Source organism: Rhodococcus sp. 66b, assembly GCF_002076325.1.
Classification (GTDB): Bacteria; Actinomycetota; Actinomycetes; order Mycobacteriales; family Mycobacteriaceae; genus Rhodococcus_F; species Rhodococcus_F erythropolis.
Genome location: NZ_MUZB01000002.1, coordinates 458542 through 573884, shown reverse-complemented (window position 1 = coordinate 573884; position 115343 = coordinate 458542). Strand labels below are relative to the sequence as shown.

General features: G+C 62.0%; 112 protein-coding genes and 3 tRNA genes (2 of these 115 only partly in view). 50 read left to right on the top strand and 65 right to left on the bottom strand.

What is annotated here, in order from left to right:
- Together B0E55_RS05705 and typA are read right to left on the bottom strand one after the other, a co-directional pair.
- Positions 1–93: the beginning of an ABC transporter family substrate-binding protein gene (locus B0E55_RS05705; protein WP_021345014.1), read on the bottom strand. Its footprint begins 1692 nt before the window's first position; the window shows 93 of its 1785 coding nt (coding positions 1–93); the start codon lies at positions 91–93; the stop codon falls past the left edge of the window.
- A 151-nt stretch (positions 94–244) separates the two neighbouring features.
- Positions 245–2152 carry a translational GTPase TypA gene (gene typA / locus B0E55_RS05700; protein WP_019744525.1) on the bottom strand — a complete coding sequence of 636 codons (1908 nt, stop codon included), beginning with the start codon at positions 2150–2152 and terminating at the stop codon, positions 245–247.
- A 324-nt stretch (positions 2153–2476) separates the two neighbouring features.
- On the opposite strand from typA, the gene B0E55_RS31860 reads away from it, so the two are divergent.
- Positions 2477–2653: a hypothetical protein gene (locus B0E55_RS31860; RefSeq protein ID WP_019744526.1), complete on the top strand. Its 177-nt coding sequence runs from the start codon at positions 2477–2479 to the stop codon at positions 2651–2653.
- Here B0E55_RS31860 and B0E55_RS05695 read toward each other — a convergent pair.
- Entirely contained in the window at positions 2631–3056 is a 426-nt protein-coding gene (locus B0E55_RS05695) for a (deoxy)nucleoside triphosphate pyrophosphohydrolase (RefSeq protein ID WP_080909245.1), read from the bottom strand. The two genes, B0E55_RS31860 and B0E55_RS05695, sit on opposite strands and share 23 nt — an antisense overlap.
- Positions 3057–3072: 16 nt before the next feature.
- Between B0E55_RS05695 and B0E55_RS05690 the strand changes: the two genes are divergently transcribed.
- The 3 genes from B0E55_RS05690 to B0E55_RS05680 all read left to right on the top strand — a co-directional run bounded on the left by B0E55_RS05690 (position 3073) and on the right by B0E55_RS05680 (position 4870).
- Positions 3073–3375 carry a 4a-hydroxytetrahydrobiopterin dehydratase gene (locus tag B0E55_RS05690; protein ID WP_029255826.1) on the top strand — a complete coding sequence of 101 codons (303 nt, stop codon included), beginning with the start codon at positions 3073–3075 and terminating at the stop codon, positions 3373–3375.
- A gap of 271 nt (positions 3376–3646) precedes the next feature.
- Complete coding sequence (locus B0E55_RS05685) at positions 3647–4390, top strand: Rv1157c family protein (RefSeq protein WP_029255827.1); 744 nt, start codon at positions 3647–3649, stop codon at positions 4388–4390.
- A gap of 78 nt (positions 4391–4468) precedes the next feature.
- The gene (locus B0E55_RS05680; RefSeq protein ID WP_241896015.1) at positions 4469–4870 is read left to right on the top strand and encodes a hypothetical protein; all 402 of its coding nucleotides are present in this window, start codon (positions 4469–4471) and stop codon (positions 4868–4870) included.
- On the opposite strand, the gene B0E55_RS05675 is transcribed toward B0E55_RS05680, so the two are convergent.
- The gene (locus B0E55_RS05675; protein WP_029255829.1) at positions 4861–5325 is read right to left on the bottom strand and encodes a MarR family winged helix-turn-helix transcriptional regulator; all 465 of its coding nucleotides are present in this window, start codon (positions 5323–5325) and stop codon (positions 4861–4863) included. The two genes, B0E55_RS05680 and B0E55_RS05675, sit on opposite strands and share 10 nt — an antisense overlap.
- 80 nt (positions 5326–5405) lie before the next feature.
- Between B0E55_RS05675 and B0E55_RS05670 the strand changes: the two genes are divergently transcribed.
- Both B0E55_RS05670 and B0E55_RS05665 read left to right on the top strand, forming a co-directional pair.
- Positions 5406–6851 (top strand): MFS transporter, encoded by a 1446-nt coding sequence (locus B0E55_RS05670; RefSeq protein ID WP_080909243.1) that lies wholly within the window; start codon positions 5406–5408, stop codon positions 6849–6851.
- 235 nt (positions 6852–7086) lie between these two features.
- Positions 7087–7587, top strand: coding sequence for a nuclear transport factor 2 family protein (locus tag B0E55_RS05665; RefSeq protein WP_007726289.1), 501 nt, complete (start codon positions 7087–7089; stop codon positions 7585–7587).
- Here the strand turns inward: B0E55_RS05665 and B0E55_RS05660 are convergent.
- A complete protein-coding gene (locus B0E55_RS05660; protein WP_069146332.1) occupies positions 7574–8356 on the bottom strand; it encodes a DUF1906 domain-containing protein in 783 nt (260 codons plus the stop codon). The genes B0E55_RS05665 and B0E55_RS05660 overlap by 14 nt on opposite strands.
- Before the next feature lie 888 nt (positions 8357–9244).
- On the opposite strand from B0E55_RS05660, the gene B0E55_RS05655 reads away from it, so the two are divergent.
- Positions 9245–9475 carry a PLD nuclease N-terminal domain-containing protein gene (locus B0E55_RS05655; protein WP_029255832.1) on the top strand — a complete coding sequence of 77 codons (231 nt, stop codon included), beginning with the start codon at positions 9245–9247 and terminating at the stop codon, positions 9473–9475.
- On the opposite strand, the gene B0E55_RS05650 is transcribed toward B0E55_RS05655, so the two are convergent.
- The 8 genes from B0E55_RS05650 to B0E55_RS32435 form a co-directional block, all read right to left on the bottom strand.
- On the bottom strand, positions 9463–10404 hold the full coding sequence (locus B0E55_RS05650; protein WP_020970233.1) for an antibiotic biosynthesis monooxygenase: 942 nt from the start codon (positions 10402–10404) through the stop codon (positions 9463–9465). The genes B0E55_RS05655 and B0E55_RS05650 overlap by 13 nt on opposite strands.
- Position 10405: 1 nt before the next feature.
- Positions 10406–11806, bottom strand: coding sequence for an amidohydrolase family protein (locus B0E55_RS05645; RefSeq protein ID WP_080909242.1), 1401 nt, complete (start codon positions 11804–11806; stop codon positions 10406–10408).
- Between the two features lie 69 nt (positions 11807–11875).
- The gene (locus B0E55_RS05640; RefSeq protein ID WP_020908494.1) at positions 11876–12574 is read right to left on the bottom strand and encodes a CPBP family intramembrane glutamic endopeptidase; all 699 of its coding nucleotides are present in this window, start codon (positions 12572–12574) and stop codon (positions 11876–11878) included.
- A gap of 168 nt (positions 12575–12742) precedes the next feature.
- Complete coding sequence (locus tag B0E55_RS05635) at positions 12743–13705, bottom strand: ABC transporter substrate-binding protein (RefSeq protein WP_223257893.1); 963 nt, start codon at positions 13703–13705, stop codon at positions 12743–12745.
- A 110-nt stretch (positions 13706–13815) separates the two neighbouring features.
- The gene (locus B0E55_RS05630; protein WP_007726307.1) at positions 13816–14295 is read right to left on the bottom strand and encodes a VOC family protein; all 480 of its coding nucleotides are present in this window, start codon (positions 14293–14295) and stop codon (positions 13816–13818) included.
- Between the two features lie 85 nt (positions 14296–14380).
- Positions 14381–15367 (bottom strand): alpha/beta hydrolase, encoded by a 987-nt coding sequence (locus B0E55_RS05625; protein WP_241896014.1) that lies wholly within the window; start codon positions 15365–15367, stop codon positions 14381–14383.
- The gene (locus tag B0E55_RS05620) at positions 15364–16368 is read right to left on the bottom strand and encodes an alpha/beta hydrolase (protein ID WP_020970238.1); all 1005 of its coding nucleotides are present in this window, start codon (positions 16366–16368) and stop codon (positions 15364–15366) included. The genes B0E55_RS05625 and B0E55_RS05620 overlap by 4 nt, the downstream gene beginning before the upstream one ends.
- 330 nt (positions 16369–16698) lie before the next feature.
- Positions 16699–16824, bottom strand: a complete 126-nt coding sequence (locus tag B0E55_RS32435; protein WP_019744544.1) for a hypothetical protein — start codon at positions 16822–16824, stop codon at positions 16699–16701.
- Positions 16825–17096: 272 nt separating this feature from the next.
- On the opposite strand from B0E55_RS32435, the gene B0E55_RS05615 reads away from it, so the two are divergent.
- Positions 17097–18218, top strand: coding sequence for a winged helix DNA-binding domain-containing protein (locus B0E55_RS05615; RefSeq protein ID WP_080909240.1), 1122 nt, complete (start codon positions 17097–17099; stop codon positions 18216–18218).
- A gap of 114 nt (positions 18219–18332) precedes the next feature.
- The gene (locus tag B0E55_RS05610) at positions 18333–20030 is read left to right on the top strand and encodes a fumarate hydratase (protein WP_003945198.1); all 1698 of its coding nucleotides are present in this window, start codon (positions 18333–18335) and stop codon (positions 20028–20030) included.
- Positions 20031–20090: 60 nt separating this feature from the next.
- Here B0E55_RS05610 and B0E55_RS05605 read toward each other — a convergent pair whose 3' ends face one another.
- The 7 genes from B0E55_RS05605 to B0E55_RS05575 all read right to left on the bottom strand — a co-directional run bounded on the left by B0E55_RS05605 (position 20091) and on the right by B0E55_RS05575 (position 24764).
- Positions 20091–20441 (bottom strand): hypothetical protein, encoded by a 351-nt coding sequence (locus B0E55_RS05605; protein WP_020908500.1) that lies wholly within the window; start codon positions 20439–20441, stop codon positions 20091–20093.
- Between the two features lie 53 nt (positions 20442–20494).
- A complete protein-coding gene (locus B0E55_RS05600) occupies positions 20495–21058 on the bottom strand; it encodes a mismatch-specific DNA-glycosylase (protein ID WP_019744548.1) in 564 nt (187 codons plus the stop codon).
- Between the two features lie 20 nt (positions 21059–21078).
- A complete protein-coding gene (locus tag B0E55_RS05595) occupies positions 21079–22407 on the bottom strand; it encodes a WS/DGAT domain-containing protein (protein ID WP_080909239.1) in 1329 nt (442 codons plus the stop codon).
- Positions 22408–22439: 32 nt separating this feature from the next.
- Positions 22440–22934 (bottom strand): SRPBCC family protein, encoded by a 495-nt coding sequence (locus B0E55_RS05590; RefSeq protein ID WP_080909238.1) that lies wholly within the window; start codon positions 22932–22934, stop codon positions 22440–22442.
- 75 nt (positions 22935–23009) lie between these two features.
- Positions 23010–23375 carry a VOC family protein gene (locus B0E55_RS05585; protein ID WP_019744551.1) on the bottom strand — a complete coding sequence of 122 codons (366 nt, stop codon included), beginning with the start codon at positions 23373–23375 and terminating at the stop codon, positions 23010–23012.
- Positions 23372–23758 carry a phage holin family protein gene (locus B0E55_RS05580; protein WP_019744552.1) on the bottom strand — a complete coding sequence of 129 codons (387 nt, stop codon included), beginning with the start codon at positions 23756–23758 and terminating at the stop codon, positions 23372–23374. Before B0E55_RS05580 ends, B0E55_RS05585 begins: the two co-directional genes overlap by 4 nt.
- Before the next feature lie 40 nt (positions 23759–23798).
- Complete coding sequence (locus tag B0E55_RS05575) at positions 23799–24764, bottom strand: L-lactate dehydrogenase (protein ID WP_020908505.1); 966 nt, start codon at positions 24762–24764, stop codon at positions 23799–23801.
- Between the two features lie 107 nt (positions 24765–24871).
- Between B0E55_RS05575 and B0E55_RS05570 the strand changes: the two genes are divergently transcribed.
- The gene (locus B0E55_RS05570; protein ID WP_029255840.1) at positions 24872–25741 is read left to right on the top strand and encodes a PE-PPE domain-containing protein; all 870 of its coding nucleotides are present in this window, start codon (positions 24872–24874) and stop codon (positions 25739–25741) included.
- Positions 25742–25836: 95 nt separating this feature from the next.
- The gene (locus B0E55_RS05565; RefSeq protein WP_041816096.1) at positions 25837–26901 is read left to right on the top strand and encodes a glycerophosphodiester phosphodiesterase family protein; all 1065 of its coding nucleotides are present in this window, start codon (positions 25837–25839) and stop codon (positions 26899–26901) included.
- Positions 26902–27201: 300 nt separating this feature from the next.
- On the opposite strand, the gene B0E55_RS05560 is transcribed toward B0E55_RS05565, so the two are convergent.
- Positions 27202–27274, bottom strand: a tRNA-His gene (locus tag B0E55_RS05560).
- A 188-nt stretch (positions 27275–27462) separates the two neighbouring features.
- On the opposite strand from B0E55_RS05560, the gene B0E55_RS05555 reads away from it, so the two are divergent.
- A complete protein-coding gene (locus B0E55_RS05555) occupies positions 27463–28425 on the top strand; it encodes a pseudouridine synthase (RefSeq protein WP_080909237.1) in 963 nt (320 codons plus the stop codon).
- 195 nt (positions 28426–28620) lie between these two features.
- On the opposite strand, the gene B0E55_RS05550 is transcribed toward B0E55_RS05555, so the two are convergent.
- Positions 28621–28869 (bottom strand): type II toxin-antitoxin system Phd/YefM family antitoxin, encoded by a 249-nt coding sequence (locus B0E55_RS05550; RefSeq protein ID WP_080909236.1) that lies wholly within the window; start codon positions 28867–28869, stop codon positions 28621–28623.
- Positions 28870–29136: 267 nt separating this feature from the next.
- Positions 29137–30003: a helix-turn-helix domain-containing protein gene (locus tag B0E55_RS05545; protein ID WP_274534432.1), complete on the bottom strand. Its 867-nt coding sequence runs from the start codon at positions 30001–30003 to the stop codon at positions 29137–29139.
- A gap of 436 nt (positions 30004–30439) precedes the next feature.
- On the opposite strand from B0E55_RS05545, the gene B0E55_RS05540 reads away from it, so the two are divergent.
- Complete coding sequence (locus B0E55_RS05540; RefSeq protein WP_080909234.1) at positions 30440–30796, top strand: hypothetical protein; 357 nt, start codon at positions 30440–30442, stop codon at positions 30794–30796.
- Between the two features lie 129 nt (positions 30797–30925).
- Here B0E55_RS05540 and B0E55_RS05535 read toward each other — a convergent pair whose 3' ends face one another.
- The gene (locus tag B0E55_RS05535; RefSeq protein ID WP_080909233.1) at positions 30926–31525 is read right to left on the bottom strand and encodes a recombinase family protein; all 600 of its coding nucleotides are present in this window, start codon (positions 31523–31525) and stop codon (positions 30926–30928) included.
- 950 nt (positions 31526–32475) lie between these two features.
- On the opposite strand from B0E55_RS05535, the gene B0E55_RS31640 reads away from it, so the two are divergent.
- A complete protein-coding gene (locus B0E55_RS31640; protein WP_157902069.1) occupies positions 32476–33024 on the top strand; it encodes a pentapeptide repeat-containing protein in 549 nt (182 codons plus the stop codon).
- 109 nt (positions 33025–33133) lie between these two features.
- Here the strand turns inward: B0E55_RS31640 and B0E55_RS05525 are convergent, their stop codons facing one another.
- The gene (locus tag B0E55_RS05525; RefSeq protein WP_080909231.1) at positions 33134–34516 is read right to left on the bottom strand and encodes a Shedu immune nuclease family protein; all 1383 of its coding nucleotides are present in this window, start codon (positions 34514–34516) and stop codon (positions 33134–33136) included.
- Positions 34517–34798: 282 nt separating this feature from the next.
- On the opposite strand from B0E55_RS05525, the gene B0E55_RS05520 reads away from it, so the two are divergent.
- A complete protein-coding gene (locus B0E55_RS05520; protein ID WP_080909230.1) occupies positions 34799–35767 on the top strand; it encodes an AAA family ATPase in 969 nt (322 codons plus the stop codon).
- Positions 35760–38309: a S8 family peptidase gene (locus B0E55_RS05515; protein WP_241896013.1), complete on the top strand. Its 2550-nt coding sequence runs from the start codon at positions 35760–35762 to the stop codon at positions 38307–38309. The genes B0E55_RS05520 and B0E55_RS05515 overlap by 8 nt, the downstream gene beginning before the upstream one ends.
- 186 nt (positions 38310–38495) lie before the next feature.
- On the opposite strand, the gene B0E55_RS05510 is transcribed toward B0E55_RS05515, so the two are convergent.
- Positions 38496–39824: a hypothetical protein gene (locus B0E55_RS05510; RefSeq protein WP_241896012.1), complete on the bottom strand. Its 1329-nt coding sequence runs from the start codon at positions 39822–39824 to the stop codon at positions 38496–38498.
- A gap of 53 nt (positions 39825–39877) precedes the next feature.
- Here B0E55_RS05510 and B0E55_RS05505 point away from each other — a divergent pair, with 53 nt between their 5' ends.
- The 3 genes from B0E55_RS05505 to B0E55_RS31855 are packed head-to-tail and all read left to right on the top strand — an operon-like array spanning position 39878 to position 41553.
- A complete protein-coding gene (locus B0E55_RS05505) occupies positions 39878–40378 on the top strand; it encodes a hypothetical protein (protein ID WP_080909228.1) in 501 nt (166 codons plus the stop codon).
- A gap of 31 nt (positions 40379–40409) precedes the next feature.
- Positions 40410–41252: a tyrosine-type recombinase/integrase gene (locus B0E55_RS05500; RefSeq protein WP_198538391.1), complete on the top strand. Its 843-nt coding sequence runs from the start codon at positions 40410–40412 to the stop codon at positions 41250–41252.
- On the top strand, positions 41137–41553 hold the full coding sequence (locus B0E55_RS31855) for a tyrosine-type recombinase/integrase (RefSeq protein WP_241896011.1): 417 nt from the start codon (positions 41137–41139) through the stop codon (positions 41551–41553). Before B0E55_RS05500 ends, B0E55_RS31855 begins: the two co-directional genes overlap by 116 nt.
- 17 nt (positions 41554–41570) lie before the next feature.
- On the opposite strand, the gene ychF is transcribed toward B0E55_RS31855, so the two are convergent.
- Both ychF and B0E55_RS05490 read right to left on the bottom strand, forming a co-directional pair.
- Positions 41571–42650 (bottom strand): redox-regulated ATPase YchF, encoded by a 1080-nt coding sequence (ychF, locus tag B0E55_RS05495; RefSeq protein ID WP_019744568.1) that lies wholly within the window; start codon positions 42648–42650, stop codon positions 41571–41573.
- A 70-nt stretch (positions 42651–42720) separates the two neighbouring features.
- Positions 42721–43224 carry a CD225/dispanin family protein gene (locus B0E55_RS05490; RefSeq protein WP_080909227.1) on the bottom strand — a complete coding sequence of 168 codons (504 nt, stop codon included), beginning with the start codon at positions 43222–43224 and terminating at the stop codon, positions 42721–42723.
- Positions 43225–43313: 89 nt separating this feature from the next.
- Here B0E55_RS05490 and B0E55_RS05485 point away from each other — a divergent pair, with 89 nt between their 5' ends.
- The 3 genes from B0E55_RS05485 to B0E55_RS05475 all read left to right on the top strand — a co-directional run bounded on the left by B0E55_RS05485 (position 43314) and on the right by B0E55_RS05475 (position 47488).
- Positions 43314–44891 carry an FMN-binding glutamate synthase family protein gene (locus B0E55_RS05485; protein ID WP_024487321.1) on the top strand — a complete coding sequence of 526 codons (1578 nt, stop codon included), beginning with the start codon at positions 43314–43316 and terminating at the stop codon, positions 44889–44891.
- Between the two features lie 111 nt (positions 44892–45002).
- Positions 45003–47285 (top strand): carbon starvation CstA family protein, encoded by a 2283-nt coding sequence (locus tag B0E55_RS05480; protein WP_019744571.1) that lies wholly within the window; start codon positions 45003–45005, stop codon positions 47283–47285.
- Positions 47286–47287: 2 nt separating this feature from the next.
- Positions 47288–47488 (top strand): YbdD/YjiX family protein, encoded by a 201-nt coding sequence (locus B0E55_RS05475; RefSeq protein ID WP_019744572.1) that lies wholly within the window; start codon positions 47288–47290, stop codon positions 47486–47488.
- A gap of 6 nt (positions 47489–47494) precedes the next feature.
- Here the strand turns inward: B0E55_RS05475 and B0E55_RS05470 are convergent, their stop codons facing one another.
- The gene (locus B0E55_RS05470) at positions 47495–47899 is read right to left on the bottom strand and encodes a hypothetical protein (protein ID WP_019744573.1); all 405 of its coding nucleotides are present in this window, start codon (positions 47897–47899) and stop codon (positions 47495–47497) included.
- A gap of 152 nt (positions 47900–48051) precedes the next feature.
- Between B0E55_RS05470 and B0E55_RS05465 the strand changes: the two genes are divergently transcribed.
- Entirely contained in the window at positions 48052–49245 is a 1194-nt protein-coding gene (locus tag B0E55_RS05465; RefSeq protein WP_003945249.1) for an AI-2E family transporter, read from the top strand.
- Here the strand turns inward: B0E55_RS05465 and B0E55_RS05460 are convergent, their stop codons facing one another.
- Both B0E55_RS05460 and B0E55_RS05455 read right to left on the bottom strand, forming a co-directional pair.
- Positions 49246–52224: an AAA family ATPase gene (locus B0E55_RS05460; protein ID WP_080909226.1), complete on the bottom strand. Its 2979-nt coding sequence runs from the start codon at positions 52222–52224 to the stop codon at positions 49246–49248.
- Positions 52221–53396 (bottom strand): exonuclease SbcCD subunit D, encoded by a 1176-nt coding sequence (locus tag B0E55_RS05455; RefSeq protein WP_080909267.1) that lies wholly within the window; start codon positions 53394–53396, stop codon positions 52221–52223. Before B0E55_RS05455 ends, B0E55_RS05460 begins: the two co-directional genes overlap by 4 nt.
- Positions 53397–53613: 217 nt before the next feature.
- On the opposite strand from B0E55_RS05455, the gene B0E55_RS05450 reads away from it, so the two are divergent.
- Complete coding sequence (locus B0E55_RS05450; protein WP_080909225.1) at positions 53614–54570, top strand: DUF6542 domain-containing protein; 957 nt, start codon at positions 53614–53616, stop codon at positions 54568–54570.
- A 66-nt stretch (positions 54571–54636) separates the two neighbouring features.
- Here B0E55_RS05450 and B0E55_RS05445 read toward each other — a convergent pair whose 3' ends face one another.
- The gene (locus B0E55_RS05445) at positions 54637–55650 is read right to left on the bottom strand and encodes a 4-hydroxy-3-methylbut-2-enyl diphosphate reductase (RefSeq protein WP_003945273.1); all 1014 of its coding nucleotides are present in this window, start codon (positions 55648–55650) and stop codon (positions 54637–54639) included.
- A gap of 153 nt (positions 55651–55803) precedes the next feature.
- Between B0E55_RS05445 and B0E55_RS05440 the strand changes: the two genes are divergently transcribed.
- The 3 genes from B0E55_RS05440 to B0E55_RS05430 are packed head-to-tail and all read left to right on the top strand — an operon-like array spanning position 55804 to position 57886.
- The gene (locus B0E55_RS05440; protein ID WP_030244398.1) at positions 55804–56403 is read left to right on the top strand and encodes a lipid droplet-associated protein; all 600 of its coding nucleotides are present in this window, start codon (positions 55804–55806) and stop codon (positions 56401–56403) included.
- Positions 56400–57665, top strand: a complete 1266-nt coding sequence (gene xseA / locus B0E55_RS05435; RefSeq protein WP_003945258.1) for an exodeoxyribonuclease VII large subunit — start codon at positions 56400–56402, stop codon at positions 57663–57665. The genes B0E55_RS05440 and xseA overlap by 4 nt, the downstream gene beginning before the upstream one ends.
- Positions 57662–57886 (top strand): exodeoxyribonuclease VII small subunit, encoded by a 225-nt coding sequence (locus tag B0E55_RS05430; protein WP_019744579.1) that lies wholly within the window; start codon positions 57662–57664, stop codon positions 57884–57886. Before xseA ends, B0E55_RS05430 begins: the two co-directional genes overlap by 4 nt.
- A 21-nt stretch (positions 57887–57907) precedes the next feature.
- On the opposite strand, the gene B0E55_RS05425 is transcribed toward B0E55_RS05430, so the two are convergent.
- A complete protein-coding gene (locus B0E55_RS05425; RefSeq protein ID WP_080909224.1) occupies positions 57908–58477 on the bottom strand; it encodes a DUF4245 domain-containing protein in 570 nt (189 codons plus the stop codon).
- A 180-nt stretch (positions 58478–58657) separates the two neighbouring features.
- Here B0E55_RS05425 and glpX point away from each other — a divergent pair, with 180 nt between their 5' ends.
- Positions 58658–59692 carry a class II fructose-bisphosphatase gene (glpX, locus tag B0E55_RS05420; protein ID WP_003945202.1) on the top strand — a complete coding sequence of 345 codons (1035 nt, stop codon included), beginning with the start codon at positions 58658–58660 and terminating at the stop codon, positions 59690–59692.
- Positions 59693–59793: 101 nt separating this feature from the next.
- Positions 59794–61197 (top strand): class II fumarate hydratase, encoded by a 1404-nt coding sequence (locus tag B0E55_RS05415; protein ID WP_003945220.1) that lies wholly within the window; start codon positions 59794–59796, stop codon positions 61195–61197.
- A gap of 49 nt (positions 61198–61246) precedes the next feature.
- On the opposite strand, the gene B0E55_RS05410 is transcribed toward B0E55_RS05415, so the two are convergent.
- The gene (locus B0E55_RS05410; RefSeq protein WP_080909223.1) at positions 61247–61966 is read right to left on the bottom strand and encodes an NADPH-dependent F420 reductase; all 720 of its coding nucleotides are present in this window, start codon (positions 61964–61966) and stop codon (positions 61247–61249) included.
- Between the two features lie 59 nt (positions 61967–62025).
- The gene (locus B0E55_RS05405; RefSeq protein WP_042920867.1) at positions 62026–62481 is read right to left on the bottom strand and encodes a nitroreductase family deazaflavin-dependent oxidoreductase; all 456 of its coding nucleotides are present in this window, start codon (positions 62479–62481) and stop codon (positions 62026–62028) included.
- A 340-nt stretch (positions 62482–62821) separates the two neighbouring features.
- Here B0E55_RS05405 and B0E55_RS05400 point away from each other — a divergent pair, with 340 nt between their 5' ends.
- From B0E55_RS05400 to B0E55_RS05380, 5 genes are all read left to right on the top strand, one after another.
- The gene (locus B0E55_RS05400; protein WP_080909222.1) at positions 62822–63388 is read left to right on the top strand and encodes a TetR/AcrR family transcriptional regulator; all 567 of its coding nucleotides are present in this window, start codon (positions 62822–62824) and stop codon (positions 63386–63388) included.
- A 97-nt stretch (positions 63389–63485) separates the two neighbouring features.
- A complete protein-coding gene (locus tag B0E55_RS05395; protein ID WP_065351208.1) occupies positions 63486–65057 on the top strand; it encodes an MFS transporter in 1572 nt (523 codons plus the stop codon).
- A 97-nt stretch (positions 65058–65154) separates the two neighbouring features.
- Positions 65155–66768, top strand: coding sequence for a serine hydrolase (locus tag B0E55_RS05390; protein ID WP_054188765.1), 1614 nt, complete (start codon positions 65155–65157; stop codon positions 66766–66768).
- A 17-nt stretch (positions 66769–66785) separates the two neighbouring features.
- The gene (locus B0E55_RS05385) at positions 66786–67211 is read left to right on the top strand and encodes a limonene-1,2-epoxide hydrolase family protein (RefSeq protein ID WP_007726363.1); all 426 of its coding nucleotides are present in this window, start codon (positions 66786–66788) and stop codon (positions 67209–67211) included.
- Between the two features lie 30 nt (positions 67212–67241).
- A complete protein-coding gene (locus B0E55_RS05380) occupies positions 67242–67646 on the top strand; it encodes a carboxymuconolactone decarboxylase family protein (RefSeq protein WP_073512628.1) in 405 nt (134 codons plus the stop codon).
- Positions 67647–67706: 60 nt separating this feature from the next.
- On the opposite strand, the gene B0E55_RS05375 is transcribed toward B0E55_RS05380, so the two are convergent.
- The 5 genes from B0E55_RS05375 to B0E55_RS05355 all read right to left on the bottom strand — a co-directional run bounded on the left by B0E55_RS05375 (position 67707) and on the right by B0E55_RS05355 (position 74259).
- The gene (locus B0E55_RS05375; protein ID WP_003945274.1) at positions 67707–69074 is read right to left on the bottom strand and encodes a PhoH family protein; all 1368 of its coding nucleotides are present in this window, start codon (positions 69072–69074) and stop codon (positions 67707–67709) included.
- Positions 69075–69349: 275 nt separating this feature from the next.
- Positions 69350–70066, bottom strand: a complete 717-nt coding sequence (locus tag B0E55_RS05370) for a helix-turn-helix transcriptional regulator (RefSeq protein WP_080909221.1) — start codon at positions 70064–70066, stop codon at positions 69350–69352.
- Between the two features lie 26 nt (positions 70067–70092).
- Positions 70093–71526: an amidase gene (locus B0E55_RS05365; RefSeq protein WP_064075744.1), complete on the bottom strand. Its 1434-nt coding sequence runs from the start codon at positions 71524–71526 to the stop codon at positions 70093–70095.
- Between the two features lie 152 nt (positions 71527–71678).
- Positions 71679–72986: a serine hydroxymethyltransferase gene (glyA, locus tag B0E55_RS05360; RefSeq protein ID WP_003945195.1), complete on the bottom strand. Its 1308-nt coding sequence runs from the start codon at positions 72984–72986 to the stop codon at positions 71679–71681.
- Positions 72987–73062: 76 nt separating this feature from the next.
- Entirely contained in the window at positions 73063–74259 is a 1197-nt protein-coding gene (locus B0E55_RS05355) for a hypothetical protein (RefSeq protein WP_020970259.1), read from the bottom strand.
- Positions 74260–74431: 172 nt separating this feature from the next.
- Here B0E55_RS05355 and coaA point away from each other — a divergent pair, with 172 nt between their 5' ends.
- Positions 74432–75364 (top strand): type I pantothenate kinase, encoded by a 933-nt coding sequence (gene coaA, locus B0E55_RS05350; RefSeq protein WP_003945270.1) that lies wholly within the window; start codon positions 74432–74434, stop codon positions 75362–75364.
- A gap of 6 nt (positions 75365–75370) precedes the next feature.
- Here the strand turns inward: coaA and B0E55_RS05345 are convergent, their stop codons facing one another.
- A complete protein-coding gene (locus B0E55_RS05345; RefSeq protein WP_003945211.1) occupies positions 75371–76138 on the bottom strand; it encodes an isoprenyl transferase in 768 nt (255 codons plus the stop codon).
- A gap of 172 nt (positions 76139–76310) precedes the next feature.
- Between B0E55_RS05345 and trhA the strand changes: the two genes are divergently transcribed.
- Positions 76311–76979 (top strand): PAQR family membrane homeostasis protein TrhA, encoded by a 669-nt coding sequence (gene trhA / locus B0E55_RS05340; protein ID WP_042920879.1) that lies wholly within the window; start codon positions 76311–76313, stop codon positions 76977–76979.
- Here the strand turns inward: trhA and B0E55_RS05335 are convergent.
- The 3 genes from B0E55_RS05335 to mca are packed head-to-tail and all read right to left on the bottom strand — an operon-like array spanning position 76946 to position 80182.
- A complete protein-coding gene (locus tag B0E55_RS05335) occupies positions 76946–78973 on the bottom strand; it encodes a thioredoxin domain-containing protein (protein ID WP_080909220.1) in 2028 nt (675 codons plus the stop codon). The two genes, trhA and B0E55_RS05335, sit on opposite strands and share 34 nt — an antisense overlap.
- A gap of 19 nt (positions 78974–78992) precedes the next feature.
- Positions 78993–79307, bottom strand: a complete 315-nt coding sequence (locus B0E55_RS05330; RefSeq protein ID WP_007726381.1) for a hypothetical protein — start codon at positions 79305–79307, stop codon at positions 78993–78995.
- Positions 79304–80182 carry a mycothiol conjugate amidase Mca gene (mca, locus tag B0E55_RS05325; protein ID WP_007726383.1) on the bottom strand — a complete coding sequence of 293 codons (879 nt, stop codon included), beginning with the start codon at positions 80180–80182 and terminating at the stop codon, positions 79304–79306. The genes B0E55_RS05330 and mca overlap by 4 nt, the downstream gene beginning before the upstream one ends.
- Positions 80183–80485: 303 nt before the next feature.
- Between mca and B0E55_RS05320 the strand changes: the two genes are divergently transcribed.
- Entirely contained in the window at positions 80486–80911 is a 426-nt protein-coding gene (locus tag B0E55_RS05320) for a DUF4307 domain-containing protein (protein WP_007726384.1), read from the top strand.
- Positions 80912–81138: 227 nt separating this feature from the next.
- Positions 81139–81633: a transcription elongation factor GreA gene (greA, locus tag B0E55_RS05315; RefSeq protein WP_007726385.1), complete on the top strand. Its 495-nt coding sequence runs from the start codon at positions 81139–81141 to the stop codon at positions 81631–81633.
- 88 nt (positions 81634–81721) lie between these two features.
- On the opposite strand, the gene B0E55_RS05310 is transcribed toward greA, so the two are convergent.
- Complete coding sequence (locus tag B0E55_RS05310) at positions 81722–82822, bottom strand: C40 family peptidase (RefSeq protein WP_080909219.1); 1101 nt, start codon at positions 82820–82822, stop codon at positions 81722–81724.
- Positions 82823–83027: 205 nt separating this feature from the next.
- Here B0E55_RS05310 and B0E55_RS05305 point away from each other — a divergent pair, with 205 nt between their 5' ends.
- Complete coding sequence (locus B0E55_RS05305; protein WP_153211881.1) at positions 83028–83273, top strand: hypothetical protein; 246 nt, start codon at positions 83028–83030, stop codon at positions 83271–83273.
- Entirely contained in the window at positions 83270–84064 is a 795-nt protein-coding gene (locus tag B0E55_RS05300) for an FAD:protein FMN transferase (RefSeq protein WP_003943281.1), read from the top strand. The genes B0E55_RS05305 and B0E55_RS05300 overlap by 4 nt, the downstream gene beginning before the upstream one ends.
- 6 nt (positions 84065–84070) lie before the next feature.
- Here the strand turns inward: B0E55_RS05300 and ilvA are convergent, their stop codons facing one another.
- From ilvA to B0E55_RS05285, 3 genes are all read right to left on the bottom strand, one after another.
- On the bottom strand, positions 84071–85234 hold the full coding sequence (ilvA, locus tag B0E55_RS05295; RefSeq protein ID WP_238077114.1) for a threonine ammonia-lyase: 1164 nt from the start codon (positions 85232–85234) through the stop codon (positions 84071–84073).
- Between the two features lie 135 nt (positions 85235–85369).
- The gene (locus B0E55_RS05290; protein WP_007728802.1) at positions 85370–86542 is read right to left on the bottom strand and encodes a cystathionine gamma-synthase; all 1173 of its coding nucleotides are present in this window, start codon (positions 86540–86542) and stop codon (positions 85370–85372) included.
- A 44-nt stretch (positions 86543–86586) separates the two neighbouring features.
- A complete protein-coding gene (locus B0E55_RS05285; RefSeq protein WP_080909218.1) occupies positions 86587–87972 on the bottom strand; it encodes a cystathionine beta-synthase in 1386 nt (461 codons plus the stop codon).
- Between the two features lie 71 nt (positions 87973–88043).
- Here B0E55_RS05285 and B0E55_RS05280 point away from each other — a divergent pair, with 71 nt between their 5' ends.
- Together B0E55_RS05280 and B0E55_RS05275 are read left to right on the top strand one after the other, a co-directional pair.
- Positions 88044–89015, top strand: a complete 972-nt coding sequence (locus B0E55_RS05280) for an SGNH/GDSL hydrolase family protein (RefSeq protein ID WP_108912694.1) — start codon at positions 88044–88046, stop codon at positions 89013–89015.
- A 121-nt stretch (positions 89016–89136) separates the two neighbouring features.
- On the top strand, positions 89137–90354 hold the full coding sequence (locus B0E55_RS05275) for an acetyl-CoA C-acetyltransferase (protein WP_080909216.1): 1218 nt from the start codon (positions 89137–89139) through the stop codon (positions 90352–90354).
- 66 nt (positions 90355–90420) lie between these two features.
- On the opposite strand, the gene B0E55_RS05270 is transcribed toward B0E55_RS05275, so the two are convergent.
- From B0E55_RS05270 to B0E55_RS05235, 8 genes are all read right to left on the bottom strand, one after another.
- Positions 90421–91176: an enoyl-CoA hydratase/isomerase family protein gene (locus tag B0E55_RS05270; protein ID WP_080909215.1), complete on the bottom strand. Its 756-nt coding sequence runs from the start codon at positions 91174–91176 to the stop codon at positions 90421–90423.
- Positions 91177–91296: 120 nt separating this feature from the next.
- On the bottom strand, positions 91297–92148 hold the full coding sequence (locus tag B0E55_RS05265; protein ID WP_007728810.1) for a Bax inhibitor-1/YccA family protein: 852 nt from the start codon (positions 92146–92148) through the stop codon (positions 91297–91299).
- 177 nt (positions 92149–92325) lie between these two features.
- Positions 92326–93462: a class I SAM-dependent methyltransferase gene (locus tag B0E55_RS05260; protein ID WP_080909214.1), complete on the bottom strand. Its 1137-nt coding sequence runs from the start codon at positions 93460–93462 to the stop codon at positions 92326–92328.
- Between the two features lie 73 nt (positions 93463–93535).
- Positions 93536–94222 carry a nitroreductase gene (locus tag B0E55_RS05255; protein WP_021345059.1) on the bottom strand — a complete coding sequence of 229 codons (687 nt, stop codon included), beginning with the start codon at positions 94220–94222 and terminating at the stop codon, positions 93536–93538.
- 68 nt (positions 94223–94290) lie between these two features.
- Complete coding sequence (locus B0E55_RS05250) at positions 94291–95196, bottom strand: TIGR03619 family F420-dependent LLM class oxidoreductase (protein ID WP_080909213.1); 906 nt, start codon at positions 95194–95196, stop codon at positions 94291–94293.
- A gap of 3 nt (positions 95197–95199) precedes the next feature.
- A complete protein-coding gene (locus B0E55_RS05245; RefSeq protein ID WP_021332745.1) occupies positions 95200–96051 on the bottom strand; it encodes an SDR family NAD(P)-dependent oxidoreductase in 852 nt (283 codons plus the stop codon).
- Positions 96052–96097: 46 nt separating this feature from the next.
- Complete coding sequence (locus tag B0E55_RS05240; RefSeq protein WP_108912693.1) at positions 96098–98503, bottom strand: putative bifunctional diguanylate cyclase/phosphodiesterase; 2406 nt, start codon at positions 98501–98503, stop codon at positions 96098–96100.
- Positions 98496–100799, bottom strand: a complete 2304-nt coding sequence (locus tag B0E55_RS05235) for a putative bifunctional diguanylate cyclase/phosphodiesterase (protein ID WP_241896009.1) — start codon at positions 100797–100799, stop codon at positions 98496–98498. Before B0E55_RS05235 ends, B0E55_RS05240 begins: the two co-directional genes overlap by 8 nt.
- A gap of 297 nt (positions 100800–101096) precedes the next feature.
- Here B0E55_RS05235 and B0E55_RS05230 point away from each other — a divergent pair, with 297 nt between their 5' ends.
- The 3 genes from B0E55_RS05230 (at position 101097) to B0E55_RS05220 (ending at position 103494) form a co-directional block, all read left to right on the top strand.
- Positions 101097–101774 carry a TerD family protein gene (locus B0E55_RS05230; RefSeq protein WP_007728823.1) on the top strand — a complete coding sequence of 226 codons (678 nt, stop codon included), beginning with the start codon at positions 101097–101099 and terminating at the stop codon, positions 101772–101774.
- Positions 101775–102064: 290 nt separating this feature from the next.
- The gene (locus tag B0E55_RS05225) at positions 102065–102259 is read left to right on the top strand and encodes a hypothetical protein (protein WP_029255862.1); all 195 of its coding nucleotides are present in this window, start codon (positions 102065–102067) and stop codon (positions 102257–102259) included.
- Positions 102260–102807: 548 nt separating this feature from the next.
- Positions 102808–103494: a hypothetical protein gene (locus tag B0E55_RS05220; RefSeq protein ID WP_080909212.1), complete on the top strand. Its 687-nt coding sequence runs from the start codon at positions 102808–102810 to the stop codon at positions 103492–103494.
- Positions 103495–103588: 94 nt separating this feature from the next.
- Here the strand turns inward: B0E55_RS05220 and B0E55_RS31635 are convergent.
- Positions 103589–103679, bottom strand: a tRNA-OTHER gene (locus B0E55_RS31635).
- A 236-nt stretch (positions 103680–103915) separates the two neighbouring features.
- On the opposite strand from B0E55_RS31635, the gene B0E55_RS05215 reads away from it, so the two are divergent.
- Complete coding sequence (locus tag B0E55_RS05215; protein ID WP_338013642.1) at positions 103916–104404, top strand: hypothetical protein; 489 nt, start codon at positions 103916–103918, stop codon at positions 104402–104404.
- Positions 104405–104599: 195 nt separating this feature from the next.
- Here B0E55_RS05215 and B0E55_RS05210 read toward each other — a convergent pair whose 3' ends face one another.
- The 7 genes from B0E55_RS05210 to B0E55_RS05180 all read right to left on the bottom strand — a co-directional run bounded on the left by B0E55_RS05210 (position 104600) and on the right by B0E55_RS05180 (position 110334).
- Entirely contained in the window at positions 104600–105511 is a 912-nt protein-coding gene (locus tag B0E55_RS05210; protein ID WP_133053400.1) for a hypothetical protein, read from the bottom strand.
- Positions 105512–105653: 142 nt separating this feature from the next.
- Positions 105654–105730, bottom strand: a tRNA-Leu gene (locus B0E55_RS05205).
- 34 nt (positions 105731–105764) lie between these two features.
- Complete coding sequence (locus B0E55_RS05200; protein ID WP_020970277.1) at positions 105765–106730, bottom strand: Ppx/GppA phosphatase family protein; 966 nt, start codon at positions 106728–106730, stop codon at positions 105765–105767.
- Entirely contained in the window at positions 106727–107272 is a 546-nt protein-coding gene (locus B0E55_RS05195) for a DUF501 domain-containing protein (protein ID WP_020908542.1), read from the bottom strand. Before B0E55_RS05195 ends, B0E55_RS05200 begins: the two co-directional genes overlap by 4 nt.
- Positions 107269–108000 (bottom strand): FtsB family cell division protein, encoded by a 732-nt coding sequence (locus tag B0E55_RS05190; protein WP_020908543.1) that lies wholly within the window; start codon positions 107998–108000, stop codon positions 107269–107271. Before B0E55_RS05190 ends, B0E55_RS05195 begins: the two co-directional genes overlap by 4 nt.
- A gap of 20 nt (positions 108001–108020) precedes the next feature.
- The gene (gene eno / locus B0E55_RS05185; protein WP_019744628.1) at positions 108021–109307 is read right to left on the bottom strand and encodes a phosphopyruvate hydratase; all 1287 of its coding nucleotides are present in this window, start codon (positions 109305–109307) and stop codon (positions 108021–108023) included.
- A 214-nt stretch (positions 109308–109521) separates the two neighbouring features.
- On the bottom strand, positions 109522–110334 hold the full coding sequence (locus B0E55_RS05180; protein WP_108912692.1) for a lytic transglycosylase domain-containing protein: 813 nt from the start codon (positions 110332–110334) through the stop codon (positions 109522–109524).
- 140 nt (positions 110335–110474) lie between these two features.
- On the opposite strand from B0E55_RS05180, the gene efeU reads away from it, so the two are divergent.
- Genes efeU through efeB form a run of 3 tightly spaced genes read left to right on the top strand, consistent with a single transcriptional unit; the run spans position 110475 to position 113803 of the window.
- Positions 110475–111377 carry an iron uptake transporter permease EfeU gene (gene efeU / locus B0E55_RS05175; RefSeq protein WP_021345071.1) on the top strand — a complete coding sequence of 301 codons (903 nt, stop codon included), beginning with the start codon at positions 110475–110477 and terminating at the stop codon, positions 111375–111377.
- A gap of 14 nt (positions 111378–111391) precedes the next feature.
- Positions 111392–112522 carry an iron uptake system protein EfeO gene (efeO, locus tag B0E55_RS05170; protein ID WP_019744631.1) on the top strand — a complete coding sequence of 377 codons (1131 nt, stop codon included), beginning with the start codon at positions 111392–111394 and terminating at the stop codon, positions 112520–112522.
- Positions 112523–113803, top strand: a complete 1281-nt coding sequence (gene efeB, locus B0E55_RS05165; RefSeq protein ID WP_019744632.1) for an iron uptake transporter deferrochelatase/peroxidase subunit — start codon at positions 112523–112525, stop codon at positions 113801–113803. It begins immediately after the preceding gene.
- Here the strand turns inward: efeB and B0E55_RS05160 are convergent.
- On the bottom strand, positions 113776–114912 hold the full coding sequence (locus tag B0E55_RS05160; protein WP_019744633.1) for a glycosyltransferase: 1137 nt from the start codon (positions 114910–114912) through the stop codon (positions 113776–113778). The genes efeB and B0E55_RS05160 overlap by 28 nt on opposite strands.
- A gap of 116 nt (positions 114913–115028) precedes the next feature.
- Between B0E55_RS05160 and B0E55_RS05155 the strand changes: the two genes are divergently transcribed.
- A protein-coding gene (locus B0E55_RS05155; protein ID WP_080909208.1) for a serine aminopeptidase domain-containing protein crosses the window boundary here: on the top strand, positions 115029–115343 show its 5' portion. The gene runs 1452 nt beyond the window's last position; 315 of the gene's 1767 nt are visible here — the first part of the coding sequence; its start codon is at positions 115029–115031; the stop codon falls past the right edge of the window.

The window sequence follows — 115343 nt, the reverse complement described above, 5'->3', positions numbered from 1 at the left end:
CTCGACCGGAGGCGGCGGATCGGCCGTACACGCAGTCAGCGACAACGCCGTCACTGCCACTGCCAACGCCAGGTAGCGACGTCCTGAGGCCACAGACAATTCCTTCCGTACGGGGCCGCGTCGCCCCTTCGCACTCGATTTCCGGGCAGAACTTTCGCCCGGAAACCATGAAGGCGAATGTACCTTTCCGCCGAAAACTCGGCTGAAAGGCACATCCGCCTGTCAGGTGGTAACCGACGAAAGACTACAGAGCAGCCTTGTCGCGAGACTTGCTACGCGAACGCTCGCGAGCGCGCTCGGTTGCATTGAGATGCACCTTACGGACGCGGACGTCCTCGGGGGTGACCTCGACGCACTCGTCGCCGGAGCAGAATTCCATGGCCGCTTCGAGCTCGAGCTTGATGGGCTTCGCGAGGGTCTCCATCACGTCTGCGGACGACTGACGCATGTTGGTCAGCTTCTTCTCGCGGGTGACGTTGATGTCGAGGTCTTCCTGACGGGGGTTGATACCGACGACGTGACCCTCGTAGGTGTCCGCGCCGGGCTCGACGAAGAAGGTTCCGCGGTCAGCCAGCTGGATCATGGCGAACGGCGTCACTGTGCCGGAACGGTCCGACACGAGAGAACCGGTGTGGCGTGCACGAATCTCGCCGGCCCAGGGGCCGTACCCGTCGAAGACGGCGTTGGCGATGCCGGTTCCGCGGGTATCCGTGAGGAATTCCGTACGGAAGCCGATAAGACCACGCGAAGGAACGATGAACTCCATACGAACCCAGCCCTGACCGTGGTTCGACATCTGAACCATCTTGCCCTTGCGGTTGGCCAGAAGCTGAGTGATGGCACCGAGGTACTCCTCGGGGCTGTCGATGGTCAGCTCTTCGAAAGGCTCGTGGATCTTACCGTCGACAGTCTGAGTGACCACCTGCGGCTTTCCGACGGTCAGTTCGAAGCCTTCGCGACGCATCTGCTCGACGAGGATGGCGAGCGCGAGCTCTCCACGACCCTGGACCTCCCACGCATCGGGACGTCCGATGTCGAGGACCTTGAGCGAGACGTTACCGACCAGCTCCTGGTCCAGGCGAGCCTTGACCATGCGCGAGGTGAGCTTGTGACCCTTGACGCGGCCGACCAGCGGTGAGGTGTTGGTACCGATCGTGACCGAGATAGCCGGCTGATCGACAGTGATGCGAGGCAGCGCAACCGGGTTGTCGAGGTCGGCGAGCGTGTCGCCGATCATGATGTCCGGGAAACCCGCAACAGCGCAGATATCGCCGGCAAGCGCAACCTCGGCGGGAACACGCTCGACACCGATGGTGGTGAGCAGTTCGGTGATCTTGGTCTTGGTGATGACGGGCTCGCCGTCGACCTCGCGGCACCAGGACACGGTCTGGCCCTTGCGCAGCTCGCCGTTGTGGATGCGAACCAGCGCGAGGCGACCGAGGAATGCCGACGCGTCGAGGTTGGTGACGTGAGCCTGAAGCGGCGCGTCGACCGTGCCCTTGGGGGCCGGGACGTACTCCATCAGAACCTGGAACAGAGCGGTGAGGTCCTCGGCGTCGGGAGCCTGACCGTTCTCGGGCTGCACCGTCGAAGCCTTGCCCTCGCGGCCGGAGGCGTAGAGAACCGGCAGCCCGAGCGCAAGCTCGGCGGCTTCGGCGGCCTCGTCGGAGAGATCGGACGCGAGGTCCAGGAGCAAGTCCTGAGCCTCGGAGACAACCTCTTCGATGCGAGCATCGGGACGATCGGTCTTGTTGACAACCAAGATGACGGGCAGTGAGGCAGCAAGTGCCTTACGCAGCACGAAACGCGTCTGCGGAAGCGGGCCCTCGGACGCATCGACGAGCAGGACGACGCCGTCGACCATGGACAGACCGCGCTCGACCTCGCCACCGAAATCGGCGTGGCCCGGGGTGTCGATGACGTTGATGACGGTGACCGAACCATCCTCGTTGCGCTTGTGCACCGAGGTGTTCTTCGCGAGGATCGTGATGCCCTTCTCGCGTTCTAGGTCGCCGGAGTCCATGACGCGATCGACCAGCTCGGCGCGCTCCTCGAACGCGCCGGACTGACGAAGCATGGCGTCGACGAGGGTGGTCTTGCCGTGGTCGACGTGTGCGACGATGGCAACGTTACGGAAGCTGGTGGTGGTCACGCGATGGCTCTCCTGGCTGAGTTGATTCGGCCACGCGAAAGTCAAGTCGCACGGCTCTTCTGGTGGCCGCTGCACGAGTGTGTGATCCGAATCAGGGCACGAATCGCCTGAATAGGCACCGCGGCCTAGTAAATACTACTCGCTCCGAGCGGATACTCCTGCATTGTGCGGCCTCTATCACCGCCCCCACCAGCCAATAGTGATCTGCACCACGCTGAAGCGAGTAGGATTACGACCTGGTGAAACAGGGCGTTTAAGGGTACGCTAACCTCGTTCCAAGAGCGGGCTCTCCGCCGGAGTGAAACAGGAAAGCCGCAGCGTCACATGGGAAAAATCAAGGCAAGCAAGGTCTCGAAGCTCAAGCCGAAAAAGAAGTGCTGCCGGAAGAAGACACGGTGCATCAAGTGCCCCGTCGTCATCATGCGGATGAAGAAGCTCGAGAACGAGGGCGCATCCAAGAAGGAACTGAAAGCCGGTCTCAAGAAGGCCCGCGCGGCGTAAGCGCCCTCAACTCCTCGAGCAGTTCGGGGATCCAGGCTCGATCGTTGTCGACCAGATCCATCGACAAGAGTTCTTCGGCATCGACCCATGCCAACTGAGCGTGGTCGAGCGCGACCGGTTCGCCGGACACCAACTCCGCCCGGTACGCCCGCAGGACCGACCCGGCCGACAGTTGCACATCGACGCCGATTCTTGCTCCGCATCGAACCTCTACCGCAAGCTCCTCGCGCAACTCGCGGGCCAACGCAGCCTGCGGCGTTTCGAACTCCTCGACCTTCCCGCCCGGCAGTTCCCAGCGACCGGCCAACGCCGGCGGACTCGTCCGCTGCGCGAGGAGCAGCCTTCCCCCACGGAAGATCGCACCGGCGACAACTTCGCGATCCCTTGCAGGCACATCACTCATCGCACCATGATGGAGTATGGCCACTTTGTTGTCCGACTCCGCGATCCAAAGCGCTCTCGACGAACTGCCGGCCTGGCAGCTGTCGCCAGGCTCGATCACTCGTACCGTCGATTCCGCGACTTTCCCGGATGCGATCGCGCTTCTTCAACGCATCGCGGCAGTCGCCGAGGCCGCAGATCATCATCCCGACATCGACGTTCGCTGGCGAAAGGTCACGTACACGCTTTCGACACACTCGGCGGGCGGTCTCACGGAACTGGACTTCGACCTTGCCCGTCGAATTGACGTACTCGTCGACGATTCGGTCCGTTTCGACTGATCTCCGAGTAAACAAACCTCGCAATCTGACGTAACAGTTGCATCAACTTTCACATAGATCACTTCAGTCACAGGTATGGTCGCCGTAAATCACGATCGAGGCCGGTCATGCCATAGACTCCCCCCGGTGCGTAGCTGCTCAGCAACTGAACAGCTGTACAACCCGGGGGCTCTGTACATAGAGTGACCCCTCGAGCCGTCAAACGCGGAGCTCGCCTAGGCGCCCGCGCGGTATGACTAAGGATGGGGAAACAGTGCTTCGAACCCGAGGTATGCGAAAGGCGTTCACCGCCGTCGCTATTGCCGCAGTAGCAGGACTGGCATTGCCGGCACAGGCAATGGCCGATCCGGCAGCACCGCCCGCACCCGAAAGTGTGCCGATCGAGTTCCTCGCCTCGTTTGCGCCCGCCATCATCGGCGCCGCTGCAGGTCCGGCTGACGTCGCCGGCGGCCCGCAGCAAGCGTTGCTCGACCAAGCTCGCGCGATCCTGAACTCCCCCGGCATTCCGCCCGAGATCAAAGCCACCCTCGAGAAGGTCATCACCTTCCTCGACGGCAGCGGCGGCGGCGGACCGGAAATCCCGAACGAGAACGCCCCCGTCATCGCGCAGTTCCTCTACCCGACGCTTGGCAAGGGCTGCATCTCGGCCACCGCCGATTCGGTCGGAACCGCGCTTGCTGTTCCGGGCCCGGCTCACCTGCCTCCTCCCGGCCCCGCTGCCGGTCAGGCTGGATTCGTCTTCACCGCCCTCGGAACGGCTCCCGCCGTCGACGACCAGCCGGTGCCGATGACCGTGACGTGGGTCAACATCGACAACCAGCGCAGCGCCACCCAGAACCTGACCAACGCGTCGCGCATCAACCCGGATGGTCCCGCCACCTTGTCGGCTATTGCCGATACAGGTCCGGGACGCGTCCTCTCGGTGATCAGCGGTTCGCTGACCACCCAGCCGGAAGGCGCAGATCGCATCACCTGCAGCTTCCTCCCGACCGTGGGTATGTTCGCGGTCGCTTGATCGAAGTCTTGTGAAAGGGACCCGCCGAATTTCGGCGGGTCCCTTTTGCATCTCCGATCACCGTGATAGACCCGATAGATGGGACATCTACGAGTGGACATCACGCATGGCCGTCCAGACAAGGCATCGAGCCCAGACGACCAGTCGATAGGGTCTCACAAGTCGAGTCGATCGATACTGTCCATCCGATCCGAGGGGTCCATTCTCTCGATCGGATCGGCGTACTCGATCCTGTCGATCGGTAGCGTCGGCTCTTTCCTCTCCATCGGAAGCATCGGGTCTACGGCGTCGGTGCTGAGTTCGGGCTCGTTCGCCAGCCTCGGGTCGGCACTGTCCGGCCTCTCACGCTGGTCACTGCTCTCCTGGCGTGGAAATCACGCAGCACCTGAGGAACATCCGAAACTTGTTGTCATTGCGCCGGAATCGGATTCGAGCGATCCGGATCGATCGCTGCGGTCCGTCTCGCACTCTCAGACCTGATTCGGTCGCGGCCATTCGCGGCCTTCCAAGGACTCGACCGAGGTATTGAATTGCCGCAGTAGGTCACCGAGCGCGAGGCGCTGCTCCGGCGTCCACTCACGCAAGACCTTTTCGACGCCGGCCGTCGAATGTTCGCGATCTGCACGAAGTTTCGACAGACCCTGCACCGTCGGCCGAACCTTTCGCGCCAGCCCACCGTCCGGATCCTCCACCCGCTCCACCAGACCCTGCCGCCTCAGCGCGCCGATCTGCCGGTTGATGGTCGAGATGTCGAGCGAGAAGGCACAGGAGAGCTCCTTGAGGCTCATCGGTTGTTGCAATTCCAGTCGTCCGAGCAGTAGATACGCGGACCGGTCCAGATGAAGTTCCGCCCGTTGAGCGAGCGCGTGATAGCGCGAGAGCAGGGTCAACTCGTACTCGATATTCACCAGTTCGGGTTCCCGATCCACACTCATATTGTGCAGAATACACACGATGTGTAGCGTGCACACTGGGGCGAACGCACCGAAACCGAACACGCCATGGCGGGAGCCGAATGTCCGTTCACGCAGATTCGTCGAGCGTCGACGAGAAATCCCCGGACAAGAAAACCACGGCCACGAACTACGCCCATTCTGGTCCCGTACTCACTGTCCTCGGGCTGTGCGGAATCGTCGTCGCCTTGATGCAGACGCTGGTAGTCCCCATCATTCCGCAGTTGCCTCACCTGCTGAACTCCACTCCCGCAGACACCTCGTGGGCGGTCACCGCAACGCTCCTCGCCGCCGCGGTGATCACGCCGATCAGCGGGCGCCTCGGCGACATGTTCGGCAAGAAGCGAATGCTGCTCGTCAGTCTCGGGATGGTCGTTTTGGGCTCGGCGATCTGTGCGATCGCACCTTCACTGATCGTGCTCGTTGTCGGCCGCGCTCTTCAAGGAGCATCGGTCGGGGCAATTCCATTGGGCATAGCAATCATTCGTGATGTTCTTCCACCGAAGAAAGTGGCCGGAGCTATGGCGGTCATGAGCGCCACCCTCGGCGTCGGCGGTGCGATCGGACTGCCGATCGCTGCGGTGATCGCTCAGAATGCCAACTGGCACTTCCTCTTCGTCACTTCGGCAGCGTTCGGGCTGATCTGCATCGCACTGGTTGCGTTCGTGATTCCCGAATCGACGGTACGACGCCCGGGACGCTTCGACTTCGTCGGAGCGTTCGGCCTCACCGTTGGTCTGATCACTCTGTTACTCCCCATCACCAAAGGCGGAACCTGGGGATGGGGCGACCCGAAAACCCTGGGCCTCCTGGCAGTTTCCGCTCTCAGTTTCCTCGTCTGGGGATGGTGGGAGCTTCGACGCAGCGCACCGCTGGTAGACCTCCGCGTATCGGCCCGGCCTCAGGTTCTCTTCACCAACTTCGCCTCGATCGCCGTCGGTTTTGCCATGTACGGCAATTCCTTGACGCTCCCCCAACTCCTCATGGCACCGACGTCCACCGGCTACGGACTCGGACTGTCCATGGTCGCAGCGGGACTCGCACTGGCCCCCGGTGGACTCGTCATGATGGCACTCTCACCCGTCTCCGCTCGCATTTCGGCGTGGCGTGGCCCACGAATCACGCTGATGCTTGGCGCCCTCGTCATCGGATTGGGTTATGCCTTTGCATATTTCACGGTGTCGAGCGTCTGGCAGGTCGCCGTGGCCGGAATGTTCATCGGCGCGGGCGTCGGGCTCTCTTACTCGGCCATGCCCGCCCTGATCATGGGAGCAGTCCCCATCACGGAATCTGCAGCCGCGAACGGACTGAACTCCTTGATGCGATCGATCGGCACGTCGACGTCTGCCGCGATCGTGAGCGTCGTTCTGGCCGGAATGACCATCACCGTCGGCACCGCAGTGATCCCCTCGTTCGAGGCATTTCGTGCCACGTTCCTGATTTCCATCGCCGCCGCCGCTGTGACGATGGTGTTCGCCGGATTGATTCCCAAACAGAAAGTCACGTAAGGGAATCAACCCGGCAGAGGACTCACTTCTCCGAAGAGCCTTCGATGCTGCCAGTCTGCAACTTCGACAAAAGTGTGTAGATGAAATTGATGATGATCTCCACGTGGTGCCCTCTCACATAATGGGTCCCCGACCCGTCAACGACGGTACCGCAGAACTCTTCTGCATCGAATCACCGACAATCAATTCTGCAACGTGTTCTAATCTGAAGCGACGACAAACCGAGGAGCCCTTCATGACCTGGACGCGTACCGAACTCGAAGACGCCTTCGCGGGGTACCAGAACACCGTTGTCGAGTGCACTCGTTCCGGCGATTGGAACGCCTTCGCGGACATGTTCACCGAGGACGTCGTCTACGTGGAACACGCTTTCGGAACCCTCAATGGCCGAGAAGCTGTACGCAAGTGGGTCACTCGCACGATGACAGAGTTCCCGGGGCACCGCATGACCGAATTCCCGGCCAACTGGTTCGTCGTCGACGAGCAGCGCGGATGGATCGTGTGCGAGATCGACAACCCGATGGAGGATCCGGGCGACGGATCCAAGCACGGAGCCGCCAACATCACGATCCTGCATTACGCCGGCAACGGATTGTGGTCTCGCGAAGAAGACGCCTACAACCCGATGAACTTCCTGTCGATGGCAAAAGCATGGTGCCTCGCCGCCGAAGCGGCGGGCACCCTCCCCGATGACGCCAAGGCCTGGCTCGCCAAATTCGGCGCTATGGTGCGATAGATCCTGTCGGTAACGAGGAACCAACCGGTTGGGCCGGCCCGACCGAGCCGGCCAACGACCACTGCCCGTAGTCGCGAGTGAGGATCGAGTTCAGATCCACGCCGACGCCGTCGACCTTGCGCTTGTCGATCTCGAACTGGTGCAGGTTTGCCCTCGGGTGCACATATCCTGCGGGCGAACCCCAATTGTGCTGCCAGAACCAGGTTCCGACGCCGGCGCTGATCATTGCGTCGATCACGCGCGTGTTTCCGTAGATACCGAGTGCTCCGTTGCCGACGACCGAGGCCCACCCCTCGAGGTACGGCGAGATCAGTGTAGTGATTTCGGTACTGGTCGGGTTGTCGTCGATCGACGCGTAAATCGGCCGACCGGACGGCCCACCAGCCGCAGCGTGTAGTTCGAGGCCACGGGAAGCATGACGCTTGCCTGCCTCGCGAGCCCCGCGCCAGTCCGCCGTTCCGCCCTTGCCGAATTGATAGCAGGAAACGACTTGGAGTCCGGCCGCCGTCAACGCGTCGGTTTCCCGCGCCAGTACGGGCTTGCCGACCATCCAATCGGCTCCCGGGCGCCTATCCGAGACATATCGAATGGCGCCTGCATACCCGGCGGCCTTGATTGCCTGAGCGGACGGCACACCGGCGGCGTAATCGAGCAGGGTCCCCAGCGAACCGGCATTGGCCACCGACGTCGTACCGCTCAATGCAGCGAGTCCGGCAGCTGCCGATCCAGCCGCTGCGTACTTGAAGAGGTTTCTTCGCGAGACGTGCACAAAGCTCCGATCATCGGCGTGTCCCGCTGGAAGTGGCGGGCAGGCAAGCTATCTTCTTTCGCTCGCATTCCACCACAGTCACATCAACCCCGCCATGCACTTGGCCAACAATGCTCACATTGTCACCAAATTGGACGCTAGACAGATAGTCAGACAGACAACAGTGGCCCCCGAAGACATCGTCTTCGGGGGCCACTGAGTCGGCCTAGCGGCCGGAAGCTATCAGCTGAGCGAGGTGAAGAAGCTCAGAGCGCTGAAGAGATCAGACGCGTTGCTGAAGAAGTCGTTGAGGAAGGTGAAGGCATCCGAGAATTCTGCGCTGCTCATGCGATGTGCTCCTGTCGAAGATACGGTCCAGAGGATTGCCGCCACGTGAGTGGCTGCTGGCGATAAGAGTAGAGGTCTTCCGTTACTTCCGCGACACCAAATGTGTCCGGGACGTTACATTTCGACCCCTTCGGGACACGGACATACACACAGGTGACGCCCACCGGCAGTGATCAAACTGTCACCTACGGACGATTTATTGACGTATTCCGAACATCGTTCCCGATAACAGCTATCTCGCAGCATCAAACCTGTAGGCGGACCACAAGATTGGCAAGCCTTACTTAACAGAGATGGCGTTGCTCCCGCTAGAGCGCGTACCAGCAGATTGGCCAAATCCCCCGCGGCAATGTGGCCACGCGAGCTTAGTCCGGGCGCAAACATCCAGCCACAGTTCGAGTTAGCGAGATCTTTACGCCGAAAACGACCATCCCGACTGACCGCGGGACCGTACCTAGCGGTCATCATGGTGACGCTATTCACACCGATTTGCGGAACTCCAGGCACCGATAGCAGCCCTATCTCGACACCAATCGGACGTTCGAGGGCACAGTGGAGTTCATGAACCTCACAAAAAAGAAATCCTGGAGTGAGCTGTCACCCGCGCAGCGCCGCGTCGCCGCCCTGCTCGCAACGATTCAGTCCCTGTTGGCGATCGCCGCGTGGACCGACCTGGCGCGACGCCCTGCCGATACGGTCAACGGCAGCAAGAAGAAGTGGGCGGCGATCATCTTCGTCAACTTCTTCGGACCGCTCACCTACTTCCGCCGAGGCCGGATTCAGTCGAAGTAGTCCCAGAACTGCAGCCACTTCACGGAGGCGAAGAGCGTCAGAGTCACGACGTACACCGCAATTACCGCTGCGACACCGCGCCAGTTCGTGCGGGGAACGGCGCCGTCGACCGGGTCGAGCCAGTGGCGGAACCACCTGGTGACCGTCGGCATCAGGAACCACGTCATCGCGCCGACGCTGACTATCTGGCTCAACCACATCGACAGCCATGGAGGCGCTCCGATCCCGTCGAGCAGCGGACCGAGAAATCGCGACAGCGTCATCACTGTCGGATAGAGAACGAGCAGGATGATCATCGCCGTTTTCCAATTCGGCGTCGCACGGGTCTGCCCGTTCTCCGTGCGCAGAATCGTGCCGAACGGTGTCGACCGCGTGGTCTCGGTGAAGTCCTCGGCCAACTCGGCTCGCAGTTTCGGCAGTGCCGCGGCCCTTTCGGGCGACGCCATCCACTCCGCCAATTGCTGCTCGGTCCGAAACCGAAGGACGGACTTCCACTGGGTGGAGTCGGTGACCGACCGCAACAACATCACCGACTCGTAGCCGGAAAATCGCGAACTGAGATCGATGAGATGGCGTTGCGTTCGCAGAAACTCGTTCTCCTTACCCACGACGACGACGTGGTCGTACACGCCGATACCGGGCGGCGGCAGAACTCCGTCGACGAGGACCAGATCACTCGTCTGTGCCAGAATTCCCGTTGCCGCAGCAGCTCTTTCGAGATCGCGGCGATCACTCGACTCCAGCCAACGGTGAAGATCGTCGGCACTGTCGAATGTGACAGACATGCCGTGCGACACCGGTTCCGGTTGATCACTGATGCCACAGCTCAGGTAGCCGTCGAATCGACCGGCGGTCTCGGCCGCACGCTCGACCCACGCCCGGAATCCCGAACTCGTTCGGTGATACCCGGTGATGGCGGTTGCCGACACGTCAGCCCGACACCCGGCGCCCTTGCACGTATACGTGCGCAATCGCGGGCTCGCGCATCGCCATCAGGAGGCCGAAGAGCGTCTGGTCGCGGGCGAGTACCGGATCATCCGAACGCGTTCCGTGGTTGACGAGCCCGGCGAGCGGCGGCCACCCGGAGGGATCGATCACCAGGAAGTCGGCCTCTTTGCCCTCGTCGAAGTTACCGATCCGGTTCTCCATGTCCAGCGCGCGAGCACCGGCGAGTGTTCCGGTGAACAGCAGTTCGGCGGGGTGCATCGACACTCCGTCGTCGCCGGCTTCGGAGATATGAACCTTGAAGGCGTCGCCGAGGACTCGGGTGAGCAGGCACTCGTCGCCGCCGCCGAAGTCCGATCCGATCGCGATGTTGACCCCTGACGCAACGGTTCGCTTCCACGGCATGGTGCCTGAGCCGAGAAACTGCTGGGACGTCGGGCAATGTGCGATCGAGGTTCCGGTCTCGGCCATGCGTGCGAGTTCGGAGTCCTGGCAGTGCACCGAGTGCGCGAGTATCGCGCGCGGACCCAGAAAGCTCTTTCCGCCGACCTGTGAGCCGGGGAGGAACTTGCCGTCGTACGTATCGAGATAGGTCTCGACCTCGTACTCGGCGAGTGTGGTTGCCACCTCGCCGGTTCCCGGCCGATTATTCTCGTTGAGATGGCTGTGGAAGTAGACGCCTCGGTCACGGACCGAGTCGTACAACTCCCCCAAGTCTTTCAGCGTCCGTGTTGTCACCGCGAGGGAGAAGCGGGGAACCACTGCAACGTGAATGAGTGCGGTGTTCACGTCGCCGGTGTCGGCCGCGTGCCACTTGTCGATCTCCTCGCGGGTGAGTCTGATCGCGTCCTCTTCCGAGGTGATCAGCGCGGCAGCGGACGCCGGGCCGGTGGTCTGAATCCCGCGGCCGCTGACCACTCGAAGGCCGCGATTCAGAGTTTCACTGAACAATGCGTCCTGCGCGTGCGGGAAGGCCGATCCGAACACCATCGCGGCCGTGGTTCCCGTGGCGATTCGGCGAGCGCAGAAGGCCTCGGCAGCGTGCTGGGCGAACTCCGGATCAGCGAATCTCGATTCGGAGGGAAAGACGCACAGGTCGAGCCACTCGAGGAGTTGGCCGCCGCCGTACGCATCGCCGGCGTAGGTCTGCGGGAAATGAATGTGGGCATCGACGAATCCGGGCAGCAGGAAACCCGGTCGATGATCGTGAGTTTCGCCGCCCGCGAGGTCTCCGGGGAGCGATTCGAATTCTCCGCAGTAGACGATCGTTCCGGCATCGTCGATCGCCAAGACGCCGTCGGGGATCGAGACGAGCGACTGCGCCGCATCCTCAACCGTCGGACGACCTGAAATGTGGAAAACATGGCCTCGATGAAGGTGCGTCACTTACTGAGCAAAGCACAAAACTACCCGGCGCCGCGCGGCGAATGCTGTCCTTTTTGTCAGATATTGGGATCAAGCAAGAGTTGCATGCCAAACAAGAGCAGCAGCCAGTGCACCTGCACCATTCAACGACCAATGCAGAGCAATCGGCGCAATCAGGCTGCCGCTGCGATGACGAAGCCAGGTGAATACGAGACCGGCCGCAGCGGTGGCGAGAACGGCTCCGAGGATGCCGGCGACCTGGCCGACCACTCCGGTACCGAGAAAGCCGGACAGCCCTTCGTTACCGCTGGTCAAACCCATCGACGACGCGATGTGCCACAGTCCGAACATCAGAGAACCGGCAGCGGCGACGCCGCGGAATCCACTGACCCGGTTCAACGTGCCGTGCAGGACGCCACGGAAAGCCAACTCTTCGGGAATGACGGTCTGCAGCGGGATCACGATCATCGACGCGATGATCGCGCCGGAAATAGTGGCGTAGCGATCCGCCATGAAGAAAGGACGTGTGAGCGGAAGCAGAGCGCCGACGGCGACAACGGTCAGGACCAGGCCGACGGCAGCAAGCGCGTACTTCGAACCTCGCCGCAGGTCACGAGGGGACAGCCCCAATTCCGCCCAACCCATTCCCCGGCGCTTGGTGAGCGCCAACAGGACGAGAGCAGAGATGGGTACCGTCGCGATGCTTGCCCAGGCGGTGGTGAAATGCGCGATCAGATTGGTTCCCACCAGCACCACGATCACAACAGCGATATCCACGTATGCATGCATCCGCGGAAAACGAGGAGCGGTCGCTTCGATCTCCACTGGAGCGATCTCCACTGGGCCGCCGCTCGTTAGCTGAAAGTTCACTTTTTCCAGTGTACTGACGCACGAGAACTGCCCGCCACTGTTTGCGAACACGCTCACAGTGACGGGCAGGTCCCGAAACACCTCTGATCAGGCGCCGAGCGTGCTCGCAAACTTCGGAACGGCGTTGTCGATTGCGTAGGTCAACCCCGGTACCGAGCCACTCGAGAACGCATTGACGAGTGCCGGGTCATCGAGAATCAACAGATGTCCCTCCTGGGCCGACGGGATTGCGCGCAGCAGCGGATCGTTCGCAAACGCACTGCTGTCGAGGAAGATCGGAAACAGAACCGTGAGATCCGCGTCGAACAAGTTCAAGTTCTCGTTGGCGACCGGGATGTAGAAGTTTCCGGTGGCTTTTTCGGTGATCGCCGTCGGGATCGTGAAGCCGAGGCGCGTCATGAAGTCTGCGCGTGCGTCGCCGGGTACGTACGCGCCGTAACCATCGGAACTGTAGGCGCCGACGGCCGCTGTCTTACCCGCAAAGCTCGGATTGGCGGCAATTGCAGCATCGAACTTGGCGTCGAGGCCGGACAGTAGCGCCTTTCCTTCTGCTTCCTTGCCGAGAGCCTTCGCGACGAGTTCGGTCTGCTGCTCGACCGTCGTCCCGTACGCAGTGGCCAGACCCGGAGGCGGCCCGACCGTCGGCGCGATGGCGCTGAGCTTGTCGTAGGTGGCCTGCGTGTTGTCGCTTCTCGTCCACAAAATCAGGTCCGGGTCGAGAGCAATGACGTCCTCGATGCTCAGGTCCATGGTTCCGAGGATCTTCGGGTCCGTGGTGAACTCGTCCGCAATCCAGGGTCCGACACCCTTGCCACCGAACGCCATCCAGTCCGCGACACCGACCGGCTGTGTTCCGAGGGCAAGTGCCGTCTCGGCGTCCGACCAACCGAGCGCGACGACGCGCTGCGGGTTGGCCGGGACCTCGACGTCGCCGAACATGGTCGAGACGGTTGCTCCCGCCTCCGCGGGTGCGTCAGCGCTGTCGCTGCTGCAGCCGGCAAGCCCGGCGACGGCGAGCGAGGCCGCCAAGGCGGTGACTGCAATCTTCATTCGAGAGACTTTGATTCGCATGGTTACCAGCACTCCTCCAACGCTCCAGCGAGAATTAGGGAAGGCTAGCATCAGCTAACGAAGGCTGTCGCCCATCGGCCAGATCGTGTTCAGGACGCGTCTGCGGCCCGTTCGAGCTCCGCGATGTCGATCTTCTTCATCTTCATCATCGCGTCCGTGGCGCGTTGTGCCTTGGCCCGATCCGGATCCTTCATCAGTTCGAGAAGACGATTCGGGACTACCTGCCAGGACAATCCGAACTTGTCCTTGGCCCATCCGCACGGGCCCTCTTCCCCACCTTCGGTCAGCCTGGACCAGTAGTGATCGACCTCAGCCTGATCGACGCACGGAATCTCGAACGACACTGCTTCCGAGAACGTGAACATCGGTCCGCCGTTCAATCCGGTGAATCGCTGACCGCCGAGCTCGAAGCTGACGGTCATCACCGATCCCGCCGGCATTCCGGAAGGCGATCCCTCGACGTATCTTTCGATTCCCAGGATCTGCCCGGAACCGAACACCGAGATGTAGAAGTTCGCTGCTTCTTCTGCTTGGTTGTCGAACCACAAACAGGGAGTGATGGAAGGCATGTTCTGTCCTTGTCGATGAGGTTACGAATCAGGTGTACAGGGTTATAGACCCGGCCCGAAGCGGAAACTCATCGCAAGGAATTACTCAAGCCGACAACGCAGAGTCGAGCATCGGCCAGGAGCGAACGAGTTCGTCGCGCCAGTACGGCCAACCGTGCGTCCCCACCGGTTGAGCGCTGCGGGTGACATCGACTCCGCGATCGCGCAACACCTGCGCGATCTGGTCGGTGCACAGGTTCGATCCCAGTTCCATGACCCCGCCAACGACCAGTACCCGGCCCAGGGCAGGAGTATCGAGAGTTTCGTGCGGGCCTGGTAGTCCCGATCCCGAGGCGAGATACACCTTGGTGCCGCGCAGCTTGTCGGCATTGGCGAAAATGTCGTGCTCTTGCCAAGCCTCACTGCCGGCCGGACCCCACATCTGCTCCGAACGGGCATTTCCGTTGATGACCACAAGATCGGTCAACGCCTTGCCGAATCCTCCGACGGTTGTGTAGCAGCCGCTGTAGCCCGCGACCGCGTCGTACAACCCGGCCGAGCGTTGGGCCAGGATCAGCGCGGCCTCTGCACCCATCGAGATCCCGCCGATTGCGTTGTGCCCGTTGGTTGCGAACCTCGTGTCGATCAGTGAGGGAAGCTCTTTCGTCAGGAACGTCTCCCATTTCAGACGACCGAATTTCGGGTGGTCTTCCTGCCAATCGGTGTACATGGTGCCGGTTCCACCGATGGGGAGTACGACGTTCACGTTTTTGTCGGCAAAGAACGGGACGATATCGCCGTTAGCCGGAGCCAGCCAGTTGTTCTCTTCGATCTGCCCGGAATTGCCGTCCAGGAGATACAGCGTCCCGCGCGGTTCCGAGCGATCGGCAGGAAGCAGTACTTTCACCTGCATGGTGCGCCCCATGGCGGGACTCGCAACGTCGAGAAGAACCAAGCGCGAGGACAGTTCGGTGACACTCGTTATCTTCGGGGTCTCGTCGGCGAGCGCGGTCGAGGGCAACGCAAGTAGTGAAATCAAGGCGAGCGCGCCGACGAGAACGACGCTTCGAAGGCTTGCTCGATTGGGCCTCACACGCCGAGCGACGCGGCGATCATCGGCCACGAGTCGTGTAAGTCGTCTTCCCAGTATCCCCATGAATGCGTTCCTGCCGGCTTGAAGTTGTAGCGAATGTTGTTCATACCCAATGCGTTCGTCCTGTCCGCAAGCTGGGTGGTGCAGTAGTGAGTTGCCGCCTCGATTCCGCCACCGAGTACAAGCTGCAACGCCAAATCTGTGACGTCGTTGTCGATCCGTGGATCGGCAAGCGTGTCGTACGGACCCGGAATCCCGGTTGCGGTAGTGATGTACATCGGGATTCGAGGTAGCTTGTCCGCGTTGACAACCGGATCGTGAGCCGGCCAACCCGGGCCATCGTACGGACCCCACATGTTCTCAGCGTTGCCACCACCCACTGCGACCACGAGTTTCACGAAGTCCTGACCGATGCCTGGACTCGTCATCGCACACCCGCTGAAGGACCCGACACTGTTGTACAGCGCGGGCGCCGCCATAGCCAGATCCAGTACCGACGTGCCTGCCATCGACAAGCCGGCAAGTGCGTTCTCGCCGGTCGTCCCGAACGTCGAATCAATGACTGGCGGTAGTTCTTCCGTCAGGAACGTGGTCCACATGTTGACCCCGTTGTTGTTGCCGGATTTCGCGAGGCCGGGGTCCGGCCGCTCCCAATCGGTGTAGTAGCTGAATGCTCCACCGAGAGGGGTGACCACGTTGACGTGCTTGTCCGCGAAGAACTTCGGTGCATCGGTCCGCACCGACCACGTCGCGTCGTCTTTTCCTCCGTCCACTCCATTGAGTAGGTAGAGCGTCGGAGCGGGCGTCGAGGTATCAGCCGGCCGCAAGACCTGCAACGGAATGTCGCGCCCCATCGACGGTGAGTACACCGAGATGTCGACCAGCCTGCTGTCCACCGACTGAGCGTGACCCGGTGCCGTGAGGAGCTGGAGCCCACATACTGCCGTGGCCAACGCCACGAAGACGCGGAAAACCGTTCGCAAAGCACGAGTCTCGATCATCCGGGTCACTCTCTTCGGCAGCGGAACCTTTCGAACGGTACCGGCTGAAAGAGGCAAACCCGACGTGATCGGAAAAACTCGATCCGGTCGACCTAGTTCCGATCGACACGGAAAGGCTCACGCACCGAGTGCGTGAGCCTTTCTCGTCAGACGACGCTTACTTGGGCGTAACCGTGCCGCCGCTGAGCGTGGTCAGTGCGTCGACGAGACGCTGACCGAGGTTGTTGACGCTTCCGATGGCTTCACCGAGAGATCCCATGAGTTTCCTCCTGCAGTTTGTCGAAATTGAAGTAACTACACCCGGAGCGGGCGTGGCAAAGTCGCGCTGAATTAGGGGGTGGGGTCTTTGGAGATGGTCTCTACCGATCCCATGAAGGTCTTGAGCAGACCGTCAGCGCTGAACAGTGATCCCAGGCCCTGAACAACAGCGCCGAGAATTCCTTCCATTGAACCCATGTGAATCTCCTTGAGAGGTCAGAGGTCAGCTGCCGAAAAGCACCCGACAGTACTGTGACAGCTGCGTCACATCTGTAATGTATCCGTGACGTGGGTAACAGTAATCATACGAACGACCAGTTGGCAAAGGATTCCGACAATGGGGTCATTATTTCGACTAATAAGGTCTGCTACTGAAAAAATTCCGGACAATCGGTCGAATTTCACCAATTCTGTCGTCGCATTGATCAACTGTCCCAAATCCTGCGGTTACCCACCAGTAAACTGAAATCATGTCTAGCGCAACCTCACTCACGCAGGTGGCTAATTTCCGGTGGCACCGCCATCAACTCGACCGAGCGGCTGCCGGTGACGCCGATCACAGCGATTGCTGCATTCTCGATCTCGGGATTCAGAACACCGGACCTGACGGAGCCGCCTGGGCCCTGCGGATCCGCGGCATCCGCGGCGACGTCACTGAGCTCGCTCTCGCCTGGACGTTGCGCGGCGCTCCCCACTATTACCGTCGGGGCGACCTGCCTGCCATCGCCGTCGCCACGTCGCCGTTCAGCGAGGCTGATGCTGCCAAGCGCATTTACGACGCGAATCGGCCCCTGAAGGCCGCCGGCATCCCGACGCTGAGTGCCCTGCAAACAGTTGCTACTGCGATGCGGGACATCGTCTCGAAACCAACCGTCAAGGGCGAGATGTCCGCGCAATTGACCACGCGGGTCACCGAGCCCTTTCTGAGATTCTGCCGCCCGTGCAACGCCACTCATCTGTACGAGATGCCGTTCCGGCTCGCGGCACTTCAGGCAGGCCTCGAGCTACAGCCGGGCACATCTCCCCCAGTGCTCGAACGCATTCCGGGTTGGCGCCGACGCCCGTACACAGCCTCAGGTTCAGACGCCGATCCCCGCTTCGACGTGATTCGCGGGTATCTGCGCTTCTACAGCCCCGCCACTCCTGCTCACGTCGCGTCGTTTCTCGATGCCCCGGTCAAGGACGTCAAAGCCCACTGGCCCGTCGATGCCGAGGAGATCGAGGTGAACGGCGAGAAGCGGTGGATTCTCGAACAAGACCGCGAAGACGTGCTCGGCTCCCCCTCCGATTCGAGTACGCGCTTGCTCGGGCCTTTCGATCCGTATGTACAGCTCAAGGATCGGGAGACCCTGGTGCCCGATCCGGCCGCCCAGAAGACGGTGTGGCCGACCCTCGGGCGACCGGGCACGGTGGTGGTCGGCGGCACGATCACCGGACTGTGGCGACCGCGGGCGTCCGGAAAGAAGCTGAAGGTCGCGATCACCCCGTGGGGAACGTGGTCACGATCGGCCCGTGCAGCAGTGGCCGAGCAGGCCGAAATACTTGCCGAATTTCGCGGCGTCGAGCTCTCCGAACTGGTCGAAGTATCTTGATCGAGCCAGTGGCATCCGGATAATTCCAGCTCACACCCGCCCCGATTCGGAGAAGGAAACCCCCAACGATAACCTGAATGCGACCTTCGCACGCACCCTTGTTCAGGAGAGATGATGGCCGACTTCCTCTATGAGGACCTGTTGCCGATCGGTGATGACACCACCGAGTACCGATTGCTCACCACCGAAGGGGTGTCGACAGTCGAGGGACCGGACGGCCGCACCTTCCTGCAGGTCGAGCCGGAAGCGATGCGCTTGCTGACCGAAACGGCGCTGCACGACATCTCTCATTACCTGCGCACGGATCACCTGACGCAGCTCGCGAGCATCCTCGACGATCCCGAAGCGTCGAACAACGACAAGTTCGTCGCGCTCGACCTGCTCAAGAACGCCAATATCGCCGCTGCCGGCGTTCTGCCGATGTGCCAGGACACCGGAACCGCCATCGTCATGGGCAAGCGTGGACAGCACGTACTCACCCCCGGCGACGACGAGAAGTCCATTGCCCGCGGTGTCTACGACGCCTACACGCGTCTGAACCTGCGCTACTCGCAGAACGCCCCCATCACGATGTGGGACGAGAAGAACACTGGCAATAACTTGCCCGCGCAGATCGAGCTGTACGCCGATACTGCTGCCGGACATGAGAACTCGTACAAGTTCCTCTTCATGGCCAAGGGCGGCGGCAGCGCCAACAAGTCCTACCTGTACCAGGAAACCAAAGCGATCCTGAACCCCGACTCGATGATGCAGTTCCTCGAGGCAAAGATCCGCTCGCTCGGTACCGCTGCCTGCCCGCCGTACCACCTTGCAATCGTCGTCGGCGGCACGTCGGCCGAGTTCGCGATGAAGACAGCCAAGTACGCGTCCGCGCACTACCTCGACGAGCTCCCCACCGAAGGCGCCATTACGGGCCGCGGCTTCCGCGATCACGAACTCGAGAAGAAGGTCTTCGAGCTCACGCAGAAGATCGGCATCGGCGCACAGTTCGGCGGTAAGTACTTCTGCCACGACGTCCGCGTCGTTCGACTCCCCCGCCACGGCGCTTCATTGCCCGTCGCCATTGCGGTGTCGTGCTCGGCCGATCGACAGGCGAAGGCCAAAATCACGCCGGAGGGCGTGTTCCTGGAACAGCTCGAATTCAACCCGGGCCGTTTCCTGCCCGAGGTCACGGACGCTCAGCTCGACGAAGAGACCGATGGCATTTCGGGTACCGGCAAGGGTGCTGCGGTCAAGATCGACCTCACCAAGCCGATGGCCGAGATCCTCGCCGAGCTTTCCAAGCACCCGGTGAAGACTCGTCTGTCGCTCACCGGTCCGCTCGTCGTGGCACGCGACATCGCGCACGCCAAGATCAAAGAGCGTCTCGACGCAGGTGAAGAGATGCCGCAGTACCTCAAGGATCACCCGGTGTACTACGCCGGCCCAGCCAAGACGCCCGACGGTATGGCGTCCGGTTCGTTCGGCCCGACCACGGCCGGCCGTATGGACTCGTACGTCGAGCAGTTCCAGGCCGCCGGTGGCTCGATGATCATGCTGGCCAAGGGAAACCGTTCCAAGCAGGTTACCGACGCCTGCAACACCCACGGAGGTTTCTACCTCGGATCGATCGGTGGACCGGCGGCTCGTCTCGCACTCGACTGCATCAAGAAGGTCGACATCCTCGAGTACGCCGAACTGGGTATGGAAGCCGTCTGGAAGATCGACGTCGAGGACTTCCCCGCGTTCATCGTCGTCGACGACAAGGGCAACGACTTCTTCGCCCATACCGGTGAAGTGACCCTGACGATCGGCAAGCGTCCGGGCCTGTAGACGCGTCAACAGCAAAGAGCCCCGGCGAGTTTCGATCGCCGGGGCTCTTTTGTGTCTGTGTCAGGTCCAGAGCGCGGCCACGAATACGGTTACGATCGACAACCCGCCGACGACGTGCACCAGATTCGGATTGGGTTGCCCCTTCTTCTGCTTCGCCCGGGTGATCTCGGCCAGCGCCACGATCACCAGCGAAAGCACCAGCTTCACAGCGATTTTCGCGTGAATGTAGTTCTTGTCCAGGGCGCCTTCGCCCAACCCGACGATGATCAGGCCGGACACGAACTGCATCCTGGCACCCCACACCATGACCTCGGTGATCGAAGGAGCCTTGAGGACGGTGAAGTAGCTACCGACCAGGGCAGCCATACCGAGTAGGTGAATCACTACAAAGATGTTGTAAAGAACAGACATACGATCACTCTATCCCGTACTTCGTTCCAGGCGAACGGAACTGAGAGTTCCTGTCAGAATATCCCGGCTTCGGCTGCAGCAGAACGGTATTTGGCGGCCAACGTATCCACCGTCTCGTGTGCGTTCAGCCCACTGGGATTGGGCACGATCCACAGAGCAGCATCTTCGAAAGGCTGATCTTGCCGCCCCGCTTTGGCTCGTTTGTCAGCGAAAGCAGTGCGATAGGCGGTGATTCCGGCGAAGGCAACCACTTTCGGTTTGGTCGAACGCACGACTGCCCGCACCCGCACTCCTCCGGCGGCAAGTTCCTCTGCATTCAACTCGTCGGCTCTGGCCGTCGCGCGAACGGCGAGATTGGTGATACCGACGCCGCGATCGATCAGGTGCTGCGTATCGGCGTCCGACATACCCGCGGAAGGATCGATCGGACGCTCGATGATGCCTGCCCTCAGCAGTGCCGGGTAGAACCGATTACCCGGCCTGGCGAAATGCGCGCCCGTCGCCGCCGTCCACAGTCCCGGATTGATACCGACGAACAACAGACGACAATTCGGCCCGATCAGATCCTCGATCTCGGCGTCTCGGAACGATTCCAGTTCGGCGCGCGTGAATCCCATGCTGCCAGTACATCAGGCCGTCACGACAGCGCTTCGCGTACCTCGTCGATCGCGTCGTGCATCATCTGCTCGTACACGTCGATGTCCGCGATCGAGGCCGGACTGCTGGTGATGCTGATCGTCACCGTGTCCCCGATCCCGTGTACGCCGTGGGTCAAGGACATGACCGGTGACAAACTCGGGAAGCCCGCTGTGAACCGAACGACGCCGCCTCCGAGCACCAGATCCGCGTCACCGCGCGCGACACTCGACACCACGGTGTTGCCGGTGACCTCGTCGGGCACTGCCGTGAAATCGTATTGCTGCACGCCCCAACGGACCAGCGGGCCGGGAACCGCGTTCAGCGCGAGATCCGACGCTGCGCTCGACGGATGGGATGCCCGTGCGCGACGCTCGGCCATCGACGCCTTGATCCGTTGGGCTCGCTCACGAAGATCATCGATATCCGGGAACAGTCCGACACCTGCATTGCGGAAGTGGTTGCGCGCTGTGGGTGTACCCACCTTGGCGATGGTCACCTCGGCTCCCAGTTCCGGCGGTACCGAGCCGTCTCGCTCGGTGAGGTAATTCGCCATCGCTACCGAGATGGCTGTCATCGCTCCGACTGTGACGGATACGCCGTCGCCACGGAAATCTGCGCTGTCCCGCACGACCATGCGCACCAGTCGGTGAGGTCCAGGCGGGATGTTGGAGCGCACCTTGGGACGGCTCGCCGCCTGCGGCGCAACAACTCCCGATTCGGTGTCCACCTGCAGCTGTACCTGCGCTCGGTGCCCCGCCCGGCCGTCGCGGAACAGCGAAACGAGTTGACCCGGCAGGCGCAGGGCGGCGCGGCCCAGAATCTCGGCTGATCCGCTAGGCCGCACGTCCGTCTTCTGCTTTGCGGGCGGTTGCGGCGAGAACAGCTGGCGAGCAATCGCCGACGCCCGCTTACCGTCCGCGAGAGAATGAGCGACCTGCAGAACTGCGATCAGCGCCGGGCCGCTACAACGCGGCGCGCCGGTGACGCCGTGGAACAGGTGAAGCGTCCACGGGGACTCACGCGGGTCGACGTGGTTTTCGAGAAGCTTCTCGATTCCGTGAATACACGATGGCCACGAGTCATCCGGCAGCTCATGCACTCTCACCAACGAGGCATCGACCGGCATGGGATCCCAGAGCGGATAGTCTAGATGCCACGGTGATTCACGAATCCGAACATTGAGATCCGGAATGAGCGACGCTCTTTCCACCACCGAGCGTCGTAGCTCGTCGATCGACTGGCTCTGCCCGTCGAAACAGTAGAGCAGTAGTTGATCGTTGGGGATCTTCTCCGAAATCCAGAAGGTTTGGGCATCGGTGGGCGTCATCCGTAACACCGGGAGACGGTACCACCGGCTCGTCAGCCCTTTTCGGCAGCAGCTTTCAGCTGGGACAGGCCATTCTCGAAATCCTTTCCGACGAGCTTGTCCATGCTGAAGATGAAACCGAAGATCTTGAAGAACAGATTCTTCTTTCCAGTCATCTTCCACGTCACCTGAACTTCACCGGCATTGGGAGAGGCACCGGCATTCGGAGAGATGAGAAAGGTGGTGACGTTCTGTGCCTTGAACGGCTTGAGGAAGGCCAGGTCCAAAACTACGCGTTCGTCTGGAACGGATTCGGTTATCACCATCGAACCGGAGCCTGCCTTCTTGTTTCCGGCCCAGGCGTACGAAGCCCCGACGCCCGCGTCAGGACCCGCGTACGTGCGCTGCATTGCCGGGTCGAGACCTTCCCAGGGCGACCACTGGGTCCACTGGTGGAAATCGTTGATCAACGCGAAGACGACCGATGCTTCTGCCTTGACGATCGTCGTACGTTCTACCAGGAATTCGTCGGAATTCTGCGAAGCCATCGTCGATCTCCAATTCTCGGGCGTGACAAGTGTTCGGAATTATCCACGGTCGACGAGATCGGGGCGAGTCGACACTCAGTCGCGCAGACACAGGCAGAAGTGGTGACCGACCGGGTCGCGGTAGACGCGGAAAGTCTGATGCTCCGGGATGCCGGTCACCCGCTGCGCACCCAGGCTGATCACCCAAGCCTCCGCGGGGTCGAGAGAATCGACGAGCAGATCCAGATGGATTCCGACGCCGGATGTCGGCCAGTCGACCGGAACAAAATCCGGAGCAAGCTGAAACGCGAGCCGCTCGCCGGCGGGTCCTTCGATCACGTGCCAATCATCTTCGTCCCGAACGCTTTTCCAGTCGAGGACCTGGACGTAGAAGTTGGCCAATGCAGCCGGATCCGGGCAGTCCAAGACTGAGTAGTCCATACCGATGTTCGGACGCGTCACTGAGCCTTCTTCTCCTGAACTTTCTTACGCACGAACAACAACGGAAGCACCAGCGTCGCAAGTGCTGTTACCAGCCACACGACGACTGTTCCCAGAATCCACGTCGAGACACCGGAGATCGACAGATTGGAGAAGAGCGACGCCACCAACAGAGCGACAAACGTCGACACCAATCCGATTCCGCCGAGAAATGCTGGTGCGTGGCGCTTTGCCACTGTCGCGATGAACGGCGCCAGGACCGATTGCGCTATCGCAAAGATCACGACCGCAACGATGAATCCGGATGTGGGCGCCGAGAAGCCCGAAAGAATCAACGAAGCAACAAGAAGCCCGACAGCGGCAGAACCCAGGAAGATCGCGGCGCGAATCAGGAAGCTGATCATTTGTTGATCCTATATGTCGGATATCGAGCAGAACAGATATTCACAATCCCAGAGATTCCTGCACCTCTCGCAATGTACGGGCCGAAGATCGGAGCCCCGAAGCCTCTTTTTCTGAAAGCGGTACCTCGAGGACTCGACCGGCACCCGCACGACCGACCATCGTGGGAAGGGACAGGCAAACGCGATCGAGTCCGTGGACACCGGTCTGCAAGGTCGATACCGGAAGAACCCGTTGTTCGTCCCGCAACACGACTTCCGCGATGAATGCGCTCGACAATCCGATGGCGAGGTTGGTCGCACCCTTTCCTTCGATGATCTCGTAGGCACTCTCGACCACAGACTTCGCGACATTCGCGCGTAAGTCGGGGCCGAGGACGCCGCCCGACGGTCCCACGAACGAGGTTGCCGGCACTCCGCCGATGGTTGCGCTCGACCAGAGCGGAATCTCGGAGTCCCCGTGCTCGCCGACGATGAAGGCATGGACGTTCTCGACCGCGACTCCGAGTTCGGTGGCCAGCAGGAATCGCAATCGGGCCGTGTCGAGCACCGTCCCCGATCCGAAAATTCGGCTGCGGTACGACGGTCCCGCAGCCTGGATCGCTGCGTAGGTCGCCACGTCGACCGGGTTGGTGACGAAGAGTAGAACCGCGTCCGGTGACACCGCCAATAGTTGTTCGGTCAGAGTCTGTGCAATCTTGACGTTCACCGCGGCAAGTTCGAGCCGCGACTGGCCGGGATGCTGTTTTGCGCCCGCGGTGACGACGACCAAGTCGGATCCCGCGGTGACCGAGATGTCATCACCTCCCTCGACGGTGCACGGCGGTGTGAACTGGGTGCCGTGGTTGAGATCGAGAACTTCGGCGCGGACCTTTGCACTGTTGGTGTCGTAGAGGGCGAGCGCGTCGGCTGATCCGCGTATCAAGCACGCGTACGCAATCGCAGTGCCGACGCTTCCCGCACCGACAACGGACACTTTTCGCCTGGATGAACGATTCGGCGTCGTCATGGGTAAATGGTGCTCGCTCGATAACGATTTCGCAGCACAACGGATTGCCAGTCTCTTCTCAGGGTTTGGAAGCCGACCTCTCAGAATTGACGTGGATCATCGCTGGCATGGCTGAGGTAACCGTTCTTGCAGTTGGCGGCACCGGCGAATCCCACGTCGGCGACCACGGCGCGCGTGTGCGCGGACTCCTCAGTGCCGTCACCGACGAACTCGACAGTCGATTCGATTCTCGCTGGGTCGCCTATCCCGCGTCGTACGGCCCGGTCGCCGACGGCGGCCTGAGCTTTCGGCACAGCACCGCGATGGGTGTGAAGGCCCTCTCGACCGCAATCGCAGAGATAGACGGCCCGGTCATGCTGATCGGATACTCACAGGGATGCACCGTGATCCGCGCGGCTCTTCCGACATTTACTTCTCCGACGACTTCTCCGACGCTGAACGGCGCCAACATCATCGGAGTCGGACTGATCTCCGATCCACAACAACCGACCGGCGTCATCGAAGGTTGCGAGGGACACGGAGTTGCCGGCGACGGACCCGAAGTCCAGCCGTGGATTCCGGTCAAGTGGATCGGGCACCCACAGGACATGATCTGTAATGCCAGCGACGACAGCTACATTCGCGACATCGCAGACTTGACGCGCTGGATGTCCTTCTCCCAGGCACGCGTGTGGGCACAAAAAGTTTGGGAACTACTTCGTAGCAATGCTTTCCAGAATGCGCAGAAGACTCGTTTCAGTCCGAAACAGTGGCGCACCGATCTACGACGCATTCGCACCGCGTTCCTCGAAGTCCTCGGCTATCTGCCGACGCGGTTGAACCTGAACCGCTTTCAGCTGGAGAACCCTCGCGGCGGTAGACACATCAGCTACGCGATCGAACCTCTCGACGAGAGCGGACTGACCGGGTGCGAGCTTCTGGCGTCGTGGATGAAGGTCCAGGCAAACGGCGTCGAGCAGCGCGTTCACGCAGCCTGACTTTTACCGTTAGTTTACCTAACGAACCCCGGCGAGCCATTCGACGCCCTTACGTTCCTTTCATGCAACTGAGCAGAATATTGTCGTGTGCCGCCGTGACCGTCGCACTCCCCCTCACCGCCCTGGCGACCCCGGCCGGCGCATCGCCAACCGGCAGTCTCGACTGGTCCGGTTCGTTCGGTAGTTCAGCACCCCAACCGGTTTCGACGTTCGACGTCCAAGCCCACCGCGGCGGGCTCGGCCTGTACACGGAGAGCAGCCTGGCCGCGTTCTCCAATGCTCTCGAAATGGGCGTCAGCACACTGGAACTCGATACCCAGATCACCGAAGACGGGATCGCTGTCGTCACGCACGATCGTAAGATCTCGAACAAGAAATGCCTCGACACCAAGCCCGCCACTACCGGCGACCCGGAGTTCCCGTACGTCGGCAAATTCGTCAACACGCTGAACCTGCAACAGATCAAGACCATGGACTGTGGCACGCTCCCCCTTGCCGGATACCCTGAGCAGCAAAATGTTCCGGGAGCGAAAATGCAGACACTCGAAGAAGTGCTCGCTCTGGTGAAGTCGTACAACGCACCCGGAATCAAGCTCAACATCGAGACCAAGGTGGAAGCGGGAGCGCCCCACGAGACCGCCCCGCGTGAGCAGTTCGTCTCTGTAGTCCTCGATACGATCCGGGCAGCCGGATTGTTGGACAGCGTCACCATTCAGAGCTTCGACTGGGGCTCGCTCATGCTCACCCGTCAACTCGCGCCGAGTGTGCCCGTGGTCGCGCTCACCAACGGTGACTTTCTCCAGGTAGGCAAGGACGGAGCGTCACCGTGGCTCGGCGGTCTGGACATCGATGATTTCGGTGGCGACGGCATCGCGGCGGTGGCAACCTTCGGCGCCTCCGCCTACTCCCCTGTCCAAGGAACTCCCCAGGGTGGAAAGGTCGGCGACCCCGGCTTCGCCTTGTACCCGACTGCCGACATGATCGCGAGCGCACATGCGCCTGGCATGAAGGTCATCCCGTGGACCGTCGATGATCCCGCCACCATGCACGCCCTCATAGACCTGGGTGTCGACGGAATCATCACCGATTACCCCGACCGTCTCCGCGCCGTCCTGTCCGAGCGCGGTATGCCGCTACCAGCGCCTGCGGTCAAGAAGTAACCTCCACCGCGCACCGAAGCAGGTACCTGAACAGGTACTTCGGCCGATGTCAACGGGGTGTCGCCGGACGCATCCTAGACAGGTACTTGCTCGGGCGATCGGAGGTGAATCCTGATGATGTCTTTGAAGGATCAGTTGGACAACTGCGAATACCTACTTGCCGACGCGGAAATGGCCGGCGACTGGAATGCTGTCCGGCGATTCAGGGAATACCGGCTCAGGCTAGTTCGACAACTGTGCAGGCAAAGGGCTGCCGGTCTCTGCGCCTAGAGTCCTCACGTCAGCCGTATCTGAACTGAGTCCCTCTGGGCGGTTACGATCCGCCGTCGCCCGAGTCACAGTCGGGTGCTCTCACCAATTGAGCTACAGAAGGTATGGACCGCAGTGCTTTTCGACTGCGACCTTTCTCTGCCGAACCATACGGGCCCGCATCTCGCCTGCGCTACTGATTTTCCGACTCGACGATCTCTGGTGATCACCGGTCCGAGTTGGTCCCCACGTCCCCGCGGGGACGTCTCCGGCAAGGCCGCACCGAATCACCGCTGACCAGCAGTCGATGGGATGATTACCTGTGTGTCCATGTCCCCACCGCTGCCCGTCAAGAACGGAGTTGGCCCGACGCGCCTACGCATCCCACCGTCCGGGCCGTGGGCGACGATCGCCGAGTACGTCGTGGCGAAGTTCGACCATCTGGACGCCGAAAACCTGTATCGGCGGTTCGACGACGGCGAGTTCGTGGGTATCGACGGCCAGTCGATCTGCCGGAGCACCGAGCTCAGCGCGCACCGGTTCGTCTGGTACTACCGCGAGTTACCGGCGGAGGACCCGGTGCCGTTCCACGAAGAGATCCTGCACCTCGACGACGATCTCGTCGTGATCGACAAACCACATTTTCTCCCGACCACCCCCAGCGGGCGCTACCTGCGCGAGTCGGCGCTCGTCCGACTGCGGGTCCGCCTCGACAACCCAGATCTGACCCCGATCCACAGACTCGACCGCGGCACCGCAGGGGTGGTGATGTTCTCGGCCCGCCCCGCGACGCGCGGCGCGTACCAGTCACAGTTCGAGAAGCGGCAGGTCACGAAGGTCTACGAGGCGGTGTCGGCGCGACCGTCCCGGTGGGACCAGGATGCGCCAGCGCTCGACGTCCCTCTCGTTTACCGCAACCACATCGAAGCTCGACGCGGCGAGTTGCGTGTCGTCGTCGACGACAGCCGTGAACCCAACTCCGAGACCATGATCGAGGCGCGAGGGATGGGCGTGAGCGCCTCCGGACGTGCTGTGCTGCACACGGTTCTACGTCCGCAGTCCGGACGAATGCACCAGTTGCGGGTTCATCTGGCAGCTCTCGGCGCCGGGATCCTGGGCGACCGGCGATACCCCGACCTGCTTCCCGACGCCCCGGACGATCATTCCCTCCCACTCCAATTGCTCGCGAGGGAACTCGAATTCACCGACCCGTTGACTGGGAGAGCGCGGCGGTTTGTGACACGTCGGACGCTCAGCGAGTTGCCCGTGGGGTGAGGACCAGAAGCCGGATTTAGACGTTGAAGCGGAATTCCATCCTGGGGGTTTGTGGAAACCGACAAGATTCGGACACCTACTCTGACCAGCAGATAGTCAGGTTTCTACCGTTGGCATGATCTGGCCGGTTTCGAACCTACTGCGTACTTTCTGCGTACCGACATACCTCGCAGACTCCTGCCAGGTTAGGTGTCGCTATTCGATGAGCTCTCTTTCCTTGGCCTCACCTCGGCGCACGGAATCCACACTGTCGAGTAGCCGACGTGCGTTGGCCGGCGAGGCCATCAGGTAGGCCGTCTCAACCTCTGCGTCATATTCCGCCTTCGACAGCAAGATGGCACTTCCGTTCGCCGAATTGATTTGAACTGCCGTTTGTTCGACGTTGACGGCCTCAAGCAAGGCGAGGAGATCTCGCTGTGCGTCTGTGGCGGAAACTTCGATCATGGTCGTCTCCTGGGGGCAATGTCGGTGTCGTGGTTCGTTCCTGACCTACGGCTTAGCGGAGTGTCCGCCAGACGCTCGGGCGGCCTTACCGGCACACTCCATCATGCATGCTGCAATCGAGCATGGACAGGGTTCCCAAGGATCTCGCACCGTGAACCCCCTTGAGTCGCGACGCGCAGAGAGTCCGCGCGTCCAGGAAAGCTCCGAACGCACGGACTCACTATTCACAGCCCCGAAACCTGATCAGGAAGCCCCTGATCAATCCTCTCAGGCGTTTTGGTGTTTTCGTCCTTCCCGAATTTCAACGTCCGGCTCCCACCAGCGGAGCGGATGAAATCGCCCAATATCGAAGCCCTTCTCCGCGCTAAACTTTGGGCCGTCGGCTCCAAGCATCACTCTTGTGAAGCCCTCGTCCCACATGCACTCGATGTCGTCGGCAAACCCCAACAACGCATCTTCAGATTGTTGCCAATTCTCGCCGATTTCTAGATTAGGAGGAACCAAGCGATCGTGATCATCATCGATGAGATCATCACCGATTTCATCGGCGAGTTCCTCGTCTTCCTTCGCTGCGACGTGCAGCGCAATCCGGAGCGCAACTCGCTCGGCGACGCAGCGCCGACCGGGAACCTCACCGCGGTCGATTTGATCCCCGATCTCGACAAAGAGGGCCTTGAACTTCTCAAGCCAATGCGAGTTGACCATGAAGAGCACCCAGTCTGGCAACTGATTGAGCAGAAGGACCTTTGACACCGTATGTCGGCCGGATAAATAGTCGTCCCACCCGCTAACTTGGTCATCCCGCAACCACACGACGGTCGTTGAGATCTTGTAAGCCTGACGAGAGGTCATCGGAAACCCATTGAACGACTTCGCAATTAGATGAACCCACTCATCATCATCGTGACCGTACGTCGTGGAATCACTCACTTCGCGACCTGCCCTCAGTTCCTCCAGGCCGCCTTTTGGCAATTTCAGCACACTCTCGAAGGCCTCGATAGTCGAGGCCCTGGCAACGACCTCATCACCCCCACCCTCAACCCTGCACCATGTCGCCAGCGACAAACCCGCCCGTCTTGCTGCTTCCTGCTGGGTCATACCCAGCGCCTCCCGACGATTCCGAATCAAATTCACAATGCCTCCTATGAGTACTCATTGAGTATCAAAACATACGAGACGGTTCCCCGCTAGTCGACACACCGAACAACAGCGTGAGATCCGTTCCAGGAGGAGCAACTTCGAGCACCTTCGAGATTTTCGAATGCCGAGTGAAGTCATCTACGCAACCGACTGTGCAAAGAATCGAAAGTCAGGTAATCAAGAAATCCCTCGAAACCCGTACACACAGCGGACAAGTGAGTGTTGCGCAATCGCTGCATTGCCCCGGGGGGAGGTCCACCCCCACCCCATCCCCGGGGCACTCAAGCGTGTCGACCATCGACCACCTAAAGGCCAAGCATCGACCGCGCCTCTCGCGAAACAATGCAAGACCTGCGCGGCACTTTGCATCCGCACATGTCAATGCCAGAACTGCACTCTCCAAACCAGATTCAGGGCCATAATTGACACCATGCAAAATGAGAGCCAGCATGAGCCTGATCCAGATGGAACGAACGCGACGACTTCGGCCGTAGTTAGTCGACTCACCAACGAATCACTGAACCTCGGACAACGGATCGAGCAGATCAACACTGATCAAATACCAGCGCTAATCGAGTCCGACGGACGTCGCGCATGGATTGTTCCTGAGCGCCTATGGACGTCGATCCAATCGATCGCATCCATCGTCAACAACCCAGAACTCGCGAAGGAACAGCGCGAAAAGCAGAACCAACTGATTCACGACGAATACGAACGACTGGCGAACGACCCTGAAGACCTAGCGGCGATCCGGCAGCTCCGGGACGACATATACGGCAGCCGGTAGTCAAGTAAGTCGCCTGCAACGGCAAAAGGCAAGTAGCACAATTGAAGTGCAAGCCGCCATGGTCCACGATGCCCATCGGTACGCCGAACGGGCGTCGCGTTCATGACTCGCCCGTTCACGAATCGAGTGCTACGCCTCCTTCGTCGCGACACCTTGATCGGTGGCGAATTCCGCGCCGTCAGCACCCAAGTAGCGGTACACCGTGGCTCGCGATACGCCCAGCACCTTCCCCACTTCGGCTGCAGTCATTCCCTTATTGCGCAGTTCCCGTGCGCGGGCAGACTGAGTGTCGTCAAGCTTGGGGCGTCGCCCACCGCGCCGATTGTTCGCGGCTGCGACAGCCAGGCCGGCCCGAGTGCGTTCAATCATCGTGTCCCGTTCGAGCTGTGCGAATGCAGCCATAATTGTCAGCATCGCCTTACCCATCGGTCCGTCCGTATGCAGCCCTTCCGTGATCGAACGAAAACCGACACCACGGGCGGCTAATTCGTCGACGGTCTGCAGAATGTGCTGGGTATTACGCCCGAGGCGGTCGAGCTTCCACACCGTCAGGACATCACCTTCACGAAGATGATCAAGGCAGGCAACGAGCTGAGGCCGGTCCACCTTCGCGCCACTGACACCCTGGTCAGTGAATACTCGAGTGGCACCGGCATCAGCCAGCGCATCGAGCTGCAATTGTGGGTTCTGGTCAGTGGTTGAAACTCTCGCGTATCCAATTATCGCCATACATCCACCTATGTCTCATAATCCCGTCGATTCCGCAATTGTGAGACTATAGGGTGTGAGACGGGTTTTCAAGACGGCCCACGGGAGTGTTCGGCCAGGACAGCCCAGTACATCGATGGCAGCATCCTTGTCTCGCCAAACCATCGTTTCTAAGACACCCCGCGGCGAGACACCTTCGACGGACTGAACCCTCATGATCTGAATGTTCGATCCAGACCGGACTCACTTTGTGGGTATGAATTTCCACACCTCACACTGTTTGGATGACAAAACCAGCGAAGCCCTCTGCGGATCCGCCTATCGACAAGGTAGAGGGCAGCACATCAACCGCGTCCGGTGACCGTCGGCCAAGCTTCTTCGTAAGCGCCACCCTGGCCACCACAGGTCTCGCGCTGTTTGTAGTTTCTGGATTCGCGATGCTGTCCGGAGACTCCGGAGTGGCGCAACCCGTCGCGACAGTGCTTGGCGGAGCTGGTGTGCTCGGTGCCGGTATCCTGACCTTCCGATCCGCACACAACACGCGAATCAGTGCAGAAAAAACAGCGAAAGCTGCACTCGACCACGCTCAAACTGTTGCCGACGATGAGAAAACCAGGCACGAGAAACAACTTACGGAACAACGCCAACAAGCGGATGCCACTCGGGACGAACAAGCAAAGGCATCCGAACGAACCCATCAACGAGAAGTGATCCGAGACCTGCGATCTCGGTACACAACCAGCGCCGAGCAACTTGCTCACGAATCATCCGCTATTCGTCTCGCCGGCGTTTACGCTCTCGCATCCCTCGCTGACGACTGGCAACAACAGGACGAACCCGAGGAGAAACAAGTCGCCATCGACCTACTCCGCGCATACCTTCGCACCCCAAATACCCACACACCAGCGTTAAACGCCGCGAACTTGCCCGATACCGGAGAGCTTGAGGTACGCAAAACCATCCTTTTTACGATGCACAAGCGCTCATCTACGCGCAGACGCGCATCCGGGGACAAGTCAGCGTCGAAGAGTTGGAACGGCTTCAACTGCGACTTGAACAATGCTGACCTCGCCCTCGTGGACCTTGCCGGGGCGAACCTTGTCAATGCGAAACTGGCCCGCGCGAAATTGACCGATGCAAACCTAGCCGGTGCGACACTGGTCGACGCGATATTGCTTGGAGCGGACCTAGCCGGTGCGAGGTTATTCGACGCAAACTTGGCCGGCGCGAGGTTGGTCGGCGCGAAATTGACCGGCGCGAACCTGGATGGCGCGAACCTGACCAGTGCGAAACTGTCCGGAGCGGACCTGACCAGCACAGATCTCTTCCACGCGAAATTGGTCCGAGCGAACCTGACAGGCGTGAACCTGACGGGCGTCAACTTGACCGACGCGGACTTGACCGACGCGGACTTGACCGACGCGGACTTGACCAACGCGGACTTGACCAACATCTGCTACACCGTCGGCACTGTTTGGCCTCAAGGCATCACTCCACGCCCTTCACGCAATAGCCCCTAAGTTTCAAATCTGGATCATTCCCGCAGGTTCCAGGATCGACACTGTTTTGGAGACGGACAAACACAAGCAATCCACCAATTCACCATTCGGGCCTGGTGATTCCCGGTGGCTAGCTTTCTTCGCCGCTAGCGCTCGCTGAGGGAGCGGGGAGGAGAAATTCCCGCAAAAGCTTGAGCTGTTCCAGAATCTCGTCGTACGTCACAATCTTCACACTCCGCGAATTCGCTCGATACATCTCAAACGACTTTTGCTTGTGAGGATGGTCCGAGGATGGGGTCCGCCCGACGACGACGAAGCACTGAACCGCGTATGCCTCCAGATCCGAACGCCTCGAGTCGCTTTTCAGCTGGGATAAGTGAGTCGTCAGGTGATAGGCCTGATCCATCACCTGCGTTACAGCTGCGGCGAGATCTTTGGACGGGCCGAACACACCCCCTCGATACTCCTTAGTGCCGAGCAGTGGCGTAGACGGCCGCTTAATTTCCACCAGAGCAACATTGTTGGTCAGCGGGTTCTTGTAGAGGTAGTCGGCGATCTTGCCGCCGCCACCCGCGAATCCGACACCGCCGACAGACGCGCTCGACTGAAAGCTGACCATTGGCGTGCCGAACACCTGCTGAAGCGCAAATGCGTTGTCATCGAAGAAGGTCTGCCAGAATGGCTCTTTTTTGCCCCTATTGAGAACCTCCTCGTAGGCCCCGATGAGCCGATCGAGATTCACGAGCTCGACGTCACGATGGAGTTTCAAAAACGTCTCCGGTCGTGTCCGCGCCAGCGCAGCGGACTCCGAGGCGAAAGTGTGGATCAGCGCGTCCTGCTCGTCCTCCGTCAGCTCCTTGACACCATCAGCGGCCTTCGTCAGCACGTGCGATACCGGGTGGCGGCCAAGGCTGTAGACTGCCGGCTCCAGCTTGAAAGTAGAAGCTAGTTCGTTGTGGACGAATGCATCTTTCACTCGGGCAGCCCCGTCGTTACCGCGGCTGTTGATTCGATGGATCTCCGAATAGATCTCCTCGAAGCGCTCCAAGCCCAGTAGTAGTTGCTTCTCGTCCACTTCGAGGATCCGACCTCCTGTGAACGAAATCTCGTCACACTCGGTGTGCTTCTCGATCAGGCGCACAAGGCGATTGCAGTCCTGGAGCAGTCCCAGACCGTACTCGTAGTCCTTGACAAATCCGCGTGGCAAGGTCTCAAGGATCTCTCGGAAATTAGCATTCTCGAAGTCCCCCGGTACATCCAGCGTCAACCTGCGAATCTTGGAGTACTTCGGACGGAGGTACCCATCGCTGTGCTGGAGCGTGTTGATCGGGAAAATGTACAGCTTCGAATTGTACGAAGTGTCTGGTACAAGGTTCAGTATCCGTACCTCGTGGGCAGCACTCGCATCATCATCGGTTGGCTGGTCCGCGACGAAGAATCCGTCTAGTTCATCGTCTCGATGTCGTTCATCAAGCCTGGTCTTGCTGTTCTGGATAGCTCCGAATCTCGCCACGATATGAGTGTCTCATTAATCGAAGGCCAAGAAATCATCGTTCTCAAGTCGCTGGTCCATGAAAAGCGACACCGAAGTCTGAGATCCGGAAGGGTTGACATTAAAAAGCTACACAAGACTGTCCTTCACCTTGTATCAGGTTTCACGCTCAGGCCAGGAACCTCTGGCGCCCCTCTTCCGATCCGTCCGTCAGATCCACTTTCACCCCAATGCAGGCATACCCTCAGGTTCCAGGGTGCCAGCACCGTACGATATGGGTAACAAAATTCGAAGGGAGGGACCATGGCGGGGCTTGGCGAACACGTCACTGCCCTGGTCCGGAGCCACGGATCAGGTGACGACTCGTTGTTTTACGCAGTTGCCATGCAGATTGCAGCTCACGAAGCTCGGCAGGGCCATCGGCTGCTCGCCGATGACATCAAGAAAGCCGTGGAGGCCTCCCGGGAAGCTACTCCACGCCGTAATGTTACGAAGCTTGCGCAGCCACGCGGCGATTTGGCGGAGCTCGTAACCGTCGATCATCCTGAAGTCTCACTCCGCGATCTTGTGGTGACTGACGAAATGGAAGAACGGTTGGAACAGATCCTTGCAGAACAAAGGCAACGGAAGGCTCTGCTTAAACACGGATTTGCGCCAGTGCATCGAATTCTTCTAGAGGGACCTCCTGGGACCGGAAAAACCATGACCGCCGCAGTCTTAGCTCATGAACTAGCCCTCCCGCTTTTCACGATCAGGCTTGATGTACTGATGAGTAAATTTATGGGTGAGACCGCGTCGAAACTTAGGGTTGTATTTGATGGCGTAGCTGATCGTCGCGGCGTTTATTTGTTCGATGAATTCGATGCCCTTGGCGCCCACCGCAGCGGTAACGATGTGGGTGAAGCGCGCCGTATCTTGAACTCGTTTTTGGTGTTTTTGGAGAATTCCGGTCCTGACAGCATCGTGGTAGCTGCCACAAACCATCGAAGGATTCTGGATAAGGCTCTCTTTCGCCGGTTTGATGCAGTCCTCACGTATGCGCTTCCGGATCCTGTGCACGCTGTTGCGGTAATACGCCGGCGACTCGGATCGTTGGGCAAGGGGGTTAGATGGCTGACAGTCTCCAAGCACACTGGCCAGTTAAGCCATGCCGATCTGGTGAAGGCCGCTGAATCGGCAGCAAAGTCAGTGCTGATGCGTGGCGAAACGCAAGTCACTGCGGAAGATTTGATCGTATCCCTTCATGCCCGACAGGCGGCCAGCTTTGATTGATCCGGTAAGCGCACTGACACACCTTCTTGTTGTCGACCACGTTTGCGACGAAGAATTCCGAAGGTCTAGTCAGGGCAATGCGAAAATCCGCCCAGTCGAACATCGTGCAGATGCTCGCATCCTGAAGCGTCAAGCAGTCGACGTTTTTGCAAGCGCCGATAAGCAGCGCGCGACCGTGAGTGTGTCCGCGGCGGAGCTACGCGCGTTAGGGACTGTCGTTACGCTTGAAGGTGCTGAATCGTCCTATCCACTTACGGTCGACAAACTGCAGAAGCAATCGCGAGACAAAAGTAGAGTACCCATGTGGCTGTTGCTGTCCGTTCAGCCAGCTACCGAGATTGAGCCGGAACGTGCTGTTGTTTGGGTGGCAGACGCCTACCGTCCAGCATTTTTGAAGTTATTTGAGGACTATCTCAACAAACGTATTACACGTGGAAACCCGGAGAACTGGGAAACTCCACAGGGTAACCCGTCCAATCGCACTTTGGTCGCGAATATTTCGCGTATCCGGGGTGCTGTTCTAGATGACCTCTGGCAATCCGCAGGTGAACCACCTAAGCGCGGAAGGCATTGGTGGGAACTTTGGCTCGATCCCGCGGACAATGCGGTTGAGTCGCTCCGAGCATTCGCCGAGAATTATCAGATGCGCATGCTCGATCGTGTGCTGCGATTTAATGATCGAATAGTTACCTGGGTCGAAGGGGATTGGACGGAACTGGGGTTCTTGCCGTTCACGAGTGTCCCCTTGGCTGAAGTTCGTAAGCCCGAATTCATCGACACCATCGAAGACCTTACAAGCGACGAGCAAGACGAGTACATCCAGGACTTGGTCATTCGTGTGCTTCCGGCAGCTGAAAATGCTCCCGCTGTGTGCCATCTCGATACAGGCGTTGCGCGCACTCATGTCCTGCTGGCTGGATCACTCGCGGAGTCAGACTTACACGATGCGATTGGTACGTCAGGATTCGACGTCTCCGGCCATGGCACATCAATGGCAGGTTTAGCGCTCTACGGTCCGCTGGACGGACTGCTGGAGAGCGTGGGAGATGTTCAACTCCTTCATCGACTGGAATCCGTTCGGATGCTGCCGGGACGAAACGAGCCCGTCACGGACCCGAAGGATTTCGGCACCACCACTATTCAAGCCGTGGCTTTGCCGGAGGCAACAATCCAGCGACCGCGGGTCTTCTGTCTACCAATCTCCACAAGTCCAGACCGACCAGGTGAACCCACTCTCTGGTCCGCATCCATTGACGCGCTCGCCGTTGGCGCAGATGTCGTCCGTGTAGGTGATGAACTGACGGTCTTATCGAAACCCGACCCCACTGCAACTCGATTGATCGTTGTCTCCGCGGGAAACGTAGGAAGCTACCAACACGATCATCTTGCCGAATCCGACACCGCCGTGATCGAGGATCCTGCGCAGGCGTGGAATGCGCTTACAGTCAGTGCGCACACTGCGCTAACAGATCTTCCTACGCATCCTCAGTACAAAGACTGGCACACGGTCGCTGACAATGGGCAGCTTTCACCGCACAGTCGCACGTCCCTGCTTTTTGGTCCGAAGTGGCCAATCAAGCCTGATATCTGCATGGAGGGTGGGAACGTCCTTACCGACGGTGACCGCACGTTCGAGGACCGACTCCCGATGCTCTCGCTACGCACGACAGGAATGGACAACGATTCTGCGTTAACCTCCGCGAACGCTACGAGCGCAGCGACATCCCAAGCATCGCGACTGGCTGCCCTGGTAATGAGCCACTATCCGGAGTACTGGCCCGAGAGCGTTCGCGCGTTACTAGTTCATGCCGCTAAGTGGACTCCAGCGATGAGAGCAGAAATTGACGCCGCTAATGGCAAAAAGAAGGATCAGCTCAGGCTCTTACGTCGCTATGGATGGGGCGTTCCAACTGAAGATGCTGTCCTGCACTCGTCGCAGCAGGCCGTCACATTGGTTGTGCAAGATCAGTTCGTCCCATTCGAAGGGGCGGACTACAAAATGCGACAATTCCGTCTCCACGAACTTCCTTGGCCTGCCGAATCTCTCAGTTCCATTGCAGACGGGGATGTGACTCTCAAGGTCACCCTGTCGTACTTCGTAGAGCCTTCAGCATCCAAGCGTGGATGGAGGCAGCGATACTCCTATGCTTCGCACGGCTTGCGGTTTGAGCTACAAAATCCGATTGAAGATCGGAAGCAGTTCATTGCTCGAATCAACCGCGAGGCAGCAAAGGACGAAGGTGGCACGCGTCCACCTTCGAGTGGTTCCGAGCGCTGGCTGGTAGGGCGCGACCAGCGGAACCTTGGTTCCCTACATCAGGACATTTGGGAGGGATCTGGGCAGGCACTGTCTGCGTGTGACTCAATCGCTGTTTACCCGGTAGGCGGGTGGTGGAAGAGCAATAGCCGGAAGGACCGATTAGATCTACCAGTTCGCTATTCTCTGGTGGTTTCACTAAAAACGCAGGAACAGGGTATCGATCTGTACACCCCGATTGCTACCCAACTTAAGATTCCCATTACCACCGCGATTACCACCTAATTTCGGCAATGCTCGACAAGTGAGACTGCGGCATTGAAATTCGCCCTGCTGCAATCATCAGGTCCGCGTGAAGGTAGTTGCGAAGTGTGGGGTGGACATCTCCACCCCACCTTCCACCCCAGGATTTGGGCACTGACCTGCATATATCGAGGTAGAAATCAAGGTGGAGGCTTCCACCCCACCCCGTCAGCAAAGGGAGTACAACTCTTTGTCTCCATCGGATTGCACCGCAACTATTCCCCCCTCCACTAAGCAAACGACTGCCGACTCGAAGTAGTCGCGGTCCGCAGAACTGAGGCATTTGCGCAACGGACCTCGAGTCATCTCACCCTTTTTCAGGTGGCGCGCGATGCTCTTGGCGATGCGCTCGGTCCGCTTGTCGACCCGGGTGGCCGCCGTTGTATCCTCGTCCTCACCCCGAGCGACTGCTTTGGCCGTGCGCCATTGTCGGTTCCGTTCGGTCAGTTCATCCTCAATGTCAACCCGGGTGCGACTCGAAACAACCATCACTTGGCCAGCCAATCGCCAGTCATCATCGTTCATGACACTGCGGCCATCAAGAATCATCAACGCGGCAGCGACCTTGAGTCGGCAGAGCATCGCATGCCCGTCCAGTGGATTCTCGGCGTTCCCGCGAAGTACTTTCAATCGGTAAGAGTCGATCTCCTGGCGAGCTCTATCTGGAATAACGACAAGCTGTTGGGTAGTCTCCCATCGCGGAAACTTGACCACCCACGGTGCAGGTTCAGAAGGTCGTACGTCAGGTGCGTATGGGTCGATTACAGGCAGCCACACGAACCTCTGCGGGGTTCCACCACCCGCGTCATCGAGCAGCGTGGCGGCGTTCGCTGGTTGCACGCCAACAGTGAGACAAAGTCGGTAGCAGTGCGCCCCGACTGCTGACGTCGTGGCCTTCGACGCATTGTTGAATCCGATCGACTCACCCATGTAGGCCTTGCGTAGCTCAGCCATCAAGGTTGCGCCCTTCCTACCTGCGAGAGCCCCCAATGTGTCGATTTCCGAGACGCCGATCAGTGCTCTTGTACGCGTACATATTTCACGGTCACCTGAATCGGGTGCCCGAAATGCACGAGCGAGTCCTTCGCCACTGCCGATATTCGGCTGATCAATCTCAATTTTGCGGCCTGCGAAGTCGGTAAATTCGACAGCTGTAAACCCTGCCCCGTCCGATGCACCCTTACCCGCACCCGACGCCCCTACCGCGGCGAGAAAGAAATTCATCGATACAACACCTCCCACTGTGGGAGGAAGCATCACGTTGGGTTCATTAGAAGCTATCGCACGGGCGAGTACAACGCCGAGCGTCGACCATGGACCGGCTCGACGTGCTCGCGCAAAGTCCCGGATATGCGTCAATACCGGCCGCTCATTCCAGAATCCGTCATCGGGGTCTTCGCTGTTGGCGGTCTCCACCGGAACGAACTCGTCAACACCGTGACCGGCTGTCACGTGATCAGCGGCATCCTTTCCGACTTTCGCTTCGACGATCGTCACAGTTTCGGCAATCCCATCGAGGTCGAATGGAGCGAGGGTCGAGGCCAACCTCAGTGGTGGAGTTGTATGCCCTTGCGAGAATTTTCGGAATATCAGTCCGGGATCTTCTCCCTGGCGGAAATGACTCACCCACGGAACTTGCTGCTAGACAGCTCAATTTTGTCGAGACGAACATGCGGCGAGAACGAATTCAGGCAGAAGTAAGGGTTAGTGAACTAGGCCGCGATATTGATCGCATCGAAGCAGCGGCAGGGGCTGCGGGGCGTCTGGCGATGGCCTCGGGATTGAATCGGAGACTTTCCGAAGACGAGGTGGCCGACCTTGAGACACTCGCGCGCCTTGGCTTCGGCGGCTACCTCGAAGTCCCGTTTATGAACATATTTCACGATCTGATTGCTGACGAGGTGGCCTCAAAAGCGAACGCATGGGCGAAGTTTCAGACGGCTGAAAGCCTTGGCATCGAAGATGAGGATGCCCCCGAAGAAATCGTGTACTACCTAGGACTGATCGATTATCTCCGCCACGGAATGGACGAAAATGCGACCGAAGCGTAACCGACGTAATGGCGTCGAGGATCTATGGTGGATGACCGCCAAGGTTGACGGCAAGAAGACCAAGATCAAGTCAAAGCGGCATGGAACCGGAAAGCGCTGGCGTGCAAGATATGTCGATGACGATAGCCGTGAGAAATCACTGAGTTTTGAGCGTAAGGCAGACGCCCAAAACTGGCTCAATGACGTCGTCTCAAGCCAGGTCACGGGGAACTACATCGACCCGGTGCAGGGCAAGATTACGTTCGCCAGCTTCTACAAAGAATGGTCATCTCGTCAGGTGTGGGTACCTGGCACAGTACGGGCGATGAACCTTGCCGCCGGCAGCGTCACATTCTCGACAGTAGCGATGGCAGACCTGCGCCCGTCGCACCTCGAAACATGGGTCAAGGCAATGCAAGACAAGCCGCTTGCACCCGGCACCATCAAGACCAGGTTCAACAATGTCCGGTCAGTATTGCGAGCTGCGAAGCGCGACAAGGTGCTTGGCGAAGATCCATCCGAGCGGATCACACTCCCCCGGCGCCGGCGCGCCGACGCGGCAATGGTCATCCCCACGACACAACAAGTCGGCGCACTCATCACCGAAGCGGGTATCGAGTTCGATGCTTTCGTGGGGCTGTGCGCCTTTGCCGGCCTACGCCTCGGCGAGGCCGCGGCACTACAGGTTGGCGATATCGACTTCCTGCGCCGGGAGATCAATGTCGAGCGGCAGGTGCAACGGGCGAACGGTCACGCCGTCGAGATCCGGGCACCGAAGTATGGGAGTGAACGAACCATCCCCGTCCCGGACGCTCAAGCTGTTGTCACTTCATATTGCGCACTGGCTGCGCGACAGCGAGGACCCGACTCGCTGGCTATTCCCAGGGGAAGGTGAGCACCCGTGGCATCAGAACTCTGTCGGGTATCGATGGCGAGCTGCACGCAAGGGTATCGGTGCTGAGCACCTTCATTTGCATCACCTGCGGCACTTCTACGCGTCCGGGCTAATCGCAGCAGGGTGCGATGTGGTAACCGTGCAACGCGCCCTCGGGCATAGCTCAGCAACGGTCACGTTGAGCACGTACAGCCACCTGTGGCCAGACGCTGACGACAAAACACGCAAGGCGGCCGACGCCCTATTCAAATCCTCTACGGAATCTACTGCGTACCCTCTGCGTACCGAGAGCGCAAAATAGGGCGTTGACCTGCACCCTTACACGTTGAAGCGGAACTCCACCACATCGCCGTCGGCCATGACGTATTCCTTGCCCTCCATGCGAACCTTGCCGGCAGCCTTGGCTGCGGCCATGGAACCCGCCTCGACGAGGTCGTCGAAGGACACGATTTCAGCCTTGATGAAGCCGCGCTCGAAGTCGGTGTGAATGACGCCGGCAGCCTGAGGCGCGGTGTCACCCTTGTGGATCGTCCAGGCGCGAGCTTCCTTCGGACCAGCCGTGAGGTAGGTCTGCAGTCCGAGGGTGTGGAAGCCGGTGCGCGCGAGAGCGTGCAGGCCCGGCTCGGTCTGACCGATCGAGTCGAGCATTTCCTGGCGGTCTTCCTCGTCGAGCTCGAGGAGTTCCTGCTCGACTTTCGCGTCGAGGAACACAGCGTCGGCCGGTGCGACGGATGCGCGCAATTCCGCAACCTTCGCTGCGTCGGTGAGCACAGACTCGTCGGCGTTGAAGACGTACAGGAAGGGCTTGGTGGTGAGCAGGCTCAGTTCACGCAGCAGCGAGAAGTCGAGCTTGTCCTTGACGCTGAACAGCGTCGTGCCCTCGTTGAGGAAGGCCTGGGCCTTGAGTGCCTCGTCGTGGGCCGGCTTGAGCTCCTTGTTCTTGCGAGCTTCCTTGTCCAGACGCGGGAGAGCCTTCTCCAAGGTCTGCATGTCGGCGATCACGAGCTCGGTCTCGATGACTTCGATATCGGAGGCCGGGTCGACCTTGCCGTCGACGTGGATGACGTCGTCGTCGGCGAAGACGCGAACTACCTGGCAGATGGCGTCCGCTTCACGGATGTTGGCCAGGAACTTGTTGCCAAGGCCTGCGCCCTCGGACGCGCCCTTCACGATTCCCGCGATGTCGACGAACGACACGGTCGCGGGGAGGATGCGCTCGGAGCCGAAGATCTCGGCGAGCTTCTGCAGCCGCGGATCGGGCAGCTCGACCAGGCCGACGTTGGGTTCGATGGTCGCGAACGGGTAGTTCGCTGCCAACACGTCGTTGTTGGTCAGTGCATTGAAAAGGGTGGACTTGCCGACGTTGGGCAGTCCGACGATTCCGAGGGTAAGGCTCACGGTCTGTGGATTCTACGGCCTCGCGGCGACGTGACGGGTACTCGCCCCACCGTCACGTCGCGGCAGGTGATCAGTTGTAGGTATACGAATCGACGGACGACACGATCGCAACCAGGAAGATGACGTAGAACGCGATGAACAGCACCCAGCAGATGACGGCTATGAGGAGCGAGATCTGCCCGAGCTTCTTCACGCGCTCGGACGCGTACTGCGCGCCCTGGTGATCGCCCATCGCCCACTTCGGGTAGATGTCGTGGAGATGGTTGAACGCGGCGAATGCGATAGGCCAGAAGAACAGGATCGACGCGACGGCCCATCCCGCGTTGGACTTCGGCGGACCGTACTGGGGCGCCGCGTACGTGGGTGCGGCGCTGTACTGCTGGGTCGCGCTGTACTGCTGACCGGTCGGATACTGCTGTCCGGCTGAGTACTGCGGGTCGGTCGGGTACTGCTGGCCCGCCGGATACTCCTGGCCGGCTGAATATTGCTGACCGGCTGAATACTGCTGGCCCGCCGGATACTGCTGCTCCTTCGGATCCTGCGGGTCGGTCGGATATTGCGGTTCGGTCATCATTCCCCCAAAGAGTCGGATTCGGTTCTCTATCGCAGAACCTAGTGGAGACTTACCGCTGCCGTGTCACAGTGGGCGCCTACGCTCTCGAGGTGACTCGGATGCTGATCGTGCTCTTGATATGGATAGTGGGTCTCGGCACCGCCGCGCTCGCAATTGTCGCCTCGCCCGGATGGTGGGTGATCGCTGTCGTCACTCTCGCGCTGGCGGCGATGGGCACCTACGACCTCACTCAGAAGTCCCACAGCATCCTCCGTAACTATCCGGTCCTGGGGCACGCACGATTCCTCCTCGAGAAGATTCGACCGGAGATCCAGCAGTACTTCGTCGAATCATCCACCGATGGAATGCCATTCGATCGCGAAACGCGAGATCTGGTTTACGAGCGGGCAAAGGGAACACTGGCGGAAGAGCCCTTCGGGACCGAGCGCGACGTCAATGCGATCGGCTACGAGTTCATGACGCATTCGATTCGCGCACGGACCGCCCCCGACACCGTTCCGCGAGTTCGCCTCGGCGGACGCGATTGCACGAAGCCGTACGACATCGCTCTCTTGAACGTCTCCGCGATGAGCTTTGGGTCGTTGTCCGCCAACGCAATCGAGGCCCTCAACGCCGGCGCCGCCAAAGGCGGCTTCGCCCACGACACCGGCGAAGGCGCGATCAGTCCGTATCACCGCAAACACGGCGGCGATCTGATCTGGGAAATCGCCTCGGGATATTTCGGATGCCGAACCGAGGACGGCCGATTCGATCCTGACCGTTTTGCCGAGCGTGCCGGCCTCGATCAGGTGAAGGCCATTTCGATCAAGCTCTCGCAAGGTGCGAAACCCGGGTTGGGTGGCGTGCTTCCCGGAGTCAAGGTCTCCCCCGAGATCGCCGAAACCCGCGGGGTACCCGTCGGCCAGACCGTGATTTCGCCACCCGCGCACACCGCGTTCAGCACCCCGGTCGAACTGGTCGATTTCATCGCGACCCTGCGAAAACTGTCGGGCGGCAAGCCAGTCGGGATGAAACTGTGCGTCGGCTCGCGTCGTGAATTCCTTGGAATCTGCAAGGCGATGATCGAACGCGGCATCACGCCGGACTTCATCATCGTCGACGGTTCCGAAGGCGGCACCGGCGCTGGTCCGGTGGAATTCGAGGACCACATGGGCATGCCGTTGACCGAAGGCCTGATGCTCGTGCACAACGCCTTGGTGGGAACCGGTCTGCGCGCTCTCGTGAAAGTCGGCGCGTCCGGAAAGGTGGCGAGCGGTTCCGACATCGTCAAACGCATCATCCAAGGCGCAGACTTCACGATGGCTGCCCGCGCAATGATGTTCGCAGTGGGCTGCATTCAGGCCCAGATGTGCCACACAAACCGCTGCCCGGTCGGCGTTGCCACTCAGGATCCGGCACGCACCCGCGCACTCGACATCCCCGACAAGAGCGAGCGCGTCTACCGCTTCCAGAAGGCAACTGTCGCCAGCGCACAACAGATGATCGCGTCAATGGGCATCGATTCGTTCGACCAACTGCAACCGGGAATGCTCAACCGCCGCGTCGACGGTCTCACCACGCGTACCTATGCCGACCTGTTCGACTGGCTGATGCCGGGCGAACTGCTCGACTCCCCGCCGCAGAGCTGGCTCACCGATTGGATCGACGCCGACGCTCACCGATTCTGACGCCGGTCGACTCCCGCGCCACAGATCGCGCGGATTCACCCGTCTGGTCCTACAGTGACAGATGGCCCGCTGTGACGGCGGCCACACTGCACTAGTGGACGGAGTTCGACGATGAGCTTGACGACTGCGCCGGAACCAAATGTCGAGTACCTGAAAACCGATCCTGACCTGCCACCTGTCGGCGTCATCGACAAAACACCCATTTCCACCACTGCGCGCGTCGTCTTCCTCGTTCTCGGACTGGTCGGCGCGGGCTCCTGGTACATGATTGCGATCGTCCGCGGTGAACACATCAGCGCCGTGTGGTTCGTGTTGGCCGCAATCTGTACCTATCTGATCGCCTACCGCTTCTATGCGCGGTTGATCGAACGCAAGATCGTCAAGCCCCGCGACGACGTCGCAACTCCCGCCGAGATCATGGAGAACGGCGCCGACTACATGCCGACCGACCGTCGGGTGCTGTTCGGTCACCACTTCGCGGCAATCGCCGGTGCCGGTCCCCTGGTCGGACCCGTCCTGGCGGCGCAGATGGGATATCTTCCGGGAACGATCTGGATCATCGTCGGCGTGGTGTTCGCCGGGGCGGTGCAGGACTTCATGGTCCTGTGGATCTCGTCGAAGCGCCGCGGGCGCAGCCTCGGTCAGATGGCCCGCGAAGAACTCGGCCTCGTCGGCGGCGTCGCCGCATTGATCGGCGTGTTCGTCATCATGATCATCCTCATCGCGGTGCTCGGACTTGTGGTCGTCAATGCGCTCGCCGAGTCCCCGTGGGGTGTGTTCTCGATCGCGATGACCATCCCCATCGCCCTGTTCATGGGCGTGTACCTGCGGTATCTGCGGCCGGGCAAGGTTTCCGAAGTCTCCCTGATCGGCGTCGTCCTGCTTCTCCTGGCCATCGTCTCCGGTGGTTGGGTAGCCGATACCGGTTGGGGCGCAGACTGGTTCACACTCTCGAAGGTCACCATTGCGTGGCTGATGATCGCGTACGGATTCGCCGCTTCGGTGCTGCCCGTCTGGCTGCTCCTGGCACCGCGCGACTACTTGTCGACGTTCATGAAGGTCGGCACCATCGCGCTGCTGGCCATCGGAATTCTGGTCGCACGACCCGCGCTGAACATGCCTGCAGTGACGCCGTTCGCCTCCAACGGCGAAGGCCCGGCCTTTGCCGGTTCACTGTTCCCGTTTCTGTTCATCACCATTGCTTGTGGCGCACTCTCGGGCTTCCACGCGCTGATCGCGTCCGGCACGACGCCGAAGCTGCTCGAGAAGGAAAGCCAGACCAAGATGATCGGGTACGGCGGCATGCTGACCGAATCGTTTGTCGCGATCATGGCTCTGGTCACCGCCTGCATCCTCGATCAGCACCTGTACTTCGCACTCAACGCTCCCGCGGCGCTGACCGGTGGAACACCGGAAACCGCAGCCGAATACGTCAACAATCTGCCCCTCGGTACCGCCCCCATCACACCGGACGTGCTGACTCAGGCAGCCGAGGCCGTCGGGGAAGAATCGATCATCTCGAGAACCGGCGGCGCCCCGACCCTCGCGTTCGGCATGTCCGAAGTGCTCAGCGACGTCTTCGGCGGTGACTCGCTGAAATCGTTCTGGTACCACTTCGCGATCATGTTCGAGGCTCTCTTCATCCTCACCACGATCGATGCCGGCACTCGCGTCGCTCGATTCATGCTCTCGGACTCGCTCGGCAACTTCGGCGGTCCGGCAAAGAAGTTCAAGGACCCGTCGTGGCGCATCGGCGCGTGGCTGTGCTCGCTGATCGTGGTCGCTGCGTGGGGCGCGATCCTGCTCATGGGTGTCACCGATCCACTCGGCGGAATCAACACGCTCTTCCCGCTCTTCGGCATCGCCAACCAACTTCTGGCCGCGATCGCACTGACGGTGGTCATGACGATCGTCATGAAGAAGGGCCTGTTCAAATGGGCCTGGATCCCCGGCGTGCCATTGGTGTGGGACCTGGTCGTGACCATGACCGCGTCGTACCAGAAGATCTTCTCCGACAACCCCGCCATCGGTTACTGGGCTCAGCACAACGTGTTCAAGGATGCGAAGGCCGCAGGTGAGACGGCGCACGGTTCTGCGAAGACTCCGGAGGCCATCGATGCCGTCATTCGCAACACCTTCATTCAGGGCACGCTCTCGATCATCTTCGCGTCACTGGTGATTGTCGTGGTCATCGCCGGGATCATCGTATGTGCCAAGGCAATCCGAGCGGGCGGGCTGCCGACCACCGAGTCCCCGGAGGAACCGTCGAAGATCTTCGGTCCCGCAAGCTTCATTCCGACGCCCGCGGAGAAGGAAATCCAGAAGGAATGGGACGAGCTCATCAAAGCCGGGAAAGTCCGGGCACCCGGCGCCGCGCACGGAGGTGGGCACTGACCATGACCATGACGGCAAAACTCACCACAGCGTTCCGCGGAACGCTGTGGTGGGTTCGCTCGGTGATGGGTGATCTCGACTATCAGCGCTACGTCGAGCACACCCGACGCCACCACGCCGACTCACCGGTGATCAGCGAACGAGAGTTCTGGCGCCGCCGGCATGCAGCAGCCGACGCCAACCCGGGCGCCCGCTGCTGCTGAATCCGGTCAGGGGCAGGTGGCCTTCGCGAGTTCGTAAATGTGGCCGGCCTGCTCGTCGGTGGGTTTGTTGCCGTTGTTCTCGGCCAGGTCGGTGATCTTGGACTTGACCTCCGCCTCGTCCGTGCCGTTGGCGACCTCGGTGCACGTGGTCGTCAAGATCTCCTCGATGTCTGCGTCGTCGCGGTTCTCCGCCAATGGTGCGTAAGCCCCACGGAAGGTGGCGACGAACAACGCCGTCTTGCCCTGGTCGATGGCGTTGCCCGCTGACTGCTTCGCCGTCTCGAGCGCCTGTTGCCCGCTCGTGACTGCCTCGCTGATCTTGTTCTGCGCGTTGTCCTGATCCTCGGTGCTACACGCGGTGAGCCCGAGAACGACGATTGCTGCTGCCCCGACTGCTGCTGCGATTCTCATGACGGAAATGTTAGTCCGCCTGGCATGCTTCAAAACACAGTATTGAAGCGCAACACACGAGTTATCGCATGCAGTCGTTACGATCAGCTCAGCTAGATCACCGGATTCTCACATCGGCGAGGAGATCCCTGCGCCGACGGAAAGGACGATCAGTGAGCGAGCAAGACAAGGGGACGTCCGCAGGGGTGCGAAAGCGCGACCGCGGCGAGATCATCGGGCAAGGGGGTATGTGGCTCGCAAAGTGGTCGTTGGTGTTGGCGTCGATTTCGCTGGGCGCCTGGATTTTCGGTTGGCTGATCGAAAAGCTCTGGGTCATCATCCTGCCGGTGGCTCTGGCTATCGTCGTTGCGACAGTCATGTGGCCGCCGACCCGCGGAATGATCAAGCGCGGTATGCCACCGGCCGCGGCAGCCGGCATCACCCTGGTCCTCTCGATCGGAATCTTGGCCGGTGTGATCGCAGGCATCGTTCCGTCAGTGGTCAGCCAGGCCCCCGAGCTCGCGAACAAGACCACCGAGGGCATCAATCAGGTTCAGGACTGGCTCCAGGGTCCGCCACTGAATCTGAAGGACGACCAGATCGACAACGCAGTCCATGCCGTCATCACGAAGGTGCAGGAAAGTGGAACCGCCATCGCTTCAGGCGTTTTCAGCGGTGTGAGCACGGCGAGCTCGTTGTTGGTCACGCTCGGTTTGGTCCTGATTCTCGCCTTCTTCTTCATCAAGGACGGACCGAGGTTCATCCCCTGGCTGCACGCTGTCGGCGGCGGCCGCGCCGGTCGGCATCTCGAAGAGGTCCTCACCCGCATGTGGGACACGCTCGGCGGATTCATCAGGACTCAAGCACTGGTGAGCCTGATCGACGCGGTCTTCATCGGCGCCGGACTGCTGATACTCGGGGTCCCGCTGGCACCGGTGCTGGCAATTCTGACGTTCATCGGTGGATTCATCCCGATCGTCGGTGCGTTTGTCGCCGGCGCCCTGGCCGTGTTGGTTGCGCTGGTGGCAAACGGCCTCACCACCGCCATCATCGTGCTGATCATCATCCTGGCCGTTCAGCAGATCGAAGGAAACGTCCTTCAGCCTGTGCTGCAGAGCAAGTCGATGAAACTCCACGCCGTCATCGTGCTGCTTGCCGTGGCCGCCGGTAGCTCGCTGTACGGCATCGTCGGCGCCTTCCTCGCAGTGCCCGTCGCCGCGGTGGCAGCAGTTGTCATCCGCTACATCGGAGAGCAGATCGACGAACGCGCAAGCGACAACGAGCCGATGCCCGCCGGCGATGCCTCGGACATCCTCGAAGATCAAGACGACGACGCCGAGTCAGAGGTAGAGAACAAAAAGGCCTGATCAGCCCGCGATCACCTTCACCGAGGAGCCTGCACGTCCGCGAATGACGTGCAGGCGACTCGGGATTCGCTGCCTCATCTCGTCCACGTGACTGACGATGCCCACCACTCGTCCTCCGTCGCGAAGCTCGTCCAACACAGCCATCACCGAGTCGAGGGTGTCGGCGTCGAGGGTGCCGAATCCTTCGTCGATGAACATCGTGTCGAGAACGATTCCGCCGGACTCCGCCGCAACCACATCGGCGAGTCCGAGCGCCAAAGACAATGACGCCAAGAACGATTCACCGCCCGAGAGCGTCTTCGCCGAGCGAACGACGCCCGTGAAGTCGTCCCGGATGTCGAGTCCCAGACCGCCGCGGCGACCCCGAGATCCTGCCTCGTCACTGTGCACGAACTCGTACCGTCCCCCGGACATCCGCTGCAGCCGAACCGATGCCGACACGGCGATCTCTTCCAACCGCGAAGCGAGCACATACGCTCTCAGCGACATCTTGCGACTGTTCTGACCTTTGCCGGCGATCACGTCTGCGAGGGCAGCGAGTTCGTCGTGCAGTTCACGCTCAGGTGCAACCGCCTCGTAGGCCTTCTCGAGTTGTCCGCTGAACCGTTCGAGATCCGACACACGGTTCTCGGCCAGGGAAGCGGCCGCAACAGCGGAGTTCACCACCTCGGCGCACTGAAGCGCGAGGCCGCGAGGGCCGTCCACGTCGACGGTCTCGACTTCACCCACCGCAACAACCTCGGGGTCGTCGAGGACAGTCCGGGCGGCAACCTCGAGGTCACGCGCCTTGGCGAGTTCCGTTTCGATCGCCGCGATTCGGGCAGGCGCTCTCACCCCTCCGATCGCAGCCTCGACCGAATCGAATCCGGCAGCGGCCGCCGCAGCGGCCAGTTTGGCCGACAGTTCCGCCGATCGGGCCTGCGCACGAACGGCGTCGTCGCGCATTTCGGACGCCGCCGTGGCAGCGGAGGCAAGGCCTTCGAACCGTGAGCGCCGAGCAGCGATGGTCGAATCTTCTCCCACCGCAGCAACGATCGCCGCTCGAATCTGCTCGACCGTCGCTGACAGAGTCGTCCTACGCTCGGCAAGTGCCGCCAATTCGGCTGTCAGAGAAGCGGATTCCTGTTGTAGTTCGGTGTCACGCCCATTGAGTTGCGCAAGTTTTTGTGCCAGCACTCCAACCTGACCGGCAGAGTGTGTCGCCTCGTCGACGGCGTTCCGTGCCTCGGCGCGGAGCCTGTCGAGTTCTTCGGAATCGCCGTCTCCGCCGCGCGCGATCACCCGGTCGATGTCACGTTCGACGGTTACCTGGCGATCGGCCACCTTGCTGAGGGCTTTCTCGGCCGCACGCTCGGCCGCTGACGCGGCTTCCAGATCGGGTTCGGTGACCGTGACGACATCCGACTGAGCCAGCGCAGGGTGTTCACGCGAACCACACACCTGGCATGGGTCACCGGGCGCGAGTGAACTCGCCAACTCCGCCGCCATGCCCTCGATACGCTTTTGCACGAGGTCGAGCCAGCGCCCGCGAGCACTCTGATGGGCGTCGCGCGCATCCAACACCTGCACACGAATCTTCTCGGCTTGTGCACGCAGAGAAACGATTTCATGGGCCGCTGTCGCGGCATCCGACGCTTTTACGAGTGCAGCCTCGAGGCCAGGCAAAGCCGCGTGAGCGCGTTGCGCATCCTCCAGTCGTTGGCCGGCCGAGCGCACCAGTTCTGGCAGTTGTGTGCGTTCAACCGCGATGGCATCGATGCGCTCGGACAGGGAGTCTCGCCGAACTCCGAGTTTCTCGATCTCGGCTTCTGCCGCATCGGCTCGTCGAGCGTCCTCCGCCATTGCGTCCAGGCGAACGATCTCGTCACGCCAGGTCCGGATCCGAGCTACGACGCGTTGACGCTCATCGTCGGTGGGTGGCCACACCTCCGGCACAAAAATCTCCGGACCGTCGAGTGCGGAGTAGGTCGACATCGCTGTGGTCATCGATTCGAGTGCGGCAGCGAGATGCAAGCCGGCAGCGTCCACATCGCCGGCGACAGCGGCCACCGGTAGTGCACGCTTGGCGGTCTCGAGTTCGGCGCCGATCACAGCTCTTTGGGAGGCGCCCGTATTGAATGCTGCGAGTTCAGCGGTCGCACGATTACGGCGAGCTACCAGATCTGCGGTTCGCTGCGCCGCCGACAGAACCCGATTAGCCTCGGCTGCTGCATCTTTCGCGGTCACCAGCTCCGCGAGACTTGCATCGCGGGTGTCCTGAGCCTCGGCGAGGAGTTTGCGCGACCATTCCAGTGGGTGTGCCTCGGCGCCCACCTCGAGTCCCGCAGCTGTCTCGACCTTCGCGAGCAGCAGTCGTACGGATTGCTCCCTGGCCGCGAGCGCGGTCGCACTTGCCTTTCGTTTGGCGTCGAACCATGCCTCGACGGAGACAAATCGCTTGGTGTCGAACAGACGCTCGAGCAGTTTGCCTCGCTCGTCGCTCTCGGCACGCAAGAATTTGGCGAACTCACCCTGCGGCAAGAGCACCACCTGGAAGAACTGATCAGCGCTCATGCCCATGAGGCGGTTGATTTCGTCACCGATGTCAGGGATGCGCGAAAGGTTTTCGCCGCGGCCGTCCAACCACGTCAGTGTGGCCTTTGCATTCTCTGTGATCGAACCGGTGCCACGCTTCTTCGGGCGCGAATACTCTGGACTACGAACAAGTTTGATTCTGCGACCACTGATGGTCGCTTCGAGTTCCACGCGCGGCACCGAACCGGCAGGCGCATGATCGGACAGTAGCCGTTTGCCCTCGTTGCGCGCACCCGGAACCCGCCCGTACAGGGCAAAGGAAACCGCGTCGAGGATCGTGGTCTTGCCTGCACCGGTGTCGCCGTGCAGAAGGAACAGCCCGTCTGCACCCAATCGGTCGAAGTCGACCTCGACGGTGTCGGCAAAGGGCCCGAAAGAGCTGACTTCGAGTTTGTGAAGCCTCACGCGGTTTCACTCAGTTCTACCGTGGACTCCTCGGCGCGCGCGGCAGCGCTGAGCGCTTCGGCCATCAACGTGACCTCTCGCTCGGACGGGTCACTACGCACGGCCGAGACAAAGCCACGGGCGATCTCCATGTCGGTTCGACCCCGCACCGCGTCGCGATACTTGAGATCCGATTGTCCTTCCGGCCTTTGCCATTCGAGATGAACGGCAAAGGGGAAACGTGCCTGGAGCTGCCTCATGGCATCGACGGGACGAACCGGATCAGTGAGCAAAGCGGAGACGTAGCACTGCTCGGAATCGGCGTACTTCGACTCGGTGAGAAGTTCCTCGAGAGTTCCCGTCACCTGGCTCAGCCCTCGAATCACCGGAAGATCGAGGCGCTGCACCGACGACAGACCGGCTGCGTCGAGTTCGATCAAAAGCGCAGCCTTGCGGTGGCTGCGCTCACCGAACGAATACGGCAACGGTGAACCTGAGTAGCGGACGCTCTCCGAGAGCATCTGGGGCGAATGCAGATGCCCCAGCGCAACGTAGTCGACACCGGCAAACTCGCCCACTGCGACAGTCTCCACTCCGCCGACCGAAATGGAGCGTTCCGATTCAGACGCCTCACCGCCCACGACAAAGGCATGCGCGAGCAGTACCGACCGAGTCGACGGATCGGTAGCTGTTCGTTCGGCGAGGTCTCGCCGAACACGCGACATTGCCGCACCGAGGATGTCGGAATGAGTACGAGCCCGGGGCACGTCCAACTCGACGCGCGTGATCTCCGGCTCGAGATACGGAATCCCGTAAAACGCGACAGGTCCGAATTGATCACTGAGCATCACCGGAGTAGCGATCTGGCCGACTCGGGTGATCAAATGCAATCCGCCGGCAGCTGCAAAGGACGCCCCGGCACCGAGCCGCACCGCGGAATCGTGGTTGCCGGACGTGGCGACGATGACCGCTCCGGCCGCCCGGATTGCCTCGAAGCCTCGATTGCACACCGTGACCGCGTCGGAACTGGGAATTGAGCGGTCGTAGATGTCACCGGGCACGACCACGACGTCAACACCGTGTTGGCGGACGGAATCCGCGATGGAACCGAGCACACTCGCCTGATCGGCCAACAGATCGACGCCGTGAAACGTGCGACCTATGTGCCAATCGGAGGTGTGCAGAATCTTCATGAATCCGACGGTAGAGCAGCCCACCGACACTGCCGATCTCCCACGCTGACGGCTTCGACGGTGTGCCCCAACCCACGAACGTCCGGTGACCCTGCACACAATCCGTCCGGTTCGTTTGGCGAAGAACCCGAAACCATCGCGCCATCGCGCCGATAAATGCGCCAGCCACGACCCGCACAAACACGGCCGACAACGCAAGAACCGCTAATGTCGTTATGTGTCTGCAACCCAACGTGCTCGCTCCGGGGTACCGCTGGACAAGCGATCGCTCATCGTGACCGTCCCCGGCCTGCCCTGGTGGGGAGTGATCCTGCTTGCTGCCGGTGTCACCGCCGTCGGCGTACTGATCGATGCAACCGGAGGCGGCGGCGAGCTCACCGCGGTGTTCTCGACGTTCTACTTCCTGGGCTGTCTCTTCGCTGTGGTTGCTGCTTCGAACAAAGCTCTTTTCACCGCGATGGCCCAACCTCCGTTGCTGCTCTTCGCTGCGGTGCCGATCGGGCACACGCTCATCGGCAAGGACAACAGCACCGCACTGCGCGACATCGCGATCAACATCGCGTACCCGTTGGTCAACCGCTTTCCGATCATGTTGGCCGCAACCGTCGTCGTGCTGATAATCGGCGGTTTCCGCTACTTCCTGCTCAATCAGCGTCCCACCGGGCCTGCGCGCTCGACCCGCTCCCGCCGCTCGGCGACCGCCACTCGAGACTCCTCTGCGGCTGCCACGCGAGAACAATCCGCACCCGAGACCGGGCGTCGCCGCAGAGTCTCGGACGCGCCCGTCCCCGGGCCCCCGCGTCGCCGCGCCCCCGAGGTGGACGAACAGTCCGCTTACCGAAGCGCTCCCCGGCGCGAACCGATCGAAGACGATCGCCCGCTGCCGCCCCGGAGAAGCCCACTGCCACCCAGGGTCGATCGCACGCACCAACCGCCTACGCGTCGCCCTCAGCCGGACAGCAGACCGACAGCAGACGACGACTACCCGTCGTACGGTCGCCGCCGGGCGCCCGAGCCCAGTCCGTCGCCCAGGCGTGAGGAGCGGATGGAGCCCTTCTTCGCTTCGGGTGACGACGTATCGCCGCCGCTGCCCCCTCGTCGCCGCCCACCCGGAGTCGATCTTCCGGCGTATCCGCCGCCGCGAGTTCGGTATCGCGATCGCGAAGAGCCCTGACAGACGAGCCCAGTAGCAAAAATGCGGGGCACCTTCCAGATGGAAGGTGCCCCGCATTTTCTTGTTCTAGGACGTGCGCGCTGCTCGCAATTCACGGGGAAGGGCGAACACCAGAGTCTCGTTGGCTGTGGTGACGGGCTGAACGTCGTTGTATCCGTGCTCGGCGAGAAGTTCGATCACGCCGCGCACGAGCACCTCGGGCACTGATGCGCCCGACGTGATGCCGACGGTCTGGACACCCTCGAGCCACGCGAGATCGACCTCACGGGCGTAGTCGACCAGGTACGACGCGGCAGCGCCCGCCCCGAGCGCGACCTCGACCAGGCGAACCGAGTTGGACGAGTTCCGTGAACCCACCACGATCACGAGATCGCACTCGGGAGCCATCGCCTTGACCGCGACCTGACGGTTCTGCGTGGCGTAGCAGATGTCGTCGGACGGCGGGTCCTGCAGATTGGGGAAGCGCTCACGCAGGCGCGCGACAGTCTGCATCGTCTCGTCGACGCTCAGTGTGGTCTGGGAAAGCCAGATGACCTTCGACTCGTCACGAACCGTGACCGCGTCGACCGAATCCGGGCCGTCGACGATGGTGACGTGATCGGGAGCCTCACCTGCGGTGCCCTCGACCTCCTCGTGGCCTTCGTGGCCGATGAGGAGAATGTCGTAATCGTCGCGAGCGAATCGCTTTGCTTCCTGGTGCACCTTCGTGACCAGGGGGCACGTAGCGTCGATCGTGCGCAGGTTCCGCTCGGCAGCCGAGTCGTGGACGGCCGGAGACACACCGTGCGCCGAGAACACGAGGAGTGATCCTTCCGGAACCTCGTCGGTTTCGTCGACGAAGATCACGCCTTGATCTTCGAGCGTCTCGACGACGTGGCGATTGTGGACGATCTCCTTACGCACGTAGATGGGTGCGCCGTGCTTCTCGAGCGCCTTCTCGACGGTCTCGACCGCGCGGTCGACGCCGGCGCAGTAGCCGCGAGGCTCGGCGAGGAGCACGCGCTTGGCGCTGCCCTTGCGGGTGGACGGCGAATCAGCCGAGTGCGCGATACCGAGATTGAGAGGAACAGCCGAAGACATGTGACCAGCCTACTGGCACCTCGAACGTGAGACACTCCGGCAAACGTGAACACCTCGGTTTCGGGCTCCGATCGAAGGTTCCGAAGTAAACGAGTACGGCCGTCACAGGCAAGTCGGCTACCGATTGTCGGAGCTTTGCGGCAAGCTGTGGGAATGATCCGACCACCGTTCGTGGCGCGCGTTGCCGCGGGACTCGCCGTCACCGCGATGGAAGAGGCAAAGAAGTTGCCCACCACCGCTGTCGCCCTGCCGATGACCGCCGTGAGCCAGATGCTGCAGACAAGCATGCGCGTGCAGCAGTCGATCACCTCGTTGGCGATCAAGGGCGATCAGGCATTTGCACTGATCAACTGGTCTTCCGAGGACGAACAGCCCGAGTGGGCGGTCTTCGACGAGGACGCCGACGCTCCCGCGGACTCGGCGTCGACCACCGGCGCGACCACCGCTGACACCCCGACCAACGCCGGACGCTTCGCGCTCTACTCGCTCGAGCCGACTGCCCCCATCGAGGAGCCCGCACCCGGCGCCGAGTCCGAATCCGCGGCAGCTACGACGGACGGACCTGCCGAAGAGCCCGAGATCGTCACCGAACTCGACTACCCCAACCTCACACTCGCACAGCTCCGTGCGCGTATCCGGACGCTCAGCATCGACGAGCTGACCGCCGTCCTGGACTACGAGAATGCGACGCTCGCCCGCGCACCGTTCCAGACCATGCTCACCAACCGCATCACCACAGCCAAGGCAAAGTGACTTCCGCAACGCCCCCCGCTTCATCGCAGCGATCGTCCGGCGCCAGCAGCGCTGAGCAGCCGTGGCCGGTCCGCACGGTTTCCGCCAAGGTCGCCGGCTGGATCGATCGACTCGGCAGCATCTGGGTCGAAGGTCAGATCACACAGATCAATGCACGCCCCGGTACCCGGACGGCCTTTCTCGTTCTGCGTGATCCGTCGGCAGACATGTCGCTGTCGATCACATGCTCACCACAGTTGTTGCACAACTCTCCGGTGCCGTTGACCGAGGGCTCGCGTGTGGTGATGTTCGGCAAGCTCTCGTTCTACACCGGACGCGGAACGGTGTCGTTGCGTGTCACCGAGATTCGCGCCGTGGGTATCGGTGAGCTGCTGGCCCGCATCGAGAGACTGCGCGCCTTGCTCGCCGCGGAGGGCTTGTTCGATCCGAGACTCAAACGGCCTCTTCCGTTTCTGCCCGGCACGATCGGCCTGATCACGGGCCGAGCCAGCGCGGCCGAAAAGGACGTCGTCTCGGTCGCCCACCGTCGCTGGCCCGCAGTGGCTATCGCGGTTCGTAACACCGCGGTGCAGGGCCCCACTGCTGTTCCCCAGATCATCGAAGCGCTGAAGGAACTCGACGCCAACCCGGTAGTCGACGTCATCATCCTCGCTCGCGGCGGCGGTAGCGTCGAGGATCTCCTGCCGTTCTCCGACGAAGCGCTGTGCCGCGCCATCGTGGCCTGCACGACGCCGATCGTCAGTGCCATCGGCCACGAGCCGGACAGCCCGCTCAGTGACCACGTCGCCGACCTGCGCGCAGCCACACCCACCGACGCGGCCAAGCGCGTCGTACCCGATGCGGTTGCGGAAGCTGCTCTGGTTGCGGATCTTCGTGACCGCAGCGCTGCGGCACTGCGCAGCTGGGTCAAGCGTGAGTCTCACCTGATCGAACAGTTGCGCACTCGACCGGTCATGGCATCACCACTGCTCGCGGTGGACCGTCGCGCCGAAGAGGTCGAACGGCTCCAGGCCGCCGGGCGACGCGATGTGACTCGGTTGATCGACTCCGAGTCCCGAACGATCGAGCATCTGCGCGCCCGGCTCACCACGCTGGGCCCCGCTGCGACGCTGGCCCGCGGGTACGCAGTCGTGCAACGTGTTGTCGCCGACGGCGATCCGGAGGTTCTGCGCTCGGTCGAGGACGCGCCACCCGGAACCCAGATTCGAGTTCGACTTGCAGACGGCGCCGTTCGCGCCGCAGTGATGGGAAGAGAAAAATGAGCAACGCCACCGACACCGACACCGACATCAACGAACTCGGCTACGAAGCAGCCCGCGACGAATTGGTGAGCGTCGTGAAGATTCTCGAACAGGGCGGCCTGGACCTCGACGCGTCACTCTCACTGTGGGAGCGAGGCGAAGCGTTGGCCAAGCGCTGTGAAGAGCATTTGGCCGGCGCCAGGGCTCGCGTCGAAAAGGCTCTGGCCGAAGCGGACGAGTAACGTCCGCTCCGACCGGAAATCCTATGGCGTGATCGGCTGCGCTGCGCCGACCTTCTCGGCAAGAATCCGGAACTCTTCCGGCGTCGCCGCGCCCGTGAGCAACAGGCGAACATCCCCGACGTCCGTGACCCAGATCGACTCGACACCTTCGCCGCCGAAGACGTTCCACGTGTCGGCACCGACGGTCTCGACTCCCGTCGCGAATCGCTGTCCACCGGCAACGTGTGACACCAACGGGAATTCCTCGGCGTTGCTCTGTGTCAGCTGAATGTAGCGACCACTGGTCGTGATGAATCCCACAGTGCTCGAATCTCCGCCGCCGTCGCCGGAGATGATTTTGCGACTGCCGGAGTTCGGGGTCCACCCGTCCGGAACACCGGGATTACGGATGGGAAATCCGACTTCCTTCGCGTCGTAGTTCAGAGCTGCGTCCACGTCGACGCTCGGGATAGGCCCCTGCGTCGGGCCGCCAGGACTGAACGTGCACTGGCTGGCGATGCCCGCAATGATGATGCAGAACAGCACCAACGGTACGAGAGACCAGACCATGTCTTTGTTGTCTTCGAGAATGCGGGGTTTCTTCGATGCCACACCCCCAGTATCCAGGTACTCCGCAGTAGATACGATTCCCGGTCCCCCTCGAGCGAGACAAAACGTCTCTGCGGCGACCCGACAGCGCACGTAGCCGCTCCCATCTGGGACAATGACGCCTGAAGAAACCACTGCGTCGACACACCCCGTCGACCGCGACCGCGCCAGGAGGCACCGCACATGACGGCCAGCAGCACTCATCGTGAGACCCCGGACCGTAACCTCGCACTCGAATTGGTCCGAGTCACCGAAGCCGGTGCTATGGCTGCCGGCCGCTGGGTAGGCCGCGGCGACAAGGAAGGCGGCGACGGAGCAGCCGTCGACGCCATGCGTCAGCTCGTCTCCTCAGTCTCGATGCGCGGCATCGTCGTCATCGGTGAAGGCGAGAAGGACGAAGCGCCGATGCTGTTCAACGGCGAAGAGGTCGGAAACGGCGACGGCCCCGACTGTGACTTCGCCGTCGACCCGGTCGACGGCACCACCTTGATGTCCAAGGGCATGCCCAACGCGATCTCTGTTCTGGCTGTTGCCGAGCGCGGCGCGATGTTCGATCCGTCGGCCGTGTTCTACATGGAGAAGATCGCTGTCGGGCCGGATGCCGCAGATGTCATCGACATCAGCGCACCGATCGCCGAGAACATCAAGCGCGTGGCCAAGGTCAAGAAGGCGTCGGTCTCCGACATCACGATCTGCATCCTGGACCGCCCGCGTCACAACCAGCTGATCCAGGACGTTCGCGACACCGGCGCTCGTATCCGTCTGATCTCCGACGGTGACGTTGCCGGCGCGATCGCCGCAGCGCGTCCGGAGTCCGGCACCGACATGCTCGTGGGCATCGGCGGAACGCCAGAGGGCATCATCGCCGCAGCAGCCATGCGCTGCATGGGTGGATCGTTGCAGGGCAAGCTGGCCCCCACCGACGACGAAGAGCGTCAGAAGGCCATCGACGCCGGTCACGATCTCGATCGGATCCTGTCCACCGAAGATCTCGTCTCGGGCGAGAACGTCTTCTTCTGCGCCACCGGCGTCACCGACGGTGACCTCCTGCGCGGCGTCCGCTACTACGGCGGCGGCGCCAGCACGCAGTCCATCGTGATGCGTAGCAAGTCCGGCACCGTTCGCATGATCGACGCGTACCACCGTCTCGAGAAGCTGCGCGAGTACAGCTCCGTCGACTTCGACGGCGAAGAGGGCGCGGTTCCCCCGACGTTCTGATGGGCTCCGCCCCGTGAGTGGTTAGGGAGTCCCTGCACTCCTTAACCGCTCACGGGGGACGTAGTCCCCTACCCGCTCTCGAAAAGTGGCAATGTGGAGCCATGACGGAGAGCAACGATCAACAGTTCCGAATCGAACACGACACCATGGGCGAAGTTCGGGTGCCCATCGACGCACTGTGGCGAGCACAGACCCAGCGTGCAGTCGAGAACTTCCCGATCAGCGGGCGCCCGCTCGAGCGCACCCAGATCCGCGCAATGGGCCTGCTGAAAGCAGCGTGTGCGCAGGTCAACAAGGACCTCGGACTCCTCGACGCGGACAAGGCCGACGCAATCATCGCCGCCGCGAACGAGATCGCCGAAGGCAAGCACGACGATCAGTTCCCCATCGACGTCTTCCAGACCGGCTCGGGAACCAGTTCGAACATGAACGCCAACGAGGTCATCGCATCCATCGCGAAGGCCGCCGGTGTGGACGTACATCCCAATGATCACGTCAACATGTCGCAGTCCTCCAACGACACCTTCCCCACCGCCACGCATGTCGCAGCTACCGAAGCAGCGGTCACCGATCTTGTTCCGGCACTGGAACATCTGCATGCTGCGCTTGCCACGAAGGCGACCGAGTGGAAGACCGTCGTCAAATCCGGACGCACCCATCTGATGGACGCTGTGCCGGTCACGCTCGGTCAGGAGTTCGGCGGCTACGCACGTCAGATCGAGGCCGGCATCGAGCGCGTCAACGCAACACTCCCCCGCCTCGGCGAGCTGCCGATCGGCGGAACAGCAGTCGGCACCGGTCTCAATGCTCCGGATGGATTCGGCCCCAAAGTTGTTGCCGAACTGGTCAAGTCGACCGGTGTCGACGCGCTGACTCCGGCGAAGAACAGCTTCGAAGCGCAGGCCGCGCGTGACGGACTGGTCGAGGCATCGGGCGCGCTGCGGACCATCGCCGTCTCACTGACGAAGATTGCCAACGACATTCGGTGGATGGGATCGGGTCCGCTGACCGGACTCGGCGAGATCGCACTCCCTGATCTGCAGCCGGGAAGCTCGATCATGCCCGGAAAGGTGAACCCGGTCCTGCCCGAGGCAACCACTCAGGTTGCGGCTCAGGTGATCGGAAACGACGCCGCCATCGCGTGGGGTGGCGCCGCCGGAGCTTTCGAACTCAACGTCTACATCCCGGTCATGGCCCGCAACCTGCTGGAGTCGTTCACCTTGCTGGCCAACGTCTCTCGACTGTTCGCCGACAAGTGCGTCAGCGGACTGGTCGCGCACGAGGAGCACCTCAAGACACTCGCCGAATCTTCGCCGTCGATCGTGACGCCCCTCAACTCGGCAATCGGTTACGAGGAAGCCGCAGCCGTCGCGAAGCAGGCGCTCAAAGAGAAGAAGACGATCCGTCAGGTCGTCATCGAGCGCGGACTCGTCCCGGACAAGCTGAGCGAGGAAGAACTCGACAAGCGTCTCGACGTTCTGGCGATGGCGAAGGTCAAGGACTGAACAAACAAAAGAGTGGCGGTTTCCACTTCGGAAACCGCCACACTTTTCCCTACACCGTAGTGGTTGCCCGCCACTCGTCGGTGCGATCGGGGCTCGCCTCGGCCAATGCTTTCAGCGTCGCTTCGCGATCGAAATCCTTGCCGTACACGGGAGTTCCCGGCTGCTGACGCCAGGAATCGTCGATCGTTCCCGCATCGACGGGATCGAAGCCCAACTGATTGATCAGATCGAAGACGACCTGCTTGTTCGCGTCGTCGTCGCCGGCGATGGGTAGCGCAATGCGCCCCTCTGCACCTTCGGGAAGCCCCTTCTCGAGGAGATGCTTCCACCAGATTCCGTTGAACGCCTTGAACACCGGTACACCCAGGTGTTCCTGCACCCATCCGCTTTCGGTCTGTCCGTCCTCGATGGCGGCGATCAGACCGTCACGCTGTTGCGGGTAGTAGTTGTTGGTCTCGATGACCGGGGCACCTGCGACCGCACCGCTGAGAATCCCCGCCGGTAGATCAACCACGTTCTTCTGCGGAATGCTCACGATGACCAGCTCGGCACCCTCGGCGGCCTCGGTGCTGCGGACTGCCTTCGCACCCGTCTCGGCTTCCAGTTCTGCAAGCGTGTCCGGTGTCCGCGAGTTCGAGACGCGCACGTCGTGACCGAGCGCAGCGAGCCTACGTGTGAGCGTGCCACCGATCTGACCGGCTCCGATGATTCCGATGCGCATGATCCTGCTCCTTCGTCGTGTGGAGTGGCGATCGCGCCACCGCTGCATTCGTCAACGACGAGAACGCACCGGGTCATTCCGCACCGGCCATTTCAACTCCCGTTGATTCAATCGGTTGACGAATCGAGTGCGAGTTTGATGCGAACACTGACCGGGTCGGTCTGCAATCCACGAAAGGCAGAGGCCGTCAGCGCCGATCTGATCTTCCCCGACGCAAATGTCTTCACCCGCGCCGGCACGTCGTCGTCCGGCATGATCTGGGCCTGTCCGTCCACCCACTCGCCGCGGCGACGGATCCGAACCTTCGGCGTCGCAGAGATATTGGCACCCCACCCCGTGCCGGTGCCATGCTGCGCAATGACCCACGCCTCGTCACCGTCGTAGGTGATCGCAACGGGCACTCGGCGGGTCAGACCGGTTCGGCGTCCAACCGTCTCGATCTCGGTCATCAACGACGGCATCAAACCGATCCGATTCAATCCGGTGACCAGCGGATTGGCGAAATACTTCCCGACTGCGACTTCGATTCTTCGTTTTCGTGCAACTGACGTCGGTACCGGCATGTCGTTTCCTCTCCTCCGAAGCTGGTGCTCGAAGCAACAGCTCTATACCGCACGATATAACCACTGTTCGGGGAGTTTTGCCACCAAGAATCTCCGTCGATACCCACCACCTGCACACAACACTTGACTGTGTCTGTCGGTTACATCTAGTCTCAGATTCGTTCCTATACCGATCGACATACTGGGAGGCAGTGATGAACACACCTCGAGACGCCTTGTTGCCATGACCGGCCCGCAGACGCGTTGTCCGATCGCCGCAGCGCGTCGCAAGTGGGGAGTACCAAGAGAATCAGCGGCACCAGATGATTCGAACAGCACTGCGATTGCATACGATGGCGGGATGGTCGACTCCGATTCCCGCACTCTGATGCTGGTCGGCGCCATCAATGCCTTCCGTGAACACGGGATCGCGACGACCTCGCTCACCGAGATCGTCGAACGCTCGGGAGCTCCCCGCGGGTCGGTGTACCACTACTTTCCCGAGGGCAAAGGACAGCTGGCCGGCGAAGCAGTTGCCTACTTCGGCCGGGGCGTCAGTGCCGCGATCAGTTCGATGATCGCTCAGTCTTCCCCACCGGAGATCATCGACGCGGTTGTCACGATATTTCGAAACAGCTTGGTAGAGAGCGATTTCACCTCCTCCTGTCCGGTCGCAGCCGCGGCAGTGGAGGGCGCGTCGACGCCGGCGGCATTAACTGCTGCGGGCGAATCCTTCACCTCGTGGGAATCGCTTCTCACATCGTTCTTCTGGCAGCAGGGACAGCCGTCCGAGACTGCAGCACAGTGGGCAACCGTCGTGATCGCGTCAATCGAAGGCGCGACGCTGATGGCAAAAGCTCAGCACACCACGGCGCCTCTCGATCGCATCGGCGCTCACCTCAAGGCTCTGGTCTCGGCCCCGAGCTGACCAACCCTCTTTCTTCCAACCGCTGCTGCCGTCCGCGCAGGAGCAGAGATGGCGTACAAACATGTCTCACACACTTGCACCGGCGCCCTCGGCGCCCATGATGACCAAGTCCCGTCGATTCACTGCGCTGATCTTCATCTGCCTCGCCGAACTCCTTGTCGTGCTGGACAACACAGTGGTCAACGTCGCACTGCCGACGATGAGCGTCGACTTGTTCGCCAGCGTCAGCGACCTGCAGTGGATCGTCGACGCGTACACGTTGACCTTCGCCGGGTTCCTACTCACTTTCGGCCACCTGGGTGACCGCTTCGGACGCCGCCGAGTGATGATCATCGGCTTGATCGGCGTCGGTGCGATGTCGCTCGTCGGCGCCTTGGCTTCCAACCTCGAACAGGTGATCATGGCGCGAGCCGCCATGGGTGTCTTTGCCGCAGCTGTCTTTCCGGCTACGTTGGCCATGATCACCAACATCTTCACCGACGCCAGAGAACGAGCCATCGCCATCGCGGCCTGGACCGCAATGGCCGGCTTCGCGATTGCCATCGGCCCGACTGCGGGCGGCTGGCTTCTCGAGCACTTCTCCTGGCACTCGGTGTTCTGGATGAACGTTCCGGCAGCATTGTTGGTCATCGTGGGTGTGCTGCTGGTTGTTCCGGAATCGAAGGCGCTCCACGTCGGCCGATTCGATTTCGTCGGAACAATCTTGTCGCTACTGGGCATCGTCATTCTGGTGTGGACCATCATCGACGCACCACATCGCGGATGGGTGTCGACATTCAGCATCACGGGATACCTCTCTGCGACAGTGTTTTTGGCCGCATTCGTCGCATGGGAACTGCGCACCGACGCGCCGATCCTGAACATGAATCTCTTCCGAATCCGGCGGTTTTCTTTCCCCGCCTTGGCTATTGCTGTCAGCTACTTCAGCATGTTCGGATTCTTGTTCCTGATCACGCAGTACTTCCAGGGCGTTCGGGAGTACTCGCCGCTCGAATTCGGCATCCACTCTTTGCCTTTCGCTGCAGCTGTCGCCGTGGGCGCCCCAGTCGCCACCTTGGCGGCACAGAAACTCGGCACGACTGCAGTGATGGTGTTCGGCCTCCTGGTACTCAGCGGCGGGATGTTCCTGGCGGGTCGGACGACCGTCGAGACGCCCTACCTCGGACCCGTCGTGATCTCGATGGTCCTCATGGGTCTGGGCCTCGCAATTGTCCAGGGACCGGCGACCGACTCCATCATGTCCTCGGTGCCCCTCGACGAAGCGGGCGCAGGTTCGGCAGTCAACGACACGACGCGTGAGCTCGGCGGGACCCTGGGTGTCGCCGTCATCGGTTCGATCGTCGCCTCGTACTACACGTCCAAGGTGGCTCCGATCGTCGACGCCATTCCCGACGCCGTGATGTCGGCGCAGGAGAAAGGCTTCGCTCGTGAGTCCGTGCTCAGCGTCATCGAGATCCGCTCCCGCGACATCAGTCCGCTCTTCGAGCAGCAGAAGGACAGTCTGATCTACACGATGAAGACCGCATGCCTGGAAGGTTTCGCCATCGCGTCGTACTTCACGGTCGGAGCAGCATTGATCACCGCTCTGATGGTCGCGTTGTTGCTCCCTTGGAAGCCGGTCACGGAAGGCTCCATTCTCGGCAGTCTGACAACCAAGACCCCGAAGTAGCTACAAGGTTTCCCGATTTGTCCCAATATCAGCCCGCCGTTCCCCGATACTGGGTTGACCGAGTGGTACCGACGACAACCCTGCTAGGGAGAATCTCGTGTCCATCACCAGTAGAAACAGCTCGCGACTGTCGGCAGCGGCGGTTCCGGTAGTACTGACGGTCGCCCTGCTCGCCGGATGCTCGTCCGATTCAGACACCACCTCGGCGCCCGGGCCGGTCGTCAGCGACGCCAGCCCGGGTCTCGACGCCGGGGTGCCGATCCCGGACGGGCAAATCGACGACGCGGTCGGGAAGCTCGACGGCCTCGCGAACGACCTCTTGGCAAGTTCCGGTGTTCCCGGTATGGCGGTGGCCGTGGTGCACGGAGGTAAGACTGTGTACGCGAAGGGATTCGGGGTTCGCGAGTTGGGTAAGAGCGCCACCGTCGATGCCGACACCGTGTTCCAACTGGCATCGGTGTCGAAATCGGTCGGGGCCACGGTGGTCGCCCACGAAGTCGGAATCGGGACCGTCGACTGGGACACTCCGGTGATCTCGAAACTGCCGGGGTTTGCGCTTGCCGATCCGTGGGTGACCGACCACCTCACGATCTCCGATCTCTACACGCATCGGTCGGGGTTACCGGACCACGCCGGCGACGGGCTGGAGGACCTGGGCTACAACCGGGCCCAGGTGCTCGAAAAACTTCGCCAACTACCGCTCAATCCCTTCCGAATCACATACGAGTACACGAACTTCGGCGTCACTGCCGGTGCGGAGGCCGTTGCAGCCGCGGCGGGCACCGATTGGGAAACGCTGTCGCAGAACACGATCTACGGTCCGCTCGGTATGACGTCGACGTCTTCGCGGTTCGCCGATTACCAAGCCCGAGAAAATCGAACAGTCGGCCACATCCTCGAAGACGGAAAGTACAAGGTAGGGCCGGTTCGGGACGCCGACGCCCAATCCCCCGCCGGTGGAGTCAGCTCCTCGGTGAACGACATGGCCAAGTGGTTGGACATGGTGCTGTCGGGCGGCCGGTATCAGGGGCAGCAGGTCGTTCAGACGGAGGCGCTCGTGCCAGCAGTCAACCCGGAAATCGTCTCGCGCCATGCGCAGGAAATCGGGGAACGTTCCGGCTTCTACGGCTACGGGTTCAACGTTTCCGACAGCGCGGCAGGCCGTGTGACCGCCAGCCACTCCGGCGCCTTCCTGCTCGGTGCCGGGACCAATTTCGTCACGATTCCCTCCGCTGACGTCGGCATAGTCGTTCTGACCAACGGCACGCCCACCGGCGTCGCAGAGACCTTGACCGCCGAATTCGCCGATCTGGTGCAGTTCGGGAAGATCACCCGCGAGTGGCGCCCGCTGTACGAAGCGTCCTTTGCCTCACAAGCCGACCCTGAGGGCGAACTTGCCGGGAAGACGCCGCCGGCCTCCCCCGCTCCCGCGCCACCGACAGACCAATTGACCGGCGACTACGGCAATCCGTACTGGGGTCCCGCGCTCGTGACGCAGCAGAACGGTGCGCTGACCTTGACCATGGGTCCCGCGGCCGCGACGTACCCTCTGACCCACTGGGACGGAAACACCTTCACGTTCCCGCTCAGCGGCGAGAACGCACCGGCCGGGACGGTCTCGAAGGCCACCTTCGACGGAAACTCGCTAACCTTGGAGTACTTCGATCACGATCATCTCGGTACCTTCATCCGGGCAACACCGGCCGAATAATCAGCCAAGGACACCCCATGAGTAGTTCGACAGCCACGGTGAACGCAATGTTCGCGGCCCTCACCGATTTCGACGTGGACGCCGCAGCCGAATTGATGACAGACGACATCGTCTGGCAGAACGTCTCGCTCCCCACCCTGCGAGGCAAGAAGACCGTCGTGCGAGCGCTTCGTCTGGTCACCAAGCCTTCACTGAAATTCGAGGCGGAGATGCACCACATCGTCGGCGACGAGTCCACGGTGCTCACCGAACGCACCGACATCCTCACTGTCGGACCGTTGCGCATCGAGTTCTGGGTATGCGGAACTTTCGAACTGCGCGACGGCAAGGTCTGCGTCTGGCGGGACTACTTCAGTCTGCGAGACGTCGCGTGGGGCGTGGTGACCGCGGTCGGCCGCGCAGTCGTCGGGACCGGGACACGAAGTAGGCTTGCTCCGGCCTGAAATCACCTGCCGAAAGCGAGCGAACCTGCCATGTCCGAAAACACCACGCCTGACTCCTTCGACGCCGGATTGGCTGTGCGCACCGAAGTCATGGGGGCCGATTTCGTCGACGCCGCCTTCGATCGCACCCGGGGAACGGACAGCGAAGAACTGCAGAACTTCGTGACGGCCAACGTCTGGGGTTCGGTATGGACGCGTCCCGGACTCGATCGCCGCAGTCGCAGTCTGATCAATCTGGGGATGCTGATCGCGCTGCGCGCCGAGAACGAACTCAAAGGCCACGTACGTGGGGCATTGCGAAACGGCTTGACACGCACCGAGATCGTCGAAACCGTGATCCACGCGAGCGCGTATTGCGGCGCTCCGGCCGGACTGGCGGCGATGCGTGTCGTGCAGGAAGTTCTCGACAACGAACTGGGACCGCTGCAAAACTGAACAACTTCAAACCCAGGCATCTCCCCGTGCAGACCGAAGTCCGCACGGGGAGATCACTTCTCAGGAAGTGGGGCCGAACTCCTCGAGCATGTCGGTCACCAACTCGGCGATCGGCGAACGCTCACTGCGCGTGAGTGTGATGTGCGCAAAAAGCGGGTGCCCCTTGAGCTTTTCGATGACGGCCGCAACTCCGTCGTGCCTGCCCACTCGCAGGTTGTCACGCTGCGCGACGTCGTGCGTGAGGACCACTCGCGAGCCGGTTCCCAGACGAGAAAGCACTGTCAGCAGAACATTTCGTTCGAGCGACTGCGCTTCGTCGACGATCACGAACGAATCGTGCAGCGACCGACCGCGAATGTGCGTCAGCGGCAACACTTCCAGCATTCCGCGGGCGAGAACCTCTTCGAGAACCTCTGGCGAGGCCAACCCGTCGAGAGTGTCGAAAACGGCCTGAGCCCACGGGCCCATCTTCTCGCTCTCACTACCGGGAAGGTAGCCGAGTTCTTGTCCGCCAACGGCATACAACGGACGGAAGACGACAACCTTGCGCTGAGTGCGGCGCTCGAGAACGGCTTCCAAACCTGCCGTCAGAGCCAAGGCCGACTTACCGGTGCCCGCCTTACCACCGAGAGAGATGATGCCGATGCTCTCGTCCATGAGGAGATCGAGCGCAATGCGCTGCTCGGCGGAGCGGCCGTGCAACCCGAACGCCTCGCGCTCACCGCGCACCAACTGGATGCGCTTGTCGGGAGTCACCCGACCGAGGGCGCTCGACGAACCACCGAGCAGGCGAAGACCCGTGTGACACGGCAGATCTCGCGCTTCGTCGAGGTCCAGGAAACCCTCGTTGAACAGCTCGTCGATGTCCGTCGAGGCGACGTCCAGCTCGGTCATGCCCGTCCATCCGGAGGGCACGACGTCGTGAGCGTGGTACTCGTCGGCAGGTAGTCCCACCGCGCCTGCCTTCACACGAAGCGGAATGTCCTTACTGACGAGGACTACGTCCTTGCCCTCCGCCGCAAGGTTCAGCGCGCACGCCAGAATCCTCGAATCGTTACTGTCCGTGCGGAATCCGACGGGCAGGACCGCAGGGTCGGTGTGATTGAGTTCGACCTGCAGTGTCCCGTTCTCGGTGCCGATCGGCACCGGACGGTCGAGGCGGCTGTATTCGATCCGTAGATCGTCGAGCATGCGGAGCGATTCTCGGGCGAACCATCCCAGTTCGTGGTGGTGCCGTTTGCCTTCGAGTTCACTGATCACGACCAGTGGGAGTACCACGTGGTGTTCGGCGAATCGAGTGACAGCCCATGGATCGGACAGTAGTACCGAGGTATCCAAGACGTACGTGCGAAGTGCATCTCCCGAATGATTCCCGGCTGATAGATCAGCCCGGGCCGAGTGGGCAGAGACGGAGCGTGATGCAGTCACGTTGGGCTCCTAGGTCTGCGCGGCACCCGCGCAAACTCAGCTCGCTGGGCCGGACGGCTCTGGTGTCAGGTGACGCTGTGTCAGCTGAAACAAGGGCCGGGCGCCGGCCCTCTCGTACTGAGTGTTTCAGTCACGATCAGAACCTCCCGCACAAGTAACTTCTGGTTACTCGTTACTGCCGACGGTACTGCGGATCGGACACTCGCGCCACGGAACGAGCCGCACATCTGGTGAACGCCAGGTAACAAAATGCCACTCGTGTGATTCGGCGTCACTCAGGACTCGATCAGACCCCACTTGGCGGCGCGCACCGCTGCCTGAACCCGCGAATTGGTTCCGGTCTTGACGAAGATGTTCTCGAGATGGGTGGCGACGGTGCGACGGCTGACGAACAACTCCTCGGCGATCTCGACATTGCCCGCGCCCCTGGCCACCAATTGCAGTACTTGGATCTCCCGTGGGCTCAGATGGACACGATCGAGCGCCACCTGGTCCCCCACGACGCGCGAGCAGGCTGTGCTGGACGCCGCCACCACCTCCCGTACGCGATCGACGACGCCGGAATCCGCGAAGCTCATGTGCAGCAATCCGGTCACCTCACGGCCGGAGAACCCCAATGCGACCGACGCACCCTCGGCGTACCCGGACGGCCGCAGAACATCGGTGACCATCTCGACCTGCTCGAATCGTGGCACGTCCTGCCAGAACACGGGCACGCCCGAAGCCTCGCGAATGATGCCGAAGAGATTGCGATCGGCGACGAAGTCCTCGAGCAGGAACTCGAGCACCCTGGCGTCGTATCCGGAACTCGCCAGAGCCCGATGCCTTCCGCTCGACGGGTCCCGGTACGTGACCGCCGCAGCCGAGTACGCGAGTCCACGTGCGCGGAGTTCTTCGGCGCACAGGCCGAGAATTCCGTACGCCCCGGCCGCCGGCGATCGCGGCGCGAACATGTCAGGTCCAGCGCCGCGATCAGGCAGTACAGACGTCATCACACCAATCTAGCCAATCGTGTGAGCTAGGCCACGACCAGTGAATCGGCCGGCTTCTTGTCCGCCCACGGACGTGCCGCTTCGAAGTTCGCGGCAGCCCGCAGGACCACTGCGTCCTGGCGGTGACGTGCGGCGATCTGCAGCCCCACCGGTCGACCGTCGGCGGTGAATCCAGCGGGCACGGTGATCGCCGGATTGTTGAGCATGTTGTACGGGTAGGTGAAGAGCCAATCGAGCAACTGCTCACGCAGCGACGCACCCTCGAGCCACGACGGCGCGAACTGACTGAGCGGGAACGTGGCCGAAGCCAAGGTCGGCGAGACCAACACGTCGTAGTCGTTCATGAACGCGGTCCACGTGTCCCACATGACGCCGCGGAATGCGTCGGCCCGCCCGACGTCGACACCGGTGAGCCGCTCGGCCTCGTGCATGATCTCGATCAGGTTGTCGTCGACCTCGCCGCGCTGGTTCTCCCAGTCGAGCAAGTCGTATTCGGAAGCGAAACCGGGAACCCAGATGCCGTTCCACATCGACTCCGACGGATTTCCCCACTGCGGGGTCGCCTCGGTGATCCGGGCACCCAATTCCTCGAATGCCGACAACGCGTCGAGACACACCGCCAGCACCTCCGGATCAACATGGCCGAGACCGAGATTCGTCGACCACGCCACGCGAAGGCCCTTCACGTCGCCCTTCGAGGCTTCGACGTACGAGGTCTCGGCACGCTCGATCGAGAGCGGGTCCGCATTGTCCGGCCCGGCCATGATGTCGAGCATCAGCGCGTTGTCGGCAACAGTCCGGGTGATCGGACCGTGATACGCCCAGTTGTAGAAGCGCCCGGCCAGGATGGTCTGCGGGATGACGCCGGTGGTCGGCTTCAACCCGACGACCCCGCAGAGCGCCGACGGGATACGCACCGATCCCGCGCCGTCACTGCCCTCGGCGAGTGGCCCGAGGCCTGCAGCCACGGCAGCCGACGCACCGCCACTGGACCCGCCCGCGCTGTTGCCGAGCTTCCACGGGTTGTGCGTCGGCCCGTACAGGTGGTTGTCCGTGCCTCCGTAGTAACCACTTTCGGGGGTGTTCGTCTTTCCCAGGAACAGTCCGCCGGCGCCACGCAGCCTGTCCACGACGACGGCATTTCCCGTCGCGATGTTGTCGGCCATCGGCTTCATCCCGAACGTGGTCGGCAGCCCGTCGACTGCCGTCAGATCTTTGATCGTGAACGGAACGCCGTGCAGCGGGCCGAGTTTCTCGCCCGCTTCCTGTTGCCGTGAGAGTTCGGCCGCATCGCGCGTCACCTGCTCGCGATCGAACTGGACTATCGCGTTGATCGACGGATTGACGGCGTCGACGCGCTGGATCATCGCTTCGGCAATCTCGTTGGGCGAGAGACTGTTCGACGCGACCGACGCCGCCATCTCGGTAGCGGAGAGCCAATGCAGATTCTGTTCGGTCATGGGGTTTCCTTCGCCGGAGGGGTGATGCTCTCAGGCTAGGAAGCACCGAACTCGGCCACCATCGGTCATGTGACCGATGCCACAATCCGCGACTGGCAAAAAACCAGCGGCCCGGCCCCTCGAATGGGACCGGGCCGTCGGTGAAGGAATTCCTAGACGTTCTTGCTGAGCAGGCCCCAGTTCTCGAGACCGTCGTACAGCGGAAGGTCGAGAGCGAGCTTGGCGACGCGCGCACGCAGCGCCGGCAGATCCGCGTTGCCGGCCAGAGCGGTACCGATGATGTCGGCGACCTCGGTGAACTCGGCATCGCCGAATCCGCGAGTGGCCAACGCTGCGGTACCGATACGCAGACCGGAGGTGGTCATCGGCGGGCGGGGATCGAACGGAACAGCGTTGCGGTTGACCGTGATGCCGATTTCGTGCAGAAGGTCCTCACCCTGCTGGCCGTCGAGCTGCGAGTTACGCAGGTCCACGAGCACGAGGTGGACGTCAGTGCCGCCGGTCAGGACGCTGATGCCCTGGTCTGCGACGTCCTTGTTGCCCAGACGCTCGGCAAGGATGCGCGCACCGGAAAGGGTGCGTGCCTGACGATCCTTGAACTCTTCACCGGCAGCGATCTTGAAGGTGACTGCCTTGGCCGCGATGGCGTGCATGAGCGGTCCACCCTGCTGACCGGGGAAGACAGCGGAGTTGAGCTTCTTGGCCCACTCTTTCTTCGCCAGGATCAGGCCCGAACGCGGACCACCGAGGGTCTTGTGGACGGTCGAGGAGACGACGTCTGCGTACGGGACGGGCGACGGGTGCAGTCCTGCCGCAACCAGTCCGGCGAAGTGAGCCATGTCCACCCACAGGTACGCCCCGACCTCGTCGGCGATCGCGCGGAACGCCGCGAAGTCCTGCTGACGCGGGTACGCGGACCAGCCGGCAACGATGACCTTCGGCTTCTCGGCGAGGGCGATCGAGCGCACCTCGTCCATGTCGATGCGGTGATCTTCCTTGCTGACGCCATAGGACGCGACGTCGTACAACTTGCCGGAGAAGTTGAGCTTCATGCCGTGCGTGAGGTGACCGCCGTGTGCAAGGTCGAGGCCGAGCAGCTTCTCACCCGGGTTCATCAGTGCCATCAGAACAGCAGCGTTGGCCTGTGCGCCCGAGTGCGGCTGAACGTTCGCGAACTCTGCACCGAAGAGTTCCTTCGCACGGTTGCGCGCCAGATCCTCGATGACGTCGACGTGCTCGCAACCGCCGTAGTAACGACGTCCCGGGTAGCCCTCGGCGTACTTGTTGGTCAGGACGCTGCCCTGAGCCTGCAGAACCGAGCGGGGAACGAAGTTCTCCGACGCGATCATCTCGAGCGTGTCGCGCTGACGAGCCAATTCACCAGCCATCGCCTCGGCGACTTCGGGGTCGAGTTCGGCGAGTGATGCAGAGTTGACGTCGGAGCCGGGCACAGCGGTCATCGAGGAATCTCCAAGCTGGATGCGGAAACGAATGCGTCCAGTCTACGAAGTTCGCTCCCGCCGTCTCCACCCGGCACTAGGCAGCACGCAGAGAGCTGGGGACCAGCGGCTCGTCGAGCAGCCTGCGGAAGCGTTCGGTGCGCTCCGCGCCCACCGGCACCTCGTCCAGCCAGCCACCGAGCAGCCGGTATCCCTCGACATACGTGCTGGTGTACGCCCGCCACAGCGGCGAAGACAGGAACTTGAGCGATTGGCGAGCGCGTTCCGGCGTCGACAGCGACCACCGTTCGAGGAACAGCGCCACGTCGTCGAGGCTGCGCCCCTCGTCGTGCAACATCAGAGCGGCATCCTGACGAACACTCAGCAGTTGCCCCGACGCGGCGGAGAGCCGTTGCGCCTTTTCCCCGTCGAAAGACAAGCCGAGATCGGCGTAGATGTCCTGCGCCCACAAGCCCCACTCCGGACCGACGATCGCTTCCAGCGCCAGATCTGCGAGGCCTTCGGCCATGATGCACTGCGGCGTGTTGACCAGGAACAGTGTCTGCTCGAGCTGACCCGAACCGACCAGACCGGCTTCCTTACGGCAATGCTCGGTGTGATGGCCGGGGTAGGACTCGTGCGCGATCAGCCGCGGCAGGTTGGCCATGAACTGCGGCAGATCCGAATTGATCGCAACCTTGGAGCGGTAGTCACCGAGGTAGTAGTTGAAGCCGGACCACGGCTTGTCCCCCACCACTTCGTATTCGACGGTTTCCGACGCCGGAAGCCCGAACGTGCCGCGGACCAGATCGCGCAGCGCACTCGACATTGCCTCGACGCACTCGTTCAGTCTCGCCGCGGGGATCTCGTCGGCCTTGCGATGCGCCTGCACTCGCTGCGCCAGCGGTCCCGGACCGGGCAGAACTTCACCCATCAACCGGTGCGCGTCGCTGTAGGCGTCCTCGTTTCCCTTTTCGATTCGTACGTCGAAGTACGCCTCCACCTCGTCCACGAAGCCGATGTCCTCACCCGCGAACTTGCGCCCGGAGCATTCCAGGGCGCGGAGGTGAACGTCGATGAAATGAGCGCGCTCGGCATTCAGACCACTTCCGGCCAGCTCGCCCCGCAATTCACGTGCCGTGCGGGCAAGTTCACGCGGATCGGGCTTCGGGGCGCTCTCGATCTGCTTACGCAGCGCGGGGTCACCGGTGAACGCGTCGACGAACCCGTCTTCGAGACGGTCGAAACCCAGTCCGAGCAGCAGATATTGGCGAACAAGTGTGTCTGGATCCATAACGACCGAGCCTAGCCGCTCGCTCCGGAATGCCACCCGGCGAAAGTCCCGGACGTGGCACCGAGCACAATCCGACTATGCACTCGGATCGTGCGCACACGCGCCTGGCTTGCTCGCATAGCTGTTTCGTCCGCCGGGCCCCGGGTTCACTACATGCCGGTGAGCTGGGCTGATGGCGCGCACCAACGAATCGAGTCCCTACGTCGAGTTCGACCGCAAGCAGTGGCGGACACTGCGTAAGTCGACGCCGCTGGTGTTGACCGAGGACGAGTTGTACGGCCTGCGTGGTCTCGGCGAGCAGATCGATCTCGAAGAAGTTGCCGAGGTTTATCTCCCCCTCGCACGTCTGATCCACCTGCAGGTGGCGGCACGCCAACGGCTGTTCGCGGCCACCGCGACGTTCCTCGGTGAGAAGCATCCCGATCGTCAGGTGCCCTTCGTCATCGGTGTCGCCGGTTCGGTCGCGGTCGGAAAATCCACGACTGCTCGTGTGCTGCAAGCTCTCCTGGCCCGCTGGGATCACCATCCGCGCGTCGACCTCGTCACCACGGACGGATTCCTCTATCCGACCAGGGAACTCCAGCGTCGGGGCATCATGCACCGCAAGGGTTTTCCCGAAAGTTACGATCGCCGCAAGCTGTTGCGCTTCGTCACCGAAGTCAAGTCCGGGGCGGAAGAGGTAGCGGCGCCGGTCTATTCGCATACGTCGTACGACATCATCCCGGGCCAGTACCACCTGATCCGCCAGCCTGACATCCTCATCATCGAGGGCCTCAACGTCCTGCAGACCGGCCCGCGTCTGATGGTCTCCGATCTGTTCGACTTCTCGATCTACGTCGACGCCCGTATCGAGGACATCGAAGCCTGGTACATCCAGCGGTTCCTCGCGCTACGCAACACGTCGTTCGCCGATCCGAACGCTCACTTTCACCACTACTCCGGCCTCTCCGACCGTGACGCGACCATCGCGGCGAAGGAGATCTGGAACTCGATCAATCACCCGAACCTGGTGGAGAACATTCTCCCCACCCGCCCCCGCGCAACCCTGGTACTGCGCAAGGACGCCGATCACACGATCAACCGGCTGCGCCTGCGCAAGCTCTGAGACGGCTCAGGCGCCGAACCGGCGGTGCCGCGCCGCGTAGTCACGCAAGGCTCGAAGAAAGTCGACTCGACGGAACTCGGGCCAGTACGCCTCGGTGAACCAGATCTCCGAATAGGCGCTCTGCCACAACAGGAATCCGGAGAGCCGCTGCTCGCCGGAGGTGCGGATCACCAGATCCGGATCGGGCTGTCCCGACGTGTACAGATGCCCGTCGATGCCGTCGACCGTGACGGCCTGGATCAGTTCGTCTCCGCTCAGACCCGCACCGATCTTGTCGCGCAGGAGCGATTGGACGGCGTCGGCGATCTCCTGACGCCCGCCGTATCCGATCGCGACGTTGACATGTGTCCCGGTTCGGCCGCTCGTCCCCGCCGCCGCTTCCCGCAAGCGCCTGGACTGCTCGGGAGGCAGAAGATCGAGAGCACCGACGATCTGCACACTCCAGTTCTTGCCGGGCCCGGAGATCTCTTCGACGACGTCGGTGATGATTTCGAGGAGGGTGTCGAGCTCTTCCGGCTCGCGGCGCAGGTTCTCGGTCGAGAGCAGGTAGATGGTTGCCATCTCGATTCCGGCGGCGTCGCACCACTCGAGCAATTCGGCAATTTTGAGCGCGCCCATGCGGTGCCCGTGACTGACATCGGTGAAGCCGTTCTCGCGAGCCCATCGCCGATTTCCGTCACACATCACGGCTACGTGCCGTGGGTGCGCGAGACCGTCGAGATGACTGAGGAGTCGTCGCTCGTAGATGCTGTACAGCAGTCCGCGCAGATTCACCGTGACATCACCATGGTGTCAAAGACTACGCCCGGCAGTGACAGCCACATGCGAGCGCCGTCACGGTTTTTGTACGCGTCGAAAACCCGCAGGTAGGTTATGCTACTGATGCGTAACCTACGGTACCGTAGGTTACGCGGTTCGCAACAGTACGGAACGAGAGGGGTTGCACATGACGGCATTCGGGGTCGACGAGCTTCCGGTCAAACCACGCATGCGCGGTTGGATCCATCTGTGGGCGCTCGGTGTCTCCGTCGTCGCGGGCGTCGTTCTCGTCTCCGTAGCCGGCGCTCAGGTCGGCGCCAAAGCGGCTTGGGCAACCGCGATCTACAGCGTCACGATCTGCGGCCTCTTCGGCATCAGTGCGACGTATCACCGCATCCAGTGGCAGACGGTCAAGGGCCGTACGTGGATGAAGCGTGCGGACCATTCGATGATCTTTCTCTTCATCGCCGGCAGCTACACACCGTTCGCCATGCTCGGCCTCCCGACTCACACCGGCAAGATCATCCTCGCGATCGTGTGGGCAGGCGCGCTCGCCGGCGTCGCACTCAAGATGCTCTGGCCCACCGCCCCGAAATGGGTGGGAGTCCCGCTCTACCTGCTCCTCGGTTGGGCGATCGTTCCCGTGGTCGGTGAACTGACGCACCAGGTCGGTGTGGCGCCGATGGTGCTGCTGCTCGTCGGCGGAATCTTCTACAGCGTCGGCGCAATTCTGTACGCGACGAAATGGCCAAACCCGTGGCCCACGACGTTCGGGCATCACGAGTTCTTCCACGCCGCGACGGTCGTCGCAGCGATCTGCCACTACATCGCGGTATGGCTCGTCGTGTTCAACTGACTCGCCAGTTCCACCACCGTCGTCACCGGCCGATCACACACGAATCCCCGACAGATGTACGCGGCTTCACCTCCGTCGACGAGGGGTCGATCTGCAAGCAGCGGTGAAGAATCCGGGGCACCCCCGACAACCACTGCACCACCCGGCGCAAGCTGGCGGGCATCGGCCAACAGCGAACCTTCCCCGACGACGGCCACCTGTATCGGACCACGCAACGACGCTTCCGCCACCGCGAGCCAGTGCCCCGCCGACCGAGGCGCACGCTCGAGCGGCAGCGTGGCCCTCGCCAGCGCGTCCGCCGCGGCCTGGGCGTAACGAGAAGAGCGCTCGGCATCGGTCAACGCCGCTGCGGTCAACAGAGCCTCCGCGACGCTCGACGCACCGGACGGCGTCGCGCCGTCCAACGGGTCTCGGGGCCGAGTCACGAGCGACTCCGCGAAATCGGCCGTGTCGAACCAGCTTCCCGGCTCGGCCGGATCAGCGAAGTGGTCGAGCGTGACGTCGAGCAACTGCTGCGCCGCATCGAGCCACCGCGCCAATCCCGTTGCCTGATATAGAGCCAGGAGGCCGGTGGCCAACATTGCGTAATCCTCGAGCACACCCGTCGGGGCGCCGACAGCCCCGCCGAGGGAAGCGCGACGCAAGTGACCGTCCACCAGGTGAAGGTCGAGAAGAGCGCCTGCGCACTCGGCCGCCGCGGTGATCCAGTCGGGTCGGTCCAGGGCAAGTCCGGCTTCCGTCAAGGCCGTGACGGTCAACCCGTTCCAGGCCGTCACCACCTTGTCGTCGCGGCCAGGCTGTGGACGCTGAGCCCGGGCGGCACGGAGAGCGTCGGAGACCGTCTGCCAGCGCGACCAGTCGTCGGGGTCACGGAGCAACTGCAGTACCGACGCACCCTCTTCGAAGGTTCCGGTATCGGTGACCCGGAACAACTCCGACGCCCACTGCCCGTCCTCCGCGCCGAGAATCTCGACCAGCTGCGTCGGCGTCCATACGTACGTGAGGCCTTCGACGCCGTCGGTGTCGGCATCGAGAGCCGAAGCGAAGCAACCGTTCTCGGTCAGCAGATCGGAGAGCAGGAACCTTGCGGTCTCCTCGGTGACGCGAGTGGCGAGGTCCGATCCGGTGCGCCGCGCCCAGTGCGCGTAGAACCGCAGGAGCAGCGCATTGTCGTAGAGCATCTTCTCGAAGTGCGGAACCACCCACTCGGCATCGACCGAGTACCGCGAGAAACCGCCACCCAACTGGTCGTAGATCCCGCCACGTGCCATTGCTTCGGCGGTGCGCTCGATGCCGCCGAGGATCTCGCCCGAACCCGTTCGCTCGTACTGTCGGAGCAGCCCCTCCAGTAGTGCCGACGGTGGAAACTTCGGTGCCCCACCGAATCCCCCGCGCGGGACGTCCTCGTCGCCGAGGATCGACCGGCCCGCCGCGTTCAGCAGCTCGGCGTCGATGGGTGCTCCGCCGTACGGAATCCCGCCCGACGCGCGCTGAAGTTCCGTGACGATCGACTGCGCCGCGTTGTCGACCTCGTCGCGCCGATTCGTGAAGGTGTCGACTATCGCTTCGAGAAGCTGTGTGAACGAAGGCATTCCGCCGCGAGGCGTCGGCGGGTAGTACGTGCCGCAGTAGAACGGTGAACCGTCGGGAGTCAGGAAACAGGTCATGGGCCAGCCGCCCTGGCCGGTCATCGCAACCGTCGCATTCATGTAGACGGCGTCGATGTCGGGACGTTCTTCTCGGTCCACCTTCACACAGACGAAGTTCGCGTTCATGACGGCCGCGATCTCGTCGTTCTCGAACGACTCGTGCGCCATGACGTGGCACCAGTGGCACGCCGAGTATCCGATCGAGAGGAGAATCGGCACGTTGCGCTCGCGCGCCCACTCCATCGCTTCTTCGCCCCACTGTTGCCAGTGGACCGGATTGTCGGCGTGCTGACGCAGGTAAGGGCTCGAGGACCCACCCAGGTTGTTCCGCATCCGTGGGTCCATCGCCGCTACCTCGTTCGTCTCAGGATTCTTGCTTGGGCTTCTTCTCGGTAGAGACGTTGGGTTCCGCCGGGCTCGGAGCAGTGATTGCTCCCCGGTCGGTGCCTTCGTCTGCCTGCTGATCGAGTTCGGGATGATCCGGTTCGAACGTCTCCGGCAGCTTCTTGAGCTGGCGGTTCATCGACCGAACCAGGAGGATCACACCGATGAGCAGCGCAAGAATCACCAGCAGGCCGACCGGAGACGACTTTCCGAACTCCGGTCCGGATGGGTTACTCGGGGTCTGAGCAAGAAATTGTGTGGTGCCGAGAACTACCTCGGCGGACAGAGCATTCACTTCTGAGCGTCCTCTTCGAGACCTGCGAACAGGTCGGTTTCCGGAATGGACGTGGTGACCCGCGTCTTGGCGAGCTCGAATTCCTCGGTGGGCCAGATCTTCTGCTGAATGTCGAGCGGCACAGCGAAGAACGAACCGTTGGGATCGATCTGCGTCGCGTGTGCGCGCAGAGCATCGTCACGCTGGGGAAAGTAGTCGCCGCACGTGACCTGAGTGGTCACCCGGACCATCATGTCGCCGCGTTCGGTCTTCCACTTCTTGAGCCAGTCCGCCATCGGGAACGGCTCTCCGCGACGCTCGTACTCCTCCTGGAAGAGTTCGAGGCGCTTACGGATGAATCCGTGCGAGTAGTAGACCTTCTTGATTTCCCACGGCTGACCGTCCTCGGGGAAGTACTCGGGATCGGCGGCGGCTTCGTAGGCTGCCATCGTCACCTCGTGGCACCGGATGTGATCCGGGTGCGGGTATCCGCCGTTCTCGTCGTACGTCGTGACGACGTGGGGACGGAACTCGCGAATCACCTTGACCAGAGCGCGCGTCGACTCTTCGAGCGGAACGAGGGCGAAGCACCCTTCGGGCAGCGGCGGAAGAGGGTCGCCCTCGGGAAGCCCGGAATCGACGAAACCGAGCCAGCGCTGCTTCACGCCCAGGATGCGAGCGGCCTCGGCCATCTCCTCCTGGCGAACTTCGCTGATTCGATCGCGGACACCGGGAACGTCCATGGCCGGGTTGAGAATGTCGCCACGCTCACCCCCGGTGAGCGTCAGGACCATCACTTCGTGGCCTTCGGCTGCATAACGGGCGGTGGTGGCCGCACCCTTGCTCGACTCGTCGTCGGGATGGGCATGGACGGCCATGAGCCGGAATCCGCTCACGTGTTCGTTCACCTCAACTTCACCTGTAGCCGTTGCCGGCAGTTCACCTGTAGCCGTCACCGGCAGTTCACCTGTAGCCGTCACCGGCAGTCTTCGAATCACACGCTGTGCACCGCTCGGATTACTCCGGGCCGTTGCCGTCAAACGTACCGACTGCCGCCAAACCTACCGACGGCGCGACGGGACACGTCCTCTATAGTTCCACCCGAGAGTTCCTGGCGCAGCCGTGACCCCTTCGGTAATCCGGCGGGACACAGTCAGTTGCTGCACGACACGTGAACTCGAGTCTTCGAGAGCAGAGTGATGAGCAAACCGCTTCCCCAAGATCGGTACCCGAGCACAACTCGCACGGGCAGTCCCCGCAAGTGGATGGTGTGGGCTCTGACCGCTCTCGTCATCGTCGTAGGCGGCGGAATCGCGTACTACGCGTACGGAAAATTTGCGGTCAAGGAAATCGAGACCGAGACCATCTCGTTCGACATCGCCAACGACTCCACGGTGAAGATCCGTTTCACCGTCACACGCGACGACTCGTCGCGTGAAGCGATGTGCATCGTGCGCGCACGCTCGAAGGACGGCTCCGAAACCGGTCGACGTGAGGTCTACGTCCCGTCGTCGGAACATCAGACCCTCGAGTTCAACACCGAGGTCAAGACGTCCCAGCCGCCAGGCATGGCCGACGTCTACGGCTGCAGCTTCGACGTTCCGGAGTACCTGACCAAGAGCTGACCTCGGAACGCACCCACCCTGCCGGACGTTTGACGCCGGACAGGGCGGGTAGTCATGCGTGATAGAATTGCCCGATACACGGTTCCGGGTGGAACCGTGTATTGCTGCATTGACGCAAGGTTTGACGGCAAGGTTGCATCCCTGGTGGTGCTTCTGTGTCGTTGTTCGCTGCTGTTGCAGCGATCGTCGAGGGAGCCCCCGGCTCCGACTACTAGGGAGTGATCGAGATGACCGAGACCCAGGTGACCTGGCTTACCCAGGAATCACATGACAGGCTCAAGAACGAACTCGACCAGCTCATCGCCAATCGCCCGGTCATCGCCGCCGAGATCAACGAGCGTCGCGAAGAGGGCGACCTGAAGGAGAACGGCGGCTACCACGCTGCCCGCGAAGAGCAGGGTCAGCAGGAAGCCCGCATTCGCCAGCTCCAGGAGCTGCTGAACAGCGCAAAGGTCGGCGAGGCCCCCACTCAGTCCGGTGTCGCACTGCCCGGATCCGTAGTCAAGGTCTACTACGACGGCGACGAGAGTGACACCGAGACGTTCCTGATCGCTACCCGCGAAGAAGGCGCACGTGACGCCAAGCTCGAGGTCTACTCGCCGAACTCACCGCTGGGCGGCGCGCTGCTCGAAGCCAAGGTCGGCGACACGCGTGAGTACAACCTGCCCAACGGCAGCACCATGAAGGTCACGCTGCTGAGCGCGGAGCCTTACCACAGCTGATCGGCTGTACCAGCTCTGAAAAGAAGCGCCACCCGACTCGGTCGGGTGGCGCTTCTTGCTCTGTCGACGCTCGCCGTTTCCTGCCCACTCACACCACGCGGCGAGCCTTCATGCCGGCGAAGATCGGGCCGACCTTCACCACGTCACCGAATGTGGGTGCGTGAAGCATCTGTCCGTTCCCGACATAGATCGCCACATGGCCGGGACCGCCTGCCTGCCAGTTGCCGAACAACAGGTCACCGGGCTGCGCCTGATCCAGTGGGACCTCGACGCCGACGCCCCACTGTGTCTCCGAGGTCCGGGGCAGAGTCACTCCGGTGGCCGCGTGGATCGCGTACGACGTCAGACCCGAGCAGTCGAACCCGCCCATCGAGGGCCCGTTGATGTTTCCGCCGCCCCACACGTACGGCAATCCGAGAAACTTCAGACCGGCCTCGACGACGCCGCCAACGGCAGCGGCGAGGTTGTTGTAGTCGAAGGGTGCGAGCATCAGAGCGAACGAGTCCTGCAACGATTTGATCTGTGCGACAAACGGAGCGGCGACCGCCTGCTCCGCGGGAACCTCGCCCGCCTTGTCGGCGGGGCCGCCGCCCGCTTCGCGAACTGCGTCCGGCCCGACGTCGTAGGCAGCGAGCGCGAGGTCGACGGTATCGCCCTCGACCTCACCGGACTTCTGCCAGGACTGCGCTTGCTTCACGAGATCGCACAACCGGTATCCGGTTGTCATCACCGGATCGGCAACGCCCAGGATGTCCATCTTTCCGTCGCCGTCACCGTCCTTGCCGTATGCCGTCCACGCTGCGGTGGTGAAGCGGCCAGGCCCGCGCCCACCTTCCGGTGAGATGTCGGTATCGGGTCCGTACTTGAATCCGTTCTCGACCGAGTACAGCGAAGCGATCACCGCGGGCGTGATCTCCGAGCACAGAGCACCGGCCTTCTTGATCCACGGCGCAAACACCGCCACCGCTCCGACGGGCGCCAATGTCGCTCCCGGAAAGTTGGAGGGTACGGAAGGCACGATTCCCTCAGGTGTGTCCTGAGTTCGTGCCGGTCCGTTCCAGGCTGCAAGTGAGACTGCAGCATTCGAAGACTCGTTCTTCTCGACTTGTGCGGGCGCTCCGAGAGTTCCACTCATCACGCCCAGTGCGGTGCCGATCGACACAGCGATCGCCAGGACACCGACTGCCATCCGAACCTCCGATAAACCTCTGAAAATCTACGTACGTGGTCGTACCCGAAACTTGTCGGTGCGAACATCTACCCTTTCGAACATGCATTCGACACGGCTCAGTCTCGCGACTCCTGTAACCAATGTCTCATTTATCTCGGTGGGCGTTACGCAAATGACTACAGACACCAAGGCTTTTCTCAGGTTCGGCGTGCAAGCTGAGTGCATGAGCGACGATCGGCCACGACCCGCCCGGGGACGCACTACGGTGTATCGACCCGTTCGCCTCGCCCTCGCAGCCACGGCTGTGGCGGGAGCGCTCGCAAGCGGCGGACTTTCACTCGTTTCTTCTCCCACTGCCACGGCACTCGCGCCGGACACCTCGGCTTCTCACACGAAGAATCCCGTAGCGAAGCGGCCCGTCGTGGTCGCCGGATTCGGAACCCCGGACGCCGTCTCCAACGGTTCGTGAGCACTCCGCGCTCGGCCTCCGAGTGGCTCACGTGGGGTGTGCAGGCCCGGGTTGTCGTCACCGACCCTGAGGTCCTTCCCTCCGCGGCCAGCCTGGTTCGCGGATACCTCACCGCTGCCGACGCTGCCACCAATCGAGATCGTGCCGACTCCGAGATTCGTACCTATGTCAGCGCCGCGAGCAACGTCGACGGCGTCGCCGTGACTCCGATGTTCGCGCACTTCCTCGAAGACGCGTTGGCCGTCGCACGACTGACCGACGGCAAACTCACGCCGACGGCCGGGTCGGCAGACCCTCACTCCTGGTGGAAGATCCGCGTCGAGAACAACCGCGTGTACAGCCCGGACGACGTCGTTCTCGATCTGTCCGCGACGGCCCGCGCCAGTTCAGCGGACCACTGCGCGGCATCGACCGCCACGCTTCTCGGGTGCGGAGTACTGGTCGGCCTCGGCGGGGACATCGCGGTTGCCGGCCCGGCGCCGGAAGACGGCTGGCAGATTCAGGTTCAAGACCTGCCCGGCGACCCGACGTGCCAGGTAGCGCTTCCTTCCGACTGCGGGATCGCCACGGCCAGCACCGTCAAACCACTACACCGCGAATCGACGGCGACGCCGATGTGGCGCACGGTGTCGGTGATTGCATCTTCCTGCGCCCAGGCCGCCGCATTCAGTCGGGTTGCGGTCGGCATGGGCGGTTCGGCCATCGACTGGCTACATCAACTCGACGTACCCGCCAGGCTGGTCGACCAGGAGTACCGCGTAACGGTTCTGGGCGGCTGGCCTGACGAGTAAGTCGCGTCAGTTCTGCAGTCGTACGGCGTAGCCGGCACGGTCGAAGGCGGTGAGAAGTTCCGCCTTGTTGTCCGGACCCCGCGTCTCGACGGTGAGGAAGACTTCCACTTCGTCGAGCGCGAGTTCGCCACCGGTACGGGAATGGATGACGTCGACCACGCTGGCGCCGTTCGCTCGAACCACTTCGAGCAACGAGACCAGTGCGCCCGGCCGATCGTCGATGGTGATGTGAACGCCGAGGAACCGTCCGGCCGCTCGCAGACCGTGCGAGATGACGTGCGTGAGAAGCAGCGGATCGATGTTGCCGCCGGAAAGCACGGCGCACACCGGCCCTGTCAGTCCCAGCTCCTCCGGAGAGCAGGTCATCAAGGCCGCAACGGCCGCAACGCCGGCCGGTTCGACGATGAGCTTGGCGCGTTCGAGGCACAGCAGGAGCGCTTTGGACAGCGCTTCCTCGCTGACCGTCACCACGGCATCGACATGGGCGGCAACTTCGGCGAACGGAACCTCGCCCGGGCAGCCAACGGCGATACCGTCTGCCATCGTGGACATCGACGCCAAGGCGGTCGGCTTCCCGGCTGCCAACGACGCCGGCCAGGCAGCCGCGGTCTCGGCCTGCACTCCGACGATGCGGACCTGCGGGCGTACAGCTTTGACTGCTGCGGCCACTCCGGCGATCAACCCGCCGCCGCCGGTGGGGACGAGGATAGTGCCGACCTCAGGCAGTTGCTCGAGGATTTCGAGCCCCACAGTCCCCTGCCCCGCCACGACGTCCTCGTGATCGAACGGGTGGACCAGAACCGCTCCGGTCCGGTCCGCGAATTCGCGAGCGGCCACGAGCGCGTCGTCGACAGTCGAACCGTGCAGGTGGACCTGAGCTCCATATGCCTTGGTGGCCACCAACTTCGGCAGCGGCGCACCCGTCGGCATGAAGACGGTCGACTTGATTCCCAGTTCTGTTGCAGACCAGGCAACTCCCTGCGCATGGTTACCGGCACTGGCCGCCACCACGCCCGCTGCCCGTTCCTCTGCGGAAAGATTGGCAATGCGGTTGTACGCACCGCGCGGTTTGAAAGAGCCGGTGCGCTGCAGGTTTTCACATTTCAAGCTCACGGCGAAGCCGGTGGTTTCGGACAACACTCGCGAGGCCACGACCGGGGTACGTCGCATGACCGGGGCGAGCAGTTGCTGTGCAGCCTTTATCTGTTCGAGATTCACGCATGCCTCCAGAAAGTGCGCCTCCACACCCTCGTGAGGTGTGAAGGCGCACTGCAGATTCGAAGTCGAATTACTGTAGAGCGACGATCAGGACAGCGCTTGCTCGATGTCGCCGACCAGGTCGGAAGCGTCTTCGATGCCGACCGACAGGCGAACCAGATCGTCGGGAACCTCGAGAGCGGAACCGGCCGTCGAGGCGTGGGTCATCGCGCCGGGGAACTCGATGAGGGATTCGACGCCGCCGAGAGATTCTGCCAGCGTGAAGATCTCGGTGCGCGAGCACAGGTCGAGAGCTGCCGCCTTGCCGCCCTTGAGGCGGACGGAGATCATGCCGCCGAAGCGTCGCATCTGCTTGGCCGCGACCTTGTGTGACGGATGCGAAGCCAGGCCCGGGTAGATGACGCTGGCAACCGCGGGGTGGCCGTCGAGCAATTCGACAACCTTCTCCGCGTTGTCACTGTGACGCTCCATGCGCAGCGCCAGTGTCTTGATTCCGCGCAACGTCAGGAACGCGTCGAACGGGCCGGGAACGCCGCCGGATCCGTTCTGCAGGAACGCAAACGCGGTATCCAGTTCTTCGTCGTTGCAGACGAGAGCGCCACCGACCACATCGGAGTGTCCGCCGATGTACTTGGTCGTGGAGTGCAGCGCGATGTCGGCACCGAGCTGCAGCGGCTGCTGCAGGTACGGCGACGCGAAGGTGTTGTCCACCACGATCTTTGCGTTGCCCTCGTGGGCGACCTCGGCAAGGAGCTCGATGTCACCGATATTGAGCAGCGGGTTCGTGGGCGTCTCGACCCAGACCAGCTTGGTGTTGGACTTCATCGCCGCGCGCACCGCATCGACGTCGGACACCGGAGCCGGGGTGTACTCGATCCCCCACTGCGTGAACACCTTGTCGATGAGACGGAAGGTTCCGCCGTACGCGTCGTCGGGGATGACCAGGTGATCGCCCGGTCGAAGTACCGAACGGAGCAGGCAGTCGGTGGCCGCCATTCCCGAACTGAACGCTCGGCCGTAGGTTCCGGATTCGAGCGCGGCAAGGTTCGCCTCGAGCGGGCGACGGGTGGGGTTGCCCGTTCGCGCGTACTCGAAGCCACTGCGCATTCCACCGACGCCGTCTTGGGCGAAGGTGGAACTTGCGTAGATCGGCACGTTGACCGCGCCGGTCAGCGGATCGGGTTCGTAACCCGCATGCACCGCTTTCGTGGAGAAACCCTGCCAGCTGATGTTGTCGGCCTTGCTGCGTTGCTCACTCATGGTCCCCAGCCTAATGGCGCCGGCACCGGCGCAGGAATCCGTACTCAGGAATCCGAACTCAGGAAACCCAGGAGATCGTGGCGCGTGATGACACCGACCGGCTTGCCGTCGTCGACGACCATGAGTGCGTCGGTGTCACCGAGCGCCTTCGTGGCAGCCGAGACCGGCTCGCCGGAACCGATGAGCGGGAACGGCTTGCTCATGTGCTTCTCGACGGAATCCGCAAGGTGCGCACGGCCTTCGAATACCGCGCTCAGCAGATCTCGCTCGGACACGCTTCCGGCGACCTCGCCTGCCATGACCGGCGGTTCCGCACCCACGACGGGCATCTGGGACACGCCGTACTCGCGCAGGATCTCGATCGCGTCGCGCAGAGTCTCCGACGGGTGAGTGTGAACGAGGTCCGGCAGCTCGCCCGACTTGCCGCGCAGGACGTCGCCGACGGTGGGGACGTTGGTCTTGCCGTCGAGTGGGGTGCGCAGGAATCCGTACGACGCCATCCACTGATCGTTGAAGATCTTGGACAGGTAGCCGCGGCCGCCGTCCGGGAGGAGGACGACAATCAGAGCGTCGGGGCCTTCGCGCTTGGCTACTTCGAGGGCAGCGACGACGGCCATACCGCAGGAACCGCCGACCAGCAGTCCCTCTTCGCGGGCGAGGCGACGCGTCATCTCGAAGGAATCGGCATCCGAGACGGCGATGATCTCGTCCGGGATGGACGGGTCGTATGCCGACGGCCAGAAGTCTTCGCCGACGCCTTCGACCAGGTACGGGCGACCGGTGCCACCGGAGTAGACGGAGCCTTCGGGGTCTGCGCCGATGACCTTGACCTTGCCGCCCGAAACTTCCTTGAGGTAGCGGCCGGTGCCGGTGATGGTGCCGCCGGTGCCGACGCCCGCGACGAAGTGCGTGATCTTGCCGTCGGTGTCGGCCCAGATCTCGGGACCGGTGGTCTCGTAGTGGCTCTCCGGTCCGCCCGGGTTGGAGTACTGGTTGGGCTTCCAGGCGCCGGGGATCTCACGGGTGAGGCGGTCGGAGACGCTGTAGTAGCTGTTCGGGTTGTCCGGTGCGACGGCCGTGGGGCACACGACCACCTCGGCGCCGTAGGCACGCAGGACGTTGCGCTTGTCTTCGCTGACCTTGTCTGGGCAGACGAAAACGCACTTGTATCCACGCTTTTGCGCCACGAGTGCCAAGCCGATTCCGGTATTGCCCGAAGTCGGCTCGACGATGGTGCCGCCAGGCCTCAGTTCACCCGAAGCCTCGGCTGCGTCGATCATCTTGACGGCGATGCGGTCCTTGGAGCTACCGCCAGGGTTGAGGTATTCGACCTTGGCTGCCACCGTGCCGAAGTTTTCGCCCGTGACGGACGTGAGCTTGACGAGTGGGGTGTTGCCGATGAGGTCGACGACGTGTTCCGCGATGCGCATTCGTCCATGTTCCCAGATGAAAGAAAACGGTGCGCGCGGACGTCGGGCGAAGGTGGTGCAATCCGGCTAGATTGGCAAGTGTGAGTCGAACCGGACTGAAAGCGTCGGTGGCCACGGTGGTGGCCGGATCGAGTGCAGGCACGCTCTCCTGGTTGGGCTACAACTATCTGATGTCGCAGGCGGGGGCGGCCCGCGGGGTGATCGGTCGCAATATCGCCAAGCCACCCGAGGCGGACGGGGTGTACGCACCCGGCGCCGACAACCCGGAACTCTGGTGGCGGGCCGTGCCCTTCGATCTCCACTTGATGGTCTTCGGCGATTCGTCTGCGGCCGGCGTCGGCGCGCTGACGGCGTCGGAAGTTCCGGGTGTGCAGGTCGCGAAGCTGCTTGCGAGTGAAACCGGGAAGCGAATCCGTTTGAGCACCAAGGCCATCGGCGGCGCCACCTCACGCGGGTTGAGTGGGCAGGTCGACGCCATGTTCGTCGCCGGCCCTCCCCCGGACGCTGCCGTGATCCTGATCGGCGCCAACGACGTCACGGCGAAGAACGCAATTCATGCTTCGGCTAAACGCCTCGGCGACGCGGTACGACGGCTACGCGAGAGTGGCGCCGTCGTTGTTGTCGGCACCTGCCCGGATCTGGGGGTGGTCACGGCTATCCCACAACCACTGCGCTCCGTGGTGCGTGAATGGGGTCATCGTCTCGCGCTCGCCCAGGCGTCCGCGACCAGAAACGCCGGGGGTCATCCCGTTCCACTAGCCGACCTGCTGGCCAAGGAATTCCTGGCCTCGCCCGACACGATGTTCTCGGCTGATCGTTTCCACCCGTCGGCGGCCGGCTACGAGCTCGCGGCGAAGCAGATCGTCCCGGTTCTCGCGTCGGCTCTGGGTGAGTGGCAGGGTGGCCCGCTACCCGAACTTCCCCACGTCTCGGAGGCGGCGCAAGCTCGCACCGTCGCGACCCGACTGACGGCAGCGGCAACTCAGTGGAAAGCCTTCGCGAGACGCACCAAACCCGCAGTTCAGCGCCCCGACGTCAACTGAGTGAGACTGCGTGACCACCATCTGGGAGCGGCAACGTAAATTGTAAGTCGAAGCTGCATTCAACTTGCCCTGCTCGACGGCGTTTCAAGCCGCCCACGAGCAGTACACAAAAGGAGTTTTCATGCCCGAGGCAGTAATCGTCTCAGCAGTACGGTCGCCCATCGGCCGCGCAATGAAGGGTTCGCTCAAGGACATCCGCCCGGATGACCTCGCAACTCAGATGGTTGCCGCCGCGTTGGCAAAGATCCCCGAGCTCGACCCCACCGAGATCGACGACCTCATGCTCGGTTGCGGCCAGCCCGCCGGACAGTCGGGCTTCAACATCGCCCGCGTCGTCGCCGTTCAGCTCGGCTACGACTTCCTCCCCGGTGTGACGGTCAACCGTTACTGTTCCTCCTCGCTGCAGACCACCCGGATGGCACTGCACGCCATCCGCGCAGGCGAGGGCGACGTCTTCATCTCCGCCGGCGTCGAGTCCGTCTCCAGTTTCATCACGGGCAACGCCGACGGCCTACCGGGCACCAAGAACCCGCTCTTCGACGCAGCGCAGGCTCGTAGCGCCAAGCTCGCCGCGGGTGGAGTCGCCTGGACCGATCCTCGCGAAGAGGGCCTGATCCCCGACGTGTACCTGGGCATGGGCCAGACCGCCGAGAACGTCGCTTCGGCCACCGCCATCACCCGCGAAGACCAGGACCGCTGGGCAGTGCGCAGTCAGAACCGCGCCGAGGAAGCCATCGCTCGCGGCTTCTTCGAGCGTGAGATCACGCCCGTCACGCTCGCCGACGGCACCGTCGTCTCCAAGGACGACGGCCCCCGCGCCGGCACCACCTACGAGGGCATCAGCGGCCTCAAGCCCGTCTTCCGCCCCGACGGCACCGTCACCGCCGGCAACGCCTGCCCGCTCAACGACGGCGCAGCCGCACTGGTGATCATGTCCGACACCAAGGCGAAGGCACTCGGCCTGACCCCGCTCGCTCGCATCGTCTCCACCGGGGTCTCGGGCCTGTCCCCCGAGATCATGGGCCTCGGCCCGATCCAGGCCGTCAAGAACGCCCTGAAGATCGCCGGCAAGTCGATCTCCGACATCGACCTGTTCGAGATCAACGAGGCATTCGCCGTGCAGGTCCTCGGATCCGCTCGCGAACTGGGCATCGAAGAGGACAAGCTCAACATCTCCGGTGGCGCGATCGCCCTGGGTCACCCCTTCGGTATGACCGGTGCCCGCATCACCAACACCCTGATCAACAACCTGCAGGAGCAGGACAAGACCTTCGGCGTCGAGACCATGTGTGTCGGCGGCGGACAGGGCATGGCAATGGTGATCGAGCGCCTCAGCTGATCCCCTGAGCACGTAGAAAGCGGCCGCCCGGCTTCTGCCGGGCGGCCGCTTTCGTATGGTCGTTTTTCAGGTAGTCGTGAATTTCCGAGCAAAACTCCCCAACTCGCGAATCAACGCTCGTGCAGCGTCGTCCTCACGCTGGACAGCGGCGCGGGCTTCGTCGGCCCAACCGTGGCGGAGCAGTCGCTTGGCGGCAAGGACTGCCGGTCCGATGTTGGCGGCAATCTGCTCGGCACTCTCGCGGGCACGTGCCTGTACCTGGTCGGCCGGTACGGCGGCCGTCGCCAGTCCGTAGGCGGCAGCTTCGACGCCGCTGAGCCACCGGGCCGACAGGATCAGCTCGGCGGCGCGCTGTGTTCCGATCACCTTGGGCAACAACCAACTACTGGCAGCTTCGGGAGCGGTACCCAGCGACGTGAACGGTGCCCGCAGGCGCGCGTTCTCGGCAACGTAGACGACGTCGCAGTAGAGCAGCATGGTCAGGCCGATGCCGACGGCAGCGCCGTGCACCGCGGCGATCAAGGGCTTCGGGAACTCCACCAGCGCAACGATCAGCGGCGCGAATGCATGGCCGAAGTCTGAATTGTCGGTGCCTGGTTCGGCGAGTGCGCGTAGGTCGACGCCACTGGAAAATGCCTTGCCTGCGCCCTCGACGATCACCACGGCCACGGCCTCGTCCGACGCCGCGTCGTCAAGCGCCTTGGTCAACGCTCGAAAACCGGCCGCATCGAAAGCGTTCAGGCGGCCCGGATTGTTGAAGGTCAGCGTTCGCACTGCTCCGGCATCCGCCACCAGCACGGGTTCGGTGGTGTTTGTCGACATTCGCTCCCCTTCGCTCCAAACCAAGCAGTTGCTAGGCATCCAAGCACCGTAACCGCCCACAGACGACAAAAGAAGGGCCCCTCGCGGGGCCCTTCTTCGTGTTACGGAACGACTCGAGAACTAGTCGTTGTTGAAGTAGCTCAGCAGACGCAGGATCTCGACGTACAGCCAGACCAGGGTGACGGTGAGGCCGAATGCGACGCCCCAGGCTGCCTTCTCCGGGGCCTGTGCGCGGATCAGCTGATCAGCGGCGTCGAAGTCGAGCAGGAAGCTGAAGGCTGCGATGCCGATGCAGACGAGGCTGAAGATGATGGCGAGCGTTCCGCCGTCACGCAGTCCCAGTCCGCCGTCGACGAAGAAGCTCGCGACGAGGTTGCCGAGCGCCAGAACGACAACGCCGATCAACGCGCCGATGATCATTCGCGTCAGACGCGGTGTCACCCGAATCGCGCCGGTCTTGTAAACCACGAGCATGCCGAAGAACACGCCGAAGGTGCCGAGGACTGCCTGCGCGATCAGTGCCGATCCGCCGACGCCACCGAATTGAATATCGGTGAACATGAACGACAGCGCACCGAGGAACAGACCCTCGGCGACGGCGTACGCCAACACGATTGCCGGGTTGTCCATCTTGCGACCGAACGTCGCGACCAGAACCAGAACGAGGCCGACAAGACCGCCGCCGATGACCAGCGGGGCTGCAAGGTCGGCGTTGTTGTTGACGAGGAAGTACGACACCAGTGCCGAGATCGTCAGCACACCGAGCGTGATGCCCGTCTTGGTGACGACGTCGTCGATCGTCATGGCCCGCGAGGTGGGACCGGTCTGGTACGGCTCGGCCGGAGCGTACTGCGGCTGACCGAACTGCTGGGTTGCCTGCGAGGCGCCCGCCGTCGCAGATCCGAACGAGGCGTATCCGTTGCCCTCTTGCTTGGGCAGATTGCGGAACACCGGGTTGCTGGTGGTGCGCACCGTGATCATCCCTTCATCGTGGTGGCCTACGACGGGTGCGTCGCGGGTTCGCCGTACGGATCCGAGTTTCCGACACGGTCCGTGTACCTGACTAAAAGTAAAGCACTCGTAATTTACAACGTCGAAGCGTCGGTTGTAGTTCCCGGCGCATTTCCGGAAGATCAACACTCTTCGATACTAGGACGGTTTGACCGACTTCATCACGATGAACTTCGCGTTCTTCGCCATCGCCTCGCTCGGACCCACCGCGGCTTTCAGCGGTTCGCGATACCCCAGATGCGCGTTGTGAACAGTCCACAACTCGCCACCCGGACGCAGGACGCGACCGGCGGCTTCGAACATCTTGAGTGCTCCGCCGGTGTGCACCGCCGCGCCGACGTGGAACGGCGGGTTCAACAGAACCAGATCGGCACTCGCACTGGGCAACGAACTCACGGCGTCGTCGCGCAGGCCGCTCACCCGATCGCCGACGCCGTTTGCAGTTGCGGTCGCCAGAGCCGAAGCGACGGCTGCCGAGGACTGATCCGTTGCGATCACGTGGACATCCGGGAACTTACGCGCGATCGCCGCCGCGAGAATGCCGCTGCCACAACCCAGATCGATCACGTCGCTCAGCGGATCGACCGCAATCTTTCCGAGGTTCTCCAGGAGCAACCGGGTGCCGATGTCCAGGCTCGCACCGGCAAACACGGCGCCGTGAGCAACGACGTCGAGGTCGAACTCGTCGAGGCGTTCGGTCATCGGGAACGTGATGGCAACATCGGCCTTCGGTTCCGATGCCTTGAGTACGCGGGACTTCTGACGCCCACGCGAGGCGCTGACGTCGGAAAACGATTCGCCGAGAACCTTGTTCATCGCCGGGGTGATGTGCTTGTCACGCCCACCGGCGAAGACACGAACCGCCGGGTCGGCGTGGAGCGCGATCAGCTGGGCGATCTCGGCAAGTTCGGCGAGGCTACGCGGCAATTGCATGAGCACGACGCGGGCGCCGCTGAGCAACTCCTCGTCCAGTCCGTGGGAGGTGAAGGCGTCACTGAATCCGAGTTCGCGCGCATTGTTCGCGAGGGCCAACTCTCCGGTGAGTGGATCCTGGTGAACCCGCACGGCGGCGATTCCGTGAACGAGCGCAACACCGGCGGTCAGCGCACCGTAGTGATCGCCGATCACGACGACGGTGCCCGCCGGCGCTGCGGCAAGAGCGTCGGCGGCCTCGTCGAGGATCAGACGATCAGCCGCGTCGACGGCAAAGAGATTGGGTGCCTCGACATCGGGGAATCGGCGCAGACGATCGAACAGTTCGGGTGTGTCGGACATGCCACCAGTCTTTCAGGTGGAACTACGCAACACTCAATCCCCCGACCAGCAGGTGATCAGTTCGACATCCCTGTCAGTTCGACATCCACTGCACGACGTTGTCGACGGTTTCGCGTTCGGTGCGGAATCCGTTCACCGGGTGGTCGGTGTCGGGGTACCCGAACGAGATCGCGCAGACAACCTTGCGCGTGTCGTCGATGCCGAAGTGCTCGTGAATGAACTTGGAGCTGCCCGCGAGCGCCGCCTGCGGAATGGTGGCGACCCCCAGGCTCTGGGCCGCGAGCAGGAAGCTGTTCACGTACAACCCGCAGTCGACGGCGCCGTAGGTGCCCAATGCCTCGTCGGTGGTGATGATCGCGACGTGGGGAGCGCCGAAGAGCTCGAAGTTCTTCATCGTCTGTGCCGCGGATCCGGCGCGGTCACCGTGCTCGATTCCGACGCTCGAATACAGCGCCATCGCGCAGTCGAACCGACGCGACTTGTAGATGCCCTGGTACTCGCGGGGGAACTCGAAGTCCGACTCCTGGGCGTTGGCCATCACGTACTCACCGAGGCCGGCGCGGAATCGTTCGGTGCCCTCTCCTTCGGTGATCGCAACCTGCCACGGTTGCGTGTTGCACCACGAGGGCGTCTTCTGCGCCAGCCGAAGGATCTCCTCGATCACCTCACGTGGCACCTGACGGTCCTCGTAGGCGCGGCAGCTGATCCGGGCGTCGAGCAACGCTTCCAGGCTCGTATCCACGACGATGCTCTCGGTCATGTGTTCTCTCCTCGATCAGGCTGCACTACAACACTTCGCACGATAGAACTACCGCCTCGACGCAATAGTCATCGGGTCACCTTTGCGAAGGCCGACACCAGCTCGCCGAACTCTGCCATCGCCGTGTCCGGATCCGGATCTACTGCTGCCAGCGCGACCAGCACATCGGTGGCACCGGATTCGAGCAGCTGTTCGGCGCCGATCATCGTCGCCGGGAGGTCGATCGAGCCGTCGGACCCGCGTACGACGGTCAGTCGCCCACGGACCTGCAATTCCGCTGGATCGCGTCCGAGATCCGCCATGGCCTTCCCGATGACGTCGATCCCTTCACGTAGGTCGTCGTCCGCGGCGCCCATGATCGGAATCCACCCGTCACCCCAGGTTGCGACGCGTCGTACGACGGCCTTGGATAGTGAACCGGATACCCAGATCGGTATTCCAGCGGCTGGACGGGGCGCGCAATACACGTCGTCGAACTTCAGACGAGGAGTGTCGATGCTCGCCGGCGCCGAACTCCACAGGGCCCGGCACACTGCAAGTGCGTCGTCGAGCAGCGGTCCTCGTTTACCGAAGTCCATACCGACGGCGTCGTATTCGCGTTCCTGCCAACCGGTTCCGACGCCAAGGTCGAGGCGGCCGCCGGACAGCAGATCGAGTGTCGCGGCCGTCTTGGCAAGTACCGCTCCCCCGCGCAGCGCCGCGATGACGATTCCGGTCCCCAAGCGAATTGTCTTCGTCTGTCCGGCAACAAAAGCCAGGACGGTCAGCGGTTCGAGCCAGTTGGCGTCAGGCTCGGTGGGGAACGCCGACCACGTGTATGCCGAGTTGTCCGAGCCCATCACCACATGATCGGTGACGAGGACCCGGTCGAAGCCGGCAGCTTCCGCGCTCTGACAGACCTGCACGAGTTTCCCGTAGGAGTTCTCCGCAAGGGTGGTACCGAAATTGGGAACGTTCAGACTGAAAGTTGTCATGTGTCAAGCCTTTCGGGGCCGGTTGGTCCAGCCGCCTTCTTCGGTGGGGAACCAGCCTCCGGCAGCGTGCGAGCCGCCGTCGACGTGGATGACGGTTCCGGTGATGTATCTCGCCAGGTCTGAAGCCAGGAACAGCGCGGGGCCGGCAATGTCGACCGGCTGGCCCGGTCCACCCAGCGGCGCCCACCCCGGCCACTTGTCCCAGTCGTCGGCAGGGACGATCCTGCGATACGGCACCTGTACCGACTCGATCAGATCCGGGGCAATGGCGTTGACGCGCACTCCGGTTCGACCGATCTCCACACCAAGACTTCTGGTGAACTGCGTCAGCGCGGCCTTGTATGCCGAGTACATGGTGTGGCCCGGGATCGCTCGATGCGCCTCCACCGTCGTCAGGTTCACGATCGATCCACCGACTCCGCGATCGATCATGCCGGGAAGCAGGGCATGGGTCAGGCGCACGACGTGATCGAAATTGATGTTGCCCGCCTCGGACCAGAATCCTGGATCCGTACCGGTGAACGCTGTCGGCGGGTTCAGGAAATGACCCACATTGTTCACCAGAACGTCCGGCGCGAACTCGGTCAACGCGACGGGGACTTCCTGCGCACGCACGTCGTACTCGAGATGGTTGATCGAACCACCTGCAGCTGAGTCGAATTCGACCTCGCCCAGCGGTGCCATGTCCACAACCAGAACTGACGCGCCATGCGAGGCAAATGCTCGAACGATCGCTGCGCCGATTCCCTGGGAACCGCCTGTGACCACTGCCTTCTTACCCACCAACATCGGCCCTGGGAAGTACGCCGATCCGACCACCACGAAGACACCCTTCTGCAGTTCGATGTGAATCACTTCGGCGTACCGTCACACATCGATCGCCAAAACGGGCGCAAAGTTCTCACTCAGTGGTAGCCGCGACACCCAGCCTGCTCGGACCGCCTGGTCGCTCATTCAAATAGTCCGGAATCTCGGCTGCCCGTATCGGCATTCCCTCGAGGTACCCCTGGATCACGTCACATCCGCACTCCGTCACTATCGCGCGCTGCCTCTCCGTCTCCACGCCCTCGGCAACGGTGTCCAGCCCGAGAGATTTGGCAATCGCGATGACGGCTCGCAGGACAGCGAACCTCGAATTCGAGGGATCCGCGTCCAGCGGTGCGACGAACGCCCGATCGATCTTCAACCGATCGAGCGGCAGCCGGGCCAAGCTGGCAACCGAGGAGAACCCTGTACCGAAGTCGTCCATCGCAATCGCGATTCCGAGCGCCGAGAGCTGTACCAACACATCTCGGTCGGCGTCGTCGATGACCAGCGATTCGGTCACTTCGATCTCGAGTCGGCTGGGGTGGAGGTTCACCTCGTTCAGTGTCTGGCGTACCGATTCGACGTATCGACTCGAACGCAGTTGCACCTGAGAAACATTGACGGCAACCCGAATGTCCTCCGGCCACGTTGTCGCTGCCGTGCAGGCAGCCCGCAAAACACCTGCACCGATCGGCACGATCAAGCCAGTTTCCTCGGCGACCGAAATGAAGTCTCCCGGCGAGACGAGACCTGAAGTCGGATGGTTCCAACGCAGCAGAGCCTCGAACCCGACAACAACTCCCGTCGCGGCTGAAACCTGCGGTTGATAGACCAACTCGAACTCTTCGTCGATCAACGCACGACGAAGATCCAACAGTGCTCTGGCCCTACCTGTCGCACGATCCCGCAAAGTCGCATCGAAGGCGCGAATCTGGTTCCGACCGCTCTCCTTTGCGTGGTAAAGCGCGAGGTCCGCAACAATCACCAGGTCTTCGAGGCTGTCGGCGTCGTCGGGCATCGAGCCGTACCCCAGACTGGCACGAATGCGAATCTGGTTGCCGACCAGTGAAAATGGTCGTTCGAATGAGTCGAGAATCGTTTGGAATCGTTCCTCAACCTCATCTGCACTCGCGATGTCGTCGAAGGCGGAGTCGTCGAAGGCGGAGTCGTCGAAGGCGATGGCAAACTCGTCACCCCCCAGTCGCCCACAGATCTCGTTCGATCGCAGAACGCTGTGCAGCCTGCTCGCAACATCGCGAAGCACGTCGTCTCCGACGTGGTGTCCCAACCGGTCGTTGATCGACTTGAAGTTGTCCAGGTCCAGAATCGCCAACCACACTCTGCGTCCGTCCCGAAGCCTCGACGAGAGCTGAGCGTTGAAGCTGTACCGATTCCTGAGTCCGGTCAGCGAATCGACTTCCGCCAGTCGCAAGATATTTTGACGCTGGTGATAGGAGTGCGTGATATCGGATCCGACACCGCGCCACCCGTAGTCTGCCCCGTCGCCGCTGCCCGGGTGACCTGACATCGACCACCAGCGAGTATCGCCCCTTACGACAACTTGCATGGTGAGGTCCCGAAACGCCGTCCCGGCTTGAAAATTCGCGGTGAGAAGATCAAGGGACTTCCTGCCCGCATCTGTTCGAGATGCGCCGATCCCGATCAGGATCTCGTGCATGGTGCGGCCCCGAATCTGCGCTGCCGGTAAACCGACCTGCTCGGCAAATCGGTACGACACGGTACTGGCGATACCGCGCGAATCGGTTTCCCAGAGCCAATCCTGCGCTCCGTCTTCGAGATCGTTGAGCAACAATTCGACGAGATCTCGTTCGTCCTCGGCTACGAGTTCGGCGCGTAGCCGTCTCTCGAAGAGGTTGGCCAACAGCAAAGTTCCGCTGTAGAGCGAACCTACGAAGATGACCAGCACCCCGATCAGCACGAAACGCGATGTGCCCGGTTCCGTCCAGAACGCCCCGGCCAGCCCGACTCCCACCAGGCTGATCCAGACGACAGTGATTCCGCGAAACATCATGGTGGGAAACACGCCGACCGCGATCCCACCGATCAAGGTCGAGCTCAGTACCAATTCGTCACCAGGATCGAGCATCGGGAAGAGAACGAGAGCCAAGCACGCCAGGAGCACTCCCCAGACAATGATTTCGACTGTGAGCACCACCAATTCGGTGGTCTGGGACTCTGAGACTCCAATACGCGAGCGCCGGAGCCAATAGACACTGAACCCAGCGCTCGACAACAGCATGACACTCGACCAGGCGAAGCTGAACCATCCGGCATCCACCGGCAGGAGCACCACGATCGCTGACAACGCAACCGCTGCAGTCAGAAACGACCACGGAAGTACGCGCGCGGTGAACCGCAGGCGTCGATCGAGTAAGCGACGGCGATCGTAATCCGAGAGGTGTTGTTCCGTGCCGCTGCGACCGAGCTTGCGCACAGACGTCTCGACACGACGCCTACGGAGTACCGCCGGGTCATCCACGTCGGCCTGCTACCGCCGCTGCGACCGCGTCGACCGACATGACCCCGCCGGCGATGTATCCCTGAACAGTCCTCACCCCTGCAGCGGCCACGGACTTCAAGTCCTCCTCACCGTCGACTCCCGAGACGACGACCTCCATGCCCAGCGCGTCGACCAGATCCACGACAGCTTCGAGAATCGGCCGTCCACCAGGCGCCGCACCCGAAATGGAGCGTTCTATCCGGACTCGGGTGAACGGAAGGCCGGACAGTGATGCGAGCGAGGAGAATCCGGCACCGAACTCGTCCACGGTCAGCGCGATTCCCATGTCCGCGATCGCGTGCAATGCAGACTTGGACTCGTCGGTGATCGCCGAGGATTCGTTGAGTTGGAGCTCGAGCTGATGTGCGCTGGCGTCCGATCGTCGAAGCGAATCCCCTATCGAGTCGACAAAGGAATCCGATTCGAGCTGACGCGTCGATACCGTGACGGCTACCCGCAGGTGATCAGGAAGACGCGACGCCGCCTCGCACGCCAGCTCGAAGACGGTCGTTCCTAGTGAATAAGCCAAACCGGTGTCGTCTGCGACGCTCATGAATTCGGCGGACGTCACAGCTCCGAGGCGGGCGTTGTGCCAGACCACGCGGACCTCCACGGCCACGATCTCGCGGGAGAGCACGTCGATCCTGGGCAGCAGCTCGAGTTCGAGGTCCTTCTCCGCGACGGTGTTTCCCAGATCTTCGAGTAGGCGGGCCCGCCGATCGGCCACGGACTTCATCGAGTCTCGATATTCACGCACGGCCCCGCGCCCGGATTCCTTTGCCGCGAACAACGCGAGGTCCGCAGCGCCCATCATTTCGTCGGCGGAGGACGGCAGTTCGGCGGGGAGGTAGTACCCGATGCTGCATCCGATCTCCAACCGCGTGCCGGCCACTGTGATCGGCTCATGCAGAGTTTCGATGTAGCGGCCGAGCAGAGTACGAACTTGCGAACTGTCACCTACATCGGTGAAAAGAATCGCGAACTCGTCTCCACCCAGACGTGCGAACAACTGTGACATTCCGCCGGCTTCGGACAGGCGATCCGCGACCTCTCGCAGAACCGCGTCGCCAACGGTGTGACCCAGTGTGTCGTTGACCGATTTGAAGTTGTCGAGGTCGAGCATGGCCAACGCGAGACCACTTTCGCTTGTGTACGGATCGCGCAGCAGTCGCTCGAGCTCGGTCCAGAAGCTGTGCCGGTTCGGCATGCCGGTGAGTGCGTCCACCCGACCCATCCGCACGATCTCGTCACTCTGCAGTTTCACTTCCGTGACGTCGGAACCGACTCCCCGCCAGACGAACTCGTCGGGCGTGCGGCCGGGGCGCGGGCGTCCGGAGATCTGCCACCACCGGATTTCACCGTGCACTCGGACCGGAACGAGCACGTCGACGAATGCGGTCTTCGTGTGGCGGGCTTGCTGCAACTCCATGAGCGCATCGATTCCGCCGGGGATCCGTAGGGTGCCCAATTCCATGAACAGGTCCTGCCACGCCGTTCCCTGCAACTCGGTGGAGTCCAGCCCCGCTTCGACCGCGAGCCGCGTCGGGATTCGGTTGAACTTGCCTTTCTGGTCGGTCTCCCACACGAAGTCCCCCGCGTTGCCTTCGAAATCTTCGAGAAGCATCTGCACAACCGATCGTTCCGACGCGGCGCTCAATTCAGCTCGGTAGCGAGATTCCAGGTTGCCCGAGACCACTATCGTGCCGCCGATCAGAGCTGCGCCGTAGGCGATCATTCCAATGAGAATTCGTTCGAACTCGGGCCCCGGTTGAAGCCAGAATGCCACCCCGAGGATGACCATATTGGACAGGATCCAGGTGACCCCCACCATCCGCAACATCGCGGTGGCCACGGCTCCGGCTCCGGTGATGGATGTGGTGACCGCTATCAGGATCAGGTCGCCGGAATCGTCCAGGATCGGGTACAGGACCAGGGCTAGCGAGGAATACAGGATCCCGACTACAGCAAATTCGATGATGAGAAACGCGTAGGACATCCGGTACGTGGGTGCGATCAGGTTGAAATGAATGGCGAGACCGACGCACATCCCCACCAACCCGATCACTCCGGACAGGAATGGCCACAGACGCGGCAACGGTCCGCTGTCCGGCGGAATCACATACAACGTCAGCCCGAGTGTGACGACGAGGTGGACAGCAGCGGCCCACGGCAGCACGCCGAAGGTGACGGCTATCTGCTCACGAGTGACGTCATCGCGCTGCGCGGGCGTCAATCTTTCTCTCTGGTGGGGTTGCAGAAGAGACAGGACCGACATCACTTACCTCCCGCTCCCACGACGCAATTCGAATCGGACGTCCGACTCAGCAATTCTCTCGTAATTAGGCACTGCGGTGTCAACCAGTACGTCCGACCTATTTCGGAGTCAGGTCTGCCCACAGACACAGTAATCAGCAAACTACTGGTCTGCCGGTAGTTGGTGCGGCAAGTTTGATGCCGATGGGTTGAAATCAGACATGAGGGACAATGGCCGGAGATCGCCGATCACGTCGGTGGAGATTCCTCGACGGGTAACACGATCGGACTCATTCGAGTTCAGACAAGGACTATCACGATGGCAATCGACTACACCCGACGTTCCGGCGAGTCCACTCCGTCGCAAGCACCGGTCAGCCTGAGCAAGATCACGCTCACCAAATCGGCACCGACGGTCAACCTCGCGAAGGCGGGTGAACGACAAGGCAATATGCGCGTGAACCTCAACTGGTCGCAGGGAGCACCACCGAAGAAGACCGGTTTCCTCGCCAAACTCGCCGGCGCAGGTTCTGGCGCGGTCGACCTGGACCTCGGATGCCTCTACGAACTTGCCGACGGGTCCAAGGGAGTGGTCCAAGCCTTGGGCAACAGTTTCGGTTCACTGACTTCTCCGCCCTACATCTCCCTCGACGGCGACGACCGCAGTGGTGCGAACACCGGCGGCGAGAACATGCACGTCAATCTCGGTGACCCAAGCGCTTTCCGGCGAATCCTGATCTTCGCGATGATTTACGACGGCGCCCCCAACTGGGCGGCCGTGGACGGCGTCGTCACCCTGTATCCCACCAACGGCCCCGAGGTGGAAGTGCGGCTCGATTCGGCCAGCAACCAGGAGCGGTTGTGCGCAATCGCTCTCATCCAGAGTTCAGGTCAGGGCGTGACGGTGACCCGCGAAGTTCAGTACATCAACGGCAGTCAGTCAGATCTCGATCGGGCCTACAACTGGGGAATGAAATGGGCGGCGGGACGAAAGTAGGTGTCACGGGCGGGGTGTCCCCCATCCGAATGACAATGTCTGAATCGTCCACAATGTCGCAAATTACTGGATAGTGTCGAGAAGTGGGGTCGGACATGAGGGGTCACGCTCGACACCGATAGTGGGTCGGTGACGCTATGTGCTTGGCGACACCGACGTTCGACCGGAAAGGCCCTCGATTTCCCCCGAGATCGAGGGTCTTTTCGTATCTTGCGTCACTGTTCGGACCCCTTTTATTAGTTGATCGTTAAACTAAGCGTTCGTCCAACATGTACCGATGGAGAACGTGAATGTCCACGAATTCAGATCGACGCCCGCGCCTGCCCGTGAGAATCGCCTACCTCACCGCGGGAGTTCTCTTTGTCGCCGCCATGCTCCTGCTGGCAAGCGTCGTCAATCCTGACCGGGACCGCGATTTCTCCATGAACCACGTCCCCGCGGGGACGTCGGTGACTTCCGTCGTCGCCACCACTGACCTCGGCTAACGAAGGTACTGGTACGTAAGTGGCGCGCGTCACGAACTGTGGGTACCTTCAACGCCAATGGTTCGCCGTAGGTCGGTATTGAGAGGGACGGCCAACCACTGCCCTGCCTGGTTGCCCCACCCAAGCAGGCAGGGCACCCCTTCAACTCCATCGACTTTTCTGCGGATCCACGCCGACGCACTCTGGCGTCCGGACAGTTTCACCGCAGCGCCTGCAGTAATGGGTCCGATGCCCGCCATTCTCGGTCGAGGCACACCCGCACACCTCCCAGCCGACGAGGCACGTATTGGCCGTCAGCGGGTGTCCGTTCGGGCAGCGGTCCGGGGATCGCTCGGTTAGCCGCATCTCCACATTTTCGCACACACGTTCGATACCTTGGTACTGCACACTGCAAATTCGATTGCACCGGCCGCTTCCGGTCAGCCCGAGCGCAACTATCCCTTCTGTCACTTCGGTCTGCTTTAATACGAAGGCTTTGTCGGGGGTTTACCAATGTCCGAAGTTGTCGAGTTTCTGCGAGCACACGCAGGCGAACACGGGGTTGAACTATGGGTTTCTTCAAGAAGGCGGCTGTGACTGCTCTAGCGGTCGCTGCAGTCGGAGCATCAACAGGGATCGCATCAGCTGATCCGTCGACCGACGTGAATTACGAAGCGAAGATCGTCGACAAGTCGATCGTCACCACTATCGACGCCGGGCTGTTCAAGGTATCCGGCGACGGCAACTCCGTCGTCTTGCAGGACAGCAAGGGAGCCGACCTTGTTTCCCTGCCTCTCGCATACAACCTCGGGGATCTGCAGTTCCCCTTCGATCGCACGATCAGTGAAGACGGTAAGACCCTCACGCTGACACCGATCACCGATTCGTCGAAGGCAACACCTCGACCCGAGAGTGCGCCTGCGGCAAAGGAATGGACGCCGGTAGCTTCGCCCGAGGAAAATGATCGGGCGATTGCGCACTTCCAGAGTCAGCTCGGTCTCGGCACTCAGGTCGGCAGCTTGCTCGGCACCATCGTCGGCGCCGGAATCGGTTGCGCTGTCGGTGCTCCGCTGGGCTTGACCATCGTCGGACTCCCCGTCGCTGCGGCACTGTGCCTGGGTGGTCTCGCAACAGGAGCCGGAATCGGCGGTGTCGCCGGAACGATCCTCGGTGGCGGCGGCGCGGCTGTCGTAGCCGGCATCGACCTCGTCAACACACTGAATGCGCCTGCCGGAACGACCGTCTGGGCCCAGTAGCCACTTGGTGGTAAGTCGTTGCTCCACGGAAAACCCCGCCCGTCCGTATGAGGACGAGCGGGGTTTTTCGATTCCACGGACAGGCGGATTTACTTGGTGCCCCCAGTCGGACTCGAACCGACACACCGCAACCCAGGTCGCCCAACTCAGCGGAGAGGTTGCGTCGATGTACCCGATCTACGGGCTAATGGTGAACTTTCTGGCGTACAGCGGACTTCGCGCATCTGAGAACTCGGGGTTGGAGATTCGGGACCTCTCGTTTACGACCGGCCCAGCCAAGTCCGACGGCTCCCCCACTACGCGATGCGCAATCAGCGTCCTACGAACCAAGAACCGAAAGGAGGGTCGGTGGGAGTCGAGCACGCCGAAATCTAAGCGGTCCCGCAGGACCGTTCCGCTACCGACTTGGCTGGCTGAGCGCATGCGCGACTACCTCGCGGAAGAACACCCGAGGTCCACCGAGCCGACTGCTCCGCTGTGGCCGTCGAGGAAGAACGGCGGTGGCTTCCGGCCTGCGGGCGAGCGGTACGCGGTTCCGCTCGACTGGACCCAACCAATCGCAATGGGCGCGTTCTACAACACCATATTTCGTCCCGCGCTGGTGGTGGTCGGACTTCCCGCTAGCGCCCCAGCGACCACCGACCTTTCCGCCACTCGCGGAGTACGACTCCACGACCTCCGCCACACCTTCGCGACGATGCACCTTATGCCCGGCACTCACTTCATGCAGGTCTCAAAGTGGCTGGGGCACTCAACCTTTACGCTCACCCTCGACACCTACGGCGATTGGATACCAGAAGAGGATGGTGGCGCAGGCAATGATCTTCCCGAGCCTACCGCCGTCCTCACAACACCAGCCAATGGACTGTCGAACGTAGTGCCGCTGTTCGGTAAGCGATCTGCCGGGTAGCCCGGTCGGTCATACTCGAGAAGTTCTTGACCGATAAACCGTAGAAGAACTGGGCTTCCATCGGGACCGCAGGACATGCCGGTCGGAGCCATGTAATCCTTGAGATCAGTATCGATAGCTGCTTCAATCCGGACCCCCGAGGAGTTCAAGCCCAAGCGCCTCGCGCACGTTACTGGACCAGCCACTAAACAACTCTCAGTATCGTGTGCGCCAGTCGTCTATCGTGACCTGCAATCTTTCCGGGTAGTAATTTGTTCGGCTACCGTTCGGGTCTGTTGACTGTGCTTCATATAGTGACAACGCACACTCAGTGTTGATGAGTGCAAGATTGATAGAGTCCGCCATCATTCCAAAAGATTCCATCGGATTTCCGAGCAGATGGATTGGCCATGCATGCCCGTAGGTGAAACTAGAGCAAACCCTGTATCCCAGCTTAGAGACCGTCTGATAGTGCACCCCGGCCACGTCAGACGTGTGCTTTGGTGGATTGGCAGCGATCCAATTCGCGGCCTTCCGAACCATTTCCGAGTACTGTCGTGCGTTTGCAGGCTCAAGGGTTTCCAAGACCTCAAGCTCCTTGGTGTGGAACTCGAACCGATGCTTGTTCTGCGCATAGGCTTCGTCAGACATCGTTCGAAGCCCATTGTCGTGAGCGTTCTGTGTCTCTCCATGCCATTCTCGCGCGTGCTCAATTCCCACCTTTGCGAGACCAGCCGCTCTCTTGCGCCTTGCGTCTCGATCTTCGGAACTCATTATCCAAATAGCTTGCGCTGAGCACTCGACTGCTGTTCTGCACAGTGAAAGAAAAGCAGCAGGGTGATGGTTGAATGGAGCGTCTGCCTTCGCCTGTACAACCAATGCCCTTGTCGAAGCAATCGCGTCGATAGCATTCATGATCGGGTACATCACGGTGCCAGACAAGCCCTCTGGGATCTTCTCATAGTATCCATCCGCGTCGTCCTTAGCCATTGGCGTGCCGGGATCAGGACGATGGGGTTTCAGCCCCCATGCCTTGAGGGTCTGACCTCGCTCAGCCCGTTCCGAGACGCGACCGAGAGCGGGGTTCAACATTGCAGCGAGTGCATAACGCACGTCCGGTGGGTTCATGAGCTGAGACCATACCGACCGCCCCCGACACTCGCGCCTACGTTCGCCTGGGGTTACGCCGCACGTCACGGCCTTTTCACGGCCCTGCAGGACCTGGGGCGCCATTCGATTAACAGGGAAGGCGTCGCGACCTGCGGCTACTTGGTGCCCCCAGTCGGACTCGAACCGACACTTGACGGATTTTAAGTCCGTTGCCTCTGCCAATTGGGCTATGGGGGCCTTGACGCACCCGACTGGTCGGGTGCGTCGGGAATCAGACTATCGGGTGGGTCTGAGCTATCGACATCGCGATGCCGTCGAGGATGTCGTGTTCGCTGACAACCAGTTCGGTGATCCCGGCTTTGGCTTCGAATGTCTGAGCCAGCACCGTGGTGATGATCGCTCCGCCACCGATGACGTCCACCCGCCCCGGATGCATCGGGCCGAAGGCGGCGCGATCAACCCGAGGCATGGCGGTAAGTCGCTCGCACACCTCGAAAAGTTGCTTGAACGGAATCCTCGACAGGTGCACCTTCTCGGCGTCGTACTCCGGAAGTTCCTGAGCAATCGCGGCCAGCGTCGTCATAGTTCCAGCGACACCCACCCAGGTGTGCGCCTTCTCGACGGGCACGGCCTCGAATGCCTCGGCCAATTTCGCGGTCGCAAAAGCCGTCGCCTCGGAAACCTGCTCTGCCGTAGGCGGATCCGACGGTAGGCACCGCTCAGTGACGCGCACACAGCCGATGTCGGTGGAGTACGCAGCCTGGACGCCCGACGCGTCGCCGAGGACAACTTCGGTGGACCCGCCGCCGAGATCGACTACCACAAAGGGGCCCTCGGACGGATCAAGTTCTCCCACAGCACCACCGAACGAGAGTCGCGCCTCTTCGTCGCCGGTGATCACCTCCGCTCCGGATCCGGGAATCACCGCACCGAGCACGTCCCGCGTCATCGTGAAGAAGTCTTCCCGATTCGCAGCGTCGCGAGTAGCCGACGTCGCGACCATTCGAACGGCGGTTGCTCCGGCATCGGCGATCATCGACGCGTACTCGACCAGCGCGACCCGGGTGCGTTCGATGGCCTCGGGCGCGAATGTCCCTGTCGCATCAACACCTTGACCCAGTCGCACGACGCGCATCTCGCGCCGGACATCCACCAGACGGCCGTCGGCGCCGACGTCGGCGATCAGCAGTCGAATGGAGTTGGTACCGCAATCGACTGCGGCAACACGGCGAGTCACCGGTCGGCGGTGTCGGCGTCGTCGATGCCAGGCCAGTCCGCGGGAATTGCAGTTCCGCGGAGCTTTCCGTGGCCGGCCAAGGCAACGGACTCGTCACCGAGCGGATTGACGCCGGGACCCTTGGCAAGCGAATGCGCCATCAGCACGTGCAAGCACTTGACGCGATCCGGCATCCCGCCACCGGCAAAGTCGGTTCCGAGAGATTCGATCGCGTCCCGTTCGGCAAGGTACGACTCGTATGCCCGTCGGTAGGCCGCGGCAAGTTCCGGATCCTGGGTCAGGCGTTCGGTCATTTCACGCATGACGCCGGCGGATTCCTGACGGCTCGCTTCGGCAGTCAGTCGCGGGTCGGTGAGGTAGTACAGCGTCGGGAACGGTGTTCCGTCCGGAAGTTTGGGGGCAGTCTTGACGACGCCGGGCTGACCGTCCGGGCTGCGGTACGCGATCTCGATCACTCCGCGTGGCTCACGGCCCAATTGAGCGGCAACGGCGTCGAGATCCGCTTGTGAAACCTGTGGGGAATTTTCGGACGTGTTGCTCACCCGGTGGGTACTCCTTGTTCTTCTGGCTCTATCGGCGCCAACGGCATCGGGGCCGGTGTCGTCGTCTCGGGAACCACTGGCGGTTCCGAAATCGTTTGCCACAGATCGCGATACCACGGACCTGTCAGCGGTGTTTCCTTTTCCTGCTTCTTCTCGGGTTCCTTGTAGTCGCCGGGAAGCTGAACCTGAAACGGGGTCTCGCCCGGTTTGACGTACCGAAGGCGTTCTCGTGCAAGAGCTTCGATGTACGCAGGGTCGTCGAAGCGCGCGTTCTGGCCTTGCAGCTTTCGCAGTTCTTCCTCGAGCACCTGACGTTCGGCCGCCACCTGCGCGGCATCCGAACGCTGGCTGATGTACGTACGCAGCGGCACTGCCAGTGTCAGCGCCAGCATGAGCACAACCATCGCGAGCACAACGGCCCGACTGGTGGACAAGCCGAAAATGGTGTTGTCCGACTTCGGAAGCCGAGACCAGAACTTGTTGGTTCCGCTCTTCCCCCGGGCCGACTTCGACCCACGCGCCGACGCTTTCTCGGCGGAGACCCCCGGTTGCGCGGGGTCTGTCGCAGCGGAATCAACTGCTGCCGGATCGACCGAAGATGCCGGTTCCGACGCGCGTGGGCGTCGAGCGCTGTCACGACGCGCACGCGACGGTGTGTCCCCACGACGGGAACCACGACCCCCCGGACTTCCGCCGGGGGATCGTGGCTTACCGCGCTGTGCAGACACTACTGAATCTTAGATTTCCGTCAGGCCTCGAAAGCGAAGCGCGGGAACGCAACCTCGCCGGCGTAACGTGCTGCGTCGCCGAGGTTCTCCTCGATACGCAGCAGCTGGTTGTACTTGGCGACGCGCTCGCTGCGTGCCGGAGCACCGGTCTTGATCTGGCCGCTGCCGACGGCAACTGCGAGGTCGGCGATGGTGGTGTCCTCAGTCTCGCCGGAACGGTGGCTCATCATCGTCTTGTAGCCGTTGCGGTGAGCGAGATCGACGGCGTCGAGGGTCTCGGTCAGAGTGCCGATCTGGTTGACCTTCACCAGGAGTGCGTTTGCCGCACCCTTGACGATGCCTTCTTCGAGGCGCTCGGGGTTGGTGACGAAGAGGTCGTCGCCGACGAGCTGGACCTTGTTGCCGATCTGATCGGTGAGTGCAACCCAGCCGTCCCAGTCGTCTTCGTCGAGCGGATCCTCGATGGAAACGAGCGGGTAGGCGTCGATGAGCTCGGCGTAGAACGCCGCCATCTCGGCCGCGGTGCGGTTCTTGCCCTCGAACTTGTAGCCGGTGCCGTCGGTGTAGAACTCGGTGGCGGCGACGTCGAGAGCGAGCGCGACGTCGGTGCCCAGCTTGAGGCCGGTCTTGTTCACGGCGATCGTGATGAGGTCGAGTGCTTCCTTGGTGCCCGCGACGTCGGGAGCGAATCCGCCTTCGTCACCGAGACCCGTGGAGAGGCCCTTCTCCTTGAGGACCGACTTCAGGGAGTGGTAGACCTCGGCACCCCAGCGCAGCGATTCCTTGAAGCTCGGTGCGCCGATGGGAGCAACCATGAACTCCTGGACGTCGACACCGGTGTCTGCGTGCGCGCCACCGTTGAGGATGTTCATCATCGGGACAGGGAGAACGTGAGCGTTGGGGCCACCGACGTAGCGGAACAGCTCGAGGCCCGAGGACTCGGCAGCGGCGCGAGCCACGGCAAGCGAGGCACCGAGCAGAGCGTTTGCGCCGAGACGCGACTTGTCCGGGGTGCCGTCTGCGTCGAGCAGCGCCTGGTCGACCGTGCGCTGCTCGGTTGCGTCGATGCCGATGATGGCCGGAGCGATCTCGCCGAGCACAGCCTCAACGGCCTTCTCGACGCCCTTTCCGCCGTAGCGTGCGCCACCGTCGCGCAGTTCGACGGCTTCGTGCTCACCGGTGGAAGCACCGGACGGCACCGCAGCCCTGGCGAAACTTCCGTCTTCGAGCAGAACCTCGACCTCAACCGTGGGGTTGCCACGTGAATCAAGGATCTCGCGAGCTCCGACCTGCTCAATACTGGCCACTGTGTGGTTCTCCTTCGAATGGGCTTCGCATTGGGGCACGCTCTGCGTGCTTGACACTTGGGCTCCGACCCCTCCGGTCGAAAGAGGACCACGATCGCGGCTGGGCCTCTGCAGTGCCAGCACCTCTGTAGTGCCAGCACACAGCCTAACCGCACGGGCCGAAGGCTTCTTTATCGACGCGCGGTCATGGTCCCGACCTGCGGATCGATCGCCGTCAGTCCGGCCGTACCCCGACTGAATACGCCGACGCACGATCACGGACGAGCGCGAGATAGTCGCCCGAGAGGTTGTACGCCATGAGCGCCTGCTGCCACCCGGCAGCGGCAGCGAGGTCTCCCCCGCGTGCACACAGGTAACGAGCGGCGGTGAGGGCAGCGTCGTCGATGTTGTCCGGGTCCACCCGGCCGTCGCCGTTGGCGTCGACTCCCCATTTGAGCCACGTCTCAGGGATGAACTGCATGGGCCCCATCGCACGGTCGTGCACTGGATCGCCGTCCATCGCCCCGCCGTCGGTGTCGGGAATCTCGGCAACTCCCGGGCCACCGTCCAGAGGGATTCCCCGAATGGTCGGGGCGACCTGGCCGAACGCATCGACCGACGAACCGTCGTAGGTCCCGTGGCGGCTCTCGACGCTGCCGATACCGGCCAATGTCGTCCACCCGATTCCGCAGGTGGGAAGCGTCTCGGCCATGACCGCAGCGGCGTACCCGTATGCCTCGAGTGCCGTCGTCCCTATCCCGATATCGTCCGACAATCCCGCGGCCCAGTCGGCGAGTTGATCAGCACTGCGGCCGGGGGCATTGATGTCGATCGGCGGCGTCGGAGAGCCTGTACCTGGGGGTATGCCCTCCGGAATGGCTACTTTCGGTTCGTTCGATCCACACGCCACTATGCCTGCGCCCAGCAAGGCTGTTCCGGCAGCTACTGCGGCTACGACTCTCGAGAGACGCCGGGGACTTCTGCGGGCTGCGGGAGTTCGGTACACCCTTCCATCATCCACATGCGAGCGAAGTACTCCCGAACCCATTGGTAAAGAACAGCAAAAGTACAGGTCAGGGCGTGGTTCACCACCGATTGTGGAGTATCTTCTTCTGAGTTAAGGCTGGCCTAGCCTCATAAGTTCGTCAGAAGCTGTCGCACTCACTCAGTCAGGAGTCGCCCGTGCCCGTGTCGGTACTCGCTGCCGCGAGCACACCATCAGTTGCCACCCAGTTATTCGGTAGTGGCCTGATCGGTCTGCGCGAAGGCCTCGAAGCGGGCATCGTGGTGATGATTCTCGCTGCCTACCTCGTGAAAGCTCAGCGCAGGGATGCACTCAAATGGGTGTGGCTCGGCGTCGCGATCGCCGTCGCAATGGTGGCGATCATCTTTTTCGCGATCCACTACGGAACGTCGACGGTCGACGGCCTGACCGCAGAGATCATCGCGGGCGTTGCCTCCCTGGTCGCCGTCGTCATCGTCACGATCATGGTCCTGTGGATGCGCACGGCTGCGAAGAACATTTCCGGCGATCTGAAAGCGGGGATGGAGAAGGCGCTGATCGCCGGCCCCGTCGCCATCTTGTCGCTGTCGTTCTTCGCGGTCGGTCGTGAAGGCGTCGAGACAGCGTTGCTCATGGTCGGATACGCCGAGAACACCGCAGGCAGCTCCTGGCCGTTGGTCGGACTGCTCCTCGGAATTCTCCTGGCCGCCGTCTTGACCGTCGCCATGTACTTCGGCGCCCTCCGTCTCAACCTGACGACATTCTTCCGGTACACGGCGATCTTCCTCATCGTCGTCGCCGCCGGAATCCTCTCGTACGGTGTTCGCGCTCTACAGACCGGAAATGTGCTTCCGGGCGGTTCGAATCTCGCGTTCAACCTGACGCCCGGCTACGACCCGTCGACCTGGTACGGCACCGTCCTCGCCGGAATCTTCAACTTCCGCCCGGATCCGACGGTCCTGCAAGCCGTCGCGTGGGTCGTCTACCTCGTAGTCGTCCTAGCACTCTTCCTGCGTCCCCTTCCGTCGAAGCCAACCGAGCCGACGGCCCCGCCGGCGCACGACACACACGTTCCCGAAAAATCCTGAGAGGCATTGCCGACATGCGTAAATCCACCCTCGTACTGGCCACGGCTGCGGTACTTCCCTTCTCCCTCGCCGCGTGCACCGAGAAGACGACGGCGAGCGACGGCGACATCGTCGTCACGGCCACCGACGATTCGTGTGACGTAAGTGCCACCACCGGGACCACTGGCAGTTCGACGTTCCAGGTGACGAACAACGGCTCGAAGGTCACCGAGTTCTACGTCTTCGCCGAGGGTGATCGAGCGATGGGCGAAGTCGAGAACATCGGCCCCGGCCTTACCCGGCAGCTGATCGTCTCTCTCCCCGAGGCTGCGACCTATCAACTCGCGTGCAAGCCGGGCATGGTCGGAACCGGCATCCGCCAGGACTTCGTCGTCACGGGCGATTCGCAGGCGGCCACCGACGAGAGCGGACAACTCGCCGAAGCTGCCGACGGCTACCGGCGGTACATCCGCAGCCAGATCGTCGCGCTGCAGGACACCGCAGCTCAGTTCGTCGCCGCCGTCCAGTCCGGCAACGTCGACCAGGCGAAGGCACTGTTCCCGATCGCACGTACCTACTACGAGCGCATCGAGCCCGAAGCCGAGAGCTTCGGCGAACTCGATCCCAAGCTTGACCTGCGCGAAGCGGACCTGGAGCCCGGTCAGGTCTGGACGGGATTCCACCGCCTCGAGAAGGATTTGTGGGTTACCGGACTTCAGCCGGATACCAACGCAGTCGCCGATCAACTGCTCGAAGACATTCAGTATCTTGCCGACCAGGTGAACGCCGAGGACTACACGATCGATCCAACCAAGATCGCCGGCGACGCCCAAGGACTGCTCGACGAGATCTCGACTTCCAAGATCACCGGAGAGGAAGACATCTTCTCGCACACCGACCTGTGGGACTTCCAGGCCAACGTCGACGGCTCACAAGCGGCGATCGCGGCACTGAACCCGATTCTGCAGGAACGTAATCCCGAGCTCGCCCAGCGCATCGCGGACCGCTTCGCCGACCTCGACGCCGCTCTGGCGCAGTTCCGCGTCGGCGACGGATTCGTGTACTACGACACCGTCACCGAAGCGCAGCGTCAAGAACTCTCGCGTAAAATCGATGCTCTGTCCGCCGAGGTCAGCCAGGTCCAGGAAGTAGTCGCGGGACAGTAGATGACTGATTCACCAGAAGGCACACCCGCTGCGGAAAACGCAGCACCGCATGCGGTCTCACGGCGCCGACTGTTCGGCGCCGTGGGGGCCGGCGCCGTCCTGGCCGGTGCCGGTGCCGTCATCGGGCGGGTGACCGCCGACGAGAATTCCGGCACCGATCACGCAGACGTGGTGGCATTCCGCGGCGAGCATCAAGCAGGCATCACGACGCCGGCCCAGGATCGCATGCACTTCGTCGCTTTCGATGTGACGACGAAGTCGCGCGACCAACTGATCACGCTGCTGCAGACGTGGACGGCGATGGCCGAACGAATGACGGCGGGTCAGGAAGCAACCGAGGACGGAGCGACCGGCGACGGTCCGTACGCGCCACCGAGCGATACGGGTGAGGCACTCGATCTCGCGCCGTCGCAGCTCACCCTGACCATCGGATTCGGACCGTCACTTTTCGACGACCGTTTCGGGCTCGCAGACAAGAAACCTGCTGCCCTGCTCGATCTCCCCCACTTCCGAGCGGACAACCTCGATCCGAATCGCAGCGGGGGCGACATCGCCATCCAAGCGTGCGCCAACGATCCCCAGGTTGCCGTCCATGCGATCCGCAATCTCGCGCGAGTCGCCTTCGGGACCGCGTCGGTCAAATGGTCACAACTCGGGTTCGGACGAACGTCCTCGACCTCGACGACGCAGGCGACACCACGAAATCTGTTCGGGTTCAAAGACGGAACAGCCAACATCAAGGCGGAAGATCCAAACGCACTCGCCCAGCACGTCTGGGTTGATCCCACTGACGATCAGGCCTGGATGGCAGGCGGCTCATTCCTCGTCGCCAGACGAATCCGCATGCTGATCGAGCAGTGGGATCGCGCAGTACTCAAGGAACAGGAAGCCGTCATCGGCCGCTCCAAACGCAGCGGAGCACCACTGGGCGGCAAAGACGAGTTCGACGAACTCGATCTCGATTCCAAAATGGGCCACGACTTCGTCATCCCGGAGGATTCACACGTGCGCCTGGCCTCTGCCGAGGAACTCGGTGGGATTCAGATCTTGCGCCGCGGATACAACTTCACCGACGGCTCCGACGGCTTCGGCCACCTCGACGCGGGACTGTTCTTCGTTGCGTACTGCCGGAATCCGGTCGAGCAATTTGTTCCGATGCAGCAAAACCTTTCACGACACGATGCGCTGAACGAATACATCCAACACGTCGGTTCTGCCGTCTTCGCGTGCCCCGGCGGTCTCGCCGACGGACACTACTGGGGCGAAACACTGTTCGCGTAGCCGAACACCGGAACACCGGTCCAGGTTGCGATCTCGGAACGAAATCTGCGCACGGAGTACTTCTCGTACGAGCGTGCACCATTCACATCCACCGCGGCGACATCTCGGATGCACTCGGCCACCGATTCCCAACTGTCGTCGTGGAAATGGAGTCCGTCGACACCAGGTGTCACGGTTTCCGAAGCTCCACCAATGCTGTTCGTAATCACGCGCGCACCCGCAGCCATCGCCTCCACCGGCATGATTCCGAAGTCTTCGATCGCCGGAAAGACGTATGCGAGTGCCTGCTGATACAGCGCAAAAAGCAACGCATCCGAGGGGCGACGAACAATTCGAACGGGAACCGACGCAGAGTCAGCCATCGCGCGGAGCCGATCCTCTTCCGGGCCCGACCCTGCGATGACAGCAGCCGTCCCGGCCCGCTCGGCTGCCCGGATCACCCAGTCCAAACGCTTGTACGGAATGAACCTCGAGGCACCGAGAACGAATGGTGAGGGCAAACTGGATAGTAGCTGAAGTTCGTTTTCGCTCAAACGGGACCGCCAATCCTCGACGGCAGAGATCCGGTCGACGTCCACCGGGGGGTGGATGACCCGTGACTGCACGCCCCAGGCACGCTCAACCCGTCGACTGACGAACTCGCTGTTCGCTGCGAACGAGGCCCCCTCCGACGCTCTCTTGCGGTCAATTTTGCGCAGAATGGGTGATCCCAGCCTCGCGAGTGGCGAGTTTCCACGCTCGTCCAGTTCGGGGTTCCACACGTACCTGGCGGGGGTGTGCACGTAGACGAATTTCCGGAATCGCGCAGACTGCCCCCTGAATGTTGCGTGATGGGCAAACACGTGGGAGCTGATCAGCGCGAAGTCGTAGTCGCGGTTCTCCAACCCTCGCCAGGTAAACGGCATGACAGGCAATGAGAGCGCTTTGCTACGACGCAATGGCGTTGCAGCGAGCGCACTTTCGTTGACATCGGTTGTCGAGTAACGCCCGGGAGCATCGTTCCACAGACAATACAGGTCAGCGTCCGGATAGCAGTTGACGAACTCGTCCAGCACCTTCTCTGCGCCGCCCGAACGCTCTATCCATTCATGGACGAGTACACCTGACATTTTCGGACTCCTATGCGCTTTTTTGGCGCTCCACAAACCTAGAGATTGCCGGATCGGCACCAAACAGACTACTGGTATGTTTACTAGCAACGTACAGGCAACCGATCTTGACCGGAGTGATCACCATCGAGACTCAACTGGCCACGTGGTTCGGGTCGGCAGACAGGCCGTTGCTCGGATTCGTTCACGTGCCCTCTTCAGGAACTGTCCGAGAAGCCGTGGTCATGTGTCCCCCGCTGGGCAAGGAGCACATCGACACCTATCGCGGCATGCGACTTCTCGGCGAAAAACTCGCGGCACAGGGTATGGCCGCTTTTCGTTTCGAGTACGCGGGAGTCGGCGACTCGGCCGGTGCCGAAGACGATCCTGACGCTCTCACCCTCTGGCTGAAGAGCATCGTCAGCGCTGTGGACTATGTCCGACGAGCGGGC

Coding starts and splice junctions, on each gene's coding strand:
- B0E55_RS31860 (WP_019744526.1), top strand. CDS start 2,477: ATGGGAAAAATCAAGGCAAGCAAGGTCTCGAAGCTCAAGCCGAAAAAG.
- B0E55_RS05695 (WP_080909245.1), bottom strand. CDS start 3,056: ATGAGTGATGTGCCTGCAAGGGATCGCGAAGTTGTCGCCGGTGCGATC.
- B0E55_RS05690 (WP_029255826.1), top strand. CDS start 3,073: ATGGCCACTTTGTTGTCCGACTCCGCGATCCAAAGCGCTCTCGACGAA.
- B0E55_RS05685 (WP_029255827.1), top strand. CDS start 3,647: ATGCGAAAGGCGTTCACCGCCGTCGCTATTGCCGCAGTAGCAGGACTG.
- B0E55_RS05680 (WP_241896015.1), top strand. CDS start 4,469: ATGGGACATCTACGAGTGGACATCACGCATGGCCGTCCAGACAAGGCA.
- B0E55_RS05675 (WP_029255829.1), bottom strand. CDS start 5,325: ATGAGTGTGGATCGGGAACCCGAACTGGTGAATATCGAGTACGAGTTG.
- B0E55_RS05670 (WP_080909243.1), top strand. CDS start 5,406: ATGTCCGTTCACGCAGATTCGTCGAGCGTCGACGAGAAATCCCCGGAC.
- B0E55_RS05665 (WP_007726289.1), top strand. CDS start 7,087: ATGACCTGGACGCGTACCGAACTCGAAGACGCCTTCGCGGGGTACCAG.
- B0E55_RS05655 (WP_029255832.1), top strand. CDS start 9,245: ATGAACCTCACAAAAAAGAAATCCTGGAGTGAGCTGTCACCCGCGCAG.
- B0E55_RS05640 (WP_020908494.1), bottom strand. CDS start 12,574: ATGCATGCATACGTGGATATCGCTGTTGTGATCGTGGTGCTGGTGGGA.
- B0E55_RS05635 (WP_223257893.1), bottom strand. CDS start 13,705: ATGAAGATTGCAGTCACCGCCTTGGCGGCCTCGCTCGCCGTCGCCGGG.
- B0E55_RS05630 (WP_007726307.1), bottom strand. CDS start 14,295: ATGCCTTCCATCACTCCCTGTTTGTGGTTCGACAACCAAGCAGAAGAA.
- B0E55_RS05620 (WP_020970238.1), bottom strand. CDS start 16,368: ATGATCGAGACTCGTGCTTTGCGAACGGTTTTCCGCGTCTTCGTGGCG.
- B0E55_RS32435 (WP_019744544.1), bottom strand. CDS start 16,824: ATGGGTTCAATGGAAGGAATTCTCGGCGCTGTTGTTCAGGGCCTGGGA.
- B0E55_RS05615 (WP_080909240.1), top strand. CDS start 17,097: ATGTCTAGCGCAACCTCACTCACGCAGGTGGCTAATTTCCGGTGGCAC.
- B0E55_RS05610 (WP_003945198.1), top strand. CDS start 18,333: ATGGCCGACTTCCTCTATGAGGACCTGTTGCCGATCGGTGATGACACC.
- B0E55_RS05605 (WP_020908500.1), bottom strand. CDS start 20,441: ATGTCTGTTCTTTACAACATCTTTGTAGTGATTCACCTACTCGGTATG.
- B0E55_RS05600 (WP_019744548.1), bottom strand. CDS start 21,058: ATGGGATTCACGCGCGCCGAACTGGAATCGTTCCGAGACGCCGAGATC.
- B0E55_RS05595 (WP_080909239.1), bottom strand. CDS start 22,407: ATGACGCCCACCGATGCCCAAACCTTCTGGATTTCGGAGAAGATCCCC.
- B0E55_RS05590 (WP_080909238.1), bottom strand. CDS start 22,934: ATGGCTTCGCAGAATTCCGACGAATTCCTGGTAGAACGTACGACGATC.
- B0E55_RS05580 (WP_019744552.1), bottom strand. CDS start 23,758: ATGATCAGCTTCCTGATTCGCGCCGCGATCTTCCTGGGTTCTGCCGCT.
- B0E55_RS05575 (WP_020908505.1), bottom strand. CDS start 24,764: ATGACGACGCCGAATCGTTCATCCAGGCGAAAAGTGTCCGTTGTCGGT.
- B0E55_RS05570 (WP_029255840.1), top strand. CDS start 24,872: ATGGCTGAGGTAACCGTTCTTGCAGTTGGCGGCACCGGCGAATCCCAC.
- B0E55_RS05555 (WP_080909237.1), top strand. CDS start 27,463: ATGATTACCTGTGTGTCCATGTCCCCACCGCTGCCCGTCAAGAACGGA.
- B0E55_RS05550 (WP_080909236.1), bottom strand. CDS start 28,869: ATGATCGAAGTTTCCGCCACAGACGCACAGCGAGATCTCCTCGCCTTG.
- B0E55_RS05540 (WP_080909234.1), top strand. CDS start 30,440: ATGCAAAATGAGAGCCAGCATGAGCCTGATCCAGATGGAACGAACGCG.
- B0E55_RS05535 (WP_080909233.1), bottom strand. CDS start 31,525: ATGGCGATAATTGGATACGCGAGAGTTTCAACCACTGACCAGAACCCA.
- B0E55_RS31640 (WP_157902069.1), top strand. CDS start 32,476: ATGCACAAGCGCTCATCTACGCGCAGACGCGCATCCGGGGACAAGTCA.
- B0E55_RS05520 (WP_080909230.1), top strand. CDS start 34,799: ATGGCGGGGCTTGGCGAACACGTCACTGCCCTGGTCCGGAGCCACGGA.
- B0E55_RS05500 (WP_198538391.1), top strand. CDS start 40,410: ATGACCGCCAAGGTTGACGGCAAGAAGACCAAGATCAAGTCAAAGCGG.
- B0E55_RS31855 (WP_241896011.1), top strand. CDS start 41,137: ATGGGAGTGAACGAACCATCCCCGTCCCGGACGCTCAAGCTGTTGTCA.
- B0E55_RS05490 (WP_080909227.1), bottom strand. CDS start 43,224: ATGATGACCGAACCGCAATATCCGACCGACCCGCAGGATCCGAAGGAG.
- B0E55_RS05480 (WP_019744571.1), top strand. CDS start 45,003: ATGAGCTTGACGACTGCGCCGGAACCAAATGTCGAGTACCTGAAAACC.
- B0E55_RS05475 (WP_019744572.1), top strand. CDS start 47,288: ATGACCATGACGGCAAAACTCACCACAGCGTTCCGCGGAACGCTGTGG.
- B0E55_RS05470 (WP_019744573.1), bottom strand. CDS start 47,899: ATGAGAATCGCAGCAGCAGTCGGGGCAGCAGCAATCGTCGTTCTCGGG.
- B0E55_RS05455 (WP_080909267.1), bottom strand. CDS start 53,396: ATGAAGATTCTGCACACCTCCGATTGGCACATAGGTCGCACGTTTCAC.
- B0E55_RS05445 (WP_003945273.1), bottom strand. CDS start 55,650: ATGTCTTCGGCTGTTCCTCTCAATCTCGGTATCGCGCACTCGGCTGAT.
- B0E55_RS05440 (WP_030244398.1), top strand. CDS start 55,804: ATGATCCGACCACCGTTCGTGGCGCGCGTTGCCGCGGGACTCGCCGTC.
- B0E55_RS05430 (WP_019744579.1), top strand. CDS start 57,662: ATGAGCAACGCCACCGACACCGACACCGACATCAACGAACTCGGCTAC.
- glpX (WP_003945202.1), top strand. CDS start 58,658: ATGACGGCCAGCAGCACTCATCGTGAGACCCCGGACCGTAACCTCGCA.
- B0E55_RS05415 (WP_003945220.1), top strand. CDS start 59,794: ATGACGGAGAGCAACGATCAACAGTTCCGAATCGAACACGACACCATG.
- B0E55_RS05410 (WP_080909223.1), bottom strand. CDS start 61,966: ATGCAGCGGTGGCGCGATCGCCACTCCACACGACGAAGGAGCAGGATC.
- B0E55_RS05405 (WP_042920867.1), bottom strand. CDS start 62,481: ATGCCGGTACCGACGTCAGTTGCACGAAAACGAAGAATCGAAGTCGCA.
- B0E55_RS05400 (WP_080909222.1), top strand. CDS start 62,822: ATGGTCGACTCCGATTCCCGCACTCTGATGCTGGTCGGCGCCATCAAT.
- B0E55_RS05395 (WP_065351208.1), top strand. CDS start 63,486: ATGATGACCAAGTCCCGTCGATTCACTGCGCTGATCTTCATCTGCCTC.
- B0E55_RS05385 (WP_007726363.1), top strand. CDS start 66,786: ATGAGTAGTTCGACAGCCACGGTGAACGCAATGTTCGCGGCCCTCACC.
- B0E55_RS05380 (WP_073512628.1), top strand. CDS start 67,242: ATGTCCGAAAACACCACGCCTGACTCCTTCGACGCCGGATTGGCTGTG.
- B0E55_RS05370 (WP_080909221.1), bottom strand. CDS start 70,066: ATGACGTCTGTACTGCCTGATCGCGGCGCTGGACCTGACATGTTCGCG.
- B0E55_RS05365 (WP_064075744.1), bottom strand. CDS start 71,526: ATGACCGAACAGAATCTGCATTGGCTCTCCGCTACCGAGATGGCGGCG.
- glyA (WP_003945195.1), bottom strand. CDS start 72,986: ATGACCGCTGTGCCCGGCTCCGACGTCAACTCTGCATCACTCGCCGAA.
- B0E55_RS05355 (WP_020970259.1), bottom strand. CDS start 74,259: ATGGATCCAGACACACTTGTTCGCCAATATCTGCTGCTCGGACTGGGT.
- coaA (WP_003945270.1), top strand. CDS start 74,432: ATGGCGCGCACCAACGAATCGAGTCCCTACGTCGAGTTCGACCGCAAG.
- trhA (WP_042920879.1), top strand. CDS start 76,311: ATGACGGCATTCGGGGTCGACGAGCTTCCGGTCAAACCACGCATGCGC.
- B0E55_RS05335 (WP_080909220.1), bottom strand. CDS start 78,973: ATGGACCCACGGATGCGGAACAACCTGGGTGGGTCCTCGAGCCCTTAC.
- B0E55_RS05320 (WP_007726384.1), top strand. CDS start 80,486: ATGAGCAAACCGCTTCCCCAAGATCGGTACCCGAGCACAACTCGCACG.
- greA (WP_007726385.1), top strand. CDS start 81,139: ATGACCGAGACCCAGGTGACCTGGCTTACCCAGGAATCACATGACAGG.
- B0E55_RS05310 (WP_080909219.1), bottom strand. CDS start 82,822: ATGGCAGTCGGTGTCCTGGCGATCGCTGTGTCGATCGGCACCGCACTG.
- B0E55_RS05305 (WP_153211881.1), top strand. CDS start 83,028: ATGAGCGACGATCGGCCACGACCCGCCCGGGGACGCACTACGGTGTAT.
- ilvA (WP_238077114.1), bottom strand. CDS start 85,234: ATGCGACGTACCCCGGTCGTGGCCTCGCGAGTGTTGTCCGAAACCACC.
- B0E55_RS05290 (WP_007728802.1), bottom strand. CDS start 86,542: ATGAGTGAGCAACGCAGCAAGGCCGACAACATCAGCTGGCAGGGTTTC.
- B0E55_RS05285 (WP_080909218.1), bottom strand. CDS start 87,972: ATGCGCATCGCGGAACACGTCGTCGACCTCATCGGCAACACCCCACTC.
- B0E55_RS05275 (WP_080909216.1), top strand. CDS start 89,137: ATGCCCGAGGCAGTAATCGTCTCAGCAGTACGGTCGCCCATCGGCCGC.
- B0E55_RS05270 (WP_080909215.1), bottom strand. CDS start 91,176: ATGTCGACAAACACCACCGAACCCGTGCTGGTGGCGGATGCCGGAGCA.
- B0E55_RS05260 (WP_080909214.1), bottom strand. CDS start 93,462: ATGTCCGACACACCCGAACTGTTCGATCGTCTGCGCCGATTCCCCGAT.
- B0E55_RS05255 (WP_021345059.1), bottom strand. CDS start 94,222: ATGACCGAGAGCATCGTCGTGGATACGAGCCTGGAAGCGTTGCTCGAC.
- B0E55_RS05250 (WP_080909213.1), bottom strand. CDS start 95,196: ATGACAACTTTCAGTCTGAACGTTCCCAATTTCGGTACCACCCTTGCG.
- B0E55_RS05235 (WP_241896009.1), bottom strand. CDS start 100,799: ATGTCGGTCCTGTCTCTTCTGCAACCCCACCAGAGAGAAAGATTGACG.
- B0E55_RS05230 (WP_007728823.1), top strand. CDS start 101,097: ATGGCAATCGACTACACCCGACGTTCCGGCGAGTCCACTCCGTCGCAA.
- B0E55_RS05225 (WP_029255862.1), top strand. CDS start 102,065: ATGTCCACGAATTCAGATCGACGCCCGCGCCTGCCCGTGAGAATCGCC.
- B0E55_RS05220 (WP_080909212.1), top strand. CDS start 102,808: ATGGGTTTCTTCAAGAAGGCGGCTGTGACTGCTCTAGCGGTCGCTGCA.
- B0E55_RS05215 (WP_338013642.1), top strand. CDS start 103,916: ATGCGCGACTACCTCGCGGAAGAACACCCGAGGTCCACCGAGCCGACT.
- B0E55_RS05210 (WP_133053400.1), bottom strand. CDS start 105,511: ATGAACCCACCGGACGTGCGTTATGCACTCGCTGCAATGTTGAACCCC.
- B0E55_RS05180 (WP_108912692.1), bottom strand. CDS start 110,334: ATGGGTTCGGGAGTACTTCGCTCGCATGTGGATGATGGAAGGGTGTAC.
- efeO (WP_019744631.1), top strand. CDS start 111,392: ATGCGTAAATCCACCCTCGTACTGGCCACGGCTGCGGTACTTCCCTTC.
- efeB (WP_019744632.1), top strand. CDS start 112,523: ATGACTGATTCACCAGAAGGCACACCCGCTGCGGAAAACGCAGCACCG.
- B0E55_RS05160 (WP_019744633.1), bottom strand. CDS start 114,912: ATGTCAGGTGTACTCGTCCATGAATGGATAGAGCGTTCGGGCGGCGCA.